General features: G+C 59.9%; 110 protein-coding genes, 4 tRNA genes and 1 pseudogene (1 of these 115 cut by a window edge). 44 read left to right on the forward strand and 71 right to left on the reverse strand.

Annotated elements, in window-relative coordinates; genetic code table 11:
• Positions 1 to 63: 63 nt before the first annotated feature.
• The gene (locus ACP15U_RS11475) at positions 64 to 996 is read left to right on the forward strand and encodes an IS5 family transposase (RefSeq protein WP_425043710.1); all 933 of its coding nucleotides are present in this window, start codon (positions 64 to 66) and stop codon (positions 994 to 996) included.
• A 956-nt stretch (positions 997 to 1,952) separates the two neighbouring features.
• Here ACP15U_RS11475 and ACP15U_RS11480 read toward each other — a convergent pair.
• Positions 1,953 to 2,027: transfer RNA gene (locus tag ACP15U_RS11480), tRNA-Asn, on the reverse strand.
• A 160-nt stretch (positions 2,028 to 2,187) separates the two neighbouring features.
• Complete coding sequence (locus ACP15U_RS11485) at positions 2,188 to 3,108, reverse strand: MBL fold metallo-hydrolase (protein ID WP_425045285.1); 921 nt, start codon at positions 3,106 to 3,108, stop codon at positions 2,188 to 2,190.
• A 40-nt stretch (positions 3,109 to 3,148) separates the two neighbouring features.
• Between ACP15U_RS11485 and ACP15U_RS11490 the strand changes: the two genes are divergently transcribed.
• Positions 3,149 to 4,468: an ATP-binding protein gene (locus ACP15U_RS11490; protein WP_425045286.1), complete on the forward strand. Its 1,320-nt coding sequence runs from the start codon at positions 3,149 to 3,151 to the stop codon at positions 4,466 to 4,468.
• 65 nt (positions 4,469 to 4,533) lie between these two features.
• Here the strand turns inward: ACP15U_RS11490 and ACP15U_RS11495 are convergent.
• A tRNA-Ile gene (locus tag ACP15U_RS11495) sits at positions 4,534 to 4,609 on the reverse strand.
• A gap of 117 nt (positions 4,610 to 4,726) precedes the next feature.
• Between ACP15U_RS11495 and purM the strand changes: the two genes are divergently transcribed.
• The 3 genes from purM (at position 4,727) to rnd (ending at position 7,701) form a co-directional block, all read left to right on the forward strand.
• Positions 4,727 to 5,785 carry a phosphoribosylformylglycinamidine cyclo-ligase gene (purM, locus tag ACP15U_RS11500; protein WP_425045287.1) on the forward strand — a complete coding sequence of 353 codons (1,059 nt, stop codon included), beginning with the start codon at positions 4,727 to 4,729 and terminating at the stop codon, positions 5,783 to 5,785.
• The gene (gene purN / locus ACP15U_RS11505; protein ID WP_425045288.1) at positions 5,782 to 6,381 is read left to right on the forward strand and encodes a phosphoribosylglycinamide formyltransferase; all 600 of its coding nucleotides are present in this window, start codon (positions 5,782 to 5,784) and stop codon (positions 6,379 to 6,381) included. Before purM ends, purN begins: the two co-directional genes overlap by 4 nt.
• A gap of 150 nt (positions 6,382 to 6,531) precedes the next feature.
• Positions 6,532 to 7,701 (forward strand): ribonuclease D, encoded by a 1,170-nt coding sequence (rnd, locus tag ACP15U_RS11510; protein ID WP_425045289.1) that lies wholly within the window; start codon positions 6,532 to 6,534, stop codon positions 7,699 to 7,701.
• Between the two features lie 88 nt (positions 7,702 to 7,789).
• Here the strand turns inward: rnd and ACP15U_RS11515 are convergent, their stop codons facing one another.
• Entirely contained in the window at positions 7,790 to 8,308 is a 519-nt protein-coding gene (locus ACP15U_RS11515; protein ID WP_425045290.1) for a hypothetical protein, read from the reverse strand.
• A 148-nt stretch (positions 8,309 to 8,456) separates the two neighbouring features.
• On the opposite strand from ACP15U_RS11515, the gene ACP15U_RS11520 reads away from it, so the two are divergent.
• Complete coding sequence (locus tag ACP15U_RS11520) at positions 8,457 to 8,867, forward strand: SufE family protein (protein ID WP_425045291.1); 411 nt, start codon at positions 8,457 to 8,459, stop codon at positions 8,865 to 8,867.
• A 67-nt stretch (positions 8,868 to 8,934) separates the two neighbouring features.
• On the opposite strand, the gene ACP15U_RS11525 is transcribed toward ACP15U_RS11520, so the two are convergent.
• From ACP15U_RS11525 to ACP15U_RS11535, 3 genes are all read right to left on the reverse strand, one after another.
• Positions 8,935 to 9,585: a DUF1638 domain-containing protein gene (locus ACP15U_RS11525; RefSeq protein WP_425045292.1), complete on the reverse strand. Its 651-nt coding sequence runs from the start codon at positions 9,583 to 9,585 to the stop codon at positions 8,935 to 8,937.
• Positions 9,582 to 10,274 carry a class I SAM-dependent methyltransferase gene (locus ACP15U_RS11530; RefSeq protein WP_425045293.1) on the reverse strand — a complete coding sequence of 231 codons (693 nt, stop codon included), beginning with the start codon at positions 10,272 to 10,274 and terminating at the stop codon, positions 9,582 to 9,584. The genes ACP15U_RS11525 and ACP15U_RS11530 overlap by 4 nt, the downstream gene beginning before the upstream one ends.
• A gap of 82 nt (positions 10,275 to 10,356) precedes the next feature.
• On the reverse strand, positions 10,357 to 11,055 hold the full coding sequence (locus tag ACP15U_RS11535) for a corrinoid protein (RefSeq protein ID WP_425045294.1): 699 nt from the start codon (positions 11,053 to 11,055) through the stop codon (positions 10,357 to 10,359).
• A 212-nt stretch (positions 11,056 to 11,267) separates the two neighbouring features.
• On the opposite strand from ACP15U_RS11535, the gene ACP15U_RS11540 reads away from it, so the two are divergent.
• Together ACP15U_RS11540 and ACP15U_RS11545 are read left to right on the forward strand one after the other, a co-directional pair.
• The gene (locus ACP15U_RS11540; RefSeq protein ID WP_425045295.1) at positions 11,268 to 12,347 is read left to right on the forward strand and encodes a PA0069 family radical SAM protein; all 1,080 of its coding nucleotides are present in this window, start codon (positions 11,268 to 11,270) and stop codon (positions 12,345 to 12,347) included.
• A gap of 38 nt (positions 12,348 to 12,385) precedes the next feature.
• Positions 12,386 to 12,979, forward strand: a complete 594-nt coding sequence (locus ACP15U_RS11545) for an SAM-dependent methyltransferase (RefSeq protein ID WP_425045296.1) — start codon at positions 12,386 to 12,388, stop codon at positions 12,977 to 12,979.
• 89 nt (positions 12,980 to 13,068) lie between these two features.
• On the opposite strand, the gene gltA is transcribed toward ACP15U_RS11545, so the two are convergent.
• Together gltA and gltX are read right to left on the reverse strand one after the other, a co-directional pair.
• Positions 13,069 to 14,364: a citrate synthase gene (gltA, locus tag ACP15U_RS11550; protein WP_425045297.1), complete on the reverse strand. Its 1,296-nt coding sequence runs from the start codon at positions 14,362 to 14,364 to the stop codon at positions 13,069 to 13,071.
• Between the two features lie 145 nt (positions 14,365 to 14,509).
• Positions 14,510 to 15,910 (reverse strand): glutamate--tRNA ligase, encoded by a 1,401-nt coding sequence (gene gltX, locus ACP15U_RS11555; RefSeq protein WP_425045298.1) that lies wholly within the window; start codon positions 15,908 to 15,910, stop codon positions 14,510 to 14,512.
• Between the two features lie 60 nt (positions 15,911 to 15,970).
• On the opposite strand from gltX, the gene ACP15U_RS11560 reads away from it, so the two are divergent.
• On the forward strand, positions 15,971 to 18,031 hold the full coding sequence (locus ACP15U_RS11560; RefSeq protein WP_425045299.1) for a ComEC/Rec2 family competence protein: 2,061 nt from the start codon (positions 15,971 to 15,973) through the stop codon (positions 18,029 to 18,031).
• A 253-nt stretch (positions 18,032 to 18,284) separates the two neighbouring features.
• Here ACP15U_RS11560 and lexA read toward each other — a convergent pair whose 3' ends face one another.
• The 6 genes from lexA to ACP15U_RS11590 all read right to left on the reverse strand — a co-directional run bounded on the left by lexA (position 18,285) and on the right by ACP15U_RS11590 (position 23,225).
• The gene (gene lexA, locus ACP15U_RS11565) at positions 18,285 to 18,980 is read right to left on the reverse strand and encodes a transcriptional repressor LexA (RefSeq protein WP_425045300.1); all 696 of its coding nucleotides are present in this window, start codon (positions 18,978 to 18,980) and stop codon (positions 18,285 to 18,287) included.
• A gap of 182 nt (positions 18,981 to 19,162) precedes the next feature.
• Entirely contained in the window at positions 19,163 to 20,341 is a 1,179-nt protein-coding gene (gene glp / locus ACP15U_RS11570) for a gephyrin-like molybdotransferase Glp (RefSeq protein WP_425045301.1), read from the reverse strand.
• On the reverse strand, positions 20,338 to 20,808 hold the full coding sequence (moaC, locus tag ACP15U_RS11575; RefSeq protein ID WP_425045302.1) for a cyclic pyranopterin monophosphate synthase MoaC: 471 nt from the start codon (positions 20,806 to 20,808) through the stop codon (positions 20,338 to 20,340). Before moaC ends, glp begins: the two co-directional genes overlap by 4 nt.
• A 10-nt stretch (positions 20,809 to 20,818) precedes the next feature.
• Positions 20,819 to 21,631 carry an indole-3-glycerol phosphate synthase TrpC gene (gene trpC / locus ACP15U_RS11580; protein WP_425045303.1) on the reverse strand — a complete coding sequence of 271 codons (813 nt, stop codon included), beginning with the start codon at positions 21,629 to 21,631 and terminating at the stop codon, positions 20,819 to 20,821.
• Positions 21,628 to 22,647: an anthranilate phosphoribosyltransferase gene (gene trpD / locus ACP15U_RS11585; RefSeq protein ID WP_425045304.1), complete on the reverse strand. Its 1,020-nt coding sequence runs from the start codon at positions 22,645 to 22,647 to the stop codon at positions 21,628 to 21,630. Before trpD ends, trpC begins: the two co-directional genes overlap by 4 nt.
• Positions 22,644 to 23,225, reverse strand: coding sequence for an anthranilate synthase component II (locus ACP15U_RS11590; RefSeq protein ID WP_425045548.1), 582 nt, complete (start codon positions 23,223 to 23,225; stop codon positions 22,644 to 22,646). Before ACP15U_RS11590 ends, trpD begins: the two co-directional genes overlap by 4 nt.
• A gap of 267 nt (positions 23,226 to 23,492) precedes the next feature.
• On the opposite strand from ACP15U_RS11590, the gene ACP15U_RS11595 reads away from it, so the two are divergent.
• Both ACP15U_RS11595 and ACP15U_RS11600 read left to right on the forward strand, forming a co-directional pair.
• Positions 23,493 to 24,992 carry a divergent polysaccharide deacetylase family protein gene (locus tag ACP15U_RS11595; protein WP_425045305.1) on the forward strand — a complete coding sequence of 500 codons (1,500 nt, stop codon included), beginning with the start codon at positions 23,493 to 23,495 and terminating at the stop codon, positions 24,990 to 24,992.
• Positions 24,993 to 25,128: 136 nt separating this feature from the next.
• Complete coding sequence (locus ACP15U_RS11600) at positions 25,129 to 25,701, forward strand: dihydrofolate reductase family protein (RefSeq protein ID WP_425045306.1); 573 nt, start codon at positions 25,129 to 25,131, stop codon at positions 25,699 to 25,701.
• Positions 25,702 to 25,812: 111 nt separating this feature from the next.
• On the opposite strand, the gene trpE is transcribed toward ACP15U_RS11600, so the two are convergent.
• The 6 genes from trpE to fabI all read right to left on the reverse strand — a co-directional run bounded on the left by trpE (position 25,813) and on the right by fabI (position 32,687).
• A complete protein-coding gene (gene trpE / locus ACP15U_RS11605; protein WP_425045307.1) occupies positions 25,813 to 27,324 on the reverse strand; it encodes an anthranilate synthase component I in 1,512 nt (503 codons plus the stop codon).
• Between the two features lie 12 nt (positions 27,325 to 27,336).
• Positions 27,337 to 29,181: a peptidyl-prolyl cis-trans isomerase gene (locus tag ACP15U_RS11610; protein ID WP_425045308.1), complete on the reverse strand. Its 1,845-nt coding sequence runs from the start codon at positions 29,179 to 29,181 to the stop codon at positions 27,337 to 27,339.
• 94 nt (positions 29,182 to 29,275) lie between these two features.
• Positions 29,276 to 30,454: an aminotransferase gene (locus ACP15U_RS11615; RefSeq protein ID WP_425045309.1), complete on the reverse strand. Its 1,179-nt coding sequence runs from the start codon at positions 30,452 to 30,454 to the stop codon at positions 29,276 to 29,278.
• A 70-nt stretch (positions 30,455 to 30,524) separates the two neighbouring features.
• Positions 30,525 to 31,310 (reverse strand): 2-dehydro-3-deoxygalactonokinase, encoded by a 786-nt coding sequence (locus tag ACP15U_RS11620; protein ID WP_425045310.1) that lies wholly within the window; start codon positions 31,308 to 31,310, stop codon positions 30,525 to 30,527.
• Positions 31,311 to 31,319: 9 nt separating this feature from the next.
• Positions 31,320 to 31,829, reverse strand: a complete 510-nt coding sequence (gpt, locus tag ACP15U_RS11625; RefSeq protein ID WP_425045311.1) for a xanthine phosphoribosyltransferase — start codon at positions 31,827 to 31,829, stop codon at positions 31,320 to 31,322.
• A gap of 51 nt (positions 31,830 to 31,880) precedes the next feature.
• On the reverse strand, positions 31,881 to 32,687 hold the full coding sequence (gene fabI, locus ACP15U_RS11630; protein ID WP_425045312.1) for an enoyl-ACP reductase FabI: 807 nt from the start codon (positions 32,685 to 32,687) through the stop codon (positions 31,881 to 31,883).
• A gap of 167 nt (positions 32,688 to 32,854) precedes the next feature.
• Between fabI and pdxH the strand changes: the two genes are divergently transcribed.
• From pdxH to ACP15U_RS11690, 12 genes are all read left to right on the forward strand, one after another.
• Positions 32,855 to 33,460 (forward strand): pyridoxamine 5'-phosphate oxidase, encoded by a 606-nt coding sequence (pdxH, locus tag ACP15U_RS11635; RefSeq protein WP_425045313.1) that lies wholly within the window; start codon positions 32,855 to 32,857, stop codon positions 33,458 to 33,460.
• 118 nt (positions 33,461 to 33,578) lie between these two features.
• Complete coding sequence (locus ACP15U_RS11640) at positions 33,579 to 34,115, forward strand: cold-shock protein (RefSeq protein ID WP_425045314.1); 537 nt, start codon at positions 33,579 to 33,581, stop codon at positions 34,113 to 34,115.
• A 10-nt stretch (positions 34,116 to 34,125) separates the two neighbouring features.
• Positions 34,126 to 34,599: a DUF192 domain-containing protein gene (locus ACP15U_RS11645; protein WP_425045549.1), complete on the forward strand. Its 474-nt coding sequence runs from the start codon at positions 34,126 to 34,128 to the stop codon at positions 34,597 to 34,599.
• A 50-nt stretch (positions 34,600 to 34,649) separates the two neighbouring features.
• Positions 34,650 to 34,726 (forward strand) — tRNA-Pro (locus tag ACP15U_RS11650).
• Between the two features lie 254 nt (positions 34,727 to 34,980).
• Positions 34,981 to 35,601 (forward strand): hypothetical protein, encoded by a 621-nt coding sequence (locus tag ACP15U_RS11655; protein WP_425045315.1) that lies wholly within the window; start codon positions 34,981 to 34,983, stop codon positions 35,599 to 35,601.
• A 50-nt stretch (positions 35,602 to 35,651) separates the two neighbouring features.
• The gene (locus ACP15U_RS11660) at positions 35,652 to 35,825 is read left to right on the forward strand and encodes a hypothetical protein (RefSeq protein WP_425045316.1); all 174 of its coding nucleotides are present in this window, start codon (positions 35,652 to 35,654) and stop codon (positions 35,823 to 35,825) included.
• 111 nt (positions 35,826 to 35,936) lie between these two features.
• Positions 35,937 to 36,224: a hypothetical protein gene (locus ACP15U_RS11665; protein WP_425045317.1), complete on the forward strand. Its 288-nt coding sequence runs from the start codon at positions 35,937 to 35,939 to the stop codon at positions 36,222 to 36,224.
• A gap of 30 nt (positions 36,225 to 36,254) precedes the next feature.
• Complete coding sequence (locus ACP15U_RS11670; RefSeq protein ID WP_425045318.1) at positions 36,255 to 36,512, forward strand: hypothetical protein; 258 nt, start codon at positions 36,255 to 36,257, stop codon at positions 36,510 to 36,512.
• 74 nt (positions 36,513 to 36,586) lie between these two features.
• Positions 36,587 to 36,889 (forward strand): hypothetical protein, encoded by a 303-nt coding sequence (locus tag ACP15U_RS11675; RefSeq protein WP_425045319.1) that lies wholly within the window; start codon positions 36,587 to 36,589, stop codon positions 36,887 to 36,889.
• Positions 36,890 to 36,988: 99 nt separating this feature from the next.
• Complete coding sequence (locus tag ACP15U_RS11680) at positions 36,989 to 37,633, forward strand: hypothetical protein (RefSeq protein ID WP_425045320.1); 645 nt, start codon at positions 36,989 to 36,991, stop codon at positions 37,631 to 37,633.
• An 11-nt stretch (positions 37,634 to 37,644) separates the two neighbouring features.
• Positions 37,645 to 39,075 (forward strand): hypothetical protein, encoded by a 1,431-nt coding sequence (locus ACP15U_RS11685; RefSeq protein WP_425045321.1) that lies wholly within the window; start codon positions 37,645 to 37,647, stop codon positions 39,073 to 39,075.
• The gene (locus ACP15U_RS11690) at positions 39,065 to 40,018 is read left to right on the forward strand and encodes a metallophosphoesterase family protein (RefSeq protein WP_425045322.1); all 954 of its coding nucleotides are present in this window, start codon (positions 39,065 to 39,067) and stop codon (positions 40,016 to 40,018) included. Before ACP15U_RS11685 ends, ACP15U_RS11690 begins: the two co-directional genes overlap by 11 nt.
• Here ACP15U_RS11690 and ACP15U_RS11695 read toward each other — a convergent pair whose 3' ends face one another.
• Complete coding sequence (locus ACP15U_RS11695) at positions 40,019 to 40,777, reverse strand: hypothetical protein (protein WP_425045323.1); 759 nt, start codon at positions 40,775 to 40,777, stop codon at positions 40,019 to 40,021. It lies immediately after the preceding gene.
• On the reverse strand, positions 40,774 to 41,691 hold the full coding sequence (locus ACP15U_RS11700) for an SH3 domain-containing protein (RefSeq protein WP_425045324.1): 918 nt from the start codon (positions 41,689 to 41,691) through the stop codon (positions 40,774 to 40,776). The genes ACP15U_RS11695 and ACP15U_RS11700 overlap by 4 nt, the downstream gene beginning before the upstream one ends.
• A 173-nt stretch (positions 41,692 to 41,864) precedes the next feature.
• Between ACP15U_RS11700 and ACP15U_RS11705 the strand changes: the two genes are divergently transcribed.
• A complete protein-coding gene (locus ACP15U_RS11705) occupies positions 41,865 to 42,692 on the forward strand; it encodes an SdiA-regulated domain-containing protein (protein WP_425045325.1) in 828 nt (275 codons plus the stop codon).
• An 11-nt stretch (positions 42,693 to 42,703) separates the two neighbouring features.
• Here ACP15U_RS11705 and ACP15U_RS11710 read toward each other — a convergent pair whose 3' ends face one another.
• Positions 42,704 to 43,153, reverse strand: coding sequence for a hypothetical protein (locus tag ACP15U_RS11710; protein ID WP_425045326.1), 450 nt, complete (start codon positions 43,151 to 43,153; stop codon positions 42,704 to 42,706).
• A 542-nt stretch (positions 43,154 to 43,695) separates the two neighbouring features.
• On the opposite strand from ACP15U_RS11710, the gene ACP15U_RS11715 reads away from it, so the two are divergent.
• The 3 genes from ACP15U_RS11715 (at position 43,696) to ACP15U_RS11725 (ending at position 49,326) form a co-directional block, all read left to right on the forward strand.
• Positions 43,696 to 47,367, forward strand: a complete 3,672-nt coding sequence (locus ACP15U_RS11715; protein WP_425045327.1) for a vitamin B12-dependent ribonucleotide reductase — start codon at positions 43,696 to 43,698, stop codon at positions 47,365 to 47,367.
• Between the two features lie 403 nt (positions 47,368 to 47,770).
• Complete coding sequence (locus ACP15U_RS11720) at positions 47,771 to 48,517, forward strand: glycosyltransferase family 2 protein (protein ID WP_425045328.1); 747 nt, start codon at positions 47,771 to 47,773, stop codon at positions 48,515 to 48,517.
• Between the two features lie 38 nt (positions 48,518 to 48,555).
• Positions 48,556 to 49,326: a TylF/MycF/NovP-related O-methyltransferase gene (locus ACP15U_RS11725; RefSeq protein WP_425045329.1), complete on the forward strand. Its 771-nt coding sequence runs from the start codon at positions 48,556 to 48,558 to the stop codon at positions 49,324 to 49,326.
• A 44-nt stretch (positions 49,327 to 49,370) separates the two neighbouring features.
• Here the strand turns inward: ACP15U_RS11725 and ACP15U_RS11730 are convergent, their stop codons facing one another.
• Complete coding sequence (locus ACP15U_RS11730) at positions 49,371 to 50,927, reverse strand: trimethylamine methyltransferase family protein (RefSeq protein ID WP_425045330.1); 1,557 nt, start codon at positions 50,925 to 50,927, stop codon at positions 49,371 to 49,373.
• Between the two features lie 388 nt (positions 50,928 to 51,315).
• Here ACP15U_RS11730 and ACP15U_RS11735 point away from each other — a divergent pair, with 388 nt between their 5' ends.
• On the forward strand, positions 51,316 to 51,828 hold the full coding sequence (locus tag ACP15U_RS11735) for an outer membrane protein (protein ID WP_425045331.1): 513 nt from the start codon (positions 51,316 to 51,318) through the stop codon (positions 51,826 to 51,828).
• 52 nt (positions 51,829 to 51,880) lie between these two features.
• Here the strand turns inward: ACP15U_RS11735 and ACP15U_RS11740 are convergent, their stop codons facing one another.
• Complete coding sequence (locus ACP15U_RS11740; RefSeq protein ID WP_425045332.1) at positions 51,881 to 53,068, reverse strand: pyridoxal phosphate-dependent aminotransferase; 1,188 nt, start codon at positions 53,066 to 53,068, stop codon at positions 51,881 to 51,883.
• 63 nt (positions 53,069 to 53,131) lie between these two features.
• The gene (locus tag ACP15U_RS11745; protein WP_425045333.1) at positions 53,132 to 53,482 is read right to left on the reverse strand and encodes an MmcQ/YjbR family DNA-binding protein; all 351 of its coding nucleotides are present in this window, start codon (positions 53,480 to 53,482) and stop codon (positions 53,132 to 53,134) included.
• 216 nt (positions 53,483 to 53,698) lie between these two features.
• Here ACP15U_RS11745 and cysS point away from each other — a divergent pair, with 216 nt between their 5' ends.
• The 4 genes from cysS to ACP15U_RS11765 are packed head-to-tail and all read left to right on the forward strand — an operon-like array spanning position 53,699 to position 58,183.
• The gene (gene cysS / locus ACP15U_RS11750; protein ID WP_425045334.1) at positions 53,699 to 55,075 is read left to right on the forward strand and encodes a cysteine--tRNA ligase; all 1,377 of its coding nucleotides are present in this window, start codon (positions 53,699 to 53,701) and stop codon (positions 55,073 to 55,075) included.
• Complete coding sequence (gene cimA / locus ACP15U_RS11755) at positions 55,072 to 56,691, forward strand: citramalate synthase (protein WP_425045335.1); 1,620 nt, start codon at positions 55,072 to 55,074, stop codon at positions 56,689 to 56,691. The genes cysS and cimA overlap by 4 nt, the downstream gene beginning before the upstream one ends.
• Entirely contained in the window at positions 56,691 to 57,410 is a 720-nt protein-coding gene (locus tag ACP15U_RS11760) for a class I SAM-dependent methyltransferase (RefSeq protein WP_425045336.1), read from the forward strand. Before cimA ends, ACP15U_RS11760 begins: the two co-directional genes overlap by 1 nt.
• The gene (locus ACP15U_RS11765) at positions 57,407 to 58,183 is read left to right on the forward strand and encodes a squalene/phytoene synthase family protein (RefSeq protein WP_425045337.1); all 777 of its coding nucleotides are present in this window, start codon (positions 57,407 to 57,409) and stop codon (positions 58,181 to 58,183) included. The genes ACP15U_RS11760 and ACP15U_RS11765 overlap by 4 nt, the downstream gene beginning before the upstream one ends.
• A 61-nt stretch (positions 58,184 to 58,244) precedes the next feature.
• Here ACP15U_RS11765 and ACP15U_RS11770 read toward each other — a convergent pair whose 3' ends face one another.
• Positions 58,245 to 59,480 (reverse strand): MFS transporter, encoded by a 1,236-nt coding sequence (locus ACP15U_RS11770; RefSeq protein WP_425045338.1) that lies wholly within the window; start codon positions 59,478 to 59,480, stop codon positions 58,245 to 58,247.
• Positions 59,481 to 59,604: 124 nt separating this feature from the next.
• Between ACP15U_RS11770 and ACP15U_RS11775 the strand changes: the two genes are divergently transcribed.
• The gene (locus ACP15U_RS11775) at positions 59,605 to 60,237 is read left to right on the forward strand and encodes a DNA-3-methyladenine glycosylase family protein (RefSeq protein WP_425045339.1); all 633 of its coding nucleotides are present in this window, start codon (positions 59,605 to 59,607) and stop codon (positions 60,235 to 60,237) included.
• A complete protein-coding gene (locus ACP15U_RS11780) occupies positions 60,234 to 60,899 on the forward strand; it encodes an alpha/beta hydrolase (RefSeq protein ID WP_425045340.1) in 666 nt (221 codons plus the stop codon). Before ACP15U_RS11775 ends, ACP15U_RS11780 begins: the two co-directional genes overlap by 4 nt.
• A gap of 51 nt (positions 60,900 to 60,950) precedes the next feature.
• Here ACP15U_RS11780 and ACP15U_RS11785 read toward each other — a convergent pair whose 3' ends face one another.
• Positions 60,951 to 61,367, reverse strand: coding sequence for a VOC family protein (locus tag ACP15U_RS11785; RefSeq protein ID WP_425045341.1), 417 nt, complete (start codon positions 61,365 to 61,367; stop codon positions 60,951 to 60,953).
• Positions 61,368 to 61,379: 12 nt separating this feature from the next.
• A complete protein-coding gene (locus ACP15U_RS11790; RefSeq protein WP_425045342.1) occupies positions 61,380 to 61,955 on the reverse strand; it encodes a pseudouridine synthase in 576 nt (191 codons plus the stop codon).
• A gap of 240 nt (positions 61,956 to 62,195) precedes the next feature.
• Between ACP15U_RS11790 and ACP15U_RS11795 the strand changes: the two genes are divergently transcribed.
• On the forward strand, positions 62,196 to 62,780 hold the full coding sequence (locus ACP15U_RS11795; protein ID WP_425045343.1) for an HNH endonuclease: 585 nt from the start codon (positions 62,196 to 62,198) through the stop codon (positions 62,778 to 62,780).
• A 67-nt stretch (positions 62,781 to 62,847) separates the two neighbouring features.
• Here ACP15U_RS11795 and ACP15U_RS11800 read toward each other — a convergent pair whose 3' ends face one another.
• Both ACP15U_RS11800 and rocF read right to left on the reverse strand, forming a co-directional pair.
• Entirely contained in the window at positions 62,848 to 63,936 is a 1,089-nt protein-coding gene (locus tag ACP15U_RS11800; RefSeq protein WP_425045344.1) for an ornithine cyclodeaminase, read from the reverse strand.
• A gap of 9 nt (positions 63,937 to 63,945) precedes the next feature.
• On the reverse strand, positions 63,946 to 64,872 hold the full coding sequence (gene rocF, locus ACP15U_RS11805; protein WP_425045345.1) for an arginase: 927 nt from the start codon (positions 64,870 to 64,872) through the stop codon (positions 63,946 to 63,948).
• A 109-nt stretch (positions 64,873 to 64,981) separates the two neighbouring features.
• Here rocF and ACP15U_RS11810 point away from each other — a divergent pair, with 109 nt between their 5' ends.
• Positions 64,982 to 65,407 carry an Lrp/AsnC family transcriptional regulator gene (locus ACP15U_RS11810; RefSeq protein ID WP_425045346.1) on the forward strand — a complete coding sequence of 142 codons (426 nt, stop codon included), beginning with the start codon at positions 64,982 to 64,984 and terminating at the stop codon, positions 65,405 to 65,407.
• Positions 65,408 to 65,697: 290 nt separating this feature from the next.
• Positions 65,698 to 67,287 carry a fasciclin domain-containing protein gene (locus tag ACP15U_RS11815; protein ID WP_425045347.1) on the forward strand — a complete coding sequence of 530 codons (1,590 nt, stop codon included), beginning with the start codon at positions 65,698 to 65,700 and terminating at the stop codon, positions 67,285 to 67,287.
• Between the two features lie 47 nt (positions 67,288 to 67,334).
• Here ACP15U_RS11815 and ACP15U_RS11820 read toward each other — a convergent pair whose 3' ends face one another.
• Both ACP15U_RS11820 and ACP15U_RS11825 read right to left on the reverse strand, forming a co-directional pair.
• A complete protein-coding gene (locus ACP15U_RS11820; protein WP_425045348.1) occupies positions 67,335 to 67,802 on the reverse strand; it encodes a disulfide bond formation protein B in 468 nt (155 codons plus the stop codon).
• Between the two features lie 27 nt (positions 67,803 to 67,829).
• Positions 67,830 to 68,408, reverse strand: a complete 579-nt coding sequence (locus ACP15U_RS11825) for a YqaA family protein (protein ID WP_425045349.1) — start codon at positions 68,406 to 68,408, stop codon at positions 67,830 to 67,832.
• 148 nt (positions 68,409 to 68,556) lie between these two features.
• Between ACP15U_RS11825 and ACP15U_RS11830 the strand changes: the two genes are divergently transcribed.
• Positions 68,557 to 68,642 (forward strand) — tRNA-Leu (locus ACP15U_RS11830).
• Between the two features lie 251 nt (positions 68,643 to 68,893).
• Here the strand turns inward: ACP15U_RS11830 and ACP15U_RS11835 are convergent.
• The 24 genes from ACP15U_RS11835 to ACP15U_RS11950 all read right to left on the reverse strand — a co-directional run bounded on the left by ACP15U_RS11835 (position 68,894) and on the right by ACP15U_RS11950 (position 90,670).
• Positions 68,894 to 69,838: a hypothetical protein gene (locus tag ACP15U_RS11835; protein ID WP_425045350.1), complete on the reverse strand. Its 945-nt coding sequence runs from the start codon at positions 69,836 to 69,838 to the stop codon at positions 68,894 to 68,896.
• Positions 69,839 to 69,893: 55 nt separating this feature from the next.
• Entirely contained in the window at positions 69,894 to 70,964 is a 1,071-nt protein-coding gene (locus ACP15U_RS11840; protein ID WP_425045351.1) for a hypothetical protein, read from the reverse strand.
• Between the two features lie 60 nt (positions 70,965 to 71,024).
• A complete protein-coding gene (locus ACP15U_RS11845) occupies positions 71,025 to 71,303 on the reverse strand; it encodes a hypothetical protein (protein ID WP_425045352.1) in 279 nt (92 codons plus the stop codon).
• A 266-nt stretch (positions 71,304 to 71,569) separates the two neighbouring features.
• On the reverse strand, positions 71,570 to 71,800 hold the full coding sequence (locus ACP15U_RS11850; RefSeq protein ID WP_425045353.1) for a hypothetical protein: 231 nt from the start codon (positions 71,798 to 71,800) through the stop codon (positions 71,570 to 71,572).
• A gap of 67 nt (positions 71,801 to 71,867) precedes the next feature.
• The gene (locus ACP15U_RS11855; protein ID WP_425045354.1) at positions 71,868 to 72,326 is read right to left on the reverse strand and encodes a hypothetical protein; all 459 of its coding nucleotides are present in this window, start codon (positions 72,324 to 72,326) and stop codon (positions 71,868 to 71,870) included.
• A 13-nt stretch (positions 72,327 to 72,339) separates the two neighbouring features.
• Positions 72,340 to 72,567, reverse strand: coding sequence for a hypothetical protein (locus ACP15U_RS11860; protein WP_425045355.1), 228 nt, complete (start codon positions 72,565 to 72,567; stop codon positions 72,340 to 72,342).
• A complete protein-coding gene (locus tag ACP15U_RS11865; RefSeq protein WP_425045356.1) occupies positions 72,564 to 72,746 on the reverse strand; it encodes a hypothetical protein in 183 nt (60 codons plus the stop codon). The genes ACP15U_RS11860 and ACP15U_RS11865 overlap by 4 nt, the downstream gene beginning before the upstream one ends.
• Positions 72,743 to 72,898, reverse strand: a complete 156-nt coding sequence (locus tag ACP15U_RS11870; RefSeq protein ID WP_425045357.1) for a hypothetical protein — start codon at positions 72,896 to 72,898, stop codon at positions 72,743 to 72,745. The genes ACP15U_RS11865 and ACP15U_RS11870 overlap by 4 nt, the downstream gene beginning before the upstream one ends.
• Positions 72,898 to 74,286 (reverse strand): phage major capsid protein, encoded by a 1,389-nt coding sequence (locus ACP15U_RS11875; protein ID WP_425045358.1) that lies wholly within the window; start codon positions 74,284 to 74,286, stop codon positions 72,898 to 72,900. The genes ACP15U_RS11870 and ACP15U_RS11875 overlap by 1 nt, the downstream gene beginning before the upstream one ends.
• Positions 74,283 to 74,633 carry a hypothetical protein gene (locus tag ACP15U_RS11880; protein WP_425045359.1) on the reverse strand — a complete coding sequence of 117 codons (351 nt, stop codon included), beginning with the start codon at positions 74,631 to 74,633 and terminating at the stop codon, positions 74,283 to 74,285. The genes ACP15U_RS11875 and ACP15U_RS11880 overlap by 4 nt, the downstream gene beginning before the upstream one ends.
• The gene (locus ACP15U_RS11885; protein WP_425045360.1) at positions 74,630 to 75,307 is read right to left on the reverse strand and encodes a hypothetical protein; all 678 of its coding nucleotides are present in this window, start codon (positions 75,305 to 75,307) and stop codon (positions 74,630 to 74,632) included. The genes ACP15U_RS11880 and ACP15U_RS11885 overlap by 4 nt, the downstream gene beginning before the upstream one ends.
• A 160-nt stretch (positions 75,308 to 75,467) precedes the next feature.
• Positions 75,468 to 75,731, reverse strand: a complete 264-nt coding sequence (locus ACP15U_RS11890; protein ID WP_425045361.1) for a hypothetical protein — start codon at positions 75,729 to 75,731, stop codon at positions 75,468 to 75,470.
• Positions 75,732 to 75,781: 50 nt separating this feature from the next.
• Positions 75,782 to 76,252, reverse strand: a complete 471-nt coding sequence (locus ACP15U_RS11895; RefSeq protein WP_425045362.1) for a hypothetical protein — start codon at positions 76,250 to 76,252, stop codon at positions 75,782 to 75,784.
• Between the two features lie 320 nt (positions 76,253 to 76,572).
• Positions 76,573 to 76,872: an HNH endonuclease gene (locus tag ACP15U_RS11900; RefSeq protein WP_425045363.1), complete on the reverse strand. Its 300-nt coding sequence runs from the start codon at positions 76,870 to 76,872 to the stop codon at positions 76,573 to 76,575.
• A 49-nt stretch (positions 76,873 to 76,921) separates the two neighbouring features.
• Positions 76,922 to 80,923 (reverse strand): hypothetical protein, encoded by a 4,002-nt coding sequence (locus ACP15U_RS11905; protein ID WP_425045364.1) that lies wholly within the window; start codon positions 80,921 to 80,923, stop codon positions 76,922 to 76,924.
• Between the two features lie 164 nt (positions 80,924 to 81,087).
• Positions 81,088 to 81,300: a hypothetical protein gene (locus tag ACP15U_RS11910; RefSeq protein ID WP_425045365.1), complete on the reverse strand. Its 213-nt coding sequence runs from the start codon at positions 81,298 to 81,300 to the stop codon at positions 81,088 to 81,090.
• Positions 81,300 to 82,556: a hypothetical protein gene (locus tag ACP15U_RS11915; RefSeq protein WP_425045366.1), complete on the reverse strand. Its 1,257-nt coding sequence runs from the start codon at positions 82,554 to 82,556 to the stop codon at positions 81,300 to 81,302. Before ACP15U_RS11915 ends, ACP15U_RS11910 begins: the two co-directional genes overlap by 1 nt.
• Positions 82,556 to 82,780: a helix-turn-helix transcriptional regulator gene (locus ACP15U_RS11920; protein WP_425045367.1), complete on the reverse strand. Its 225-nt coding sequence runs from the start codon at positions 82,778 to 82,780 to the stop codon at positions 82,556 to 82,558. The genes ACP15U_RS11915 and ACP15U_RS11920 overlap by 1 nt, the downstream gene beginning before the upstream one ends.
• 190 nt (positions 82,781 to 82,970) lie before the next feature.
• Positions 82,971 to 84,194 carry an integrase arm-type DNA-binding domain-containing protein gene (locus ACP15U_RS11925; RefSeq protein WP_425045368.1) on the reverse strand — a complete coding sequence of 408 codons (1,224 nt, stop codon included), beginning with the start codon at positions 84,192 to 84,194 and terminating at the stop codon, positions 82,971 to 82,973.
• A gap of 521 nt (positions 84,195 to 84,715) precedes the next feature.
• Positions 84,716 to 86,215, reverse strand: a complete 1,500-nt coding sequence (locus tag ACP15U_RS11930; RefSeq protein WP_425045369.1) for an AMP-binding protein — start codon at positions 86,213 to 86,215, stop codon at positions 84,716 to 84,718.
• Entirely contained in the window at positions 86,212 to 87,615 is a 1,404-nt protein-coding gene (gene sauS / locus ACP15U_RS11935) for an acylating sulfoacetaldehyde dehydrogenase (protein WP_425045370.1), read from the reverse strand. Before sauS ends, ACP15U_RS11930 begins: the two co-directional genes overlap by 4 nt.
• A gap of 63 nt (positions 87,616 to 87,678) precedes the next feature.
• The gene (locus ACP15U_RS11940) at positions 87,679 to 88,641 is read right to left on the reverse strand and encodes a Bug family tripartite tricarboxylate transporter substrate binding protein (protein ID WP_425045371.1); all 963 of its coding nucleotides are present in this window, start codon (positions 88,639 to 88,641) and stop codon (positions 87,679 to 87,681) included.
• 50 nt (positions 88,642 to 88,691) lie between these two features.
• A complete protein-coding gene (locus tag ACP15U_RS11945) occupies positions 88,692 to 89,162 on the reverse strand; it encodes a tripartite tricarboxylate transporter TctB family protein (protein ID WP_425045372.1) in 471 nt (156 codons plus the stop codon).
• Positions 89,159 to 90,670, reverse strand: a complete 1,512-nt coding sequence (locus ACP15U_RS11950) for a tripartite tricarboxylate transporter permease (RefSeq protein WP_425045373.1) — start codon at positions 90,668 to 90,670, stop codon at positions 89,159 to 89,161. Before ACP15U_RS11950 ends, ACP15U_RS11945 begins: the two co-directional genes overlap by 4 nt.
• Before the next feature lie 98 nt (positions 90,671 to 90,768).
• On the opposite strand from ACP15U_RS11950, the gene ACP15U_RS11955 reads away from it, so the two are divergent.
• Positions 90,769 to 91,806: a LacI family DNA-binding transcriptional regulator gene (locus ACP15U_RS11955; protein WP_425045374.1), complete on the forward strand. Its 1,038-nt coding sequence runs from the start codon at positions 90,769 to 90,771 to the stop codon at positions 91,804 to 91,806.
• 32 nt (positions 91,807 to 91,838) lie between these two features.
• On the opposite strand, the gene ACP15U_RS11960 is transcribed toward ACP15U_RS11955, so the two are convergent.
• From ACP15U_RS11960 to ACP15U_RS12005, 10 genes are all read right to left on the reverse strand, one after another.
• Complete coding sequence (locus tag ACP15U_RS11960) at positions 91,839 to 92,492, reverse strand: TetR/AcrR family transcriptional regulator (protein ID WP_425045375.1); 654 nt, start codon at positions 92,490 to 92,492, stop codon at positions 91,839 to 91,841.
• A 17-nt stretch (positions 92,493 to 92,509) separates the two neighbouring features.
• A complete protein-coding gene (locus tag ACP15U_RS11965; RefSeq protein WP_425045376.1) occupies positions 92,510 to 94,249 on the reverse strand; it encodes an aldehyde dehydrogenase family protein in 1,740 nt (579 codons plus the stop codon).
• A gap of 1 nt (position 94,250) precedes the next feature.
• Positions 94,251 to 95,879, reverse strand: a complete 1,629-nt coding sequence (locus ACP15U_RS11970) for a long-chain-fatty-acid--CoA ligase (RefSeq protein ID WP_425045377.1) — start codon at positions 95,877 to 95,879, stop codon at positions 94,251 to 94,253.
• A gap of 26 nt (positions 95,880 to 95,905) precedes the next feature.
• Complete coding sequence (locus ACP15U_RS11975; RefSeq protein ID WP_425045378.1) at positions 95,906 to 97,525, reverse strand: GMC family oxidoreductase; 1,620 nt, start codon at positions 97,523 to 97,525, stop codon at positions 95,906 to 95,908.
• A gap of 655 nt (positions 97,526 to 98,180) precedes the next feature.
• Positions 98,181 to 99,185 carry an ABC transporter ATP-binding protein gene (locus ACP15U_RS11980; RefSeq protein WP_425045379.1) on the reverse strand — a complete coding sequence of 335 codons (1,005 nt, stop codon included), beginning with the start codon at positions 99,183 to 99,185 and terminating at the stop codon, positions 98,181 to 98,183.
• Positions 99,185 to 100,174: an ABC transporter ATP-binding protein gene (locus tag ACP15U_RS11985; protein WP_425045380.1), complete on the reverse strand. Its 990-nt coding sequence runs from the start codon at positions 100,172 to 100,174 to the stop codon at positions 99,185 to 99,187. Before ACP15U_RS11985 ends, ACP15U_RS11980 begins: the two co-directional genes overlap by 1 nt.
• The gene (locus tag ACP15U_RS11990) at positions 100,174 to 101,058 is read right to left on the reverse strand and encodes an ABC transporter permease (RefSeq protein WP_425045381.1); all 885 of its coding nucleotides are present in this window, start codon (positions 101,056 to 101,058) and stop codon (positions 100,174 to 100,176) included. The genes ACP15U_RS11985 and ACP15U_RS11990 overlap by 1 nt, the downstream gene beginning before the upstream one ends.
• Positions 101,055 to 102,032: an ABC transporter permease gene (locus tag ACP15U_RS11995; RefSeq protein WP_425045382.1), complete on the reverse strand. Its 978-nt coding sequence runs from the start codon at positions 102,030 to 102,032 to the stop codon at positions 101,055 to 101,057. Before ACP15U_RS11995 ends, ACP15U_RS11990 begins: the two co-directional genes overlap by 4 nt.
• Positions 102,033 to 102,104: 72 nt before the next feature.
• A complete protein-coding gene (locus ACP15U_RS12000) occupies positions 102,105 to 103,676 on the reverse strand; it encodes an ABC transporter substrate-binding protein (RefSeq protein WP_425045383.1) in 1,572 nt (523 codons plus the stop codon).
• Between the two features lie 136 nt (positions 103,677 to 103,812).
• Complete coding sequence (locus ACP15U_RS12005; RefSeq protein WP_425045384.1) at positions 103,813 to 104,733, reverse strand: LysR family transcriptional regulator; 921 nt, start codon at positions 104,731 to 104,733, stop codon at positions 103,813 to 103,815.
• Positions 104,734 to 104,839: 106 nt separating this feature from the next.
• On the opposite strand from ACP15U_RS12005, the gene ACP15U_RS12010 reads away from it, so the two are divergent.
• From ACP15U_RS12010 to ACP15U_RS12030, 5 genes and pseudogenes are all read left to right on the forward strand, one after another.
• Positions 104,840 to 106,486: an amidohydrolase gene (locus ACP15U_RS12010; RefSeq protein ID WP_425045385.1), complete on the forward strand. Its 1,647-nt coding sequence runs from the start codon at positions 104,840 to 104,842 to the stop codon at positions 106,484 to 106,486.
• Positions 106,483 to 107,385, forward strand: a complete 903-nt coding sequence (locus ACP15U_RS12015; protein WP_425045386.1) for a CobW family GTP-binding protein — start codon at positions 106,483 to 106,485, stop codon at positions 107,383 to 107,385. Before ACP15U_RS12010 ends, ACP15U_RS12015 begins: the two co-directional genes overlap by 4 nt.
• A gap of 315 nt (positions 107,386 to 107,700) precedes the next feature.
• Positions 107,701 to 107,805: pseudogene (locus ACP15U_RS12020) on the forward strand (nuclear transport factor 2 family protein); the annotation flags it as partial.
• 173 nt (positions 107,806 to 107,978) lie between these two features.
• Positions 107,979 to 108,413 carry an adenylate/guanylate cyclase domain-containing protein gene (locus ACP15U_RS12025; protein WP_425045387.1) on the forward strand — a complete coding sequence of 145 codons (435 nt, stop codon included), beginning with the start codon at positions 107,979 to 107,981 and terminating at the stop codon, positions 108,411 to 108,413.
• 598 nt (positions 108,414 to 109,011) lie between these two features.
• Entirely contained in the window at positions 109,012 to 109,674 is a 663-nt protein-coding gene (locus ACP15U_RS12030) for a DUF3299 domain-containing protein (RefSeq protein ID WP_425045388.1), read from the forward strand.
• Between the two features lie 15 nt (positions 109,675 to 109,689).
• Here ACP15U_RS12030 and ACP15U_RS12035 read toward each other — a convergent pair whose 3' ends face one another.
• The 3 genes in view from ACP15U_RS12035 to ACP15U_RS12045 are tightly spaced (at most 48 nt apart) and all read right to left on the reverse strand, a layout consistent with a single transcriptional unit that may run on beyond the window.
• A complete protein-coding gene (locus tag ACP15U_RS12035; RefSeq protein WP_425045389.1) occupies positions 109,690 to 110,184 on the reverse strand; it encodes a DUF3299 domain-containing protein in 495 nt (164 codons plus the stop codon).
• Between the two features lie 48 nt (positions 110,185 to 110,232).
• A complete protein-coding gene (locus tag ACP15U_RS12040) occupies positions 110,233 to 111,279 on the reverse strand; it encodes a hypothetical protein (RefSeq protein WP_425045390.1) in 1,047 nt (348 codons plus the stop codon).
• A gap of 36 nt (positions 111,280 to 111,315) precedes the next feature.
• Positions 111,316 to 111,880 carry the 3' portion of an ABC transporter permease gene (locus tag ACP15U_RS12045; RefSeq protein ID WP_425045391.1) on the reverse strand. Its footprint extends 686 nt past the window's final position, so 565 of the gene's 1,251 nt are visible here — the last part of the coding sequence; its start codon lies beyond the right edge, outside the window; its stop codon occupies positions 111,316 to 111,318.

The following is a 111,880-nucleotide window of genomic DNA, read 5'->3' on the forward strand; positions in this document are numbered from 1 at the left end:
GGCTTTGTTGCACAAATCGGTTGAGGGATTCACTGTGTGAATCCAGCGTGATAGCTGTGCGTCATGAGCAGTTGGGCCCCCACGAAATACAAGACCAGGAATTGGTCATCTTACAATGAGGCGTTGAGACGGCGCGGGTCGCTGTCGATTTGGTTTGACCCTGATATGGTCTGGGTTCCGCCACCGAGCGGCAAGCGCGGTCGGCGACACAGCTTTAGTGATGCTGCGATCCAAACCTGCCTGACGATCAAGGTGCTGTTTGGCCTTCCGCTCCGACAGACGACAGGCTTTGTGGAAAGCTTGTTGCAGTTGGTCGGGCTGGACTGGGCAGTTCCCGATTTCAGCACGCTGTGCCGCCGCCAGAGGACGCTGAACGTGGACCTGTCGTATCGTGGCAGTACCGGCCCGCTGAACCTTCTGGTTGATAGCACAGGCATCAAAGCTGAAGGTGAAGGCGAATGGAACGCACGCAAGCATGGCGGTCCCAAACGACGCATTTGGCGCAAGATACACATAGGGATCGACGAGGAAACGTTGGAGGTTCGAGCGGTCGAGGTTACCAGCAGCAACATCGGTGACGCGCCCATGTTGCCTGAGTTGCTGAACCAGATCCCCAACGACCAGGACATCGGATCAGTAACCGGCGACGGGGCCTATGATACGCGCAAATGCCATGACGCGATTGCCGCCCGGAATGCCCACGCTGTCATTCCGCCGCGTAAGAACGCCAAGCCGTGGAAACCCAGCAGCGCCGGAGCCATCGCCCGGAACGAAGCGGTTAACGCCTCACGATACTTGGGCCGCGCCATTTGGCGACAATGGAGCGGATACCACCGAAGAAGCCGTGTCGAGACCAAGATGCACTGTGTGAAGCTGATGGGGCAAAGTCTCATGGCGAGAGACTTTGATCGGCAGGTCGCAGAGATCCAAATCCGTGTCGCAGTCCTCAACCGCTATACCGCTCTTGGCATTCCCGTCACAGAAGCCGTAGGCTAAATCCGTCCGGGGAAAGGGGAAGTCCCATCCTCACAGGATTTGTGCAACAAAGCCCCGCTCATGTAACTTCCAGCCGTCGGAAATGCAGCGTAATGTACGAATGTCCGGTCTGGTAAAGCTGCGCCGCGGCGAAAGAAAGCTCGGCCAAGGTCAACTTTGAGCCGACCTTTCGAGGGCCAATGTCAGCAATGCGCGGTCGACAACCGTTGATGCAAAGCGCAGCACTCGTCAGAATGGGCTCGGAGCAGCCGTCCGCTGCGGAGGCCATTAATGTCTGCTCTGAGGGATAGCAGACGTTTGCAGAATAGGCGTCTCGCTTTGCCTATTTGATAATCAATCAATTGTCAGCAGGGGCATAGCTCGTTGATTTTATTGAGTTTAGATGTTTCCGCGGGCTTCTCAACAACAGTTTCTACAACATTCCGCAACAAACTCAGGTCCTGCATGTCCAAATTTCTCTTCCGAAGTCGAGCAGCTAGTATCCGATGACACAAAGAGAAAATGGCATGTTGATCCGCGAATGTCCGTACAACGCTTCGGCGACTGAAATTGTGTTCTCATAGTCGCGGCTCACCGCATTCCTACCTCCAGTTTTGTACTTATAGCTGAGCGGAACGGCTAGTAAGAGATGCTCCATGTCCACCATGACTAGCGCTTGTATAAGGTCGCGATAAACTGCGTTTCCCATCCACGCTCGACCTGCTTCCACTTCTAGTCCCGTGCGCCACTCAGCGTGCCACGCGTCCACTTCATATTGAAGATCGACGACATTTAGGACTAGGCTCTGTGGCTCGGCTCTTCGATTGTGCATCGCATGGCGCGGGCAGCTACTTCCGTGACCGCCCATTTCCGCTGAAGAGGCTCGAATGTTGCAGAGTTGTTGTAGAGGCACTGCAAAACTACCAAAGCCGCCCTCAAAGGCGGCTTGTTAGTCTCTTGTTTTCTATGAGAGATTTTGGCTCCGGCGGTAGGGATCGAACCTACGACCAATTGATTAACAGTCAACTGCTCTACCGCTGAGCTACGCCGGAACGGTTCGTGCCCTATAGCAATCCCGAATCCTGGCGTCCAGTGGCGAAATTCGTGTCGGGTCAAAAAAGGCGGGTGGCGTGCTGTCCCGGTCTTTCGCGTCCTGACCCGATGCAAGGCCACGCTGCCGTCTTTGGGCGCAAATGATCGCCTTGCCGCTCCCTAATCCGCAAGCCGGACAAACCGGGCTGTTGCCGACAAGTCGGATTCTGGGCCGGCCCGGTGGCGGCCTGTCAGGTCCACCAGATGAGCAAAGACATTGCGTTCGGCGGCTGGCAGGAGGGCAGGGGGTGTTTCGGTATAGATGCGCTCTGCGAGTTGGCGGGCCGTGGCGGGACCATCGGACAGCTGGTCGAGAATTGCGGCTTCGCGGGCGAGGCGATGCTCGATAAGCCAGTCGAGCCGTCCGCCCGGGTCCGTGATCGGGGCGCCATGGCCCGGGTGGAACACGTCCCAATTCCGCGATCGCAGGGTCCTGCACGAGGCCATGAAATCGGTCAGATCGCCATCCGGGGGCGAAACCAGAGAACTGGCCCAGCCCATTACGTGATCAGCCGTAAAGCAGCTTGCGTCACAGGCAAGCGCAATGTGATTCCCGAGATGGCCCGGCGTGTGAATGACCTCGAGCGACCAGCTGTCGCCGTCGACGATGTCACCATCGCCAAGAGTGATGTCAGGAACGAATGCGGTGTCGATCCCTTCGCCGCCGCCAGCCAGCCCCTGTGCGGCCAGATCCCGCATGACTGCGCTCCGACCCGCTTGTGCATCGCCATAGGCCAGAACCGGGGCCTCGGTGCGTGCGGCCAGTGCACGGGCCAGTGGCGAGTGATCGAGATGCGTGTGCGTGACAAGGATGTGGCTGATGCTCTGCCCGGGTTCAAGCGCGGCAAGGATCGCCTCGAGATGGGCCGCGTTGTCCGGTCCCGGGTCGATGACCGCCAGTTCCCGATCCCCAAGCAGATAGGTGTTGGTGCCGCGATATGTCATCGGCGACGGATTCGGCGCAAGAACCCGGCGCACATTGTCCGAAAGCCGGATCGCCTCGCCCACGGGCGGGTTGAAATCGTCGGGGGGCTGGGTCATGTCTCTTTCTCACCTCTGTCCTGCCCGCTAGGCTTAGCCCATGACCTTTCGCTGGCTCAAACATTATATGCCCCGCAGCCTTTATGCCCGTGCTGCGCTGATCCTGGTTCTGCCGGTGGTAGCCTTGCAGCTTGTCGTATCGGTTGCCTTTATCCGCAGCAGCCTTGAGGACGTCACCAAGCAGATGACGCTGACCGTGGTTCGCGAACTGGACATGATCGCGAACCAGACGGCCTCGGCCGCCGATCAGCAAAGCATGCTGGCCCAGATGCGTCCATTTCTGGCTGACTTGCAGATGCAGGTTCGGTTCGTCAACAGCGGTGAAGTTCCGGCGACGGATCAGCTGCGCTGGATCGACTACACGGGCCGGATAATTCGCCAGACCCTGCGCAACCAGATCGAAGACACGATGGCGGTGGAACTGCCGGACAACCTCGTGGCGCGGCTGTATCTCGACACGGATCTTGGCCCGGTCGAAGTGGTTTTCGACCGCCGCCGCCTGTCTCCGGCAGCCCCGCATCAGCTGATCGTGACGATGGCATTCTTTGGCCTGCTGATGACGCTGATCTCGTTTCTCTACATGCGCAACCAGCTTCGGCCGATCAAGCGTCTCGCCGATGCTGCGCAGGCTTTTGGGCGGGGGCGGACGGTTCCATACACCCCGTCCGGGGCAACCGAGGTTCGCGCGGCCGGCAGCGCCTTTCTCGACATGCGGGCGCGGATCGAACGTCATATCGAACAGCGCACCATGATGTTGTCTGGGGTCAGCCATGATCTTCGCACACCGCTCACGCGGCTGCGGCTGGGGCTGGCCATGCTGGACGAGCAGGATTCCGAGCCGTTGTTGCAGGATGTGGACGACATGCAGGGCCTGCTGGATGCGTTTCTGGAGTTCACCCGCGGTGTCAGCGAAAGCCCTCCGGAACCCGTTGATCCGATTGCTCTGGTCACACGGATAGCAACGGATGCACAGCGCGAGGGCAAGTCGGTGGAGTTGGTTTCCGCCAGCGGAGAAGGTGAGATGCCGCTGCGAAAGGTGGCGCTCCGGCGCGCGGTGGAAAACCTTGTCGGTAATGCCGTTCGCTATGGCAACAAGGCTGAGATTTCGGTCACGCTGACCGACAAGTCGCTTCGAATCCGGGTCGAGGATGATGGTCCGGGAATACCACCGGATCGGCGCGCCGAAGCGATGAAACCCTTTGCCAGACTGGATCCGTCCCGCAACCAGAACAAGGGAAGCGGTGTCGGTCTTGGTCTTGCGATCGCTTCCGACGCGGCCCGGGCGCATGGCGGTGTTCTGCGGTTGGGAGAAAGCGAAAATCTGGGCGGATTGCGCGCCGATATCGTGATCGGTCGGTAGGGGCGCGGATTGGCCGCAGCGCTAAATCTGGGTGTGCGAACGACACGTCCGGAGGTGTGGCGCGGTGGTAGGCCCGGAGGGATTCGAACCCCCAACCAAAGCGTTATGAGCGCTCTGCTCTAACCGTTGAGCTACAGGCCCGCCTGAGGGCATGGGTATCACGATGATGCCCGGCGTCAAGCCTGACCGTGCCCCGGCATGTTGCAAGTGACTGCGCAATGGACTAACCCGCGCGCAAGCGATCGAGAGGATGGGCCGATGACCAAGGGCGACGCAGCGGGCAAGGGCGGTTTGACCTATGCCGAAGCGGGTGTGGATATCGACGCGGGCAATGCGCTCGTTGACCGGATTAAACCCGCGGCGAAGCGGACGAACCGTTCCGGAGTGATGAGCGGGCTGGGCGGATTTGGCGCTCTTTTCGATCTGAAGGATGCGGGCTACTCAGATCCGATCCTCGTCGGGGCGACCGACGGTGTCGGCACCAAGCTGCGTATCGCCATCGACACAGGGCATGTCGACGGCGTCGGCATCGATCTTGTAGCGATGTGCGTCAACGATCTGGTCTGCCAGGGGGCGGAACCGCTTTTTTTCCTCGACTATTTCGCCACCGGCAAGCTGGAAACCGAAACCGCCGCCCGGATCATCGAGGGTATCGCCGAGGGCTGCGTTCGCTCGGGCTGTGCCCTGATCGGTGGCGAGACTGCGGAAATGCCGGGCATGTATCCCGAGGGCGATTTTGATCTTGCCGGCTTCGCCGTGGGCGCCATGGAGCGGGGCACGGCCCTGCCGGCCGGCGTGCAGGAGGGCGACGTGCTTCTGGGGCTGGCCTCGGACGGGGTTCACTCCAACGGTTTTTCGCTGGTGCGCAAGTTGGTTGAGGTTTCGGGGCTGGGCTGGGAGGCGGATTGCCCGTGGGGTGACGGATCTCTGGGTGCCGCATTGCTCACACCGACCCGGCTCTATGTGCGGCAGGTGCTGGCCGCGATCCGCTCCGGAGGGGTGCACGCGCTGGCGCACATTACCGGCGGCGGGCTTACCGAAAACCTGCCGCGTGTCCTGCCAGACGGGTTGGGCGCAGACGTCGACCTGAGCGCATGGGATCTGCCTCCGGTGTTTGAATGGATGGCCGCGACCGGAAGCATCGCTGAAAGCGAAATGCTCAAGACGTTCAACTGCGGTGTCGGCATGGTTGTGATCTGCGCGGCAGATCAGGCCGCGTCGCTTGAGGCGCAGCTTGTCGCCGAAGGCGAGGCTGTCTGCCGGTTGGGCCGCGTGACCGTCGGTGAGGGCATCCGATACGAAGGCCGTTTGCTGTGAGCCACAAACGCGTTGCCATCCTGATTTCGGGCGGCGGCTCGAACATGGTCAAGCTGCTCGAGAGCATGACCGGCGATCACCCGGCGCGGCCCTGCCTAGTGCTGTCGAACGATCCGAATGCTGGCGGCTTGAAGAAAGCAGCCGAACGCGGCGTTCCGGCAAAGGCCGTCGATCACCGGCCTTTTGGCAGTGACCGTGCTGGTTTCGAGGCGCTTCTTTCGAAACCGCTGGAAGAAGCCCGGCCGGATATCATCTGCCTTGCCGGTTTCATGCGGGTTCTGACCGAGGATTTCGTTTCGCGCTGGCAGGGGCGGATGTTGAACATTCATCCCTCGCTGCTGCCCAAGTATAAGGGGCTCAACACCCATGCCCGGGCAATCGAGGCGGGCGACTCTGCGCATGGCTGCTCGGTCCACGAAGTGACGGCGGCGCTGGATGGCGGCCCGCTGCTTGGGCAGGCGCGGGTGCCTGTACTGGATGGCGATACGCCGGAAAAACTGGCCGCCAGAGTGCTGGAGCAGGAGCATCGGCTCTACCCGGCGGTTCTCCGCCGTTTTGCCGACGGGGACCGTACGCCGCTCTTGCTGGAAGGCTAAACCCCGTTTGCGGGTCTTGGCATCCGGCCGGGCTTCGGGTTACGGTCCTCTGACCGTGGGGGGTGGCCTGCGCCTTTGCCGCATGTGCGGTATGTCGGGGCAGGAAAGCGGGCTGTATTTGAAGAAGAACAAGAAAAGACAAAGTATTCGATGAAAACCATCACCACCACGCAGGAGCTCGCCGAGTTCTGCGCCGCTGCCAGCAACAAGCCCTATGTCACCGTCGATACGGAATTCCTGCGCGAACGCACGTATTACTCCAAGCTGTGCCTCGTGCAGGTGGCCTATCCGGCGGACGGCGGGCAGGACGACCCGGACAGCGCCGTTCTGGTCGATCCGCTGGCCAAGGGAATATCGCTTGAGCCGCTTCTGGACCTTTTCCGGAATGAAGATGTGGTCAAGGTCTTTCACGCCGCACGTCAGGATCTGGAAATCTTCTGGATCGAGTCCGGCGTCTTTCCCAAACCGCTGTTCGACACTCAGGTCGCCGCCATGGTGTGTGGTTTCGGAGATCAGGTCGGCTATGAAACTCTGGTCAAGAAAATTTGCAAGCAGCCGCTCGACAAGACTTCACGGTTTACGGATTGGTCGCGACGCCCCCTCAGCGAAGCGCAGAAAACATATGCTCTGGCCGATGTCACTCATCTGCGTGAGATCTACGAATATCTTGCTGCTGATCTGAAAAAGACCGGTCGGGCCCACTGGGTTGGCGAAGAACTGGGCATTCTGACCGACCCCGCAACTTATAATATTCGTCCCGAAGACGCCTGGCGTCGGGTCAAGACACGAACCAACTCGGGCAAGTTTCTGGCCATCGTTCGGGAGCTCGCGGCGTTTCGCGAGGAATATGCCCAAACCAACAACGTACCGCGAAATCGGGTGTTCAAGGATGATGCCCTGATCGAATTGGCTTCGACCAAGCCCCGCACACAATCCGATCTGGGGGGATCCCGGCTGTTGCTGCGCGAGGCGCGCAAGGGCGCGATCGCCGAGGGCATTCTGGAGGCAATCGCGCGCGGGGTCGAGTGTCCGGCAGACAAGCAGCCGAAACCTGACCGGTCCCGGGACAAGCTTCAGGTCAACCCGGCACTGGCTGATCTTTTGCGGGTGCTCCTGAAAGCCAAGACCGAAAGCGCGGGCGTGGCTGCCAAGCTTATTGCCCCTAGCGCGGATCTGGATGCAATCGCCGCCGGCCTGCGGGATGTGCCGGCCTTGTCCGGCTGGCGCTACGAGGTCTTTGGCGAGGATGCACTTCGGCTGTGCCGGGGCGAGATAGGGCTTGCGGCCAAAGGTCAGAACGTCAAGGTCGTATCGCTCTGACACCCGCGCAGCGCCGTGTTATATTACGCCTTTTCAGTAAGTTGAGTCGCGATCTTGATGTCGCCCTCAACCAGGTGAAGCTATGTATTCACCGGCGACGGGCCTCGCGGGCATTATCCTGACCAATGACACGTACCGTGCGTACAGAGGCAAGCTCCTGCCGGGACAGGGTCACAGCAGCGGTGATGGTGCGGGTGTTCTCGGCGCCCTGGTTGGTTGCTTCTTCAGGGTAAAGCACCCGGAAACTGTAAACCACCAGCCCGCTGGGATCGCCCTCGGCTGGCGGTTCCAATCGTAGTCGCGCACCGAAAGCGCCTTGGCGGCTGGCCACGCCGGTGGCCCGGACGATCGCTCCGGTTGAGGTCGGGTCGACCTGCAACTCGGTAATGGAGGCAATCGGCACACTCGAATCCAAAGCTTCTGCACGGGCAAAGATCGACTTGCGCTCTTCTGGCAGCAGCGCATTGCTATGGCTGGCCAGCGTATCCGGTGCAACGGTTGTGCTGGATCCGAACCAGTTCCGCGGATTGGCTCGCGAAGTACCCCAGTCGCTGCATCCTGCCAGAACGATAGTGGCCGTCAGTAGAAGTGTCAGGGTGGTGCGCATGTGCTCAGCCGCTCTCAATCATTTGTCGGTTAACGGATTAGCCTATCCCTGAGCGGTTGAAAAGCCGCAAGCCGGTGGCATGGGCAGGGCTGGACAGCAGCGGTCGGGCGGCATAGGTCAGGCACAGACCGCACACAGGAGTTCCCCGATGGCTGCTGCCGCCTTTGAAGAAATTGTCGAGGATTTCGAGTTCCTTGAGGATTGGGAGGATCGATACCGCCATGTGATCGATCAGGGCAAGGCGATGGAACCTCTAGACGAAGCGCTGAAGGTGGATGCAACCCGGGTACACGGCTGCGCCAGTCAGGTCTGGCTGCATCCGGTGATCGAGGGCGGACAGTTCCGTTTCGACGGCGACAGCGACGCGATGATCGTGCGCGGCCTGATTGCCGTTTTGCGCGCCCTATACAACGGATTGCCGGTTGCCGAGGTGCCAAAAGTGGATGCCCGGGCGGAGCTTGAACGGCTCCAGCTGAACGATCATCTCTCTGCACAGCGCTCCAACGGGTTGCGGTCAATGATCGCGCGGATCCGCGAAGTGGCGGCAGAGAACGCTTGAACAGAGCAATGCGCCCACCGCGCCACACGTGCAGTCTGATGCAATTCACAAGCGCCTGTGGGCAGGATCAGGACCTTTCGGCAGCCCATTTGCCGAGGGTCGTTTCCAAATCTCCATAGCCGGTGTGGCGATGTTCAAAGGCCAGCCCCATCCTGTCGGCGATGGCGCGGGCGCGCTCAACCAGGTCTGGGTCTTCGCGCTGAGATTGATAGACCAGTTTCGTGTAATGCCCGAAATACATCTCGCGCAGTTCCGGGTGCCGGTCGAGCCCTAACGGCTTCCAGATGAAGGCGTCGAACTGCCGGGCAAGAAAATCGGTCAGGTAGAACGCGGTAAATTCCTCGCCGCTCAGCTCTTCAAAAGCGGCGTTGCCCTCGAAGAAGGAATAGCAATGCGGGCCTTCGACCATGTCGACACCCAGCGCGTCGCAGGCCTTTTTGAGAAGTCCTCCGGTGCCGCAATCCGCGTAGACCACGAACACCCGGTCATAGGCATCACGGTGTCGGGCAACGGCCTCGGATACGGCGCCAGTGATCTTTTCGGGCGCGTTGTGCAGGATGGCCGGCAGACAGGTCAGGTCCATATGCGCCCATCCGTGCCGTTCTTTCAGGGCCAGAATCTCGCGTGCCAATGCGCCACAGGCGATCAGCAGAATCCGTCCCGTGCCCGTGGGGGCAAGGCCGGTTTCTGTCAAATCGCTGTCAGTTGTCTGGGTCATGGTCGCGTCAGGACTATAGCAAATCGTCCCTGCAACAGGGGGCAGGGTCCGTAACCCGTAGCAAGATCGCAAATCCAGCCCATGTCGCGCAGCATGTCGGCTGTTGGCTCTGGCGCGCGGCGGGTCTGATGGTGAGTGACCACTTCGAAGTTGCCGTGATACTCGGTTTCCATGCGGCGGGTGAGCCGGGTGGCGGTGATGGTCACCTCGCTGCGGATGCTCCAGTCAGGCCCTTTGCGCTGACCGGAAAAAGGCACGACTCCGGTTCCGATCATATCGGCAAACAAGCGGCCACCGGACGGCAGGTGATCCAGGGCCGCCCGCGCGACCGGTTCAAGACTGTCCTGTCCGCTTGCTGTATCGACATAGCTCAGAACTTCACCAAGCGCAGTGATTGCGCTGGTACCAGCGGGGATCTGCGCCTCCGCGGCGCGTCCGGTCGCGACTTCGAGCCCACGCCCTCTGGCCAATTCCACGAATGCCGCAGACAGATCGATTCCCGATCCGGGAATTCCCCGATCGGCAGCAGCGGCCAGCCATGCGCCGTCCCCGCAGCCCAGATCAAACAGCCGTGCCTGGGCAGGGGCATCCTTGATTTCCCGGGACAGCCAGTCGAAGGCCGTCGCAAAGGTATCGGCGTAGCTCTCGGTGTGAATTCTGGCCAGATCCGGTGGATATTGTCCCGACATTGCACCTCTCTGAATAGCCTGGCCCGAAACGGCAACAGCCCCGCCCGAAGAGGCGGGGCCCACCAAACGTTTTATGGCGAAGTCAGCCCGCCATGCGGTTGTGCTTGCGCGACACGAACTCCTTGGCGGTTTCAACTGCAACGGCCGCATCGCGGCAATAGGCGTCGGCGCCGATGGCCTTGCCGAATTCCTCGTTGAGCGGCGCGCCACCGACAAGCACGATATAGTCGTCGCGCTTGCCCTGTTCGACCAGCGTGTCGATTACCACCTTCATGTAGGGCATGGTCGTGGTCAGTAGTGCCGACATGCCAAGGATGTCAGCGTCTTCGCGTTCCAGAGCCTCAAGATAGTTTTCGACGGGATTGTTGATGCCCAGATCGACAATCTCGAACCCGGCGCCTTCCATCATCATTCCGACAAGGTTCTTGCCGATGTCGTGAATGTCGCCCTTGACGGTTCCGATCACCATCTTGCCCACGCGTGGGGCACCGGTTTCGGCCAGCAGCGGCTTGAGGATGGCCATGCCACCTTTCATCGCGTTGGCGGCCAGAAGCACTTCGGGAACGAACAGGATGCCGTCACGGAAATCCGCCCCAACGATCGTCATCCCGCCGACCAGTGCCTTGGTCAGGATGTCGTAGGGTTGCCATTCACGTTCGAGCAGTATGTTGACCCCTTCTTCGATCTCTTCCTTGAGACCGTCATAGAGGTCGTCGAACATCTGTTGGACAAGTTCCTCGTCGTCGAGTTCCGAGAGGATGATGTCTTCTTCTTCCGACATTTGCGCCTATCCTTCAGCTGACGGGGAGGAGTTCCCCTGGGTGGCTTTTAGTCCTTTTGCGCCATTTGCAGCAAAACCGACTGTGTCGATTGCGACATAGGTGCATCTGCAACCGACCTATAAGCGTGAATTTACCGGAGTAATAATGAGAAATTCGCAGGAAGATCATGGGGTCGATTGCAAATGTTCGCTTTATGTTCTAGTTTTGCATCATGCATCACTCAAACTTCGTCGAGCGGGAACGCCGTAAGGCGCGCGGGGCCGTTTCCAATGAAACGGGGCGGTTCGATCTGGTGCGGCAGGACGAAGATGACGGCTGGGATCTGCCGGAGGACAGGGGCGCATTTCAAACCGAAGTCCGGGAGGAACGCGCCCGCAGCCTGATCACATGGAACCGGTCTCCGGATCTGCCCTTTGACCGTTCGATCAACCCGTATCGTGGATGCGAACACGGCTGCATCTACTGTTTCGCCCGCCCGACGCATGCCTATCTTGGCCTGTCGCCCGGTCTCGACTTTGAGACAAGACTGGTGGCACGGCCAAATGCAGCGGCGGTTTTGCGAAAGGAGTTGAGTGCGCGGCGATACAAGGTGGCCCCGGTCGCCATCGGCACCAACACCGACCCCTACCAGCCTGCAGAGAAAGATCGTGGCATCATGCGCGACTGCCTGCAGGTTCTGGCCGAGTTCAACCACCCGGTCGCGATCGTCACCAAGGGTGCTCTGATCGAACGGGACATCGATATTCTGGCGCCGATGGCCGAATTGGGGCTGGCGCGGGTCGGAATTTCGGTCACCACACTGGACGCGGGATTGGCGCGACGGATGGAACCTCGCGCCCCATCCCCGGCGCGGCGCCTGAAGGTGATCCGTCGGCTGACAGGTGCCGGAATCCCAGTGCGGGCGATGGTTTCACCCGTCGTTCCGGCACTGACCGACCATGAGCTTGAGGCGATTTTGCAGGCCTGTAGTGATGCCGGCGCAGACGCCGCCAGCTGGATCATGTTGCGTCTGCCACGCGAGGTGTCCAGGCTTTGGCAGGACTGGCTGGCCGAACACGCACCCGACCGAGCCGACCGGGTGATGGCCAGATTGCGCGAGATGCATGGCGGGCGTGACTATGATCCGCGCTGGGGGCACAGAATGCGCGGCGAAGGGCATTATGCCGAAATTGTTGCCCAGCGGTTCCGCGCGGCAGCACGGCGGCTGGGGCTGGATCGCAATGTGGCGCAACTGCGCTGCGATCTCTTCGCGGTGCCTCCCAAGGCAGGTGACCAGCTCTCGCTCCTTTGAAACCTGTTGGCTAAGGTGCTCAGGAGAGGAGATCTGTCATGTGGGATGAACGCTACACCAAGCCCGGATACTTGTTCGGAACCGAACCGGCTGACTACCTGAAACGGGAAGCGGTGAGATTGGAGCCGGGATCCCGCGTGCTCTGCGTGGCAGATGGCGAAGGACGGAATTCGGTTCATCTGGCGTTGCTCGGCCACGAGGTCACAGCGTTCGACGCGTCAGGTGTAGGGTTGGAAAAGGCCCGAAAGCTGGCTGCAACAGCCGGAGCAAAAGTAGATTTTCATCAAGCCGGGATCGAAGATTGGGACTGGTCGCAGCAATATGATGCGGTGATCGGGATCTTCATTCAGTTCGCTCCCCCCGATCTGCGGGCGAAGTTCTTTCGGTGGATGGCACAAGCGGTGCGGCCCGGCGGGTTGCTCCTGCTGCACGGCTACGCGCCACGGCAGGTGGAAAACGGAACCGGGGGGCCGCCGGATTCGGCCAACATGTATACGATGGATATGCTGCGCGATGCCTTTGCCGGTTGGGACATCCTGCACATCGACGACTATGACGCCGAGATCGACGAAGGGCCCGGGCATTCCGGTATGTCCGCCTTGGTGGACTTAGTAGCGCGCAAGCCCGGCTGAGGATCGGGCAGCAGGCGAGGCAGCTTGCCTGAAACGCAAAACGCCCCGCACGATCAGGCAGGGCGTCTTGTCTGGATATTTTGGAACGATCAGCGGTTTTCGATATCGACGTAGTCGCGCTGGGATTCGCCCAGATAGAGCTGCCGCGGACGGCCAATCTTGTGCGCCGGATCGGACAGTTGTTCCTTCCACTGCGAGATCCACCCAACGGTCCGCGACAGGGCAAAGATCGGAGTGAACATCGAGGTCGGGAAGCCCATCGCCTCAAGGATGATCCCCGAGTAGAAATCGACGTTCGGGAACAGCTTCTTTTCCTTGAAGTAAGGATCGTTGAGCGCGATGTGCTCAAGTTCCTTGGCGACTTGCAGAAGCGGATTGTCCTCGACGCCGAGCAATTCAAGCACTTCGTCGGCAGACTGCTTCATGACCGTCGCGCGCGGGTCCATGTTCTTGTAGACGCGGTGACCAAAGCCCATCAGGCGGAACGGATCGTCCTTGTCCTTGGCGCGCGCGATGTATTCGGGGATGCGATCGACGCTGCCGATTTCCTTGAGCATCTCCAGGCAGGCCTGGTTTGCGCCGCCATGAGCCGGGCCCCAAAGGCAGGCGATACCGGCCGCAATACAGGCAAACGGGTTGGCGCCGGACGAGGATGCCAGACGAACCGTCGAGGTCGAAGCGTTCTGTTCGTGATCGGCATGAAGGGTAAAGATCCGGTCCATTGCGCGGGCGAGGATCGGGTTTACCTCATAGTTTTCTGCCGGAACCGAGAAACACATGTGCAGGAAGCTCGACGCATAGTCGAGGTCGTTGCGCGGATACACAAAGGGCTGGCCGATCGAGTATTTGTATGCCATGGCCGCGATGGTCGGCATCTTGGCGATCAGACGATGCGACGCGATCTCGCGCTGGTGCGGATCCGAGATATCGGTGGAGTCGTGATAGAAGGCGGACATGGCGCCAACGACGCCGACCATGGTTGCCATCGGATGCGCGTCGCGGCGGAAGCCGCGGAAGAAGTTGTGCATCTGCTCATGGATCATGGTGTGGCGGGTAATCGAGGTTTCGAACTTCTCCAGCTCGGACGCGCTCGGCAGATAGCCGTAGAGCAGCAGGAAACACACTTCGAGATAGTGAGATTTCCCGGCCAGCTGGTCGATCGGATAGCCGCGATGCAAAAGAACTCCGGCTTCGCCGTCGATATAGGTGATGGTGCTTTCGCAGCTCGCGGTCGAGGTAAAGCCCGGGTCGTAAGTGAACACGCCTGCCTGACCATAAAGCTTGCGGATATCCACGACATCCGGCCCCTCGGTCGGGGAGTATACGGGCAGCTCGTAGTTTTTGCCCTTCAGGCTGAGTGTGGCTGTTTGCATCGGTTCAGTCATAGATGTCCCTTCCTCTTGCTGGCACGGGGCGCCTTGTTATTGTGCCCGCCGTTCTGGCGGTGGACCCGTGCTGGGCAGCGCCTGCGCGCAGACGCGCAGAACAGGTTATTACCGCATGGCGTTACCCGATTGTTACTGGCTGGGTTTAAGTCGCCACGTCTTGGAGCCGGGCCAGGGTCTCTTCGCGCCCCAGAACCAGCATCATGTCAAACACCGAAGGCGTTACCGCCCGGCCTGCAAGCGCAGCGCGCATGGGGCCGGCTAGCTTTCCGAACTTGGTGCCCTTGTCCTCGGCAAAGGCGTTCAGACACTCTTCGAGGTCATTCCGCGTCCAGCTAACATTTTGCAGATGCGGCGTCAATTCTGACAGTATACCATTGGATACAGAAGCAAGGGCCTTAGCCGCCTTAGCATCCGGTTCGATCGGGCGAGATGCAAGCACAAATTCTGCCTTTTCAATGAGTTCCGGGAATGTGCGCGCGCGCTCCTTGAGGCAATACATCGCACGCTGGATACCGGCAGCCTGTTCAGGGTTCAGCGGTGTCTCGCCGGCAGCCTCGAGATAGGCTTCGAGTTCCTGCCGCAGCGCAGCGTCGTCGCTCACGGCAATGTGCTGACCGCAAAGGTTTTCGAGCTTTTTCAGGTCGAACCGGGCCGGGCTCTTGCCAATGCCGTCGAAATCAAACCACGCGCGGGCCTGCTCATCGGTGAAGAATTCGTCATCGCCGTGGCTCCAGCCCAGCCGTGCAAGGTAGTTGCGCATACCGGCGGCCGGAAATCCCATCGCCTGATATTCCTGTGCGCCAAGTGCACCGTGGCGCTTCGACAATTTCTTGCCGTCGGGTCCGTGGATCAGCGGAATATGGGCCCAGACCGGCACATCCCAGCCCATCGCCTCATAGATCATCATCTGGCGGGCCGCATTGTTGAGGTGGTCATCGCCGCGGATCACATGGGTCACGCCCATGTCGTGATCATCCACGACGACCGCCAGCATATAGACAGGGGTGCCATCCGAGCGCAGCAGGATCATGTCGTCCAGTTGATCGTTGCCAATGCTCACGTCGCCCTGCACCTGATCGCGGATCACGGTCGTGCCCTCTTGCGGGGCCTTGATGCGGATGGCGTAGGGCGCGTCGGGATGGGTAGAGGAATCGGCATCCCGCCAAGGCGAGCGATAGAGGGTGGACCTGCCTTCGGCCCGGGCCTGCTCGCGATAGGCGGCGATTTCATCCTGCGTGGCGAAACACTTGTAGGCCTTACCCTCGGCCAGAAGCTGTTGCGCGACTTCGGCGTGACGGTCGGCGCCTTCGAACTGGCTGATTACGTCGCCATCATGGTCAAGGCCCAGCCAGTCCATGCCTTTGAGAATCGCTTCGGTCGCCTCCGGGGTCGATCGTTCCCGGTCCGTGTCTTCGATGCGCAGCAGGAATTTACCGCCGCGACCGCGCGCATACAGCCAGTTGAAGAGCGCGGTCCGGGCACCGCCAATGTGCAGAAACCCGGTTGGTGAGGGAGCGAAACGGGTGACGACCTGATCGGACATGAGGGCGTTTTACCTTCTGGTAACCATGGGGGGAATACGTTTGCGCCTGTCTAACGGGCCATGCGGCAGTGGGCAAGTATGAGGGCAGGCAAGAGACTTCTGGAAAGGCTTGACGTGGCGTTGTCGGCGCAACGGGGATACCTCTTTCCCTGGGCACCGGTATGTCTGGGCATTGGAATCGGAGTGTATTTCTATCTGCCCGGTGAGCCCTCGGTGGTCAGTCTCGGGGTCGTCGCGTTGGTAGCGGTTGTAGCTGCCATGGCTGCCTTGCGCTGGCCGGGCGGGCCGGCTCCGCTGATCTGGGCGCTGTCGTTGGCGGCGGCAGGGGTCTGCCTTGCCTCGGCCCGGGCGCACCATGTGGCCGCTCCGGTTCTGGACTGGCGCTATTATGGTCCGGTCGAGGGACGGGTGGTGGCGCTCGACCGGTCGGCATCGGATGCGCTTCGGGTGACGCTGGACAGGGTGCGCTTGCGGGATGTCGGCCCTCATAGTCTGCCTGATCGGGTCAGGATTTCGCTGCATGGCGGCGGCGCGGCGCCCGAACCGGGCGCGCGGGTGATGACCACCGCGCATCTGTCGCCACCGCAAGGACCTGTCGAGCCCGGAGGCTTTGATTTCCGCCGCCATGCGTGGTTTCGGCAGTTGGGTGCCGTCGGATATACGCGGGTTCCGCTTCTGATCGCTGAACGCCCGGGAAACAGCTTTGCCGGGCTACGGGTGTTCTCGCTGAGAATGGAGATTTCATCCCGCATTCGTTCCGTTCTTCCCGGAGATGTGGGCGGGTTTGCCGCTGCCGTCACCACCGGTGACCGGAGTGGGGTTAGCAAAGCGGCATTGGAAGCGCTGCGGAGTTCGAACCTTGCCCATCTGCTTGCCATATCCGGCCTGCACATGGGGTTGCTCGTTGGTTTCGTCTTTGCCGGACTGCGATTGGTCTTCGCAAGCATTCCCTTCGTCGCGCTGCGCTGGCCCATACGCAAGATTGCCGCCGTTGGGGCCTTGGTGGTGGCGGCATGCTATCTGGCGATGTCGGGTGGCAATGTGGCGACCGAGCGGGCCTTTGTCATGGTTGCCGTTGCCTTGGGGGCATTGCTGGTCGATCGCCGGGCACTGTCGCTACGGGCGGTGGCCGTGGCTGCATTGATCGTTCTGACTTTGCGACCCGAGGCCCTCTTGAGCCCGGGATTCCAGATGTCCTTTGCCGCCACAACTGCGCTTGTCGCAGTATTCGGCTGGATCCGGGATGCGCGTTTGCCGCGCGCGCCGCGCTGGCTGACCCCCGTTCTGGGAGTGGTGATTTCCTCTGCTGTGGCAGGGGCGGCCACCGGGCCGGTCGGGGCAGCACATTTTAACACGATGTCTCATTACGGGCTTCCCGCGAACCTGCTGTCGGTTCCGATGATGGGGATTCTGGTTGTGCCTTCTGCGGTGCTTGCGGCGTGCCTGACACCGTTGGGTCTCGAGGGCGTGGGCCTAGGGCTGATGGGGTGGGGGCTTCGCTGGATACTCGCCGTCGCCGAGTGGTTCTCGGGCTTGCCCGGCGCGCAGGGGCAGGTGGTGTCACCGGGCGCCTCGGTGCTGCCCATGATGGCACTAGGCGCGCTCTGGCTCATCCTCTGGCGGGGTTGGTGGCGCTGGTTTGGCCTTGCCCCGGTCTGCATTGCCCTTGCCCTGTGGTCGCAGGCCGAACGACCGGCTGTGCTGGTTGCCGATACCGGTGGATTGGTTGGAGTTATGACCAAGGACGGAAGGGCGTTGTCCAAGCCCAAGGGGGCCGGGTTTATCGCGACGGTCTGGTTGGAAAATGATGGCGATGCGGCAGATCAGGCACGGGCGGCCGACCGGTGGCCAGGTGAGGCCGGCAAATTGCGGCGCATTCAGCTGGGTGGTCTGGAACTGGATCACGTAATTGGCAAGCGCGCTTTGCAATCCTACGATGGCTGCCGGGCTGGCCGAATTGTGGTCGTTTCGGTTCCCGCGCCCGATCTTGGCCCCTGCACCCTGTTTGACGTGACCCGTTTGAGGGAAACGGGCAGTCTTGCGATCTCGGCAAAGGGAAAAGTTACGCCGACGCTGGATGAGAGCGGCCGCCGACTGTGGTCCGGAGAAAAACAGCGATAATTTCTCGCAGGTGCCGTTTTCCGCAACCAGTGCCAATCGCCAAGGTGCGTTAAGAACCCCGATCGAGCGTTCTTCGACCGCCGCATGGCTGCTTGCAGCCGACAGCTTTTCGCAACGCCATTGCGTTTTTCTGACAGGACCGCATTGAAGTCGTGCGCTGCGCACCCTCGGAAAGCCCCAAAACAAAAAAGGCCGCGCCCGGCCGGGCACGGCACGTCTTGATGCAAGGGCAGAACCCCGGATTGATCGACGCTCAGTAGGTGCGGATCAGGCCAACCAGCCGGCCTTGAACCTTGACCTTGTCTTCGGGGAAAACGCGGGTCTCATAGGCAGGGTTGGCCGCTTCCAGAGCGATGGCGTTTCCTTTGCGGTGAAAGCGCTTCAACGTTGCCTCGTGACCTTCGACAAGCGCGACGACGATATCGCCATTGTCAGCGACCGAGCTTTCCCGGATCACGACAACATCACCGTCGTTGATACCTGCCTCGATCATCGAGTCACCCTTGACCTCAAGCGCGTAATGCTCACCGCTGCCGGAAACCATGCCGCCAGGTACCGCAACCTGGTGGGAAACCTGGCTGATCGCCTCAATCGGCACACCCGCGGCGATCCGGCCCATTACAGGAAGCTCCACGGCGTGCACCACGACCGGTTCAAAGTTGGCTGGTCGCGGACCTTCCGGACGGTCGCCTTCGATCACGCGGGGTTGAAACCCGGAAGGATCGCCGCCGAGGCTTTCAGGCAGCTTGACGATTTCGATTGCCCGCGCCCGATGGGCTAGGCGGCGGATAAAACCACGCTCTTCCAATGCGGTGATTAGTCGATGGATGCCCGACTTGGAGCGCAAATCCAGCGCCTCTTTCATCTCGTCGAAACTGGGGGGGACGCCGTCGCGCTGAACCCGTTTGTGGATGAATTCCAATAGATCAAGTTGCTTTCTGGTCAGCATTGCTCACACCTCGCCGTGTTTGTTGCCGTTTTGTTGCCAAGTCGTTCGTTTTTCCATGTTCTACGCATGTTCTCGTTTTGTGTCAACACGTTCCGGTGGAATCCGGCCCTTGGACCGGCAACCGGGTTGCGCGATTTAACTTGGTAATCAAATCGTTAACGAGTTTTTAGGTTGGAAAGGCTTTAGTCGGGCAAAGCAATGTAGCGAACGGTCTCGCCGGCCATGCGGGCCGGATCGCCGGGCTGGCGGATCAAAAGCGCATTGGCCCGTGCCAGAACGCTTAAAAGAGAGCTGTCCTGATCCGACAGGGCGCAAATTTCGCCATCCCGAAAGATCGCGCGCATATAGTGCTCTCTTGGCCCGTTTTCTGTCAGATCCTTGCCAAGCCGGGCTGTCTGTGGCGCGGGGCTTGTCTTGGGCAGGCCCAGCATGGCCCGGACCATTGGAAGCACGAAGATATAACCGCAAACCATTGCAGATACAGGATTGCCCGGCAATCCGACCATTGCAGCATTACCCATGCGGCCCGCCATCAGAGGTTTGCCGGGCCGCATGCGAACCTTGTAGAAAGACCGCTCCATTCCAAGCTCGGCTGAAACCGAAGCGACAAGGTCATGATCGCCGACCGAGGCCCCACCGATCGTAATCACCAGGTCGGCGCCTCCGGCCAATTCAAAGGCGGTTTTCAGGGAAGCAACGGTATCCCGGGCAATCGGCAGCATCCGCACATGGGCGCCCGCCCGTTCAAGCAGCGCCTTGAGGCCAAAAGTATTGGACGCAATGATCTGGTCGGGGCCGGGTGTTTCACCGGGCATGACCAATTCGTCTCCGGTAGAGATCAGGGCCACGATCGGTTTGCGGGTCACCGGAACGTCGGCAATGTTCATCGCGGCCAGCAAAGCCACGTCTTCCGGACTCAGAAGGCGGGGGGCGGCAACCGTGTCGCCGCTGCGAAAATCGACCCCGGCCGGACGGATATTCGATCGTCCTCCCGGATCTGCCGAGATAGTGATGAGATCTTCGCGGCGGTCGATATCCTCTTGAATAACAACAAAATCAGCGCCGCTCGGCACCGGAGCACCGGTGAAAATTCGCACGGCCTGACCGGCACCGACCTTGCCCTCAAAGCCACGGCCAGCAGCGGCTTCGCCGATCACCTTGAACATGGCATGAAGCTCGACTTCGGCGGCCTTGACCGCGTATCCATCCATCGCCGATGCCGCAAAGGGGGGTTGGTCCCGTCCGGCGGTCACGTCCTGTGCAAGAACCCGGCCTGCGGCCTCGGACAAAGGCACCGTTTCCGGCGGGATGGCAGACACCAAGGAAAAAAGATGGGCGCGGGCTTCCTCGACCGAAATCATGCCTCGTAGCGCCCTGATTTGCCGCCGTCCTTGAGCATCACCCGGATGCCGCCGATTTCCATCGCCTTGTCCACCGCCTTGGCCATGTCATAGACGGTCAGCGCGGCCGTGGATACAGCGGTCAGCGCTTCCATTTCAACACCGGTCTGGCCGGTGGTTTTGACCGTGCCTTCGATCCTGACACCGGGGAGGTCTGGGTCCAGCGTCAATTCGACGGCAACTTTGGTAACCGGCAGCGGGTGGCAGAGCGGGATCAGGTCGGGCGTCTTCTTGGCGCCCATGATGCCGGCAAGCCGGGCAACCGCCAGAACGTCGCCTTTTTTAGCGCGACCTTCTGCAATGATATCATATGTTTCCCGCGCCATCTTTACGTGACCCTCGGCCACGGCGATGCGGTTGGTCACGTCCTTGTCCGAGACGTCGACCATGTGGGCGTCGCCCTTGGTGTCGAAATGAGTCAGCGGCATGTCGGCCTCCTTACATCGCGCCCGGCACCAGTGGGTTGGCCAGTAGCGATTTCGTCGCCTCCGCTACGTCGTCCTGACGCATTAGGCTTTCGCCAATCAGGAAACACCGCGCCCCATAGCGGGCAATGTCTGCCAGATCCTCGGGCGTGTTCAATCCGCTTTCCGATACCAGAATCCGCTCGGCCGAGGCGTGCTTGGCCAGCGTTCTGGTGGTGTCCAGACTGGTCTCAAAGGTCTTGAGGTTGCGGTTGTTGATCCCCAGAAGAGGGCTTTTCAGGCCGTTTGCGCGTTCAAGTTCTTCGAGGTCATGCACCTCAATCAGCACATCCATGCCCCAGTCAAAGGCCGTCTGCTCAAGCTCGGCGGCCTGGGTGTCGGAAACCGATGCCATGATGATCAGAATGCAATCTGCGCCGAGGGCGCGCGCCTCGACAACCTGATAGGGATCATACATGAAATCCTTGCGCAGAGCGGGCAGATCGCAGGCACTGCGGGCGGCGGACAGGTATTCCTTGGCGCCCTGAAAGCTGGGTGTGTCCGTCAGCACCGAAAGACATGTGGCCCCGCCTTCGGCATAGGCTTGCGCCAGCTCTGGCGGGTCAAATTCGGGCCGGATGAGCCCTTTGGACGGGCTGGCCTTCTTGATCTCGGCGATCAACCCATAGCCGCCCCGCGCAGCCTCTTGCAAAGCCTTGGCAAAGGGACGGACAGCGCCCGCCTCGCGTGCTTCGGTTTCCAAAGCCTCCAATGGCTTGGCGGCCTTGTCGGCGGCAACCTCTTCCAGCTTGTAGGCCTTGATCTTGTCGAGAATGGTTCCGGTCATGAATTGTCCTGCGTGATGCGCGCCAGCGCGCTGATTTTCTCGCGGGCCTTGCCGCTGTCGATGCTTTCTGCGGCCATTGCCACACCTTCGCGCAGGTCCGCCGCCGCGTCCGCCACAACCAGCGCAGCAGCGGCGTTCAGCAGAACTGCATCACGATAGGCCGAGGCGGCGCCGTCCAGCAATGCCCCGAAAGCCACGGCGTTTTCAGCAGGCGTGCCACCAAGGATGTCTTCGAAAGGGTGAACCGGCAGGCCGGCGTCCTCGGGATGCAGCTCAACTTCTTTGACTGTGCCGTCCTCGAGCGCCGCTACCCAGCTGACGCCGGTGATCGTCAGTTCGTCCGTTCCGTCCGAACCGTGCACCAGCCACGCCCGGTCCGAGCCAAGCTGGCCAAGGGTTTCCGCCATCGGACGGATCAAGTCACGCGAGAAAGCGCCGGTCAGCTGGCGTTTTGCACCGGCCGGATTTGTCAGCGGTCCGAGAATATTGAAGATCGTACGCGTGCCAAGCTCCTGACGAGTTGGCATCACATGGGCAATCGCCGGGTGATGCATGGGTGCCATCATAAAGCCGATACCGACTTCTTTCAGAGCCTTTTCAACAACCTGCGGTCCGACCATCACGTTAATGCCCATCTCCCCCAACGCATCAGCAGCGCCGGATTTCGAGCTCAGGTTCCGATTGCCATGCTTGGCTACGACGACACCGGCTCCGGCCACGACAAAGGCGGTTGCGGTCGAGATATTCAGTGTCCCCTTGCCGTCACCGCCCGTGCCAACGATGTCGATTGCGCCGTCGGGCGCGTGCACCGCATTGCACTTGGCGCGCATAACGGCGGCAGCTGCGGCATACTCGTCCACTGTCTCGCCACGGGTCCGCAGCGCCATCAACAGGCCGCCGATCTGGCTGGGTGTCGCTTCGCCGTCAAACAGGATGGCAAAGGCATCCTCGGCTTCATCGCGTGTCAGGGGACGGTCGGCTGCCGCGCCGATCAAGGGTTTCAGCCGCTCGCTCATGCGGTCACCTTCATGTCTTTCAGAAAATTCTCAAGCAGCGCATGGCCATGTTCCGATGCAATGGACTCAGGGTGGAACTGTACACCATGCATGGGCAGCTCCTTGTGCTGGAGGCCCATGATCGTTCCATCCTCGAGCCATGCCGTGATCTCGAGGCAGTCGGGCAGGGTTTCGCGCTCTACGATCAGCGAGTGGTAGCGGGTGGCTTCAAAAGGCGATGGCAGGCCGGCAAAGAGACCGGTTCCGGTGTGATGCATCGTTCCCATCTTGCCATGAACGATCTCGTGGCACCGTGTCACCTTGCCGCCAAAGGCCTGACCGATGGTCTGATGGCCAAGGCACACACCCATCAAGGGGGTGCGGGTTTCGGCAGCCGCTTGCGTCAGGGCAAGGCAGATCCCGGCTTGATCCGGGTCGCAGGGGCCGGGGCTCAGCAGGATCCCGGCGGGCTTCATGGCCATTGCTTCCTGCACGTCGATGGCGTCGTTGCGACGGACGACCATCTCGGTTCCCAGCTCCCCGAGGTAATGCACCAAGTTGTAGGTAAAGGAATCGTAGTTATCGATCAGCAGCAACATCGGGTTTTTCGCATAAGTTGGGGCTGGTGGCGGAAGGTCCAGCCGCTCTATAGTGTCGGCACATACATGTTCAGGGTTGCGCGGCAGCGTCAAGAGCCGCTTGATGCGCGTGTGCCCGATCGTGGCATGAAGGTTGGCGACCGCTCCTGACAGAGGGCGGAGCCGGGTCGATTGGCCGGGGACGGGCGCAGAAGCTGCAACGGCTCTGACGCAGGGACCGGCCGGGAGACTGGCAGAGAGACAGGCAAGTAAGAGGGCACGAACACAATGCGTGGGTTTGTCGGAGGAATGATTGTCGGAACGGCCATCGTGGCGGTGGTCGGGGCAGGGATGTCCTTGATGTCGCCTCTGCCGCAGCGACCGATCGTAAACGGGGATGGCCCACAAACGGGAACGGAAACCGAGGCACCCACCGATAGTGGTCCGGTTGCCAATCTCGGAACCGATGGCGACCTTGTCGAATTGGCCCCTGTCGGCCCCGGTGCACAAGACAGCGAGCACGAAACGCTGACGGCGTTGGATGATGCCGACACCCAACCGGGAGACAAACCAAGTGTCGGCCCGGCCACTGGCGCGCTGGACGGTCCCGGAGATCAACCGCAGAGCGGATCGGTTTCTGTCGGCGCAGATACACCGGTCTCTGCCAGAGACCAAGCAGGACTGCCGCAATCTCCGCAGGAAGAACAGACACCGACGGCGGCCACCGATACACCGGCGCAACCTGCGCTGCCTGATCTGGGTGACAGCGATACTGGCTTTGGGTCGCAAACTTCGGATACCGAAACCGCACCTTCGGTGAGGGAAACCGATGATCCGGCCCCCGATACAACGGAACCTACAGCCGTGGCTGAAGAAACGGCACCCGAGGCTGCACCGCAACCATCGACTGAATCCTCGGTCACTGCCGGAAACGAAGCGCCGGTGGTGACGCCGGACTCGGAAGGCGCAGATGCACCGAAATTGGCGGCGTTGCCGCAGGCCGGCTCCGGAGCGGATAGCTCGACATCGCCGACAGTGGGCAACAGGGTTGTGCCGCTGACCGAACGCAACAAGCCCGAGGCAGAACCCGAGACAGCCGAAGTTGTTGTCTCCGGCGACGCCACGCCTTTGGAGACCTACGCTGCGAGTTTTGAAAATACCGAGGACAAGCCGTTGATGGCGATTGTTCTCATCGATGACGATATGGCGCTTGGGGGCGAGGCACTCAGGGATTTCCCATATCCGCTCAGCTTCGCGGTTGATCCCGCTGCCCCGGATGCAGCCGAAAAAATGGCGCGCTACCGCGCCGCAGGGCAAGAGGTGGTGGCTATGCTGAACATGCCGGGCGCCTCCACCGCGCAGGATGCCGAAGTTTCACTTTCGGTCTGGCTGGACGTGATGCCCGAAACTGTCGCCCTGCTGGAGGGCACCGGAAGTGGAATTCAGGGCAACCGTGAAATGGCAGAGCAGGTCTCGGCCATTGCCGGGTCTACCGGCCGGGGCCTGATCACGCAGGATAACGGTCTGAATACGGTGCAGAAACTGGCAGCCCGGAATGGTGTTCCCTCGGCCGTGGTGTTCCGCGATTTTGACGGCGCGGGGCAAACCCCGACCGTAATGCGCCGTTTTCTTGATCAGGCTGCATTCCGGGCACGTCAGGAAGGCGCCGTGGTTATGCTGGGCCGGGTGCGCCCCGACACGATCTCGGCGCTGTTGCTCTGGGGTTTGCAAGACCGGGCCAACCGTGTGACGCTGGCGCCCGTGTCGGCGGTGCTGACGCAGCAGTAATTGGGGCATCACGCCCGCATATTGTACAATACCGCTGTGCAGGGGAGCGGTCGCTCGGACTTGCAGGGTTAGGGTTCTCATTGGAGTTGCATCGCAACCACAAACACGAGCCCCATGAACACGCTCGGAGATGGGTATGAAATGCTCGGCATATATCGCGGCAAGTGCTGATGGCTTTATTGCCCGGGCCGATGGCGGCATTGACTGGCTGGAAGCCGCGGGCAAACCCGAGGCTGGTATGGGCGAGGGCTATGTCGACTTTGAGACCTATCTGGGGACGGTCGACTGCATGATCATGGGTCGCAGAACCATGGAGAAGATCAGCAGTTTCGATCTGCCGCCGGAAGCTTGGCCTTATGGACACATTAAGATCGTCGTTCTCAGTAACACGGTTGCAACGCCACCGGACAACTTGATGAACAAGGTCGAGATGTATTCGGGCGATCTGCATGCGCTGCTGGGCAAGCTGGAGGCCGAAGGCCATCAGAGCGCATATGTCGATGGCGGTTCCACCATACAGGCCTTCATCACGGCTGGGCTGCTGGATGAGATTGTGATCACCCAAATGCCGGTTCTGATTGGTGAAGGTAAGCCTCTGTTCGGAAAGACGCTTCGAGATGTGAAGCTAACTGACTCGCGCGCGGTGGTTTGTCCGAGCGACTACATCCAGATCCGGTATCGGATCGAGAATAATACTTCGAGCAGCTAACTTCAGACCAACATGAAGCGCTCGGATTGTCTTGGGCGCTACCCGGACCAGTTGCCGAATCACGGCCCATCGAGCAGCCGAACACGCCCATTGGACACGGTCGTGGACTGTTCAGGTGTTGCCGTCCCCGGTAAACCGGGCCGCATCGGCCGCGGCGCGACGGATGGCGTTTGATTTGTGCACCGTTTCCATGAATTCAGCCTCGGGGTCGCTGTCGTAGACCACACCACCACCGGCTTGAATGTACAGTTTGCGGTCTTTTACGATCGCGGTGCGCAGGGCGATACACATATCCATGTCGCCTCCGGCACTGAAATAGCCTACGCCACCGCCATAAATGCCGCGCTTTTCCGGTTCCAGCTCGTCGATGATCTCCATCGCCCGCACTTTGGGGGCGCCCGAGACAGTGCCTGCCGGCATGCCTGCAAAGAACGCATCCAGTGCGTCCTTGTCATCGGCCAGTTCGCCGACCACGTTCGACACAATGTGCATCACATGGGAATACCGTTCGATGATGAACTTTTCGGTCGGGCGCACGGTGCCGATCTTGGCAACACGTCCGGTGTCGTTGCGGCCCAGATCCAGCAGCATCAGGTGCTCGGCCAGTTCTTTCTTGTCGGCCAGCAGGTCCGCTTCGAGGGCGCGGTCTTCCTCGGGGGTGGCGCCGCGGGGGCGGGTGCCGGCGATCGGGCGGATTGTGACTTCGTCGCCGAAAACCCGAACAAGGATCTCGGGCGATGCGCCGACCACCTGAAACCCGCCGAAATTGAAGTAGAACATGAACGGCGACGGGTTGGTACGCCGCAACGAGCGATAAAGCGAAAACGGCGGAAGGGGGAAATCCTGTGTCCAGCGCTGTGCCGGAACCACTTGGAAGATGTCGCCGGCCCGGATGTATTCCTTGGCCTTTTCCACGGCCTCCATATAGCCAGACTTGGAGAAATTCGAGACGGGTGGCTCGACCTCTCCTTCGTCTCCGAGATCCCGGCTCTCACCGGGCATGGCCCGTTCCAGGTCTCGCACGGCGTCCATGACCCGCTCGGCTGCCTGCGCGTAAGCCGCCTTGGCGGATTGGCCGTCGCTGACCCATGCCGGAGAAACGACGGTGACCTCCCCCTTGACCCCATCGAGCACGGCAACGACCGAAGGACGCATCATCACAGCGTCCGGCAGGTCGAGCGGGTCAGGGTTCACGTCCGGCAGATGCTCGACCAGCCGAACCATGTCATATCCCAGATAGCCGAACAGGCCGGCAGCAGCCTGAGGCAGGTCGTCGGGCAAGTTGATGCGGCTCTCGGCCAGCAACGACCGCAAGTTGTCCATCGGGTTGCCGCTCTGGGCTTCGAACGCCTGATCGTCGAAGCGGGCGGTCCTGTTCAGCTCGGATTGCGTTCCCCGGCAGCGCCAAACGAGATCCGGTTTCATTCCGATGATCGAGTAACGCCCGCGCACCTCTCCCCCGGTGACCGACTCCAGCATAAAGGCGTCCTTGCGGGCACCTGTCAGCTTTAGCATCAGCGATACCGGGGTATCGAGATCCGCGGCCAGCCGGGTATAGACGATCTGGTTCTCGCCCGCTTCGTGGATCCGGGCAAAGCTCTCGAAATCAGGGGTCAGGGCCATGAAATGCTCTCGTTACTGGAAGCTCGACTGAACCGCGTTCAGTGCGCGCTGATCCACGGTAGGGCGGGCACGGGTCTGGGCGTCGCGCACAAAGGCGTCAAACAGGTTCTGCGCCAGCGCCTGATTCATCTGCTCGCCAAATGCGGTTTGCATTGCGGCCAGTTCTTCGTTTTCGACAGGCGGCAGGGTCTCGTCAAGACGCACGATCAGCACCACGCCGGGTCCGGATGTCACGCGTAGTTCGCCCTGTTCCATCTCAAAGATCTGGTTCATGAAATCCGCCGGTGTGCCTTCGAGATAGGCAGTTCGGGTTAGGCCATTCTCTACGCGGAAGGGCAGGCCGGTTTCCGTGAAATCACCCGAAACCGCGAGATCGGTCAGGATGGTCTCGGCCTGCGCCCGCAGGGCTTTGTCGGTTTCCGCCAGGGTCCAGGACGACACAACCCGGTCACGGGCCTGTTCAAGCGGTTCCGGGCGTTCCGGCAGAACCTCTTCGAGTCGTATTGCAAAGATCGAGCCGTCTTCGAGGAAATCGACTTCGGGGAAGTCATCGGCAGTAACCGAAGCGGCCCGGTTGCGGAAGGCATCATAGGCGGCAATCCCGTCAAACGCCTCTTCGGACCAGTCGATCTGGCCGATCTCCATTTCGACCTCGTCGGCCAATTCCTCCAGCGTCGCCCCGCCTGCCAGCAGGTCGTTCACATCTTCGGCTTGCGCCTCGATCAGGCGGCGGGCGCGCTCGGCAGCCAGTTCGTCGCGCAGCTCGTCGGCAACATCTTCAAATGCGGTGACGCGCGCCTCGAGCGTTCCGTTCACCCGAAACAGTGCCGGACCGAGCGATGACGGCAGCGGGCCGACCACATCGCCGATCTCGGCCGCGAACACGGCTTCGGCTGCCTCGCCAAGATCCGAAGCCGGGACATCGCCCAGATCCACGTCAACAAGCGACAATCTGCGGTCGCTGACCAATTGTTCAAACGTGGTGCCGCCGACCTCAAGCTGGGCTTTGGCCGAGTTTGCGGCATCCTCGTCGGCAAAGGGGAGGCGTTCGATCAGACGGCGTTCGGGTTGATTGTATTGCGACTCGCGCTCGTCATAGAGGCGGCGCACGGCTTCTGCGTCCAGTTCCACCTGATCCAGCAGCATTTCCGGTGACAGCAGGGCATAAGTCAGACGTTTGGTTTCCGGCAGCACAAAGCCGTCCGGGTTTTCATCGTAAAAGGCTTGCACCTCGGTATCGGTGGGGGCAGCGACCGGAGCTTCGAGGGCCGAGGAATCAAGCGTCGCGACGGTGAAACTGCGGCGCGACAGAAGATACTCGATCAACGTGTCGGACAGCGTATCGGGCATTTCGACACCAGCGAACACCGCGCCCTGCACCAGCGTGCGCGCAGATTCGCGGCGCAGGTCAGCTTCGAACTCCGCCTCGTTCAGCCCCACCTGTTCGAGCTGGAAGTCATAGGCCTCGCGGTCGAACTGGCCGTCGGGGCCCTGAAACGCGGGGATCTCGACGATCTCTTGCTGGAGGTTCTCGTCACCGATGGAGATGCCAAGATCCTGGACCTCGCTGTCGATCGAAGCCAGGGCGACAAGGCGGGCAAGGACGATCTGGTCCAGACCCATTTCCCGCGCCTGAACCATCGTGACGGGCTGACCGGCCTGCGCCTCGATAGCGCGCAGCTCTCGCTGCATTTCGCGGGCATAGGAATCTACGCTTACGGTCTGGTTTCCGACCTGTGCAACGGTGCGCACCGTGCCGCTCATATTGACTGCGCCAAAGCCGGCTAGGCCGACAATCAGCAGACCCATCAGGATCCAGACAAAGGTTCTTGAAAACGTTTTGACGCCTGCGGCCATGATGCCCCCTCAGTTCGGCAGGTGAGTGCCGGTATTCCCTGTTGCGGCCCTGTCTACGCTGCGGCGCAGGGGGGGGCAAGATCAGAAGGGACCTTCAGGAAAAAGGCAGGTTGGCAAGCCGACCAAACAGCAGTTCGATCCCGGCGCGGTCGAGATTGGCAAAGGCAACCCGCACTTGCCGTTTGCCGGCTGCATCGCCTTCGGGCATGAACATCGTTCCGGGCAGCAGCAGGACACCCGCCTCGGGCACCAGCCGCCGGGCCAATTCGTCCGATGGCATGTCGAAAGGGTGCGCGAGATAGGCGAAATAGGCACCCAATCCGAGCAATTCCCAACCCTGCGCACGCAGTGCGGGCATCGCATCAGAGATCGCCGCACGCCGATCAAGGATCTCGGCCCGTTCGCCGGCAAGCCAGCCCTGAAGATGGCGCATGCCCCACAGGGCGGCATGTTGCCCGATCTGGTTGGGGCAAATCGCGACTGTATCAAGGAACTTTTCGACCTCGGCCAGCAACGCGGGATCGGTGGCCAAGGCTCCGACACGGTGTCCGGTCAGACGGTAGGCCTTGGAAAAGGAATAGAGATGAACCAGCACCCTGTCCCAGTCGGGCAGCGAAAAGAGTGGGTGCGGTGCACCTTCGCGGCTGTCGAAATCGCGATAGGTTTCGTCAAGCAGCAAACGCAGCCCGTGCTGCGCCGCAAGGTCGTGGAAATCGCGAACCAGATCGGCAGGGTATTCCACGCCGCCGGGATTGTTCGGCGTGACCAGCGCAATGGCCCGTGTGCGCGGGGTGATTAGGGCTTCGGCCCGGGCCGGATCCGGGAGCAACCCGGCGTCGGTGGGTAAGGCAACGGACTGAACACCCGCCATGTCGAGCCACATTTTGTGGTTGAAATACCAAGGAGTTGGGAGGATGACCTCATCTCCTTGTGTGGTTAGGGCAGAAATCGCAGCGGCAAAGGCCTGATTGCATCCTGACGTTATGGCGACCTGTTCGGCCGTCACATGACCGTGGTAATGCCGCGAGATCTGTCCGGCCAGTTCCGCCCGCAGATCCGGCAAACCCAGAACCGGGCCGTAGAGATGCGCCGCATCGTTTTCCAATGCGGCGCCGGCCATGGCGCGGCGCAGGTCGGGATGCGGCGGGTCCACCGGAGCAGCCTGACTGACATTGATGAGCGGCCGGTCGTCCGGAAAGCTGACGCCTTCAAGCCAGCGCCGGGCTTCCATCACCGGAGGGGCAAAGGTGGATCTTGTGCGGGTTTGGGTCATGGAATGTCGTCCGGTCCTGCCATTGCGATCCTTCTGCCTTGGTCTTGTCTGACAGAGCAGCGACTTCGGCTCAAGTGTCCTGCAGTTTGCGCCATGCTTCCGCCAGCCCGGCAAGAGTCATCCGGTCGGAATCGGCCTCGGCGACAGGCGCACCCTGCGCCCTCAAAGCAGAAACATAGGCCCCGGACAGTGGCGGTATACCGATCACGGCAATCTGTTGCCCAAGCCAGAAAGGCCGTGCGGCGGCCAGTTCGGCGCCGATCAGCGCGCCCTGTGCCACCGATCGAGCCGATTCCTCCGCGACCAGATCCAGTCCAGCCAGTTGCTGCGCCAGCCGCTCAGGTCGAGACAAGGTTTCCGCTACGGCTTCAAGAAATTCGATCTCGTTCAGGGGTTCGTCAAACCGGTCTGCGTTTGCACCATGCCGAATCAGCAGATCCAAAATCTCTCCGGTCGCAAAGGTCTGGAAGCTCACGATCTCATCGGCACTGACATGGGCCCAGACCGTGCGATGGCCGGGCAGGCAGACGACACCATCCCAGTTCGCGTTCATCGACAGGAAACCGGCAATTGCGGTCTCGGCACCAAAGCAGCGGACAGGGGGTGTGTCCTGATGGAGCCCGGAAATCCGGCGCTCTGATCCTTCTCCCGACAGCGCATTGTCGAGCGGCTTGACCGGGACAGGGCGGGTCGGCGGGGCGTCGCCATCGTCGCCGCAAATGAGACGCGGCAGCCCGGCCCAGTCCGGTGGAAGCGGATCGCCGGGCGGCAGTTCCGCAACTGGATCGCTGCCGGACATGCGCCAGGAGCGGCTGCCTGCGGGAGTGGCGAGCACGCCGATCCACTGATCGGTCATGACAATGCCTCAGTCGGTTCCGCGATAGGGCTCGACATACTGCAAGGCCATGTCCCACGGAAAAAAGATCCAGGTGTCCTGGCTCACTTCGGTAATGAAAGTGTCGACAACCGGTCGCCCCTTGGGCTTGGCGTAAACCGTTGCAAAATGGGCTTTGGGATAACGCTCGCGCACCAGTTCCAGCGTTTTGCCGCTGTCGACCAGATCGTCGATGATCAGAATCCCTTCGCCATCCTGCATTAGCTCAGCATCCGGCGATTTCAGCACTTCGGCCTCGCCCTGCGCCTGATGGTGGTAGGATTTCACACTGATCGTATCGACGGTTCGAATGTCCAGTTCTCGACTGACGATCATTGCTGGCGCCATGCCGCCACGGGTGATCGCAACCACCGCCCTCCAGGCTCCGCTGTCCGGGCCTTGGCCATCCAGACGCCAGGCCAGCGCGCGGCTGTCGCGGTGGATCTGGTCCCAGCTGATGTGAAAGCCCTTTTCGTGGGGGAGGCGGTCCTTGCCGGTCATCAAAGTCGTCCTTTTCTGTGCTTTCGCTTCGGGTTCCGAGGTGGAATGTTCTCAGCCCTTCTCGATATCCGGGGCATCCACCGCCTTCATGCCAACGATGTGATAACCAGCGTCGACATGCAGGTTTTCCCCGGTCACGCCGCTGCCCAGATCGCTGAGCAGATACAGGGCCGAGTTGCCCACGTCGCCGGTGGTCACGTTTCGACGCAGGGGCGAGTTGTATTCGTTCCACTTCATGATGTAGCGAAAATCGCCGATGCCCGAAGCAGCGAGCGTCTTGATCGGACCGGCCGAGATCGCATTCACGCGGATACCGTCCTTGCCGAGATCCTCGGCCAGATACTTGACCGACGCTTCCAGCGCGGCCTTGGCAACCCCCATCACGTTGTAGTGTGGCATGACCTGCTCGGCGCCGTAATAGGTGAGCGTTACTGCGCTGCCACCTTCGGACATCATTTTCTCGGCCCGCTGCATGACCGCAGTGAAGGAATAGACCGAAATGTCCATGGTCAGTTTGAAGTTGTCACGGCTTGTGTCGACATAGCGGCCGCGCAGTTCGTTCTTATCGGAAAAGCCGATGGCGTGAACGACAAAGTCCAGCTTGTCCCATTTCTGCGACAGACCGTCAAAAAGCGCGTCAATCGAGGCTTCGTCACCGACGTCGCAGGGCAGGACAATGTCACTGCCCAGTTGCTCGGCCAGCGGATCCACACGCTTTTTCAGGGCTTCACCCTGATAGGAGAAGGCGAGCTCTGCGCCTGCGTCTGCAAGCGCCTTGGCGATGCCCCACGCGATGGACTTGTCGTTGGCCAGACCCATGATCAGGCCACGTTTTCCGGCCATCAACTGATTAGACATGCGTTCACTCCGCCTGTTTCCGAGTTTTTGGTGGTTTAGGGCATTGAATTGGACGCATCAAGTGCGCGTGATCTTGTCGGTCGGAGGCGGCTGGCCTAGTTTCGCGCCAAAGACCGGTTTTCCGACCGGAGCAATACTCATGACATGGAATATCCGGGGAAGTACCGATGACAGACAGAACAGGAATTTTTGCCGGTGACAATCCATTCGAAATCGCGCGGTCCTGGCTGGCTGAGGCCGAAACTGAAGAGCCGAACGATCCCAACGCCATCGCGTTGTCGACCGTAGACGCGAACGGGCTTCCCAATGCGCGCATGGTTCTATTGAAAGAGATCGAGGATGGCGCCTTTGTCTTCTACACCAACTACGAAAGCGCCAAGGCTGGTGAGATTGACCAGGCTGGCAAGGCCGCATTCGTGATGCATTGGAAGTCGCTGCGTCGACAAATCCGTGTTCGCGGAGTGGTGTCCCGCGAAGAGGGGCCGCAGGCCGATGAGTATTATGCCTCCCGGTCGCTCAAGAGCCGGCTCGGAGCCTGGGCGTCGAAGCAATCCCGCCCGCTGTCGAGCCGGACGACCCTGATGGCAGAGGTGGCAAAGGTCACAGCGCAGCACGGTCCCAACCCGTCCCGTCCGCCGTTTTGGGGTGGCTACAGGATCACTCCGGTCGAGATCGAGTTCTGGGCAGACGGCGCGTTTCGGTTGCACGACAGGTTCAAGTGGCACCGCAAAAAGCCGGATGAGGAATGGCAAATCGACCGCCTCAACCCATGAACTTCACGTTACGTGAAATGCAATCGACTGATTTGAAGGCTCTTTTTTCGCTTGAATTCGGGGTCTGAAATCGCGCACACCAAAGGGTAAGGAAAACACAAACCTCAACGGACAGGCCGTGGCAGACGATCTCAACAGCATGTATCACATTCGCGGCCAGGTGAAGTGGTTCGATCCGAATAAGGGATACGGCTTTGTCGTCGCTGACGAAGGCGGCCCCGATATTCTTCTGCATGTGAACGTTTTGCGGAATTTCGGTCAGAGTTCGGTCGCCGATGGCGCCCGGATCGAGATCGTCACCCACCGTACCGATCGCGGGGTGCAGGCCGTTGAGGTGGTCAGTATCGAGCCGCCCGAGCGCGATGATACCCCGGTTCTTACGGATTTTGCCGAAATCGATCCCGACAGCATCCGCGACGAACCGCTGCAGCCGGCGCGTGTAAAGTGGTTCGACAAAGGCAAGGGGTTTGGCTTTGCCAATATCTTCGGGCGGTCCGAAGACGTGTTTCTGCATATCGAAGTGCTGCGCCAGTCCGGTCTGGCGGATCTTCAACCCGGAGAAGCGCTGGCGATGCGGGTAATCGACGGCAAGCGCGGCCGCATGGCGGCCGAGGTCGCGGCATGGGAAGCCGCGATGCAAGCCGAACAGGGCTGATCCGGTGCGGATCTTTGCCGCTGCTCTGGCCTTTGCCTTTTCAATTTTTCTCTCATTTTCGGCGACCGCAGACACCTGCGATCCTGCCGTGGTGCAGGTGCGCAGCGGAGGAACCGAACTGCGGTTCTCGGTCGAATTGGCTGAAACACAGGAAAGCCGTGCGCAGGGTCTGATGTTCCGCGAAAGCATGCCGCGCTCATCCGGTATGCTGTTCGTGTTCGAAAAGCCCGGTCGGGTCGCGTTCTGGATGAAGAACACGCTTATCTCACTCGATATGATTTTTGTCGATCGAACCGGTCGGGTGATCCGCGTTCATCACGAGGCGGTTCCCGGCGATCTGACCCCGATCGACGGAGGCAGGAACGTGTTCGCCGTGCTCGAGATCAACGGGGGACTGGCGCAACGCTACGGAATTTCCGAAGGGGCCGAGCTGCGGCACCCGGCATTTTCGGACGGTCCGGCGGTTTGGTCCTGCAAAGAGTGATCTTTGGGCTTTTCAAATCAGTTCGCGCCCGATATGGAGGCGCCACGGTCCGGGGCGTGGCGCAGTCTGGTAGCGCACCTGTTTTGGGTACAGGGGGTCGTGAGTTCGAATCTCGCCGCCCCGACCACTTTCCTAAACTGCCAAATCGATCAGCGTGAAAACGCGCAAGCGGCGTCATTCTGGTTTGGGACGGTGCTTACTCGGTGCCAGCGCCTCAGTTCGAGACCCGGGAAAACTCCTGCGGAAATCCGATTTGCGCCAGCGGTGCTATACCGTCCGGGCATTCTGGATGCGCTTTTCTCAGCCTTCCCCTGCGGAAGATATTGATTCCAGTGGGCTCAGGATTACCGTGTATCGAAGGCAATCGGAGGAAGCGAAATCATGTCTGCAATAACCAAAGCCGGTGGGGTTGCTGTTTTTGTGTTCGCACTGGGCGCAAACGCCGCAATTGCGTCCGACACCACATATGTCGATCCGTGCATCGATGCGGTCATCGAAGCGAACGGGCCGGATGTGGCGCCGGGTGGTGGTGTCATCAGCCAAAGCTACTCTGAGGCGGGAACGCTGGTGATGCTTGAAGATTCCACCGGGGCGGTCTGGCGGTGCATTTCCTACAAGGACGGCAGTGTCGGAGAACTGACCAAGGTGGAAGATGGCGGAGCGGGATCGGCCAGCAGTTCTGAACCTTCGACCGATACGGAAACCGTCAAGTTCAAGTCAGGGGAAACCGGGGCGGAACTGACCGGATCGCTCACACCCGGAAGCTCACATCGCTATGAGCTGGGCGCAAAGGATGGCCAGTTTCTCTATGTCCGTGTGGCGCCCAACGACGCAACGATCGACTACCAGATTTTCAACCCGGACGGATCCGCTCTTTTGGACATGACCCCGACCGACAGAGAATATCGTGGGCAGCTGTTTCAGAATGGCACCCATGTCGTCGAGGTGATCAATCGCAGCAGTCAATCTGTGTCGTTCAACGTCATTTTCGGCATCGAGTGAACCGGGCCCGGAAACCGGGACAAGATCTGGTCTGAAAAGGAGGCTTCGCCATGCATTTCGATCTGGCACATGCCGCTGTCATTGTTGTTGCATTGGTCCTGACAAATCTGGCGCTGAACGCGAGCGGTATAGTTAGCAAAGAAGAGGGCAACACCTGGAGCTGGAAGAGATTTCTTGCCTACTTTGTGGTGGTTGCGGCCATTAACTTGATTTGGCCGATGTGATCCCACAGGATCGAGGAATGTTGCAGTTCGGTATTTCAGATTGACCGGATGAAAACGGAAGAAACATCGAAATTGGCCGGCTAACCCGGAAAAAACCTGATAGGAGGGACCATGAAAAACAACTTAAGCGCATTGCCGCTTCTGGTAGCGGGGGCCGCCATTCTGGCCGCATGTGATGACAGTTCCAGCACGGCCTCGGCGCCTTCGGCCGCCGAAAGCAACTGCCTTGCCGCCGTTGCCAACCAAACCGGTGTGGGTGAGGTGTCCACGATCAGCGTGTCACCGTCCGAGGCCGGCACCAGTGTCATGGTTCAGGTCGCCGGTGCTCAGGCGCCATGGGCCTGCGTGGCAACAAACGAGGGCGCCGTTCAGGAAGTCTATTACACCGCCGAAGGCTAACTGGAATTCACCGGGCAGGACCACTGCATCATGTGCCGTGTTGTGATCACCATCTTTTCCGGAATCTACCTGCTGGCATTGCTGTTGTTTCTGGTCGGCACATTCGGCTGGTTCGGTCAGGAGCAGGACCCGCTGTCTGGCTTGTTCCTGCTGCCTTTGGGCCTTCCGTGGAATCTGTTGCTCGACGGGGCGCCAGATGCGGCCAAACCCGTTCTGGCCGCGCTTTCACCGCTGCTCAACCTGATCTTGATGACAGTGATTTGCCGCCGACTGCGTAAGCGGCGTTGATCCGGGGCCGGGTGCTGCCGGTTCTGGTTTTGGGTTTCCCGGGGCCCGTTCAAATGCACAAATGGGAGAAGACTATGGGAAAATTGATTATTGGTATCCTTGTCGGCGTCATCCTTGGGTTTTTCGGAAGCTCGATGATGCTGGGAAGCGCCGCCGGTCTGGGGGCCGCGGCCGGGCTTAGCGCAGGGATCTGTTCAACCGTGAAAGCTGCGCAGGAAGAAGGGCTTCTGGATGCCGCTCAGGTTGATCAGGTGCTGAACCGTGCGGCCAGCGACATGGCAGCGATGTCCGGCAAGGCCTATGAGGGCGAAGTGGTCAACAGCGCGGCAGAGTGCGACGCAGCCCTTGAGAAAATGCGCCAAGCAAACAGCCAGTAAAGACCGTGACACCGCGTGTTTTGCGGTGTTTTCTGGTGCTGGGGCGATCCTGATCCAATTCCGGTTGGGCGCCTCAACTATAGATAGAAGGAATTTGTTATGCGTTTGCTCCTGATTTGCCTGATCGCAACTTGCTTCGGTCTGGCCGCCAATGCGGATGTCACCGCACGAAGCGGTGGCCCCGGCGAGAAAGAAATGATCTCCCGTGGCGGCAGCGGCGGCGTGGACGGGGTCTCATTCTTTCGCCCGGTCCTGAGCGGTGTTCTCTACCGGTCCGGCTTCAAGGGCGGCGACAAGGGACGCACCGGGTTGAGCCAGAACCAGCGCAAGGCGTTTTGTGACCAAGGGTTCTCGGCCGGGTTCTACGCCGATTTCGGCAAGAATACCGACTATGGGCAGACCAGCTGTGGTGCGGGTGGTTTCGATTATGAAGCTGCGCGCTCGTCGCGGCCTGCCAATGTTATGAAGGCCATCCACAACGTGATCGAGAATCCCGGCAAAGGCCCGGTTCTGGTGCACTGCATGTGGGGGGTGCATTCTTCGGGTGCGCTGTCGGCGATGGCCTTGGTGCAATTCTGCGGGTGGTCGGAGGACCGTGCAAAATCCTACTGGAACAAGGCCCGCAACAATGCGCCTTGCTCAGGCGGGTGCGACAAGTGGATCGACGCCAAATTCTCCAACTTCAAGGTTGATCCGGCGCTGAATATATCGGATGCCCAAAAGGCAGCGATCTGCCCCAAGTGAGAGGTTCAGAAATGGCGCGTAAATGGCTCGCTCTGTTCTGTTTTTTACCATCGACGCTCTGGGCCGGCGATGCTGTAACCGGCAGGGAGGTCACCTTTCAAAGCCCCAACGCGGTCACCGAACGCTGCATCCGGATCTCTGATATCCCCGGTGGATCCTATTCCGATCACGACCGGGAACAAGAAGCCGGTTACTGCGGTATTGATTTCTACGCGGCCAGCATTGCCTTGTGTCCAAAGACGTGGAGCACCAGTCCGGGGACGGCCATCTATGATATTTCCGAAGGCCCATATGCCGGTGACCGCTCCGGGTTTGAACGGAACGCCTGCAAGGAAGGCAAATCGGCGGGCAATCTGGCCAAGGACAGAATTGCCAAGTTCAAGTCGACGATGAACCAGAAAGGGACCAGCGGAACCTTTTCGGCCGCGCCGCTGCTATACTATCATTTTTCACGCTATCTCGACACGACCGTAAAGGTTCCGGTGGCGGTGTGGCGCAGCATGGACGCGGCGGCGCATCTTTCCGAAGTTGCCGAGGCCGGACTGTCGATCTCGGGCGGGTCCCATGGCGGGCGCATGAACCACGAAGGCTGGCGCGCTTTCGTCGCGGCTGACCGAAATCCCGACAGCTACAAGCCGACAGACGACCTGTTTACAAAGGATCGCAGGCAGATTTACGGCACGATTCTGGACAGCCCGGGCCACCGATACGGATCGGAAATCAACGGCACCCGAAAATCGGGTTGGGGCAAGGGCCAGAACCGGGATTTTCAGGAAACGCCCGCCTTTCTGGCCTTGCGCTCCGCCTCCGGACTGACTGATGCGATCACGGAGGGTCTGAAACAAGGCCGCAAAGACCGTCAGATCAACAAGGATCTCGGGCCGGATGTGAGCGAGCGCCAGATGGTGTTCTGGATGCAGGAACTGACTGAAATCGTTTTACTCGATTTCATTTTCAGCCAGCAGGATAGGGTGGGGAATATCGACTTCACCCCCTATTGGTACTGGAGCGAGAGCGGCAAGCTGCATCACAAAAAGGCGAAACACCACGAACCTGACGACGGAGAGGTGCCTGAAAATGCAATCCTGATCCGCCGCACCAACCTGAACGACAATGACGCCGGCGGGCGGGTCGAATATGCCAATTTTGCCAAGTCGACCCAGATGCTGGAGAAGATCCGGCATTTCAATTCCGATACCTATCGCAAGCTGGTCATGCTGGATGCGGATCTTCAGGCGCAGGGGCCGGTGTATCAATGGCTGACCAGCAGCCTTGGTCTGACTGGTAGGCAGGTTCAGCAGGTGGTCAAGAACACCAACCTTGCGACAAACATCCTTAGGACGTCATGCCTTGCCGGTGAACTCGCCTTCGATCTTGATGCCAGGGCCTTCTTTGCAACTGGCGCCACAGACTTGGTTCAGTTGGATTGCAATGCCCCGTAGGTTCGGCAGAAACCGCCTGCAGGTGGCGGCGGCGCTGCTGGTTCTGCTTCTGCCTGCCCGGATGGTCGCGGCGCTTGATGTCATTGTCATCTCGGATCTCAACGGCAGTTACGGGTCAGTGCGGTATGACGCGCGGGTCAGCAATGCCGTCGCGCGTATCATCGAGATGAAACCGGATCTGGTCATCTCGACCGGAGACATGGTGGCGGGCCAGCGCAAGCCACACCTTTCGGAATCAGAGGTCCGCGCCATGTGGCGGGCGTTTCACAAGGCGGTCAGCGATCCGCTGGAAAGGGCCGGGATTCCGTTTGCCGTCACACCCGGCAATCACGACGCCTCGGCCTATGGCGGGTTCGAGCGGGAACGACAGATTTTCGCGCAAGAATGGGGTGCCCGAAAGCCCGGTTTGAACTTAGTCAATGGCGACGGCTATCCGTTTTTCTATACCTTTGAAATGGAAGGCATCACGTTTGTGTCTCTGGATGCAACTACGCTTGGGCCATTAACGGGGTCACAAATGCGGGAGCTTTCCGCCCTGTCGGACACAGGCAATCCTGTGGTGACCTTCAGCCATCTCCCGCTCTGGCCCTTTGCGCAACAGCGAGAACGCGAGATCATCGGGGATCCCGGTCTCGAAGATCTGTATCACCGGAACGGGGTTGTCCTGCATCTGTCAGGGCATCACCACGCTTATTTCCCGGGTTGGAAGGACGGGGTTGCCTATGTATCGCAGGCTTGCCTGGGGGGCGGTTCCCGTCGATTGATCGGCGAAACGGATAGATCTGCGCATAGTTTCACGCATATCGACATTGACGCCAGCGGCCACTTTGACGTCGAGGCCTATAAGGCACCTGATTTCAGAACCCGAGTTGATCCGCGATCTCTGCCAGCTGAGGTCAGAACACCCAAGGCTGTGCTGAAACGTCTTGATCTGTTCCGCTGATTACAACGTCATCTTGAGGTCGACATGTTCCGGAACGGACTCCGATATCATCGACTCGATCCGGGCATCGCTTAGCCCGCCCGACGTAACATAAAGCAGCGCCACGCGGGATTTTCCCGGCACATGGTGTTTGCGGATAAGCTTCCATCCGGCACTAGATGCCATCTGTTCGACCTGGTTCGCGGCTTCGAGTGAATGTGCTTCGTCAGCAGCTTTCAGTGATATCTCGACGCCGGCATTCCTGCCGCCCAGCCAGATGAAGCACCAGCTTACCACCGCCACAAGAAATGCCATGACCGGCAGCCCAAGGCCAACGGCAAGACCTAGCACTGTCACAACGATCATCTCGACCGTGTCGACCGGGTCATCCAGATTCGAACGGAATCTCAGCAGGGCACCGATCCCGAAGATCACAAAGCCGATGATCGACCCGTGCTGAACCACGAGAAAACCTGCGGCCATTCCAATCAGCGAATACAGAAAGAAGAGCCGCGGCATCACCAGATCCGCAACCGTTCTGCGGGATTTTCGCCTGACCGGATGATAGACGATCAATCCTGTCAGGGCGACCGTGGTTACGACGGCAAACACGAATTTCACCAGTTCCTGCGGGCCGCGAAACTGTATCCAGCCCTGTCCAATGTCGATCTCTCCGTCGGTCGACCCCGCCAGCAGGGTTGCCGGGTCCACCTGCGCCGTGGCGGCGACCGGCAATGCCAGAATCGCCAACAAGGCCATCAGGGCTTGGTTCTGTTTCAACCTGTTTCCTCTGTCTTGCAGTTCAGCTCGGAATGGTTCGGGCGTGAAAACAGCGCGTCTTCGCCCTTCATCCAGAACACAAACTCTCCGGCTGCATCCTCGAACCGGCTGCCCGAAGCAGCGGGAACCTGTGTCAGCGAAACTTCGTTTTCGCGCCATCTAACTGCGATCGCCGCGGGATCGGCAGCGATGCTGGTTACAGACAACAGCGCGTCGAATCCGGGGCAGGCATAGGCAAAGGGCCCGGCAGAGAGACCATTGGCGTCTTGCGACCGGGCGTCAGCATATCCGGTTCTGAGCTCAGCAATCCGTTGCACGTAGGAGGCGCTGATACATCCGGGGATATCGCCGGCCTTCCAGCAGTCGTTGCGACCTTTGATCCATCCGCGCTGATACGCCTTGAGTTCCGCGCGCCGATCCTCCGAAACACTGCCTCCGGCCAGAGCCAGACCATAAAGGCGCGACAGCTCGCGATCCAGCCGACCCAGCCAAGGATCAGCGCAGATCCGGGTTTCCACCTCGCCTGACGCCTTGGAACAGTCAAAGGCCGGGTCCGAGTGTGCGACCTCGGAACCCTCCGTCAGAAACCATCCTGCCACCCAGCCGGTGGCACCTTTGTACTCTACCTGACACCAGCGCTTCTTGGCGGCTGCTTCGCGTTCGGATTCGGTCGCCTTTTCCCATTCGGCATAGCTCAATCCGCCTGTACAGCCGAGATTTCGAATACCATTTCCATCGGGTGGAATCTGGCCGGTTTTTTGTGACGACGCCGAAGGTTCCGAGCGGATGTTCAGAACGTCGTTCGCGGCGACGCCGGTCACCGAAAAGAAGTCCGGCCCATCGGCGTCCGCTGATGCCGGCCCGTATAAGCCGAATGTCAGACAGCCGCATAGAATAATCAGTCGATTGAGCATTGCCGTAGCCTCCCACTGTTGTCAGGCTAGTGAAAGAATGGCGCGGGTCAAACACTTAGGAGGATATTTGCCATGAACAGTGCGAATGGAATGAGCACCCGGCACCTCATTCCGGATTGTCCCGCGTGATCTCGAGGAACCGCTCAGCCATTTGCGGTGCGGGGGTAGGGGTCTTGGCCCTGTGGGTCAACGGTGCCTTGGCAGCTGACCTTTTAATGATCGACAGGTTCAAGATCCGCGACGAAGCGGCAGGCTATTCGGAGCCGTCCGGGTTGTCGATGTCGTCCATCAACGGGCATCTGTGGTCCGTGAGCGATGCCGAGGCAAAACTCCATCTCATGACGGTCGGGGGCGATCTGGTGAATGCGTTTCGTCTGCCCGAGGGAACTGGAACCGACCTCGAGGGCGTCACCGCCCGGCCCGACGGGGCGGTTTTGATGCTCATGGAGCAGGATTGGTCGGTGAGCGTCCTTTACCCCGAAGATCCGCCCCGGATCGAAAGGCTTCCCCTGTCTGCCATGCGCGGCTTCGCAGAGATTTCTCCACTACTCGAGGGAAACCCCGATAACAAAGGCCCCGAGGGAATCGCGACGGATCCGGAAACAGGCGCCGTCTATGTGTCGATCGAAGGGCAACCCCGGTTGCTGCTGACACTATCTCCGGGACTGGATGAAATCCTTGATGCGCTGGAACTGAAATCGGATCTCGGGTTTGTTTCCCCCCATGCCAATGACGAGGAACTCGATGTCAGTGGCCTTGCATGGTCGGCGTCATCGGGGCTGTTGTGGATGCTGAGCGACACGGGCCGCCGGATATTTGTCTTCGATCCCCGGGAAAACACCGTGGCGACGATTGAGCTCGAGTACGAGAAAGACGGCAAAACCAAATCGATCCGCAATGCGGAGGGGATTGCGCTCGACGAAGAGGCAGGGCGCCTTTTTGTCCTGACCGATGATGGCAAGAAATCGCGCCTGTTCGTGTTCGAGATGCCAGCGCTTTAGGCGTGGTCGGTTTATCCCGGCACGCCACCGGCGCGACGATACAGATCCGACAGCATCCGCATCAGGCGGTCATCCCGTTGCCGAACCTTCAGATCGGGGCCGGTTTTCTGAGGTACGTTAAGATACATGTCGTTGACCACCACATAGCCGGGCTGATCGGTATCAGTCCGTTCTTCGGTGGTCTGAAACCGAATAACCAGCTGCGGCAACTTTTCGGGCGTGCCATCATATCCAAGGATAATGGCGGCGGTCGGTTCCGGCGGCAGGTATTCCCGGCACTCGATCAGTCCGCGCTCGAGACGGGAGAAACTCTGAGCCGGGCCGGAGCAGGCGGTTTCAAACGCTGCAAACAAGCCTTCAGGGTATTCGGTGAATCGTGCCCTGTTGCTGACGGTCCCTACATCTTGTGGCGCACACGCTGCGAGCGCCGCCATGATGAGAAACATTAAAGAGACGCGCATCAGGTAGATCCTTGTCCGTTAAGCAACAGGTTGTTCCACTTTTGCGCGGCTATGCCGGGCCGTGCGGTCTGGGGCTTCCTGTATGCATGCTCTGCCGCAAAAAGTTAACGCCCTGTGCAAAAGATTGATCCGGCGCGTTGCATTTCAACCGTTTTTCAAAGCTCTGTGCGATGTTGTTAAGTTTCCGCGGATCCGAGTGCGTTGTGGATGAATCACGCGAGGCTTGCCCCCCATATGAGGTCAACCAAAAAGAATCTGTTTTTTGGGTAAAAATACCGTTGACCAGATATGGTGTGATACGCCAAATTGTGTGAACCAACTCCGCAGCCACAAAATATGGTGTAGTCAGCCAAGGGCGGCGGATGGCAGGGACAGAAGGGCACCACTTGTAATTCATCGGTGGAACAAACGGCGCGGCCAGGAGCGAGGGGCTGCGACGCATGGCTTCTGTCTCGAATCCAGGCAGGGTCGATTGGGCCTGTTCTGGGGCTTTTTGAGGGCCGCCACGGCCAAGGGATAGAACTGAAAAGCGAGACGGCAGGATGAAAATCGAAAGAAAATTCACGAAGGCAGGGCAGGACGCATATGCGGAGCTGGATTTTGTCGAGGCGACCTCGGAAATCCGCAATCCAGATGGCACCATTGTCTTTCGTCTCGACGGCATTGAGATCCCCGCAAGCTGGAGCCAGGTCGCCAGCGACGTGATCGCCCAGAAATACTTCCGCAAGGCCGGCGTGCCGGCACGCCTCAAGAAAGTGCGCGAAAAGGATGTCCCGGAATTTCTGTGGCGGTCGGTTCCTGCCGACGACGATGTGGAGTTTGCCGGTGAAACGTCTTCCAAGCAGGTGTTTGACCGCCTCGCCGGGGCGTGGGCCTATTGGGGTTGGAAGGGCGGCTATTTCTCCACCGAAGAGGACGCGCGCGCCTATTACGACGAAATGCGTTTTATGCTGGCTACCCAGCGGGCCGCCCCGAACAGCCCTCAGTGGTTCAACACTGGTCTGCACTGGGCCTATGGCATCGACGGACCGGCGCAGGGTCACCACTATGTTGACTACAAAACCGGCAAGCTGACCAAGTCGAAATCCTCTTACGAGCACCCGCAGCCGCATGCCTGCTTCATCCAGGGTGTGCAGGACGATCTGGTCAACGAAGGCGGCATCATGGATCTCTGGGTGCGTGAGGCCCGCCTGTTCAAGTACGGGTCGGGAACCGGCACCAATTTCAGCCACTTGCGCGGCGAAGGCGAAGCGCTGTCGGGCGGTGGCAAGTCCTCGGGTTTGATGGGCTTTCTGAAAATCGGGGATCGCGCCGCCGGTGCGATCAAATCAGGCGGGACAACCCGTCGGGCAGCGAAGATGGTGATCGTGGACGCCGATCACCCAGATATCGAGGACTTCATCCAGTGGAAGGTTCTCGAAGAGCAGAAAGTCGCGTCCATCGTGGCTGGCTCGAAGATGCACGAAAAGATGCTGAACGGCATCTTTGCAGCCATCCGCAACTGGGACGGCGCCGAGGAGGACGCCTATGATCTTTCCAAGAACGGTGGTCTGAAGCAGGCCGTCCGTGAGGCCAAGAAAGTCGCCATCCCTGAAACCTATGTCAAACGCGTGCTGGATTATGCCCGTCAGGGTCACACCAGCATCGAATTCCCGACCTATGATACCGACTGGGACAGCGAAGCATACAGCTCGGTCTCGGGACAGAACTCGAACAACTCGATCCGTGTGACCAACACCTTCCTCAAGGCGGTCGAGAAAGACGCGGACTGGGAGCTGATAAACCGGGTCGACGGCAAGGTGTCGAAAACAGTCAAGGCGCGCGATCTGTGGGAGAAGGTTGGCCATGCCGCATGGGCCTGTGCCGATCCGGGCATCCAGTACCACGACACCGTCAACGAATGGCACACCTGCCCGGAAGACGGCGAGATCCGCGGCTCCAACCCGTGCTCGGAATACATGTTCCTTGATGACACGGCGTGCAACCTCGCCTCTATGAACCTGCTGACTTTCCTCAAGGGCGATCAGTTCCAGGCTGAGGATTACATGCATGCGACGCGGCTCTGGACCCTGACGCTCGAGATCAGCGTGACTATGGCGCAGTTCCCGTCGAAGGAAATCGCGCAGCTGTCCTATGATTTCCGCACGCTGGGGCTTGGTTATGCCAATATCGGCGGCCTGCTGATGAACATGGGTTACGGCTACGACTCGGCCGAGGGCAGGGCGCTTTGCGGCGCATTGACCGCAATCATGACCGGTGTGGCCTATGCAACTTCGGCCGAAGTGGCTGGCGAGCTTGGCACCTTTGACGGCTATGCCCGCAACGCCGATCACATGCTGCGGGTCATGCGTAACCATCGCAATGCCGCTTATGGCGCAACGGACGGCTACGAAAAGCTGAGCGTCAAGCCGGTGCCGCTGGACCACGCCAATTGCCCCGATGCCCGTCTGATTGATCTGGCCATGTCGGCCTGGGACGAAGCATTGAGCCTCGGCGAAAAGAACGGTTACCGTAACGCGCAAGCCACGGTGATCGCGCCGACCGGCACCATCGGGCTGGTGATGGACTGCGACACAACCGGGATCGAGCCGGACTTTGCCCTTGTGAAGTTCAAGAAGCTGGCTGGTGGCGGCTATTTCAAGATCATCAACCGCTCGGTGCCGTCGGCGCTTGAAGGTCTGGGTTATTCGTCTTCCCAGATCGAAGAAATCGTCTCTTATGCAGTCGGACACGGAACCATCGGTAACGCGCCGGGGATCAACCACACATCCCTGACCGGTCACGGGTTTGGCCCCAACGAATTGGCCAAAGTCGATGCCGCACTGGAATCGGCTTTTGATATCCGCTTTGTCTTCAACCAGTGGACGCTGGGCGAGGAGTTCTGCACCGGTGTGCTGGGCATCCCGGCAGAAAAGCTGAACGACCCGACCTTTGACCTGTTGCGTCACCTCGGATTTACCCGCGCCGACATTGACGCCGCCAATGACCACGTCTGCGGAACGATGACGCTGGAGGGTGCGCCGCACCTGAACGAGGAGCACTACTCCATCTTCGATTGCGCCAATCCCTGCGGCAAGAAGGGCAAGCGGTTCCTCAGCGTGGACAGCCATATCACCATGATGGCCGCAGCGCAGTCGTTCATCTCGGGCGCGATCTCCAAAACGATCAACATGCCCAATGACGCGACCATCGAGGATTGCCAGAAAGCCTACGAACTGAGCTGGAGCCTCGGCATCAAGGCCAATGCCCTCTACCGCGACGGCTCCAAGCTGAGCCAGCCGCTGGCAGCGGCACTGGTCGAGGATGACGACGAGGCGGCCGAAACCCTCGAAACCGGAACCCCGGCCGAAAAGGCGACCGTTCTGGCCGAGAAGATCATCGAAAAGGTAGTGGTCAAAGAGGTCGTCAAGTCGCATCGCGAGAAGATGCCGGAGCGCCGCAAGGGCTATACTCAAAAGGCGATTGTCGGTGGTCACAAGGTGTACCTGCGCACCGGTGAATACGGCGACGGAAGCCTGGGCGAAATCTTTATCGACATGCACAAGGAAGGCGCTGGCTTCCGGGCGATGATGAACAACTTCGCCATCGCAGTGTCGGTTGGTCTGCAGTATGGCGTGCCGCTGGAGGAGTTCGTTGACGCCTTCACGTTCACCAAGTTCGAACCGGCCGGGATGGTGCAGGGCAACGACTCGATCAAGAACGCAACATCGATCCTCGATTACATCTTCCGCGAGCTGGCAGTGTCCTATCTCGACCGCACCGATCTGGCGCATGTAAAGCCCGAAGGCGCGACCTTTGACGATATCGGCCGCGGTGAAGAGGAAGGCGTGTCAAACGTCAGCGAGATCAGTGAAACTGCGGCGTCCAAGTCCTTGGAGGTTCTGAAACAAATCAGTTCGACCGGGTATCTTCGCAAGCGTCTTCCGCAAGATCTCGTGGTTCTGAATGGCGGCCAGTCGCTGGGTGGAACGGCGCTCAGCGGGGCGGCTGATCCGGTCACGGCACTGCAGACGCTGGTGCCGGAAACCGGCTCGGCAGCGGCGGTGGAGTCCACCGCATTGTCCACCGGAACAGTCAGCATGGACGCCCGCACCAAAGCCAAGATGCAGGGCTATGAGGGCGACCCCTGCGGCGAATGCGGCAACTATACGCTGGTGCGCAACGGCACCTGCATGAAATGCAACACCTGCGGCGCAACGAGCGGGTGTAGCTGATGCCGGCCCCATCTCAGAATTTCGAACCGGATTTCGATGCGAGATGAGGGGCACTGACAAAGGATCGCGCCCGAGGGCGTGTAGGGACTGGCCAACCTTGGGGAAGGCTGGTCCCGACGAAACAGAAGGACTCGGGATCGTGCGTGTAAGCGCCTCTGATCAAGGGTCCGCTCGGCAGGCGGGGGACGGCTGCCGGGTCACAGGGTGGGACGGAAAGACCTAGTCCTTCCCACTCTCCCAAGGGGCGGGTGCGCTCGCCCCAGACGACGTCCAGGCCGCAGGCAAAAAAACACCGGGCGGTAAACTAGATGAGCTTGGATGGCGAAACTGGGGGGCTTGTGCCCCCCATTTTTTCGTCCGATAACCGAACCGGTTCAATCGGATGACAGCAGGAGGGTGCAGCTTGCCAGACCTCAGCATTTGCATTCCTGCGTATGACATGGGAGGCGACGGCGCGCGCTTCCTCAGGGAATCTCTCGATGTCCTGAAAAAGCAGACCTTTCGGAGTTTCGAAGTGATCGTTTCGGATCAATCCGACGAGAGCGCCGTGCAAGAGGTCTGTGACGCAGCGGGCGCTGGCATGGCGGTTCGGCACCTGTGGTTCCGTGAAGGCAAGCGGCAGGCATCGGCCAATTGCAACAACGCAATCCGCCATGCCCGGGGTGATATCGTCAAAGTGCTGTTTCAGGATGATCTGCTGAGCGGGGACGATGCGCTGGAAAAGATCGCAGCGGGCTTTGCCGATCCTCACGTGTCGTGGGCCTTGTGTGGTTCGGGCGTAACCCGCGATGGCACCACGGTCGAGCGGCCGATGATCCCCCGGATGCATCCGCAGATCCATTTCGGCAAGAATACGGTGTCCAGCCCGTCGGTTCTGGCCGCTCGCCGTGACAAGGTTCTGGAGTTCGACGAAGACTTGATCTGGCTGATGGATGTGGAAATTTACCGCCGCTACGAATTGCAGTATGGCCCGCCGGCAATCCTGCCCGATACGCTGATCCTGAACCGGTTGCATGCCGGGCAGGTCAGCGCCGGCGTGACACCCGACCTGCGGCGGCGCGAACTGGCATATGTGCGTCAGAAGTTCAGCGGCTCCGAGGCTTTCCGCGACCGCCTGGCCTATTTGAAACAGGTTCTCAAGGCGCGCTAAAACAAGCGTGCAGCGTATTACATTCAGGAGGGCCGAAAGTGGACCCGATTACATCATCAATCCGCTATCTGCGCCGAGCGCTGACCCGCGCGCCATACAAGTATGATTATTTCGGTGATCATCTTGCGGTGCGCAAGAAGTATATACCCTTTCTGCATGATGACGCGTTTCAGCAGAGTTGGGAGCAGGTCTGCAAGGAAAGTGAACCGCATTGGATCGGCGGAACGCCCGACATCCGCTGGCGGGTTCATGTCTGCCTCTGGGCGGCCGAGTGCTGCTTGCGGATTGACGGGGATTTTGCCGAGTTCGGAGTCAATACCGGGCTTCTGTCGACGATGATCGTGCGAAACACCAAGTTCGATGAAAGCGGCAAGAAGTTCTTTCTGTTCGACACCTACGAGGGCATCCCGGTTGACATGGCCAGCGAAAACGAAATGGCCGGTGTCCACAAGATGAACAAGAACATGTATGCTGGAAACCCGGCCAACACCAACATCATCGAATTTGCCCGCAAACAGTTCGCGCCGCATCCCAATGTGGAGCTGGTGCAGGGATTGCTGCCGGGTTCGATTGACGAAGTTTCGTTCGATAGCCTCAGCTACATCTCGATCGATCTCAATATCACGTCGGCCGAGATTGGTGTGATCGAGGCGATCTGGGATCGGATCACGCCGGGCGGGATCATCGTTCTGGATGATTACGGCCTGTCCGGCCACGAAGAGCAGAACGCCGCGTGGAACGCGTTTGCCGCCAAGGCAGACAGGATGATCATGTCGCTGCCGACCGGGCAGGGGATCCTGATGCGCTAGCAGGAAACGCGAACAAGAACCCCGTGCCCGGTCGGCCGACCGCCTCAGAGTGGCAGATGGATCCTGAAGGTCTCGCGGATTGCCATGTCGAGCGCCGGGTCGAACTGCGCCGGCGATGGCTCGGACAGGATCTGTTCCTTTCGGGCGATCGCCTTTTCGATCAGGTCCGGTTTACCCAGTTCTGCCCATTCCTTGGGTGAGCTGCGATCTCCGAGCGCGGGATAGACGTGATCGGATTGCATCCGGCCAAGCGTCTGTTCCGTGCCGAGGTAATGCCCGCTGCCCCCGAGGCAGACTTCGGCGATCTGGTCGAGCGCCAACGTCTCGTCGGTGACTTCGATGCCACGCACACAGCGCATGGCCTGTCCGATCAGGTCATCGCCGAGGATCAGGGACTCGTGGCAGAACCCCAGCAGAGATGCATGCATTCCGGCGGCCTCATAAACCATGTTGAGCCCAGAGAGCCCGACCATAACGTTTGAACACATCTGTTCCCACCCCGCCTGCATGTCAGGCAGCTTGGCATCCGACGCACCGGCAGCAGCCCCGCCCGGCAGGTCATAGAACCGGTGCATTTGCGCGCATCCAGCGCTCAACAGGGCCTGTTCCCCCGATCCGACGGTCATTGCCCCGCTGCGCAGATCAAGCCCGAATGGCCATGTGCCAAAGATCGCTGGCGCACCCGGCTTCACCGCGTTCACATAGACCAATCCGGCAAGGCATTCGGCCACGGCCTGTACGATGGCCCCGGCGATGGTCGAAGGCGCGGTTGCCCCGGCCATACCTGCTGACAGCAGCAGCACCGGCATACCGGCCTTGATGCAGGCCTCCATCACTTCGCAGCTTTCGGTGGCGAATTTCATCGGGGGCACAACAAAGCAGTTGGAGTTCGACACAAATGGTCGTTCGAGCCACTTGTCCTCGCCACCAGCGATCATGTGCAGCATCTCGGTGGCCGGCGCGACGTAAGATGGGTCGGTAAAGGAGGTGCCGATATGTTTGAACGTGCCTGAGCAACAGGCATAGATCGTATTCAGATCCATCTCGCGATTATCGGGGATATCCCGGCAGACCATTGGGCGCTGCACAAAATGGATGTTGTCGAGCTGCTGGCAGATCCGAGAGGCATCGTGCAGATCCTGCACGGTGGAATCGCGGTATTCCCGACCATGCACGTCGACCATGTGAACGGCCGCACCGGCTGTGCCGTAGTGGACGCGTGAGCCTGACAGGTCGAGATCGGTTTTACCATCGCGACTGCACAGCATAACCGAGCGGTTGGCGCGGGCCAAAGTGTCCTCGACCAGCGCCCGGGGAAACCGGATGCGGCCGTCTTCTCCCAGTACGCATCCCGCCGCGATCAGATAGGCGACCCCGCTCTCTGGCGCGTCGGCAAGACCGATCCGTTCCAGTGCATCGAGGGCGGTATTGTGTATGCGCTCCATGTCTGCCTGCGACAGCGGATTGTATTGCCCGCCTTCAAGGCCGGGGCGAATGGGGCGCAGATGATCGGGCAAGGCCGTGGCACGGGCTGCACGGCGGGCGGCGCGGCCACCGCTGCGGGAGGCCGATGGCGAAGAAGAGCGGGAGATTTCGTTCATGTAGAGAGTCCGGTATCGGGAGGTTTCTGATCAGAGTCCAAAAAAGGAGATTTCAGATCAGGCCCGGACGGCCGCGCGCCGCGCGTCCGCGATTTGCCCCGATGGTGCGACAGACAAGAGCAACTTTGCTGAATGCGCCTTGCACGGTTTATCCTCGGATGTCCCGGTTTTTAAGGGATTTTGACAAGCCCCCTGCGTCAATCTGTTCTGTTTGCGACCCGGTTTCCTGAAAGCGAACGCTAATTTCTGCCGATTTGGGGCGAGTATCGGCAGGTTCCGGCGGAAGTGCACATCCGTGATTTGAACGTGAACACCACAATTCCCACGTTTTTGTTGTGGCGAGGGACGATTGCGCCCCTCGCCACTCAAGGAAACAGGAGATACTGAAATGAAACTCTTGACCCCTGCGCTTGTGGCCTCGGCTCTGTTGACCACACCCGCGATTGCAGGCGACTGGACCGGTGCCTATGGCGGTATCGGGATCGGGCAGACCGATGCAGACGGCCCCGGTGCTCTGGATGGTGACAACACCTCGTATGGTGTTCATCTCGGCTATGACTACGATTTCGGAGACATCGTTCTGGGTGGCGAGTTCGAATATGACCGCACCAACATATCGCTTGGAAACGGAGCTGCGCAGCTGGACAACGTGGCCCGCCTGAAACTCAAGGCTGGGTATGATTTCGGCGCGGTTCTCGGTTATGCGGTTCTGGGCGGCGCAAATGCCGATTTCTCGACGGGCAACGAAAGCGGGTATCTCTACGGGCTTGGCCTTGGGGTTCCAGTGACCGATCAGTGGTCGTTCAGCGGCGAAATTCTGCGCCATGATTTTAGCAATGTGAACGGTGCCGGCGACGCAAAGGCCGATACGCTCAACCTGCGTGCATCGTTCCGGTTCTGACCAAACCCACTCACGGTGGAACCAGAGAGGCCGGGGAAACCCGGCCTCTTTTTCATGCCGTCCTGCGCATGGCCGCGCATTGCGCGGCAAAGTCGCATAGTTTTTCCATCGCGGCGGCGAATTTCGTGTCGTCCACGGTCAATGCCACGCGGATATGCCCTGTTGCGGCCTGTCCAAAGCTTTCACCGGGCATGACCGCAATCCGGTGGGCGTCGAGCAGAGCGTTGGCGAACTCTTCGCCGGTCATCCCGGTCGCCCTGACATCCAGCATCAGATACATCGCGCCCTGCGCTGGCACGAGGCCCAGCAGATTTTGACGGGCAAGGATCTGTTGGGCAACGGCGCGGCGGGTCCTGAACGGGGCTGCGATCTCCTGTTCGAGATCACATCCCTGTTTCAGTGCATATTCTGCAGCATCTTGAATGTATCCGGGTACGCCGTAGGTCGTATGGGTCGACAGATTGATCAGGTGCTCTACCGCCTCCTGCGGGCCTACGATCCAACCGCAGCGTGACCCGGTCATGGCGTGGGATTTCGACATTGAGCCCACCACCAAAGTGCGGTCTGCCATGGCGGGCAACGCCCGAGGTGAGATGTGTTCGCCTTCCCAGACCTGCGTGTCATAAACCTCATCGGAGATCAGCCAGAGATCTCTTCGGCGGCAAACCTCCGCAATCTCCTTAAGGGTATCTTGGGAGTATACGACCCCGGTAGGGTTGTTGGGCGTGTTGATGAGCAGTGACACGGCATCTTCTGCGGCAGCATCGACATCTGCGGCTTTGGGTTGGAACGCGTTCTCGGCCCGGGCCTGCACGGCGCGGGCCGTTGCGCCAACGCCACGGATGGTGCCGGGATACGTGGCATAGTAGGGATCGAAATAGAGCGCCGTATCGCCCGCATCGCAGACCGCTGCGTGGGCCGCAAAGAGCGCGGCTTGTCCACCCGGCGTGATCACCACATTGTCGCGTGTGGTCAACACGCCGGTCCGCTCCTGAACCCGGGCGGCGACCTGGTCGCGCAGCGAAGGAATGCCGGGAACCGAGGCATAGCCGGTATGGCCGCCGCGCGCCGCGGCGTCCATCGTCGCGAGGATCGACGGGGCCGTACGGATGTCATGCTCACCAATGGTCAGCTCTGTGACGTCGATACCGTCCGAGATCATCTGACGGGACCGGTAGAAGACGTCCCATCCGTCCGATCCTCCGCCGGTCAGGTGCGTGATGCGATGCGAGAGTTTCATTATCCTGTTACCCGAGTTTCCCCGACCTGCATTTTTGGAGAGGCGCAGAGCCGATTGCCTTTGTCAATCGCGTTTGCGCTCGGGCAATGTCGCTTGCAGTTTTTTCGTCAATGCGCCGCGCACGATGTCGTATGAGCTGTGCAGGCGATGGCGCAATTCGTCCGTTTCGGTCTCCATCGGCAACCGGATCCAGCTGCGGTGGAAGTAGGGGGCCTTTTCGCCGATACCGGCCTCGATCAGCATCTGTGCAGTCTCGACATCGGGCGTCTTGACGGAAACGCCGTCTGCCATGGATCCGATGCAGGCGAACATCTTGCCGCAAACTTTCCATGCATCATGGCCTCCGCCCCAAGGGTCGGAAACTTCGGCGCCGGGCAGGGCGCGGCAGATGTCATTGATACGATCGCGGCTCATGCCGGCCAGCTTGCCGCAGAGCGGTGTGTCACTCAAGTCTTGGCGAAAACCGGGCGGCGTGATAGGTGTCGGGCCATGAACCGGATCATTCGCCTCATTACCTGCTGCATTACCTGCTGAAATTATCGCGGGCCGGTTTCTTTCGTTTTCATCGCCGAGACAAGTTGCTAAGCCCGCGCCAACGCGCAAGCCGCTGCTGTTCAAGGAAACGACCCGATGACGACAATCAAGCTGCATAACACCCGGACCAGGACGAAAGAGGATTTCGTTCCGATCGATGACGCGAATGTCCGGATGTATGTCTGTGGCCCGACGGTTTATGATCGGGCGCATCTGGGCAATGCGCGGCCCGTTGTCGTGTTTGATGTTCTCTATCGCCTATTGCGCGAGGTCTATGGGTCCGATCACGTCACATATGTGCGCAATTTCACCGATGTGGATGACAAGATCAACGCGCGTGCGGCCGAGAGCGGACGGCCGATTGGCGAGATCACCGCCGAAACAACCCAGTGGTTTTTGGATGACATGGGGGCGCTCGGCGCGCTCGAGCCCGACCACATGCCCCGGGCAACCCAGTATATCGGCCAGATGATCGCGATGATCGAAACCCTGATCGAAAAGGGTCATGCCTATGCCGCCGAGGGCCATGTTCTGTTCGCCGTGGACAGCTGGAAAGAGAAATATGGCAAGCTGTCGGGCCGGTCGGTTGACGACATGATCGCCGGCGCCCGTGTTGAGGTGGCTCCCTACAAGAGGAACCCGATGGATTTCGTGCTGTGGAAACCCTCATCCGAGGACCTGCCGGGCTGGGAAAGCCCGTGGGGCCGGGGTCGGCCGGGCTGGCATATCGAGTGCTCGGCCATGGCCCATGAACTTCTGGGCGAGAGCTTTGACATCCATGGCGGTGGCAACGACCTGATGTTCCCGCACCATGAAAACGAGATCGCTCAAAGCTGCTGCGCGCATCCGACCGGCGATTTCGCGCGTTTCTGGCTGCATAACGAGATGCTGCAGGTCGAGGGCAAGAAGATGTCCAAGTCGTTGGGCAATTTCTTCACTGTGCATGACTTGCTGGACCAGGGCGTTCCGGGCGAGGTGATCAGGTTCGTGTTCCTGTCGACCCACTATCGCAAGCCGATGGACTGGACCGAGAAGAAGGCGCGGGAGGCGGAAACGACCCTGCGCAAGTGGCGGGCGCTGACAGCGGGCATCGAGCCCGCTGCCCGCGCGGCCCCCTCTGTCATCGCGGCGCTGGCCGATGACCTCAATACGGCGGGCGCCATTGCCGAATTGCACCGGTTTGCTGCAGAAGGGGATGCCGCAGGGCTGTTGACCTCCGCGCAGATGCTGGGGCTGTTGACCGAAGAGATGGGTGCATGGGTATCCGATCAAGGGGATGTAGACCTGTCGGAGCACGAGACGCGCTTGTTCGAAGCGCGTAAGACGGCCATGGAAACCAAGGACTTCTCGGAAGTGGATCGATTGAAGGCAGGTTATGTCGCAGCGGGATTGGAAGTGCGGATGAGCAAGGCAGGTGTGGAACTCGTGCCGGGAGCGGGCTTTGATGCTGCCAAGCTGGAGGCGGTCGAATGACCAAGGAACGCCTCTTTATCTATGACACCACGCTGCGGGACGGGCAGCAGACCCACGGCGTTCAGTTTTCGACCGCGGAAAAGGTTCAGATCGCCGAGGCGCTCGATGCGTTGGGCGTCGATTATATCGAGGGCGGCTGGCCCGGCGCCAACCCGACCGACAGCGCTTTCTTCGATGCCGCCCCGAAAACAACGGCGCGGCTGACCGCCTTTGGCATGACCAAACGGTCGGGCCGGTCGGCCGAGAATGATGATGTCTTGGCGGCCGTTATGAACGCCGGCACCGGCACCGTCTGTCTTGTCGGCAAGTCACATGACTATCATGTGACCGATGCGCTGGGCATTCCGCTTGAGGAAAACGTTGAAAATGTTGCCGCCTCGATGGCGCATATCGTTGCGCAAGGCCGCGAGGCTCTGTTTGACGCCGAGCATTTCTTTGACGGCTACAAGGACAATCCCGACTATGCCCTGCAGGTCTGCAAGGCGGCGCTTGATGCCGGAGCGCGGTGGGTGGTGCTCTGCGATACCAACGGCGGCGCTCTGCCTGCCGAAGTCGGGCGGATCGTTTCCGAGGTGATCGCCGCAGGGATCCCCGGAGATCGTCTGGGAATTCACACCCATAACGACACCGAAAATGCAGTGGCCTGTTCATTGGCTGCCGTGGATGCGGGAGCCCGGCAGGTTCAAGGCACCCTCAACGGGCTCGGTGAACGGTGCGGAAATGCAAACCTGACCTCGCTGATCCCGACACTCCTGCTGAAAGAGCCTTATGCCAGCCGCCTTGAGACGGGGATCACACCGGAGGCGCTCGCCGGGCTGCGCCAGATCTCGCGGATGCTGGACGACATACTGAACCGGGTACCTATGAAACAGGCGCCCTATGTGGGGGCGTCCGCGTTTGCGCATAAGGCGGGTCTGCATGCCAGCGCCATCCTCAAGGACCCTTCGACCTACGAACATGTGGCGCCCGAAGCGATTGGCAACACCCGCGTCATCCCAATGTCGAACCAAGCCGGACAGTCGAACCTGCGCAAGCGACTTTCCGACGCGGGGATCGAGGTGGCAAAGGGAGATCCCGCCCTTGGCCGCATCCTCGACCGGATCAAGTCGCGCGAGGGCGAGGGTTATTCCTACGACACGGCTCAGGCCAGCTTCGAGTTGCTTGCCCGCGAGGAGCTGGGCCAGATGCCCGAATTCTTTGAGGTCAAGCGATACAAGGTGACGGTTGAGCGCCGCAAGAACAAGTACAACAAAATGGTCAGCCTGTCAGAGGCGGTCGTGGTCGCCAAGGTCGACGGCGAAAAACGCCTTTCGGTCAGCGAATCTCTCGACGAGACCGGCAGCGATCGCGGCCCGGTCAACGCATTGGCCAAGGCACTGGTCAAGGATCTGGGGCGCTATTCTGCGATCCTCGGTGACATGCGCCTTGTGGATTTCAAGGTCCGCATTACGCAGGGTGGAACCGAAGCGGTTACCCGCGTCATCATCGACAGCGAAGACGGGCAGGGGCGCAGCTGGTCCACCGTCGGGGTCAGCGCCAACATCGTCGATGCGTCATTCGAGGCGCTGCTGGCGGCGATCCAATGGAAACTGCTGCGCGACGGAGCAACGGTGTGATGGACTGGGACAATTTCTTTTTGGTGCACAAGGGGTTGGAACGGGAAGGACCGGGGTCGCCCGATGATGTGATCTGGACGCTCGAGCAGACCGGATTGCGGGGCGAGCTGTCGGTGTTTGACGGCGGATGCGGCCCGGGCGCGGACCTCGAGACACTGGCCGAGGCGTTGCCCGAGGCCCGGATAACCGGCGTGGACGCGCAGCCGCAATTCATCGAAGAGGCACAGGCCCGATGCGCCCGGTTCGGGGACCGCGTGCTGGCCCGGGTCGGCGACATGGCGGATCCGGGCGGACCGCACGATCTGATCTGGTCTGCCGGGGCGCTCTATTTTCTGGGCATCACCGAGGGCCTGAACCTGTGGCGCAAGGCGTTGAAACCGGGCGGTTGGGTGGCCTTTTCCGAACCCGTCATGTTGCCGGGAGAACGGACCGAGCCTGAGCTGGCATTTTGGGAAGAGTATCCGGCGATCACTGGTCTCGACGGGATCCGGGCGCGGGTCGAGGCCGCAGGTTTTTCGGTTGCCGATCACAGGCTGATCATCGGCGAGCCCTGGGCGGCATATTATGGGCCGATGCGTGAGCGCATCGCAGAGTTGCGCGCCGACAATCCCGGGACTGATCTGGCAGCGATGCTGGATCTCAACGAGCGAGAGGCGGACCTCTGGCAAGCCGCGTCTGACCGGATCGCCTATGCACTGCTGCTGGTACGGCCCGCGTGACATTCGACGCGGACCTGACCGCCTGCGCGGCCTTGGTGGAAAAGGCTGATCCTGATCGGTTTTCCGCCACGATGGCCGCGCCGGTTGCAGCCCGGCGGGTTCTGTTTCCGATCTATGCGATGAATGTTGAGGTTTCCCGGGCTCCGTGGGTGACGCAAGAGGCGATGATCGCCGAGATGCGCCTGCAGTGGTGGCGCGATGCGCTGGCCGAAATCGCCGCCGCCGGTCCGGTTCGGCGGCACGAGGTGGTAACCCCGCTGGCCCGGGCTCTGACACCGGCTCTGGCGGCCCAGCTCGATGCCTATGTGGCCGTGCGCCGTTGGGATATCTATCGCGATCCGTTCGAAGATGCCGCTCATCTCGACAGCTACATCGATCAGAGCGCTGCGACCCTGATGTGGGTGAGCACCCAGGCTTTGGGGCAGGCAGACGAGGCAACCGTGCGCAACCTCGGATATGCCGCTGGTGTTGCTGGGTTCCTGCGGGCGGTTCCTGAACTAGAGATGCGGGGCCGGGTGCCATTGTTCGACGGAACGCCCGAGGGCGTCCGAGCGCTGGCCACTTCGGCAATGGACAAGCTGAAAACTGCGCGAGCCAATAGACGTCTCATCTCAGCCCAGGCCCGGCCCGCGTTGCTCACGGCTTGGCAGGCCAGTTCGGTCCTCAGGCAGGTCATCGACGATCCGCGTCGAGTGGCTGATGGGCGGTTGGGGCAGAGCCGGTTCCACACGCACGCGGGTTTGGTCTGGCAGTCGCTCACCGGACGCTGGTGAGGCCGGTTCGGGCCGGTTTTACGCAAACCCGGCATGCCGGCACAACGCGAACGGATCAGCGTCAGGCGCGTGTTTCAGTTGGCCTCAGTGTCAGCCAGATCAGTGCACCTCCAGCCAGAACAAGGAACGGTGCCATGGCGAGGTTTACCGAGGTCCAGCCTTCGACGGGCGTGCCACCGGAACAGTTCATTAGCCCCCCGCTGGCCAGAGAGGCAAAGGTGACGCCACCAAATACCAGAAGATCGTTCAGGCCCTGCATCCGGCCGCGTTCCTCGGGGCTGTGCGCGCTTGCCAGCATTGTGGTTGCGCCGATAAAGCCGAAATTCCACCCCACGCCCAGCAGGATCAGAGCAATAAAGAAATTGTTCAGATCGACGCCCTGCAGGGCAACCGCGCCGGCGGCGGCGAGAATGACAAGACCTAAAGCTACGATCTTTTCGACCCCGAACCGGGCGATCAAGTGTCCGGTAAAAAAGGACGGGGCGAACATGGCAAGCACGTGGCCGGTAACCACATCTGCGGCATTGCCTTCGGTGAAACCGCAACCCACCACCGCCAGAGGGGTCGATGTCATCACCAGGTTCATCAACGCGTAGGACACCATGGCGCAAATCACCGCCACGGCGATCCGGGGCGTCGTGATCAGCTCCCAACGGGTGCGACCACGCGGGGCGTTCTCTGCCGGAGGAGTGGGGCGGGGAATGTCGATGAGAAAAAACAACAAGGCCCCAATCACGTTGATCGCGATCACGGCCAGATAAGTTCCCATGAACGGAACCACAAAGGCCTGGCTGGTCGCCTTGACCAATTGCGGGCCCAGCACGGCCGAAACCAGTCCGCCCGCCATCACGTACGAGATCGCCTTGGGCCGGAACGCATCGGATGCGGTATCGGCTGCAGCAAAGCGATAGAAGCCCTGCGCGCTCATATAGAACCCGGTAAAAAAGCTCCCAAGCAGGAACAGGGAGAACGAGCCGTAGTAGAGGCCGTAGGCTCCGATCAGACCGCCGAGCGCACCGCCCAGCGTGCCAATAAAGAACCCGGTTCGACGCCCCCAGCGCTGCATGATTGCCGAGATAGGTGTCGCTGCCATCATCGAGCCGAGAACGATCAGCGAGATCGGCAGCGTTGCGAGGCAGGCATTTGCCGCCAGCGATTGCCCGGCCAGTCCGCCGATGGTGAAGATCATCGGCATCTGGGCGCCAAGGAATGCCTGAGCGGCCACCAGAACGGCCACGTTCCGTTTGGCTTTGCTGTCGCTCTGCGCGGGCGAAGGCATGGGACTCGAGAGGGTCATGGCCGCATCCGTATCGGTGAATCCGGTCACTCACAAGCCGGTTGCGTGTGGGTGAGAGAGGCTTAAACTCCGATCGGATTGAGTTTCCAGAATGTGACGTTGCGTCAAAGTACGGAGAGTTGCGATGCCCGTGGGCCGCATCATCGAAACACCCGCCTGCGTGGCTGAAGGGGCGGAATGGCTGGCCGGTAGCGACCCCAGAATGGCGGCTGCGTTAGAACAGACCGGGCCGTTGCCGTTGCGGCGCAAGCCCGACGGTTTCGACCAGTTGCTCAGCGCCATCGTCAGTCAGCAGGTCAGTGTTGCCTCGGCCAACGCGATCTGGGGCCGGATGCGGGCGGCCCGTCTGACAGGTCCGCGCAAGATCCGTTGGGCCAGCGACGATGATCTGCGGGCCGTTGGGCTCAGCCGCCAGAAAATCCGCTATGCTCGGGCGCTCGCAGAGGCCGGGATCGATTACAAGTCGCTGCGGGATGCTCCGACCGAAGACGTGATCGCCACGCTTGTTGAGGTGCCCGGCATCGGAATTTGGACCGCCGAGATCTACGCGATGTTCAGCCTCGGCCGCGCGGATGTCTTTGCGCCCGGCGATCTGGCCCTGCAGGAAGCGGCGCGGATCCTGTTTGATCTGCCTGATCGGCCCAAAGAGCGTGAACTGCGCGAGATGGCCGCGGCATGGTCGCCGTGGCGGTCGGTTGCGGCCCGTTTGCTCTGGGCCTATTACCGGGTGGCAAAGGAACGGGAAGGGATCCGATGACACGAGTATTGAACGCCGGCCGGAAAGAGCCGCTTTCCGGGCAAACCCGCTCGGTCGTAGTCTTTGTGCACGGGTATGGGGCCAACGGCGCCGACCTGCTTGGGCTGGCGGACCCCTTGGGTGAGCATTTGCCCGACACTCTGTTTGTTGCCCCGGATGCGCCCGAAAGCATTCCGGGCATGCCTTTCGGCTATCAATGGTTTCCAATTCCGTGGATCGACGGCTCCTCGGAAGAGGAAGCGCGGCGCGGCATGGAAATGGCTGTCGACGATTTCAACGCCTTTCTTGATGCATTGATAGTGGATGAGGACGTGCTGCCTGAGCAGGTGGTGCTGTTCGGATTCTCGCAAGGCACGATGATGAGCCTGCACGTCGCCCCCCGCCGCGAGGATCCGGTTTCCGGGATCGTCGCGTTCTCGGGCCGTCTGCTGGAGCCTGATCTTCTGGTGGATGAGGTTGTCAGCAAGATGCCGATTTTGTTGGTTCACGGCGACGTTGACGATGTGGTGCCGCCGCAATCCTTGCCCGAAGCCGCTGACGCGCTTCAGAAGGCGGGATTCGAGGATATCTATGCGCATGTGATGAAAGGCACCGGCCACGGTATCGCGCCGGATGGGCTCAGCGTGGCGCTGGCCTTCATGCGAGACAAACTCAGCCTGTAAAATCGAAACAGGGTCAGATGATTGCGCGGCCCTTTGTTGTCGCCCTGTCGGCTATTGCCACAGCCGGCTTTCGGCGAATTCCAGCGAGTTTCCCGCCGGGTCTCGTACATAAAGAGACCGGGCGCCGTTCGGCCAGTCGAACTCGGCGTCTATCGTGACGCCCGCCTGCTCGAGCCGGGCGCGCATCGCCGTGATACCCTCGCGGTCAAGCGTGAGACAGGCATGCCCCGGCCCATGCCCGCCATGAGGCGGGACTGGCAGGCGCGGATTGGACGGTGGATTGATGGTCAGTTCAGGGTTGAAGATCAGCAGGACCGAGGCACCGGCACGAAAGAACACGCGACGGTTTGCGACCCGCTGAATTTTCTCGAGCCCGAGCAACTGCTCATAAAAGTCTTCCGCCGCATCGAGATCGCCAGCATAAAGGGCGGCTTCCAGAATGCCGGTTATCTGAGCGGTTTCGACCATACCGATACCCTATCAGCGGCGGCGTGACCTGTCAGGAGGTTGCACTTCGTCCCATGCGCCTGTGGCCAGACCGTCCAGTGTCCAGTTGCCGATCCGCCAGCGGATCAGGCGAAGAGTGGGGTGGCCGACGGCGGCCGTCATCCGCCGCACCTGTCGGTTGCGGCCTTCGCGAATAACCAGTTCGATCCAGCAATCCGGAACGGATTTCCGCACCCGGATCGGGGGCGTTCGCGGCCAGAGAACGGGCGGTTCCGATATCCGTCGAACCTTGGCCGGGCGAGTCTTGCCGTCTTTCAGGGGCACGCCGCTGCGCAGCACTTCCAACGCAGACTCTTCCGGGATGCCGTCGATCTGCACCCAATAGCTCTTGTCCATCTTGTGCTTTGGGTCGGTAATCCGGGCCTGCAGCCGACCATCATCGGTCAGCAGCATCAGCCCCTCGCTGTCCCGATCGAGGCGTCCGGCCGGGTAAACGCCGGGCAGGTCGATATAGTCAGACAGGGTAGATCTTGGAGATCCGGCGCTGCCGCGGTCAGTGAACTGGGGCAGCACGTCAAACGGCTTGTTGAAACGGATGAGCCTTGTCATGCCCCGCCATAGCCTTAGATGCTGCAATGCGCAATCAGCGGCAGCCTGTGGATTTACACACATCGTTGCACGGAAGGGGCATCAACAAATCCGCGAGATCTAGTGGAAATTGAAGGCTTGTCAGAGTTCAACCACGATATATAGTTGATTGTAAGGCTGGGGCGGGGCTCCCGTCCCGGTGTCGACAACCCTGGCAGGTTCGGGGGGCAGAGGCAGGCAGGGCACGAAGGGGAATCTGCAATGGACGGCGATTTCAGAAGCGATTTCGTAAGAGAGCCGGGGGCTCTCAAACACCATCCGGCGCTGGTGCTGAATGCGGATTACAGACCCTTGTCCTATTACCCCCTATCCCTTTGGCCATGGCAGGAGGCGATCAAAGCGGCATGGCTCGAGAGGGTGGACATCGTCGCCGAATATGACGAGGTGGTTCGCAGCCCGAGCACCGTGATACGAATACCTTCGGTTGTTGTTCTCAAAGACTATGTAAAACCTCGAAAGCGCGTGGCCTTCACGCGCTTTAATTTATTTCTGCGGGATGAATTCCATTGCCAGTATTGCGGCGGCAAGGGCGATCTGACCTTTGATCACGTGGTGCCGCGTGCCGCTGGCGGTGTGACGAGTTGGGAAAACGTCGTTGCAGCCTGTTCACCTTGCAACCTGCGCAAAGGGTCCAAGTCGCTGCGCCGTGCGGGGATGAGCCTTCGCAAACCGCCACGCCGCCCGCAAGCGGAGGAACTGCGCAATATCGGCCGCAAGTTTCCACCCAACCACCTGCACGAAAGCTGGATGGACTTCCTTTACTGGGACGCCGAACTCGACGCCTAAGCAGATCGCACGGGGTCGACCACAATCAAGCTGTTCAGTGTTTTGCCCGACGCCGGTTCCGGGCCCGTCACGCAGCTGAAGGGGCCGCCGCAGGAGCGGCTCTTTGCAGCATGCCGAAGAGATCTCTGGGGTTGTCCGGGTCGGCCAGCAGGTCAAGGGCGTGATAGAGTCCGGTTTTTTCCAGCTGATCGCGAACATAGCGCAGGGCTGAAAAATCCTCGATTGCAAACCCGACACTGTCGAAGAGCGTGATCTGCTGTTGGGATGTGCGACCGGGAACCGCGCCGGTGATCACCTGCCACAGTTCTGTTACCGGATGATCTGCATCCAGTTGCTGAATCTCGCCTTCGATCCGCGTCTGCGGTGGGTATTCGACGAAGATATCCGACCTTTGCAGGATTCCGGTCGCCAGTTCGGTCTTGCCCGGACAGTCACCGCCAATCGCGTTGATGTGGACGCCGCTGCCAACCATATTGTCGCTCAGGATGGTGGCGTTTTGCTTGTCGGCGGTGCAGGTGGTCAGGATCTGGGCCCCCTCGATGGCTTCTTCGGGGCTGGCGCAGGTGACAACGTCGATGTCCTGAGATTTCAGGTTGCGGGCGCATTTGATTGTCGCGGCCGGATCGGAATCAAAGAGCCGCACCGATTTCAGTCCGCAGATCGCCTTCATCGCAAGGGTCTGGAACTCGGACTGAGCCCCGTTTCCGATCATTGCCATCGTGTCCGCGCCTTTCGGAGCAAGATGCTTGGCGACCATCGCAGAGGTTGCGGCCGTGCGCAGAGCGGTGAGCAGGGTCATCTCGCTTAGAAGCACCGGGTAGCCGGTATCCACATCTGCCAGCAGACCAAAGGCAGTCACTGTCTGCAGGCCCTCGCTGGTATTCTTGGGGTGGCCGTTGACGTATTTGAACCCATACATTTCGCCATCCGAAGTCGGCATGAGTTCAATGACGCCGACCTCGGAGTGCGATGCGACGCGCGGGGTCTTGTCGAACAATTCCCAGCGGGCAAAGTCGTGCTCGATGTACTCTGCCAGTCCCCGCAACATGGTTTCGATGCCGATCCGGTGGATTAGCTGCATCATGTGGTCGACGGACACGAACGGGACAAGGGCCTTGTCCGATGGGGTCAGGTCATTGGGTTTGAAAGTGCTCATCGGAATACCTCAGGAATAAGCGCTGGTGGGACGGTCAAACACGCGGCGACCAAGGGCCGAGGCCGCAAGATCGACCATCATCTGCGCGGTGCGTCCGCGTTCGTCGAGAAACGGGTTGAGTTCGACCAGATCAAGCGAAGTCATCAGCCCACTGTCCGAAATCATTTCCATCACGAGATGTCCTTCGCGGATGGTAGCACCGCCGGGAACCGTGGTGCCGACCGCTGGGGCGATCATCGGATCGAGAAAATCCACATCGAGCGAAACATGAAGCATACCGTTTGCTGCAGCCACCCCGGCAAGGAAGTCCTCGAGCGGTTTGGCGATTCCTGTCTCGTCGATCTTGCGCATGTCGTGAAAGTCGATCTGCGTGCGTTGCAGCGCTTCGCGTTCGGCGGGGTCAACCGATCGCAGCCCGAGGATGCAGATGTTTTCCTGCGGCACGGGATTGGTAATCGGGGGAAAGCCGGCAAACCCCGGGCGGCCGGTTACGTAGCCCAGTGGTGTACCGTGCAGGTTTCCCGACGCGGTGGTGTCGGGCGTGTGAAAATCACTGTGCGCATCTAACCAGAGTACGAAAAGCGGGCGCCCGGCCTGTGCGGCATGGTTGGCGGCGCCGGCGACACTGCCCAGCGACAGGGCATGGTCGCCACCAAGAAAGATGGGAATCCCTCGGGGCAGGGCCTCTTCGGCGGTGCGGATCAACCGGTTGGTCCACCCAATCGTGCGGCTGGGCTGATAGAGATGACCATCATCGGGCTCGGGCCCATGGGCTGCAGGTGTCAGGTTGCCAAGATCCTCGACTTTGTGGCCAAGCCCGGACAGGGCCTCGGCCAAGCCGGCGGTTCGAAAGGAGTCTGGCCCCATGAGACAGCCTTGGCGACGTTTGCCGCTGTCTACAGGCGCACCAATCAGAATGCAGTTTTGAGTCGACATCGAAAATCCGCCTTTTTGTTGCTTCTTTTCAGGATCTGGACAAATTGCGTTGAAGAGAAGGGTCGTTTTTGGCCATAATGATCGGTGAATATTCATTACGGAGGGAGAAATGGACAAAACGGATGAGCGGTTAATCGCGGCGTTGCGCCACAATGCACGTGCGTCACTGTCTGATCTCGCTCTGCAACTGAACCTGTCGCGCACCACGGTACGAGCCCGGATAGAGCGCCTCTTGCAGCGCGGAGACATCCTCGGATTTACCATAGTTTTGAAAGAGGACGTTCTTCAGGATCCGGTGCGCGGCCTGATGATGATCGGCATCGAAGGGCGCGGTGCTGGGCGTATCACGCGTCAGCTACAGGGGCTCAAGGAGGTTCGGGCGATCCACTCGACCAACGGGAGGTGGGATCTGATCGTGGAGCTGGGAACGGAAACACTGGAGGATCTGGACACGGCACTGGCTAAGATCCGCACCTATGACGGTGTGCAGATCAGTGAAACCAGCCTGCTTCTATCGACCAAGAAATCGACCTGAGAGGATGAACAGCGGCCTCATTTTGCATGGTCACAAAAGAGTGAACCGGATTATCTGAACTGCTTTGAAATTCTTCCCGTGCCGAATTGTGACGGCAATAAGGCATTGAAATACTTCATTTTTGAGAGAGATGAGGTTTCGAAGCCCTGCGCCAAAACCAGCGCATCCAACCAAAGCGGTCGGCAGGCAGGTGACAAAAATAGTGATCTGTTCCTCAAAGCTCCTCCGTAACAGCGGCATTCACATTGCGCCGGGCAGACACAGTCGCGGCCATCAGAGGAGGAAAGTGAATGCCTGGAACACAGACCATCAAAGAACTCGCTGCCGGCAATCCGGATTTTTCAATTCTCGTTTCGGCCCTGAGCTATCTCGACACTCAATTAAACGCCGGACTGCTTGATCTGCTTGATGCTGACTCGACCGACGCCACGGTCTTCGCTCCGACCAACGCAGCTTTTGGAAAACTCGCTCAGGATCTCGGGTTTGCAGGTGACGCGGGCAACACCAGCGACGTAACCGCATTTCTCGTTGCCAATGTTCCTGCAGAGCTACTTCTTCAAGTCGTCCAGTATCACGTTTCGCCAGGAACACAGCTGGCTGCAGACGTTGCCGCTGCGACCGAGTTGGCGACGCTGAACCCGTCAATGGCCACTATCGGGGTCGATCTGCCGACGCTGGTGGACAACGAACCCGACCTCCTTGATCCGACCCTCGTAAGCACGGACAACATGGCCAGCAACGGTGTTGTTCACGCGATTGACCGCGTATTGCTGCCGGTCGACCTGCCGGGGAACGATGCGCCCACAATCACGGGCATTCTCAACGCCAGCGGGTCGGGCTTTGATCAGAACGCTGCCGATTTTGATATCCTGCGCACGGCTGTTGAGACTGCGAAACTCGACGGGCTTCTGGATGACAGTTCGATCGACGTTACCGCGTTTGCACCGACTGACGGGGCTTTTGTGAACCTTGCGCAGGCTCTTGGTTACGGCCAGTCGGACGAAGAAGGAGCTTGGGGATACCTTGTCGAAGCTCTGACTCTTCTCGGGGGCGGAGACCCGATCCCGCTGCTGACTCAGGTGCTGCAGTATCACGTGGCCGGCGAAAGCCTGCAGGCCAGCCAGGTGCTGTCTTCGATGACCATTCCGACCCTTCAGGGCGGGTCTTTGGGTGTGAACGGTACCCAGCTTCAGGACGCGGATCCGGACATTGCCGACCCGAATATCATCGTGACCGATATCCAGGCTGCGAACGGGATCGTGCATGGTATTGACGGAGTTCTGCTCCCGGCTGATCTGCTGCAATCCAACGGTAGCAACGATGTCGATTTCATCATCGGTGGAAACGGTGGAGAAAAGTTCATCACCGGACGGGATCACGATTTGATCGATGGCAACGGTGGCGACGACCTCATTTTTGCCGGCAATGGCAAAGACGTGGCTTTCGGCGGAACCGGTGACGACCTCCTGCATGGTGGCAGAGGCATGGACCAGCTCTCGGGGAATGAAGGGAACGATGTATTGATCGGTGCCCGGGGTTCGGATGTGCTGAATGGCGGGGCAGGTAACGATGACCTGCTGGGCGGCCGTGGCAATGACATCCTGAACGGCGGCAAAGGCAATGACATCCTGTTCGGCAATGGTGGAGCCGATACCTTTGTGATCGAGAAAAACAGCGGGTTCGACACGATCGTCGACTTCGGGGTTGGCAAGGACAAGATCGACCTTCGGGACTTCGCGATTGAGGGCGGTTTCCACGCCATCGAAGAGGACATCAACGAAGGCCTTCTCGGAACATCGGTCGAACTCGGAGACGGGTCCGCGCTTTATGTTGTGGGGCTGGGTGGCGTTCACCTCGGCGCGGACGACTTCATCTTCTGAAGCCACTGAATTTTGATCTTCAGGCGCCCCGTTCTCGGGGCGTCTGTTTATTTTTCTGGTAGGCGCGCAACCATTAGCCAGATGCCGGCAAGAGCAAGCGAGATGATCCCGTTCCACGTCGCCATCGACAGGCCAATGAATTCCCACGGGATGTCATCGCAGCGGACAAGCGGGGCGGACATGATCTGCTCCATAAGCTGCTCAGGGGTCAGCCCACCGATCGGTCCCGAGGTGCATGTGCTCGGACCTTCCCACCAGCCCTGTTCCACACCGCTGTGATAAAAGCCGATGGCCGATGTCGTAAGCGCAGCAACCGCACCCAGCAGGGGCAGGACCCGTCCGGGCAGCAGCAGGGCCAGAATTCCGATCAGGACGGCCACCCCATGCGGGTATCGCTGCCAGATGCACATTTTGCAGGGCGCAAGACCACCGATATGCTGAAAGCCCCACGCCCCCAGCAACATTGCGGCGGATCCGCCGGCCGCCAAGAGGACAAGCAGTTTGCGGTTGGTCATGTAAACCTATCTCCCTGCAGGGCTCCGTCAGAAGTAGCGAACCGCCGCGAAGCCACCGATCAGCAGCACGATGAACAATGTGAACAGGAGGCCAAGCCGCTTTTCAATGAATTCGCGGATTGGGTCGCCGAACCCCCAGAGCAATCCGGCAACGACGAAGAACCGCAATGCCCGGGCCAGAATCGAAGTGGCGATGAACGTGCCCAATGGCATGCCGGTCCAGCCTGACATGATCGTAATCACCTTGTAGGGGAAGGGCGTGACGCCGGCGGTCAGGACCGCCCAGAACCCGAAATCGTTGAAGCGGGTGTTAAAGGCTTCCATGGCCTCTCCCTTGCCCATTGCCTCAAGGATCGGCGCGCCGATGCTGTCGTAGAAGAAGGCGCCGATGGCATAGCCCAGCATGCCGCCAAGAACCGAGGCCACCAGCGCCACCGAGGCAATCAACCAGGCCCGAGATGGCCGGGCCAGAATCATCGGGATCATCAGGACATCCGGCGGAATTGGGAAAAACGAACTTTCCACAAAGGCCACGAGCGCCAACACCCAGAGTGCATTGGGGTGATCGGCCATGCTGATGGTACGGTCGTATAGCGATCTGAGCATCTGCGGTGAAATTCCTGACCGGTCCTGCCTGTTGCGGAAGGGGTAACCATGTGTCCGGGCCCGGGTCAACCGTCCTTGGCAAAATCAACAAACTCCGCGCGTTTTACCTCTGGACCTGCGCCGCGCGGGGCGGTAGGTCAGGGGACGTGCCCAAGTGGCGGAATGGTAGACGCAGGGGATTCAAAATCCCCCGCCTTCACGGGCGTGAGAGTTCGAGTCTCTCCTTGGGCACCAATGACTTAGCCGATTTTGGCGAGTCACCGCAAAATCTCTGTGATGTCATTGTGATGCAAGTTAAGGTGAACCTGTAGCGCGGCCTAGTAACCGATGCTCGGCGTGACGCGCGCTGATCTGGCCTCGACGAACAGCGGCGCTGCAACAGTTCTCCCCGGCGTTTGTCCAGTTCGCCGGATACGTCACCAGATCAGCGCATGCTCGAAGACGGTGACGAAAAGGCCCCGCTCAACGGCGGGGCCTTTTTCGTTTCACTTCAGCCGGTCGGGTATCTTCGGGAACCGCGACAAGGCGGTCGGGTTAACTCGCTCGACGGGTCGCGAACGCTTTCCGACGACCTCTTCGTCAACTCGCCTGACATCGTCGGTGACGTTCCCCTTCTCGATGTGAGCCTCGAGCACGTAGAGCAGCACGGCGTCGATGTTCCCTTCGGGGCTGCTGTCGATCCGGTCATAAAGAACCTTGTGATCATGCCACTTCACGAACGGGCCTCGCTCGCGCCAATACGTGAAGGCCGCCCCCCATGTGTTGAACCGCCAGCCGAACAGGATCGCCGGGGGGCGCTCGATCTTTCGCCGGGTTTTGCCTGCCTTCTGACGCAGTTCCCGAATGTGCTGCTCGATAGGAACATCAGGGCGGGTTTTCAGACGTTGATATAATGCGGCATAACCGACTTCGAAGCGGTTCGCGACATGGGTTAGGTTGATGAACGGTCTGCCGTTCACGTAAACGAGATTTTTCACCTGCCGTTTGATCGCCTCTTCGCATGCCTGCTCCCAAGTGTAGTTGACGGATCGCATCAAAAGGCGGACGGGTTCGCTAGAAATACCGAATTTGGTGTAGACCTCCGTCTTTGAGTCGTAATGCTCGCCGCGAAACGACACAGGGGGCCTAGTGGATTTGATCGCGGCTTCGACAGCATCTTCAAATGAGAGACCTCGGCGTTCGTGTCCATTGACGGTAGACCGATGAATACCGAACTTTGAAAAAACATGCGCCTTCTGAGCGTAGTTTTCCCCTCGAAACGTCACGGGGGCAGTCGTCCCCTTGTTTGGCGTCGTCAAAGCCCGTTCCAGCGTCCAACCCCCACGAAGTCTAGCCTGCGCTGTGTCGAGCGGCAGGCCCCACGCCTCGGCCCGTGCCTTCTGACTTGGGTATTCGGTGCCTAGATGGTCCTTGCATGGAATACTTGGCATAACATTTCCTCCTAGTCTTGAGGGCTGCCCGGCTCTGGGCAGCCCTGAAGCCTCGTCACTGCTTGCGACGTTTGGCGTAGGGGTTGAAGTCGAGAACGGCCTGCATGTGCGCCTTGCGCCCGTGAGGGTAGCCGTCGAGCGAGTCGAGGTCATTCCGCCATGCCTCGTAACAGTTGATGTAAACCTGCCAGTCAGCGCGCCGCAGCATGTCAGCGTTGACATCGGCCCGGTTCCGGTAGGCCAGCCGCTGCCCCGACTTTTCCCACGAATACCAGCCGTAGACAGGGTCGAACTCTTCACCTGCGACGGTGCCGTGTCGCCCGCGCACGGCCTCGAGGAACGGCAACGCCTCGACCCCGTCCCTGATCAGGATGAACAGCATGACGGTCGCGGCAACGGCGGTCGGCTTCGGTGTTTTCTTCGTCGCCAGTTTCCCGGTCGAGTCTTCGATCTCCACCTTGTCGCCGAACATCAGGCTATCAAGCATCCCGATCTCTTCTCGGGCCTCGTCGAGGGCTGCTTTCAGGTTGAAGTCTGCCCGCTTGATGACGCCGAACTCGCCGTGCGCGAGGTTGCGGATCATACGCAGGCCACCCTCGAGCCAACCCGCGCCCATAATCAGGGCACTCGACGGCATCATCTGCAACTCGCGCATGGTGCCGAACACCTCGTCGCCCAAGTTCTTCACGGCCTCGCTCGCGTCGAACATCTCGTAGAGGGCGACGACATCGTCGAGCGTTTCGGCTTCCCATTCCGTGATGTTCACGAACTCGGGCTTCTGGGCCGGGTCATCTTGCAAATCGTCGTTCCAGACCTGACGGCGCGTGTGCCCGTTCAGCAGGTAGTCTTTGCCGTCTGCGATACAGTGCACGACATCGAACTCGAGATGCGGGGGCTGCAGAATGGCAAGGTGCGCCGCAGATGCGTGCCCTGCGCGCCCGTCTGTGTTCCGCTGATGCGGGTTGTTCAGGTAGACATCGAGGTCTGACCGGGCGCAGCCGTCACGGGTGCGGATTTTGCGGGCCTGCACAGGCCCCGGCAGGGTTTTCAGAACACTGGCCTCGCCGTCATCAGGCAAGCCGGTATTGATCGCGTCAGGCGACGCGCTACTCAAAAGAGCATTCATTTCATTCTCCAATGCGAATGCGGGTTTCGGTCTACTGGACCTCGTCAGTGCCCCGTCGTGTCAGGGGCAGACCCGCAGGGCGGGGCAGCGGGCCAGCTTCGCGGCGCTGCGACGCTTGTTCGCCAGCTTCACGCGACGCCGCCATTCGGGTTGCGTTTCAGCTTCGATGACGCGCGTCATCAGGAACATGCGAACGGGTCTGCCGCCTGCGTAGTGGTTTTTCATGATGCCGTCAGGTTCGCCTAGAAAGTCGCGGATCATGGACTCTGTCCAAGAGCGTTTCTTCAGGTCGCCACTGTGGGCGTAGTCACGCCTGCGGTGCGTGTTGATAAAGTTCATTGCCTCGGTCCTTTCGCGGTGTGAGGGCGTTTTGATGAACCGAACGTGGGTCGAGCGAGCGAGATGCGCAAGAGAAAAATCGTATTAAATCAGTGTGTTACGAAACTTGTCCTGAACTGAGGGCGATCAAAACGTCACGCTCGATGCAATGTTTTCAACGCCTTTGTCGGCAAGCCCGTTTCCGGCCTGTGACGAAATGGGGTCGAACTTTCTGCATCGAGGGTTCGGCGTTTCGTAACGAACCGTGACGCTTCGGTCTGCCTCAGTTAGGGGCGTGATTCCCGTATCGCGACCTGCTGCTCGAACCACTTCGTCACGGCAGGCGGTGCGCCCCGGTCGCGGCAATAGGCGGCCATGACCTCGACATCGAGCATGCCGGCGTTCGGGTCGTCGTCGATGCTGCTCATGAACCAGTCGTGAAAGCTGCGCCGGGGCCGGTAATCATCGAGCCTGATCACGTTGTCAGGCGTGGGCGGGTCATGTATCAATTCGGTCATCAGCAACTTCCTTCACCGTGTTTGCTGTTTTCGCGCCGCTCAGGGGTCGAGACCTGAGCGGCGCTTTTCATTTTTTCTTCGAGGCAGCGGTGATCAGCGCAGCCTGTTTTTTCCAGTATTTCGTGATCTCTTCGTGGCCTTTATCGACCATCTTCTGAGCGGCCTCGGGGCCATGTTGACGGCGGGCTTTCTCGAGGAACGGGCGCGACATCGACGGCGACCCGGCGACAGGGAATCCCCGGCGCATGTGCGGCTTTCGGCCTTCGCGGCTTTCGATCATGCCCGTCAGGTTGCCGCTCGTGACATAGCTAGGCCAGCCGCCTTCTTTAGTGATCTTCTTTGCCCGCTTGGCGCGGATTCGTTTCATGATGCTGTATTTGTTGCCGCGCACATCGAGGTTGTTCATCGTGACCGCCTTGCGAGTCTTGTCGCGCAGGTATCCGGCCCCCTTGAACGACGAGGCGAGGCCGATGCGCTTCAGTTCCTTCGGGTCTGCGATTTCTTTCAAAGCCTCTTCGAGTTCCAAGGCCCCCTTGATCTCAAACTTCGCCATGCGTGGCCCCCATGTTTGCCGTCAGCGTCGCCCGCAGAATGATCATCTCGTCGCGACGACGCTCGAGCAGTTCAGCCTTCGCGGCCTCGATCTGCGTGTCGGTCGGTTCGTCGTTGCCAATCATCGCCCGCACGTCGGCCTCTGCGGTCTTCGCTGCATCGTCTGCGAACTCGCGCAGGGCGGCGTTGATTTCGTCGGCCTGTGCTTCGGTCATTGCATAAATCCCTGTTCGCGCAGCGCCGCGATCTGCGTGTGCACATGAGCGAGAACCGCGTCCTGCACCTCTTCGCGGCTGGGCGGTCGATGCAGTTCGAAGGTCAGGCGTAGCCAGATTCGCGCGAGGTCGCGGTCGTCATCATCGCAGGGGCAGTCGGATTCGAAGAACTCGATCACGGGTGCAGTTCCTTCAGTTTGGCGGCGATGCTGTCCATGAACTGTTGATAGTCGGCATCGGTCGGCGGTCGCCCCAGTATCTGCCAGAGCAGCATGAAAAACGGATCGTCGGGGCGATCCTCGCGGTCGTCTTTTGGGGCGTCGAACGGCATTACGGCGTGAACCCCTCTACATAGGCGACGTGGCCGGGGTGAACCTGTTGCCAGCCCGCAGGCATGATCGCGCGCAGGGCGAGCGACGCATGCTGCGTCATCGACTTGACCTTCGCCGACCCGTCGAGTGCGTCGCCGACCTCGATGCTGCCGTCGTTGTCAACGCCGGGCACCTGATCGGGCGTCGCCGGTTCGCCGGGCTTGCTATGGCTCATGAACGGCGGGGTCGTGTCGGCGTCGTTCGCCATGACAAGCGTCGCCTGATCGCTCAGGCGGAACTGCGGGTCATCGAAGGCGAAGCCTAGGCTGCTCGGATCGACGGCGATCAGTTGATCGTCGGGCACGGTCGTCGCATGCAGCACGCGCATGCCTGCGATCTCGCCGTTCATCAGGTCGTCTTTCCAGACGAAGTCGCCGTTGCTGTTCGATTGCAACATCAGGGCGCTGCGTGTCGTGGTGGACATGATGATCGCAATGCTCGTCGCCCGTGCGCCGATCAGGGCCGCAGCGAGCGCCTGCAGGGCCGCTGCAGTGTCTTCGACCTTCGTGCCCCCCGTGGCGGGCGTCAGGGGCGTCAGGCCGTGCAGCAGGCCGCGAGGCTGCAGGGCGGGCACCGCGTCGTCGCTAGACAGCAGAACGGCGTCTAGGGCGATTGCGGTGTCCTGCGTGATACTGCGGCTCAGGACGGCGCGCATCGGTTCGATTGCGCTGCGTGCCAGTTCTTCAGAGAAGACGCTGATCACGGCCATTTTGTGCGCGCGCAGGGCCACGTCCGAAAACTGCCCGTCCCGAATCGGAATCGAACTCATTTCCGAGACGAAACTGCCGGGCAATGTTCCTTCCTGCCGGAACGGAAAGACGATCTCGTCGCCGACCTGCGCGCCGTCGAAGCTGAGATCGGTCGCGGCTGCCAGTTGCCCGAAGATGCTCGTGTCGGTCAGGTTGCGAAAGATGTTCGCCTTCACCGGGGCGACAAGAGCTGCGCCGCCGTCAGGGGCGCTCGTCGTGTGCCCGCTCGAGTGACTTTTCAACAGGTGCCCGAGTTGCGTGCGAAAGGCGACCTCGTCGCTGCGCGGGTATAGGTCCGACAGCACGGCATCGAGGTTCCGGCGCTGAACTTGGCTCAGGAACACGGCCTGCGCCGCACGCCCGAACAGGTCGTCGCCGTGAAACTTCTGTTTCGTCTTGGCGGCGGTCTTCTTGTCGGCCTGAACCTGCAGCCGGGCATTCTTGGCCTCGAGGGCCTTGATCCGGCGTGTAGCGGCCTTCAGGGCGTCTGTAGAGCGGTTTTCGACCTCGACTACCTGCGGGGCCTGTTTCCGGCGCTGTAGCGGCGCTGTGCGCTCTGCAAGGGCGGTCAGGCGCTCGAGCGGGCTGTTGTCGGTCATTGTGTTGATCCTTCGATTGCGGCGGTCAGGTCATCAAGGGCCGCATCGAACGACTGATGCGACAAGGCGCGGTTCGCCGTCATCCGTTCCTCGAGGTCGTCGATGCGGGCGTTCAGGCGCTCAATCGCGCCGAAGGCCGCCTGATGGTTTCGGGTGCGAGCGATGTGCGCATCGCGGGCGAGCGCGACGAGCCATTTTGCGAGGCCGCCATAGGTCACGCCTCGCTTCTCGTTGCCCTCGAAGGCGGCGTTCAGGTCGGTCTCGAGGTCGCCTGCGACCGACGTGATCAGGCGTTGATCGTCGGCGGGCAGGTCTTTGAACAGGTCTCGGGAAAATTCGGTGATCATGCGATTGTGGCCTTTCTGCGGAGTGCGATTGCGTCCCGGTAGGCGGCCTTTGCCGCGAGAACCGCTTCGTCGTTGTCTAAATCGGCGTCGGGGGATTGCTCGGCACACTCGGACACGGCGCGTTGTAGCGTCACGAAGCGATCAGCCTCGGCCATGCGGGCGGCGGCGCGGGCGATGTCGGTGTGACAGGCCTTCAGCGCCGTCAAGTGAGCCTGTGAGGCGTTGTCGAGGGCATCGGCTGCCCGTTGCAGCTTCTGCCGGTCCAGCGCGTCTGCGGCGCTTCCTAGGCGGTCGTGCTCCTGCTGCAGGGCGATCACCTTATCGACGAGGTCGTCAGAGTAGCCTTCGGGGGTCTCGTCGTCACGCAGGCAGCGGGCGAGATAGCGCAGCATGTCGGCCCGGCCTTCGTCGAGCACGTTCGCGAGTGTCGTGTTCAGCGTGTGAATCTCGCGGGCGATGTCAACGCGGGCACGGCGAACTTCATTCGCCTTCGTGGTCGCGCCTTTCCGGCGATGGTCTGTCTCTTGAAGTAGAAGTTTCGTGGCCCTCTGACGCGCAGAGGCGAGATCGTTTTCGAAGGTCTGAATTGCGCGTCGGATGTTGGTCACAGTGGGCCTCTTGATGTTGGTTCGAACAGTGTCGAGCGTGACGGAATGGTGCCTGTCAGTTAGCATCGAGTCAATCGAAATTCATGAGTCGTTTCAGGCACTTATGGGAGTGTGATACATGGGAGTGATAGGAAACACCGCGACGCCAGAGCAGCGAATGTGGCTCGCACATCTCGGGCTTTGTCTGGGCTTGGCAGTGACTGGGCGAGCCGTTGACGGGCCTGTCTCAGAGTTCGAACTGAAAAGGGTGCGCAGGTATCTGACGAATGGCGAGGCCGCTGAAGTCGCTTGGCAGATCGGGTTCGACGGCGAGCAATTTCAGAGGTCGGTCGATCAGCTTGCCGCGCAGGGGTGGCCCGCCGACAACTTCGTCGCAGCGCGCCGGATGTTCTCGAAGCGGGGTCGCCAGAAAGGTAGCGGGCCGCGTCACGCTTTGACCTGTGCCAACTGCGGCGCGAGTTTCGTCGCAGGCAGCCCGGCTGCGCGGCATTGCTCGGCCTCGTGTCGAAACAAGGTTGCCAATTTGAAGCGACGGGCGGGCTAGTCGCCGCCTGCGAGCAGGGCTGCATCGTCGGCGTCTTCGCTCGTGTAGCTGTCGATTGCTTGCGCTGAACGGAACGCTCGACCGCGTGAGTGCAAAGTTTCCAGATTTGCAGGGTTCGTCAGCTTCAAGGCCCGGCGTAGAACCATTCGCTGCCCGAAATTCTGGTGAAACATCTGCGCCTCTGGGCTGGGGCCGCCCTTGCGCGTGGCAGTTCCGGCATCGACCCAGCCCAAAAGATCGGCAGCCTGACGCAATTGCTCGCCCAGCGTCTCGAGTTTGGCCAATTCGGCGACCTGCACGAGGTCATATGAGGACCAGTCTTCGGGCGATCTGTGTGTGACCACGGCTCGAAACCACACCTCTTCTTCTTCGGTCAGGGGAATATGGGCGGGCGGATCGAGCCTGATCCTCGTCAGGGCGATCAATTCGCCCTTCCTGTCGGCGGCGCTCGCGCGTTTTCGTGCCATTTTGCACACTCCAAGGTCAGAATCGGTGCTTTTTCGCACTATAGCGCAGAACTGGACCTATTCGAGGGCGTTTCGTGAGTCCAGCGAATCACCGAAAATTTGGACTCAAAGGTAGGGGCGGGATTACTAGAAGTAGCCTGACCTTAGACCCTCCCCCAACCCTTGATGTTTGTTCAGATATTATCGTTTAATATCAGGGAGATAAGGGGTAGGGGGTGGCAGGGGTAGGCCCGGCTCGTGTGCGCTCGTGTCCAGCCGACGAGGCGAGGGTCTAGGTCTAGGGGTGCGCGGGGCTGCTCGATCAACATCTCGTCGAGGGGCTAGACCCAGTCGTCAGGTAGCCCGTCGTTGTTCACCGGCCTGCGCCTGTCCGGTCGGTGTGTGCGTTCGGTATGGCAGCCGATATGAAGCAAACGCACGTTGCTCGGGTCGAGTCTGCGCGCCCAGTTCTCTTTCAGCGGTTGAATGTGATCGAGTTGCAGGTGCCTCTCGCCCGGTTCGAAGGGGCGGCGGCAGTATGCGCATCCATGCGGGCGCAGGCGGGGCAGCATCCGTGCCCTGAACGCTCGCCACTCTCGCGACTGATAGAACTTCTGTGTGTGATCGCCTCGATACTTCATCTGATCGTTCCTTCGTTGTTGTTGGGAGTGTGATGATTAGCCAGCCCAGCTATTCAAACTCGAGCCGATGCAGCGGCATGCTGATCTTGATCTTCAAGCGTTTGAGTGCGGCTGCCTGCTGTTTCTCGAGATCGCCGTCTTTCGGGTCGAGCCTGAGCCAAAATCTGATGGGTCTCGATTTAGCCGTGACCTGCAAAACGGCTGCTCGGGCGGGTCTCAGATCAAGGAATCCGACTTCTGCTACAGAAGGTAGCCAAGAATCGGCTCTAAGGGCCGATTCCCCTATTATAATAGAGTAATTATAAGGGAATCGGCCCTTAGAGATTTCGCCGTTTTTGCGGATTCCATACATCCCAGCACCTAAATACCCCTCTGGGGCGCTACTGTTTGTAGCTTCACGCTTTCTTTGCCGATTGTCCTTCATCTGTTTCCGCGCCCGCTTGACTGCCAGTTCGCGGGCCTGCTCGTCGGCGATCCTTTTCTTACCCTCGAGCAGTTCCTGATAGATCGCCCCGACCCGGCCTGACACGAGACCCGCGAGCGTCACCGCGCCCCGTGTCCCTCGCACCTCGACCCCGGCGGCAGCGGTCCTGAAGTCATCGTCATCGGCCTCGCCCTTCAAGCTGTTCAGGGTCCATAGGTCATCGACAGGCAGATCACGCGACGGGTGCGAGGTGATGATGTCCAACAACAACGGCGAACTGCCAGTTCGGCGATGAACGCGGAACCTGCCTAAACCCTGATCGAAGCTGCCGTCAGTAACCGCGCGCCGGATCATTTCGGCGTTCGGGTCGGGGTGCCGCATCATCGACAAGGCGCTCGCTTCGCCGCCGCGATACATGCGAACCGCGCCCTCGCTTGTCCTGATCATCCGGTCGATCCTGACCTGCAGATAATCGCCGTCGTCTGCAGGCAGTCCGAACACGATCTCTGAGATGAACTTCGCAGCGAAACTGCTGATCAGCTTCCTGCTGATGACGATTCCCCGCGCGACGCCCTGCGCGACATTGACGCCCGCTTCTTTGCCCCACGTCACCACGACCACGTTCGGCGGCAGAGGTGCCAGCGCAGCCGCGAGCGCCTTCGGCATGATGACCCCGACATCGAACTCGCCGACGCCCTGACCGTCGTGCTGTATCGCGCACGCCTCGATATAGGCCCGCATCCTGCGAACCCAGCGGTCGAACTTCGGGCCTTTCTTGCTGACCTGCCCATAGCCGACCTGCGAGTCCACGATCTGCCTGATGCGCACGGCGTCGGGCACGCGATAGACGCCCTCGTCTTTCGTGACCGTCAGATCGGGCAACCACTGTTCGACGATGTCGGGTTCGGCGACGGCATCGAGAACCACGACGGGCACATCGGTGATCGTCTTGCGGGTCAGCGGCACACGCCGCGCGGGCTTGTAACCGACGACCGTCATGTCGCCGATCTCTTTCGTCTTCGCCCGCACGCCCAGCAGTTCGCCGGTATTGCGACCCGTCTTGTCGATGTCGCCCCACGACTGGGCGAGCGCCTCGAGCAGTTCCGCGACCCGCAGCAGCCGGGCGTTGTGCCGGATGATCTTCACCAGTTCGTCGGGCTTCAGGTCGGGCGGCGCATCTTTCGCGCCCCCGAAGGCGGCAGCCCTGCTGACGTGCCACATCTCTTCAGTGATCTGCGCCCCGTGCCGCCGGGAAATATCTCGAGGTCGCACAACCATCTTGCGCACGGCATCGAGCGCCTGCGCGACAGCGCCTCTGCCGTCTGTCAGCAACGAGAAGTCGATCTCGCCCTTGCCCTTCACATTGATGACCCGCGCAGGCCCTCTGAGCGCCGTCAGCAGCGTCTCTGCGTCTACGGGTTCCCATTCCCCCAGACCATCCCGAACCCGCGCCAGAGCGCCGCCCACGGCGGCGACAGCGGCCATGTCACGATCACTGATCGGATCGTCGCCGATTGCGCGCCGGTAGGTTTCGATTGCGCTGACATCGACGGCGGCCTGCCAGCCCTCTGCAGCCGGTGCGGTGTCGCTGATCACGATCCGCAGGTCATCGACCGCGCAGAACAGTTCGGCGTCGTTCGTGATCTGGGCTTCGGCAGGTCGCCATTCATCGAGAACGACGAGTGACGCTTCGGGCAGGTGAACTCGCAGCCCCGTTCCGTCACTCGTCGTGAAGACCTCGCCCTCTGTCGAGATCGCGGCCCTGATCTCTGACGGCGGGCTGTTCGAGGTGAAGAACGCCCCCGCCAAGATGACGACGAGGGGCATGTGCTGCTTGCCAGTTGCTGCCAGCTTCTGCCCGTGTGCGCCGCACATCGGGCCTTTTCGGTTCGGGTTGTTCCGATGGTATGGGCAAAGCCCCGTTTCCGCGACGCCGCAAACGTCCTGAACGCTACCCCCCGACCGCAGTGCGGCCTCGACATCGTGAATCCGTCTGCACATCGGGAACATTGGCGACTTCGGGTCGGGCTGTTCCATGCCCCGCCACAAAAAGACCCGCGCCGTTCCGATCTGGGCGCGGGCACGCTCTTCGAGTTCTGTTGCTAGGTCCATCGACTGCACGATGAAGTAGACCCGCTCGCCGATGCGTCTGCGTTGCGAACCCGGCGACAGCAGGTCAATCCCGCTTGCCCTCGGGGCGACCGTGTCAATCTGCTCGATCAGGGCGAGCGCCGTTGCGATCATCTCTTCGGTCTTACCTGCGCCGACGCCGCGCATGTCGAGGTGCCGGTCGGGGGTCCAGTCCGCGTCAACCCAGCCCTCTCGGGCGTGCCTGCGGGGCGTCAGGGGCCAGTTCAGGGCAGGCGGGGGCGCAGGGTCGTCTATGACCTTCAAGGCGTCTCCTACGCGCCCTGCGCGGCTCTGACGCTCGAACTCGCTGATCGTTTCCGCGATCTGAGGGTAGTCGATCTCGCGAGCGTGCTGCGCGTAGGCCTCGCCCCTGACCTCTGCCGCGAGTTTCAGAACGGGTTCGAGTTCCGCCCAGAACGGCGACAGGTCGGCGTCGGGGCCATGCCGCCAGAAGAACGACGCGAGCGCCTTCATCACATACGGCCTGAAGTGCCCTGCAGCTTCGTTGTCGCTGCCCGCGATGTCGAGGTAGCCCCGCCAACCCTTGCGCACCTCTTCGACGTTGTAGCCCGTCTCTGCGGCTTTCCCGGTCGGGTGTCGCGCCCCGCCCATGCCAAGCCGTGCCGTCTGCGCCTTCCATATCGGATCGCTGTCAGGCGGCAACGTGGCGAAGGGTTCGCCCTCGAGGATGAACAGGCGGTCGTGCCCGACCGGATCAGGGGCGACGCCGCTGCTGTCTTCGAACTGCGGGTTCGCGACGTAGACGTGCTGCACGGTGCGCATCGGGGCCGGGTCGCAGCCTATGTTGATCGCAATCGCATTGCCCTGATCCTTGTCGAAGTGCCGGTCAGTCAGGCAGAACAGGTGCAGCTTCGGCTTCGGGTCGCTCCATACCGGATCACCGCCTTTCGTTGCATCCCAGAACCCCAGACCGTGCGAACTCGATAGCTGCACGACCATCTTCGTTTTCCTGATCCATTCCGGCAGCGTTGCCCGATACCGGCGGGCGATCTTCTGGGCGTCTTTGGCAGGATCGAGGCCGCGCCAGATCGCCGGGTCGATGTGATCGGCGTCGATGATGATCCACCGGCGCGGGGCGTCTTTGTAGGTCGCGGGTTCTGTGACATGCCCCCCGTCGCCGTCTGCAATCAGGTTGCCCATCTTGTCGCGGGCTGGGCGCTCGTGCAGGCGCTTCTGGCGGGCGATGTCTGTGTTTTGCAGGTCGAACAGGGGTTCGCCCCTGATGACAGCGAGGCGGTCGTTCTGGGCGACGGTCTTCAGGATGTCGAACAGGCCCTCGATCTTCGTGAACGACGCCTGCGTCGTCTTGTAGAGGCGACTGTTCGAAAACGTGCCTGTCAGCGTGATCTTGTCGCCGTCGATAAAGAACGACTTGCCCTGCGTCTCGCCCGGCCTGACCTCGAGGATCGTGATCTTGTCTTCGAGCGGGTCGGGGGCGTTTTCAACGAGTTTCAGGTGTGGTGTGGTTTTCTGCATCTCTACCGCATTCTGTGTTGCGGGCAGGCACCTGCAGCTATACCTTGTGGATCAGCGACGATCTTGGATAGCTGCAGCGCAAGCCGCAAATGTTCCAAACAGGGCCTCGAGGAAACTCGAGGCCTTTGGCCGTTCATGGGTTCGTTGCTGTTAGTCCGATCAGATTAGCTGTCATGGGGATTGCGGTCGAGCCTTTCATAATGCCGGATCGACTCCGACTTAATCGACACATGGGCGAGACCCAGTTCGGTCGCGATCTGCTTCGCCTCGTTGAAATACTGATCTTCGATCACAATGCCGACGCCCAGCATGTCAGCGCACCTCAACTGGTTTCGGATTTCGAGGCGCTTGCGCATGGTCGCGAGTATGTGAGGCATCAGTCTGCCCCTTCGTGTGCGTCAATGAACTCGTAGGCAATGTTGCGCTCGACGCCTTCGACCCCGCCGGTGTTCAAAGCCGCGATGATCGCGGCTTTGTTCTTAGACAACCACGAGCGAAGGTCTTCGAGGCTCACGGTCGAGGTCTTGCCCGCAGCACCTGATGCGAGTTCGGCGAGGATGTCATCGGCGAAGATGTCGAGGGTGATCCGCAAGTCGGGCTTGCGCTTCGGTTCAGGTGCCGGTTCAGGCTCGGGTGCCGGGTCAGGCGTCGGTTCAGGCTCGGGCGCTGGGTCAGCCTTGGGGCCTTTCGATGAGTTAGCACCATTGGTGCTAATTCCCTCGACGTCAGGCTCGGGCGTCGGGTGGTCCGTTTCGGCGGTTCCGCCAATTCGGACCACTGTGCTTTTCGACACGCCTGTCAGTTCTGACACACGCCGCTGCGACAGGCCGTATCCAAGCAGTCGCCGCACTTCGCTGTCACGCTGCTCGATCTGCTGCCGCTTGGCCTCTGCCGTCAGTTCGCGGATTCTGCGCGGCGACAGGTCCAGCGTCTCGCCGATCACGTCTGCCGACAGACCGCACTTGCGCAGGTGCTCTGCGATCCGTTTCCGCTGACTGGGCGTCAGGTCTTTGCCCCGGTCGGTGTTGCTGCGTATCCAATGGCGGAACCGATCAGCGTCGGCATCGTCGCCTTCACCTAGATCGAGTTCGACGACCTGCGGCACGATCTCGATGCCTTCCTGCGCCAACTTCTGCACGGCAGCGAGGCGGCGATTGCCAGACAGAACTGCGCCGGTTTCCTTGTCCTTCAGAACGGTGCTGTCAGGCCGCCAACCATCGACGCGCATGCTTTCGACCAGATCATCGACGTTGCTTTCACGCGCTTCCTGTATTCTCGAATAGGCGTTCGGGCTGAACATGCGGTGCCCGCCCTCGAGGCCAATGTTGAACGGGAAGTCGATCTGCTTTCCGCGATACTTCAGGTCGGCGACTTTCTTGCCGGGCTGCAGCGTGACGCTGTCGCCGTCGATGTCGATGCCGGTCATCTCCGACAGCGTGTCTTGCACGATCCAGAGGGTCGCATCCTCGGCGGTCTCGAAGCCGAACCGAGTTTTCACGCGCTCGAGGTCGGATCGCAGTTGATAGTCGTAGGTCTGCGCAATGCGCACGGCAGATACGGGCGAGCCTGCCGCCTCTGCGATGCACTCGGCGACGTGCCCAGCCGCAAGCGGGGCATACTGAGGTTTGGACATCAGGCCCGTTCCTGACCCGTGGTCTCGAAGACGGGCAGGGCGGCGACGAAGGCGCGCAGGTCGCTCTTGCGATACAGGGGGCGGGTTCCGACCCGTGTGAACTTCGGCCCGCCGCCGTTCCGGCGCTTGCGCTGCAGGGCGGGCTTCGAGGTCGGGTAGCCCAACTCGTCACACATGAACTCGACCGTCTCGTCGAGGGTCAGCAACTTGTCGTTGTCGGTCATCATCTTTCCTTTCGGTGGTCAAAACTACACTCAGGCCTAGGGCGGCTTAGGTGATGCCGTCAAGTGACTGTTTTTCAACGGTTATCACACTCCCATACGCAAAACGCCCGCATCATATTGAGCGGGCGCGATAAAAAGCGAAGAGTGTGATACAACTATTTGTTCATGAACGAAAATCGCTTCTGAACTGTCATGCTCGAAACGTCACGGGAATCACGGGCGAATCTTCCCCGACGATTCGGGCGAGTTCGGCCCCCCAGAGGGTCGCGACGTGGCGCATCGCGGTCTTGCGCTGCGAGCGGTTGTAGATGCCCGCGACGCCCTTGCGCTTGTGCATCATCCACTGCTCGGCAGCATCGACATCGAGGTCATCGACTGCGTCGGCGAGCAGGGTCGAGTAGGTGCGCCGCAGATCGTGCAGAACCCAGCCCGTGACGCCGCTCAGTTCGTCGAGGCGATCCTTCGCTGTCGAGGTCACGGCGACCGGCCCCCCGTTCCGGCCCCTGAACACGAGATCGTCGTCGCCGATCTGGGCGAGGGCGAGATCGTTCAGCGGCAGTTCCCAGCGTGTCGCGGCCTTGTTGCCCTCGACCGCGTCAGCGACGATCAGCGTCGCCCCGTCGATCTGATCGGCGGTCAGCATGCGGGCGACCGTGGCCCTGACCGGCATCGCGACGAGGAACCGAACGAGGCGACCATAGGCCCCCATCTGCCCGGCAGCTTTCCAGACCTTCGCCAGTTCGTCGGGCGTCAGGTAACGCTCGCGCGATTCCGACCCGATCGGGGTCTCGACGGCGAGGGCGATGTTCATGTCGAGCAGGCCTGTCGTGACGCCGTGCCCGAGAACCCGCTGCACGACGCCGAACGTCTTTTTGCGAACCGATGCGGCGTAGGGCGACATGTCGTCGATCAGGCGGTTCAGGCGACGGGCGTCGATGTCGGCGGCGATGGTCTCGCGGCCCAGCAGATCGAGGGCACGGTTCGCGTCTTTCTTCTCGCTCTTGATCGAGGTCGGGCGCGGTGCCCGCTTCTGCCGCCGCAGGCCGCCGGTCTCGAACTTTGCGAGGTAGCGGTCGGTCAGGTCGCCGAACGTCACCTGCGCGGCTCTGGCAGCCTCTGCAGCGGCGACAGGGTCTTCGCCTAGGGCGAACTGCACGCGCAGCCGTTCCGCCTCTGTGCGGGCCTGTGAGGCGGTCAGGGCGACAGCGTCGCCGATGGTGATCGTGCGCCGGGTGTCGGTGCCCTTGATTCGACCCGTGAAGGAATACTTGCCGCCGCTCTTGAAGACCCGAAGCTGAAAGCCCTTCAGGATCGTGTCGCGAAAGATCAGGTGATGGACGCCCTCGGGCACCTTCGCCCGGCGTGCCGTGTCTGCCTTGATTTGCGTCGTCTTCGAGATCGTCTTCTGCGCCATGTCGTGATGCCTCTGTGATGTCACTGTGATGCCAAGAACGCCCCCTAGGGGCGTATAGGCTCTGAGCACCTCTGATCTGTGATGTCAGAAGATTCGTCAATAAAATAAGTAGGAGTGTGATGAGAATCGCCAAAAAATCCCCTGCTTTCAAAGGGGGGTCGAGGGATTCAAAATCCCCCGCCTTCACGGGCGTGAGAGTTCGAGTCTCTCCTTGGGCACCACCTTAATTTGAAAACCAACCGCCGAACAATTCGGAGCCAACACCACCAGCGCTCAGCACTCCAGTACGCTGGTTACTGTTGTTTCGGTGCCACCTGCTACGCCCCCCCACACTACCACTCCTCAACCGTGTTTCGTCACAAACTCGTCGCTTGCGAGCTGGCGTGCCAGTGCATGTTTTTCAAAGGCGCCCGGTGGCGCGGAAACGTCGGCCGGGCCGGTGACTGCGTTTCTTGTACAAGCCGCAGTATGGAGTATTCATCGCCTTCCATTTTCAAGGACTGTCTTGGTAATGGCGGATCTTAGCTTGTTATTTCTGGCAACTTGATCCGCTGTATTTTTCCGGAAGGACCTTTGGGCAGATCATCAAGTAAAAAAACCGTATCGGGAGATTTGAATGCACCGACTTTGGCGACGCATATCCGGATAAGCTGCTCCGGGGTCACACTGGACCCATCCCGCAACCGGACGGCGGCTTCCACTCGTTCACCGTAGGTTTGACAAGGGCGCGCAAAGGCAGCTGCTTCAACGACGTCCGGGTGCGAATACAGGGCCTCGTCTATTTCTCGCGGGGCGATGTTCTCGCCGCCCTTGATGATCAGTTCTTTCAATCGCCCGGTCACAAAGAAGTAGCCGTCATTGTCGATATGGCCGAGATCACCGGTGCGCAACCACCGGTCAGGGGTGAACGTTTCGCGGGTGGCATTCGGGTTTTTCAGATATTCCCGCATCACATTGGGACCACGCACAGCGATTTCGCCTTGGGTGTTGGGTGGCAAAGCTATCAATTCGGGCGACAGGATGCAGGCTTCGTTGCCATAGGCCTTGCCGGGCGATCCGATCTTGCGCACTCCCGGTGGCAGTGGGTTCGACAGGATTTGTGCCGCGGTTTCGGTGAGCCCCATTGTCTCGACGATGGGCACGTCAAACCGGTTTTCAAAGGCGGTCTGGACTTCGGGTGCCAATGGCGAGGAGGCAGATCGGCCGAACCTAATTCGCGCCCGCGTTGCGGCGGTCGGTGCCGCATCGGAATGCAGCAGATGTGAAATGATCGTGGGCACCACCGAAAACCACGTCGCCTCCGCCTCTTCACATTGGTCCCAGAAACGGCCGACCGAGAATTTCCGGGCGACGGCAAGCGTGCCCCCGGTAATCAGCGTGCTCATCACCGACACACATAATGCGTTGATGTGGTAGATCGGCAGAACGCAGAGCCCGCAATCCTGTTCGGTCAGTGCGTGGGCGAGGGCAGGGGTCCAGCCGCCGGCCAGCAGGCTGGCGTGACTGTGCACGACCCCTTTGGGCCGTCCGGTCGTACCTGACGTATACATAAGCAATGCATCGTCATCCGGTGACAATGGATGCAGATCTGCAGCGGCCGTTTCGCAGAACAGAGAAAATCGGGTCAGCCTGTCGTGGCGCACCCGGTCAAAGAGCTCATCCTGTTCCGGCCCGACCAGAGCTATTCGCGCTTCGCAGTGTTTCAGGGCATAGGTAATGGCATCGTCACCGGCGACAAGATTGACCACCGTCGCGCGAAAGCCGCCATAGAGCGTTCCGAACAGGCATTCGATCACGTCGCGCCCGTTGGGCAGCAGAATCGCGACGCTTTCGCCTTTCTTTACCCCATGTGCTGTCAGGTTCTGCGCCCATTTCCGGGCGCTGTCGCGCAGCTGTGACCAGCTCAGCGGTTCGTCTCCATCGAAGAACCTGTAAGCTATGCGGTTGCCGGTCTGTTCGGCTCGTCGGTCGACCCAGTCGCGCAAGGTGCCCTGAGGCGGCGTATGCGGGTCGACCGTCATTTGCCTGCTTCTGCCCAGTAGTCGGCGAAAACATCCTCGACAGCCGGTTCGTTCGGAGCGATTTCACGGATGACCTTGGTGGTCTGGATGAAATGTTTCCAGTGCAGATTTTCGTCGATCGCATTGCCGCCCCAGCTGCCACACCCCATCGACAGCGAAAACGGCATGCCGTTGGTGAAGGCACCTCCAGTGGCAAAAGTATGGGCCTGGTTCACGATGACCCGGCAAGACGGCATCGTCTCTCCCAGGGCGACCGCTCGCGCATCTTTGGCGGTGTGAATGCCAATCGAGTGACCGGCCCCTTGATAGGTCAGGATGCGCTCGGCGATGGCCCGGGCATCGTCATAATCCCTGGCGCGATAGAGAGCCGCCACGCGGCTGAGCTTTTCACCAGACAACGGATATTCGGGGCCGATGCCTTTGGTTTCGACCAGAAGAAACTTGGTGTTATCCGGAACGCGCCCGGCCAAGCCCAGCGCTTCGATCATCTTGTCGGCATCCTGCGCGATGACCGAGCGATTCAGATGGCCGTCGGGCCAAAGCCTGGCAACGATCCCGGCCTCGTTGTCGACCAGTGCACCGCCCTCTGCGGCGAGCGCTGCAATGAACTCGTCAAAGACGGCCTCCACCACGATGATCGAATTCTCAGAAGAACATGAGGTTGCGTTGTCGAATGTCTTGGAGGCAGTGATCTTCTGAGCCGCCGCTTTCAGATCAGCGCTTTCGTCCACGATCACGGTTACATTGCCCGCGCCAACGGCCACGGCCGGGGTGCCGCAGGTTTGTGCACGCTGGACGTTGTTCTGGCTGCCGGTGCAGATCACCCTGTCGGACAGTTCCATCATTGCCTGTGTCTTGGCCTTGGATCCGGGCGCCGGGATCATCTGAACCAGATCATGGTCCAGCCCGATCTTGTCGAATTCGGTGTGAATGAATGTGATCAGCAATTCGCAACTGGCAACTCCCTTGGGTGACGGCGCGATCACGACCGAGTTCCCGCATTTCAGAGCATTAATGATGTTGTTGGCCGGAGTTGCCGCAGGGTTGGTTGACGGAACGACGGCGCCGACAACACCCACCGGTCGGGCAATTTCGGTAATCCCCATGGCCGGATCGTCGCTGAGAACTCCTTGGGTCCGAACCCCCTTAATGTCACGCATCAGGCCCAGCGTTTTGCGATGGTTCTTGGTGATCTTGTCCGGCACATTACCAAGCCCGGTTGTCTTTACCGCCAGTTCGGCCAGGGCCCGGTTGCGCGATGGTTCCATGATGGCCCACGCCGCCGCCTGGGCCGCGCGGTCATAACGCTCTTGCGTGGCGCCGCTTTCATAGGCCTTCTGTGCAATCCGAGAGCGGGCCATGATTGCTTCGACGTGAGCCAATTCATCATGTTTATTCATCACGAAACGTCCTTTGAGAATGGTTGAGGCGCACGCCGCCTCAACCAATTGCTTTGAGAGGGCTCAGAGACCAGCCAGCAGTTCCTTGAGAGTTTCCTCTCGTGCGGCCCACATTGCCTTGACTTCGTCTCGGGTCATGATGTGCATCGGGGAGCCCCCCGCCTTCATCTTCTTGCCAACGCGGCCGTTCTTGAACATCTCGGGCACCGTAGCTGCAAGCTTGTCTATCACCTCCTGCGGCGTCCCTTTCGGCACCATGATTCCGCGGAAGTTCACGCTGGCATTGTCGACGTCATAACCCTGTTCCTTGAGGGTTGGCACGTCGGGCAGGAACTCGTTGCGTTCCAGATCGAACACGCCGAGGATCTTGACGGTTCCGGCTTCCTGGGCACGGAAGGCGTCGCTGAGGTTGTTGACGCCGCCCATGACTTCACCGGCGATAACGGCTTTCATGGCCGCTGCTCCGCCACCCTTGGTCGGGATATACGCCATCTTCACGCCCGCTGCCTTTTCCAGCTGCAACGCGGCGATGTGATGCCCAACGAACAGGCCTGCTCCGGAGAAAGTCAGTTTGCCGGGATTCTCTTTGGCAAAGTTGACGACGTCCTCCATCGAGTTCATCTCGCTGTCCTTGGCGACGACGAACACCGCCGGATCAGCACCCCAGTTGGCAATTGGCTCAAAGCTGTCAGCGGAATACTCGACGCCACCCTTGATTGACTGGGCAATGAAATGCGGAATGTTGTAGGCGCCCAACGTATAGCCATCGGCTTCGGCCTGCGTGGCGAACCAGTTCCAGCCGACACGCCCGCCTGCACCCGGTTTATTGATGATAGCGATGGGCATGCCGAGCGCATCTTCGTTGCCAGCGGTCATGGTCACGATCCGGGCCTGGAAGTCGGTCGCACCCCCGGCGCCATAGCTGACCATCATCATGATCGGCCGCTCGGGATATTCCTCGGCCATGGCCGCGCTACCGGCCAGGGTCATCAGCGCCGCGGCGGCGCCTGCGATCAGTTTCTTCATTTCGGTTCCTCCGTTGGATTGAGTTGCGCCGCAGTTGGTTTGCGGTCGGTTCAGAAGAAGATCTCTCTCGGGGTGTAGACCTTCAGAAGTTGGGCAAAGAGGCCGTACATCACCGCCAGAAAGCCGGCAGTGATGGCCAACCGCTTCAGCCAGGTTTTGAGTTCAAAATGCGAAGCCGAGTCGTAAAAGCTCAGCAATATGAAAAAGGTGATGGTTCCGGCGGTGTAGAACCCCAATGTCTTGGCGGCCCAGAAGATATAGATCAGCGCGATGATCAGACCGGGCGCCAGCCAGACCATTTCCCGGCGGGTCAGACCGTTCCCGACTTTGGTCCAGCCTAGCAGCGCCTTTGCAAAGGTCCAGATCGCCAGAACCACGAACACCGTTGAAATCAGGCGTGGAAACAGAAAAGCCTCGGAAGGTTGCTGGGTATAGCTGATCCAGGTGACCCAAACGCCAATGGCGGCAATGACACCCGATGCAACGATGTGCTGAAGACGAGGAAGGCTCGACACGCTCATTGCAAGATCTCCTCTTTTGAAATGTAGCGGCGGCTGCGCAGTTCCATCCAGATCGAATAGGCGATCGATGACACCACCAGAGCGATCAGCACGATGTTCAGTAATCCGCCCAGGAAATAGGCGGCCATGCCGTCAGTTGCCCCGGCGATCATGCTGCCTTGAATGAAGTTGGCCTCGGCAATCGGGCCCAGGATCAGGCCAAGTACCAGCGGGGCGGCGGTAAATCCGAACCGTTCCAGGAAATACATGCTCACGCCCAGGGCTGCCATCACATAGACATCTCCCATGCTGGACTGAACCGAGTAGCTTCCGAACACTGCGAGCCCCAGAACGACAGCGGCCATCACGCTTTGCGGCACCTGTGCAACCCGCGCCGCAAGCCCGGCGACGTAAAGGCCGAAGATGCACATCAAAATCTGTCCGATCAGCATTGAATTGATGAAGGTCCAGGCAACATCAGGGTGGTTGTCGAACAAATCCGAGCCGGGAAAGATGCCGTGAATAAGCAGTCCGCCCAGCAGAACTGCGGCGGTGGGTGATCCGGGGATCGACAGGGTCAGAAGCGGCACAAGGCTCGGCCCGACCATCGCGTTGTTGGCACTTTCCGCTGCGATCACGCCTTCGCTGTGGCCTTTGCCGAACTTCTCGCGTTCTGGGCTGAACTTCTTTGTTTGATCATAGGCTACCAGCCCAGCGATCTGCCCCCCAACGCCCGGGATCAATCCGATGATCGAACCGGTCAGTGTTCCAATGGTCAAAGCTCTTGGTTGACGTGCAACTTCGCGAGCCGCGTCCTTGACCGAGTGGCTTTCGACTTTGAGAACCTCGGCGTCGGCCTTCTGCCGTCCCTTGGCAAACATCGTCAGAACCTGCGGGATAGCGAACAGCCCGATCAGAGCAGCGATAATGTTGATCCCACCACCAAGCGCCGGGTGAAAGATGAACCTCTGCGCTCCCATGATGTCGTCAAAGCCAATAGTCGCTAGCCAGAGGCCGATGCACCCCGACAAGAGGCCTTTGACCACCGAAGCGCTGTCCAGCGAACCGATTACCGTGACCCCGAGAATGGCCAGCCAGAACAAATGGCTTGGCCCAAAGGCCAGTGCCCATTTCGCCAGAAGGGGAGTGAGAAAGATCAGCAGCAGAACCCCAAAAACGCCACCCACAGCTGACGAAAGGAAGCTGAGTTGTAACGCCCGGGCACCTTTGCCCTGTTCGGCCATGGTGTGGCCATCCAGCGTTGTGGCAATATTGGCCGGGGCTCCGGGGATTTTTAGCAGGATCGCACTTACCGCACCGCCTGCCACTGTCGATGTATAAGCCGCGCCCAACAGGATCAGCCCCTGAACCGGCTGTAGGTGGAAAGTAAACGGGATCAGCAACGCGACGGCCATAGTCGGTGACAGGCCCGGCGTCGCTCCAAGGATCAGTCCGCCAATCGTGCCCAGAAGCAACAGGCCGAAAGACACCGGGGTAAACACATCTCCAAAGTAGTAAATGAACTCCACGTTTTGTTCCTGTCCACGGTTTCGCGTTGACACGTCAGGTTAAGAAATGAAAATAGTTTTGCAAACGTTTTCATTACTGCCGGTAAGAAGAGCGATACTTGGTTAAGAAACAGAAGGATAAGCCGGATATCGTCGCCGTCGCGAAGGCCGCGGGCGTGTCGATTTCAACCGTGTCGCGCAGCTTCAATCACCCGGAATTGCTCAAGGCGACGACTCGCAAGAAGATCGACCGGGCGGTGCAGGAGCTCGGCTATATTCGCAACCGCGCGGCCCAGGTCATGCATGGCAAGCGCAGCGGTACCATCGGGCTCGTCGTTCCCACAATCGACAACGCGATATTCGCCGAACTGATCCAGTCTTTCTCCGATACTCTGGACCAGCGAGGCTTCACCATGCTCATTGCGTCCCATGGCTTCGATCTGGAACGGGAATATCTGATGCTGCGCAAGTTCCTGGAACATCGGGTTGACGGGCTTGCTGTGATCGGACTCGAGCATTCAGAGGCCGCGTATCAGTTGTTTGAACAGCAAGGCATTCCGGTGGTCGCAATTTGGAACTACAGCCACCGCGCTCGCCTGCCTTGTGTCGGGGTTGAAAACGCCGAGGCGGGGCGTCTTGCCGCGCGACACATACTGGATCTGGGGCATCGCGATATCGGGTTGATATTCCCGGATCCTACCGGAAACGACAGGGCACATGACCGGTTGAACGGTGCCCTTTGGGAGTTTGCCAAAGAGAACATCGAGATCCCCCAAGACTGGCGACTGGAAGCGCCCTACAGCATCGCCGAGGCCAAGCGCGCCTGCCTGTCGTTGCTGGAGAAACCCGCTACGCCATCGGCCATCTTGTGCGGCAATGACATTATTGCGCAGGGGGTTCTTTATGCGGCAAAGCAATTTGGCGCCCGCATTCCGGAAGATCTGTCCATCATGGGCATCGGCGATTTCAAAGGTTCGGGCGAGATCGAGCCGTCACTGTCCACCATTCGCATTCCGGCAAAACGCATTGGTATGCTGGCTGCGGAAAATATTGCCGATCGCGTGGCGGGAACGTCCACAAGTCACTCGGCCACGAAATGTGATGTGCGTTTGTTGGCTAGGAACTCGACAACTGTTCCTAAACGAGAGCGCACCTAGATCAACGAAATCGGCGGCAATTCTTGTCGATTTCACAGAAACTGGCGCAGCAAACCTTGGAACGTCTCGAAGAGCTGGCGGCGGGAGCGCTCCGCTCCTTCAATTTGCGTTTGCAATACGTATCTGAATGCCCCGTCAAGAAGCGCATAACTGATTTCAATCTGCTGTGGTTCGCCGTGACCGGCCTTTTCGAATGCCGAACGCACGATGCCAATAAGCAGGGCTTCGATTTCCGCGACGATTGGACGGAATGTTTCGTCAAACACGGCTTGAGTTCGGATGTCATACCACATCCTATGCGCCATGTCGTCGTCTACAATTGAGGAAACCAGCGCTTCGGCGAACGCGTCGATAACCTGTTCCCGTCCGGAAGCCATCTCCAGAGCTTCGACGAATTTCCGTACGAACTCCTGTTTGTAGATTTCGACGCAGAAGATGATCAGTTCGGCACGGTCTTCAAAGTAATAATGCAGCATTCCCAGCGACAGGTCGCTATGTGCTGCGATGTCACGTAAACTGGTGTTTGCGTATCCCAACTCCTTTAGCGCCGAGATTGCACTTTCCGCTATTTGGCGTTTCTTAGCATCGCGTTTTGCAGACTTTCTGTCTGCACGGGCTTTGAGTTTGGGGAGCATCTCGTTCATGGTAACTTTGTCGCCGACCAGTAGGCCGGATGCAATATGCATCCAGCGTGCACCCGGTCTTAACCAAGCAGTGCGTTTAGGAAGATGCGAGGCAGTTTGAACCAGCTGGGTTTGTACTGAAAGCGGGTCAGAAGTTCTCCGATCTTGTGCTGCTTCTTGTTTGTGATGAAGAACGGCGGGCGCGGCAGAAGTGTGAATTGGCCTGATAGAATTCCACGCGGAAATGGTCGCCAAGGGGCCTGAACCACGACCTTCTCGGTGTTCTCAAGCATGAAAGAATTGTGCACGGTTCCGATGCCGGAGCCGATATCTTCCAAGGTGTGACCCGGATAGGCACCCCAAGGGCACGCGGTGATCAGGAAACCCAAGCCGCACCAGCCGTTTACGCCAATCGTTCCGTATCGAAAGTCGGAGAGGATCTCATCTAACCGTTTCTTGCCGATCTTGCGGATGGTACTGGGGTGGATCAGGATGTTTGCGCCCAGAGTTCCCCAAAGTTCGGTGTTGGCATAATCAATGGCTGCGACCAAATAGGTTTCGGCATCCGAACCTTCCAATTCCTTGATGCCAAGGGCAGGGCCAAATACTTCGCAGTTGCGATTGTAGCTGTCTTCGGAAATCTCGCCGATCACCACAGGTGGTGAATTCTTCCCGCGTTCAATTTTTTCGATATTGCCGCCATGCTCGGCATAGCTGTTCAGACGCCCTTCGGCGCCTGGATACCACGTTGGACGGGTTGAGGTGCTGATCACTTTTTTCAGCTGGTTTAGGAGTTCCGGCCCCTTGGCCCAGCCCTTCGGCATCACCAAAGCCTGGGTTGCGATGCAGTTATGTCCGGCATTGTGCATCTTCATTGTTGCAATGTTCTCCGCCTGAAAGCGGATATCGGCTGCGGTCCACGGACCCGGCACGACGATGGTGGGGCTTACAGACCCCAACTCAGACGTAAAGCGTTTGGTGTTCTTTGGTGCGCCGGCCTTTTTGTTGGTTTCCGCTTCTTCGCCGACGCCCCAGACAATGGCGTCATGGGTGGCGTCTGAGCCGGTGATGTGCAGCTCTTCCACGATCGGATGTTCGCAAAGATAGGCGCCACCTTTGGCGTCGCCTTTGACGATCCGGAGATACCCACCATCAATGAACGGTTTCATCGCGATCTTGTAGAAATCAGTCAGATAATCATTGATCGGGTTCATTTTCAGGATCACAACCTGATCTTCGAGGATCAGTTTTTGCAGTACATCCAACGGTGTGATGGCGGCCACGTTACCCGCACCAAGGACAAGAGCAACTTTTCCAACGCGATCCTCAACCGGAACATCATAGGCAGTCGCGGCATGCTTTTTGAGGTTGGCCAAATTGACGCTCTTCTGCATCCACACTTCCGCGTTGACACCCGACAAAAGCAGACGATCCCAGATCGAGTGTGGCAGAACCTTGATACCCAGCTGGCCCGTTGTCAGTTCCCGCTTAGGCAGATGATCGAGGAAGGCCTTTCCTTCCATTTCACTCAGAGTTGCGACCAACGTATTGACACCGGCCATTGTGGCATAGGGCCCGGCAATCCATTCTTCACCTGAGACGGCGGTTCCGGGAACCAGTCCTTTTTTGCGCGCTGAAATCTCTGCCCACCCTTCGGCCACTTTCATGATGCCGTCTTTCATGCCCGCAAGCAGAGTGATCCGGTCCGCAGGGGATAACTTTACCCAAGCATCCTTGGCTGTGTTTAGGTCGGCAAGGGCAGCGTCGTATTCTTCAAAAAGAGCGTCTTGGCTTTCGAAGTTCAATTGTGCGCCATCCATTTCATGCGCCCCTTTCGATCAATGTGTTGCCAAACTGTTCGCGCAACTTGTTCTTGAGCATCTTTCCAGTCCCGTTCAACGGAATGGCATCGGTGAAAACCACTGCATCCGGGATCTGCCATTTGGCGACCTTGTCCGCAAACAGTGCGATGATCTCTTCCTCGGTCGGATCGGCCCCATCTGCCTTGACCGCAACGATCATCGGACGTTCATCCCATTTCGGGTGTCTGGCACCGATTGCAGCGGCCATTGCGATGCCGGGATGGGCCACTGCTATCCCTTCCAGATCGACGGACGAGATCCATTCGCCTCCGGATTTGATGATGTCTTTGGTGCGATCCCGGATCACCATGTAACCATCGGCATCAATTGTGGAGACATCGCCGGTATCGAACCAGCCATCCTCTGTCGTTGCGGCTTCGTCCTTGCCGAAATAGGTGTCAACAACCCAGTGACCGCGCACCTGAAGCGCCCCTTCGGCAATTCCGTCATGTGGTAGCTCGGCGCCGTGTTCGTCGACAATCCGCAGATCTATCCCAAAGGGTGGGCGACCCTGACCCAGGCGCAAGGCCGCCTTTGCATCGGGTTCCAGATCCGCATGCTTGCCCTTGGGCATGTTGGCAGTGCCCAGAGGGCTGGTTTCGGTCATGCCCCAAGCGTGGATGGTGTCGCAGTTGTACTGTTCGCGGAACGTAGCGATCATGGGCGGTGCTGCGGCGGACCCGCCGATGACGTTGCGGCGTAGCGTTTCCATTTTGGAGCCGGATTTCTCTGCCGCGTCCAACAGCATCATCCAGATTGTCGGCACGCCAAGGGCCAATGTGACCTTCTGCGAGTCAATGAGGTCCAGCAAACTGTCACCGTCCAAGCCGGGACCAGGCATCACCAGTTTCGCTCCGGTCATGGCCGCGCAATAGGGAATGCCCCACGCGTTGGCATGGAACATCGGAACCACAGGCAGGATGATTTCGCTGGAGGACAAGGACATCGCATCCGGCATGGAAATGGCAAATGTGTGCAACATCGTCGAGCGGTTGGAATAGAGCACCCCTTTGGGGTTTCCGGTTGTACCTGACGTGTAGCAGAGCGAGCACGGCGCATCTTCGGACAGCTCTGGCCATTGATAACCTTCGTCGCCGCCCAAGATGAGATCATCAAAGAAGACGGCGCCAGGCACGGCCGCCGCGACTTCCTCATCATGGGGTCCCATGTAAATGAAATGTTCTACGGTTTTCAAATGCTCTCGCGTTCCAACGATCAGCGGCATGAATGTCTTGTCAAAGAAGATCGCCTTGTTGCCCGCATCATTGATGATGAAGATAAGCTGTTCGGGGAACAGCCGCGGGTTCAAGGTGTGGCAAACAAGCCCGCTGCCGGACAAGGCAAACCAGGTTTTCAGGTGCCGATGGTTGTTCCAGGCAATTGTGGCAACACGGTCGCCTTGATCCAGGCCCAACTTGCCAAGGGCAGACGCCAGGCTTCGCGAAACCGAGGCGGTCTCGCCCCAGTTGGTCACATGCAATTCGCCGGTTGTTTCTCTGGAAACAATTTCGGTGTCGGCGTGGTACTTTCCGGCGTGTTCAATCAACGAGCTGATCAACAGCTCTTGTTTCATCATCGATCCCAGCATTGGGGTTCTTCCTGTTCCTTAACGGCCTATGCAGCGTATTCAGCCTTGATCATGTCGGCGCATTTTTCGCCGATCATGATGGTTGGTGCGTTTGTATTGCCGGAAACCAGCAATGGCATGATCGACGCATCAGCGACGCGCAGCCCCTCCAGCCCGTGCACCTTCAATTCAGGACTGACGACGGCCATGTCGTCAGTGCCCATCTTGCAGGTGCCCACGGGATGGTAAACGGTGTCAGATCGGTTGCGAATGACCTCTTCCCATTCAACATCGGTCATGTTGTCATGCACGCCGAACAGTTCCTTATGCTTGTATTTTTCCAAGGCCGGCGCTTCGAGCGTCTCGCGCGTAAGCTTGGCCCCTTTGATCATGATGTCCAAATCGCGGTCATCTGAAAGGAACTTGGGATCAATGCCCGGCGGCGCCATCGGATCTGCGCTTTGCAAGAAGACCTCGCCACGCGAATAGGGGCGGAGGTTGCAAACGTGACAGGAGTATCCGTGACCCATGTGCAACTTTCGGGCGTGGTCATCCACAATGGAAATCACGAAATGAGTTTGCAGGTCAGGGCGCTCAATCGCAGGGTCGCTTTTGAAGAAGCTGCCGCATTCCGTGATGGTCGAAGCCACCATCGAGTTGCCGTGTTTGCGCCATTTGAAAATTTCGCCGATCAGTTTGAATGTGGCCCTTACTCCGATCCCAAGGTTGTCCCTATCCTTGGTCTTGTATCCCATCACGAAATCAAGGTGATCCTGAAGGTTTTTCCCAACTCCCGGCAGTTCGTGGACCATTTCGATACCGTGTTGCGTGATTTCCTGCGGGCGGCCCACGCCAGACAGCATCAAAATCTGGGGTGACTGGAACGCGCCGCCACAAAGAACGACCTCCTTAGAGGCACGCACTTCCTTGTCCTGTTTGTCCTGCCGATAAGCCACACCCACGGCGCGCTTGCCTTCGAATTTGACCTTGGTTGCATGGGCCTTGGTTATAACCGTCAGATTTTTTCGTGCGTGCATCACCGGATGCAGATAGGCCGCTGCCGCCGAGCAACGCTCACCGTTCTTTTCCGGCGAATGGAACACGGTAGTTTGCCAAAATCCCGCCCCCTCGTTGTCACCATCGTTGAAGTCGGCTTTCGAACGCACCTGCATCTGATTGCTGGCATCAATGAAGGCTTGCGAAATCGGGCGTGGCGCCTTTTGATCGGACACATGCAACGGGCCGCTGTCGCCGTGAGTTTCGTCAGGCCCGCGTACGTTGTTCTCGGCTTTACGGAAATAGGGCAAGACGTCATCCCAACCCCAGCCCTGGTTCCCCAATTCCGCCCAGCTGTCGTAGTCATCCCTTTGACCGCGAACATACAGCATCGCATTGATCGCGCTGGACCCACCCAAGGCCTTGCCGCGCGGCTGATAGCCTTTACGCCCGTTCAGGCCGGGTTGGGGTACCGTGTGAAATGCCCAGTTATTGATCTTTGGCCGCCCCGGTAGCATCGCCACGACAGCCATCGGCGTGCGGACAAATATATCCCTGCCACTTCCACCTGCCTCAAGCACGCAGACAGAAATGCTCGGATCTTCGGTCAACCGTGAAGCTATCGTTGCCCCGGCGGACCCGCCGCCAACAATAACAAAATCGAATTCCATGGAACCTCCCAGTCGCTATGGTCGCCTGCTACTTGAACACAAATACTGGACAAGTGTTCAGTTTTATTTGTGTAACGCTGCGTTCGTTTCTTGGGGAAGAGCCGCCGAGTGGTAGATTTTTCTGTTTTCACAACTGCTTAAGTGGATTTCAGGAACCTCGACGAATGCGCAGAACCTTGTAGATTTTGACCGGAATCAACGGGCAAGTTGGAACAGGGTGCATCTCTGAAATGAGAGAAGCGACCTTGCAGACCCACTCTTGCCCTTTGCTTTTTCAGAGTGTGTTTGGTGTTTCTAAATCGGGCCGCGTGCCAGTTGTTCGGGCGACCGCAATTGTAAAATGGCCAGAAAAGCGCCCAAGCCCCGCTTGCCGATCCGTCGGCGGCGCTCACATAATGCAGGCTCTACTCAGAAACGCTAACGATTGGTTTGGACGTGACCCAGTCAGACTAGGATTTTTTGTTGGTGTCCAAAGACCACTTGCCTGAATTTCCGCTGTGGGCATTCTACCCAAAATCTCGCGACGGCAGAGAGTGTCCGGTATCCGTTGTTTCTGATCGGTGCTGCGGAACCGGTTTCCTGTCCACGCCCCATAGCAGAAAGTTTGACCACGCGAGCCAGCGAATTGATCGACGCTACCGGCTTGCATGCGGGCTTAAATCGGGGCACGTCGGCTTTCGTCAACGAGGTGGCAGGCCACCCTATGTCCACCGCCACGGTCCACGAGTTCGGGTTCCTCCTCGCGGCATATGCCCGTTGCGACCGGGCAACGGTTGGCGAAACGGCACCCCTTGGGCAGGTTCAATGGATCCGGTGGATCGCCCGGGATCAGAATACGCTTGCCTGCGGCGTTCCGGGATTTTTCCACCGACGGCACCGCTGACAGCAGCGCCTTGGTATAGGGATGCAAGGGATTGTTGAACACGCTCAACCGGTCAGCGTGCTCCACGATTTTGCCCATGTACATGACCGCGATGGCGTCGCACATGTGCTGCACCACCCCCAGGTCATGGCTGATGAACAGATAGGTCAAACCGAACTCAGCCTGCAGGTCGCGAAGCAGGTTGAGGATCTGGGCCTGCACCGCAACGTCCAGCGCCGAGACGGGTTCGTCGCAGATTATAAGCTGAGGCTGGGTGGCAAGCGCGCGGGCAATACCGATACGCTGGCGCTGCCCACCCGAGAACTGGTGTGGGAACAGACGCTGCTGTTCAGGACGCAAGCCAACCTCGGAGAATAGCCGGTCTACGATTTGCTGCATTTCCTGACGAGGCTTGTCGGTCAGGCTTTCCAATGGTTCGCGCACGATGTCGCCTGCTCGTTGCCGCGGGTTCAGGCTGGAATAGGGATCCTGGAAAATGAACTGGACCTTGGTGCGCGCCCGGCGCAGTTCTTCGCCTTCCATTTCAAGAATGTCGTGCCCGTCCAGGTTGACATGGCCCGAATGCGCTTCGACAAGGCGTGCTACCGCCAGCGCTGTTGTGGTCTTGCCCGAACCGCTTTCGCCCACGATGGCCAGGGTTTCGCCTCGGTTCACCGAAAAGGAGACCTGATCGACGGCCTGCAAATAGTGGCGATCGCCAAACAAACCGCCCCGCTTGATGCCAAAGCGCACAACTAGATCCTCGACGGTCAGCAGGGGGGGGGGCGAATTGGCCATCAGATTTCCTCGGCGTGCCAGCAGGCCGCATGCTGGCCATGATCAAAGGTTTTCATTGGCGGGCGGGCAGCAAGGCATTCCTCTGTGCGATAAGGGCAGCGCGACGCAAACAGACAGCTGTCCTTGCCGAAATCCCTCAATGCAGGCACGATTCCGGGCACTTCGGTCAGGCGTTCGCGCGTGTCGGTCAGGTTGCTGACGATATGGGGTACGCAGGAAATCAACCCCTTGGTGTAAGGGTGGCGCGCGCGCGAAATGATCTGATCGACCGGCCCGATCTCGGCCCCGCGCCCGGCGTACATTACGATCATGCGTTCGGCCATTTCAGCGACCGCGCCCATGTCATGGGTGATCATGATGATCGAGGTGCCCATCTCCTTGCGCAAGTCGTTGAGCAAGTCGAAAATCTGCGCCTGCACGGTCACGTCTAACGCGGTCGTCGGCTCGTCCGCGATCAGGATTTTCGGCTGGCAGGCCAGCGCCATGGCGATCATCACCCGCTGGCGCTGCCCCCCGGACATCTGGAACGGATAGTCGCCGACCCGGCGGCGCGCATTCGGAATGCGCACCGCGTCCAACAGGTCGGCGGCTTTGTCCCAGGCGGCAGTCTTGCTCAGACCCTGGTGCGCCCGAATGACCTCGGCAATCTGTTCGCCGACCGTATAAACCGGGTTGAGCGAGGTCATCGGCTCCTGAAAGATCATCGAGATCTCGTTGCCCCGAATGTCGCGCAGCCGGGCGTCGTTGGCGGTGGTCAACTCTTCGCCGTCAAACTGGATCGACCCCGATGCGACACGCCCTATCTTGTCCGGCAAAAGCCCCATGATCGCCAGCGCTGTCATGGACTTGCCGCAACCGCTCTCGCCGACAAAGCTGATGCTTTCGTCATGCGCCAGCTCAAAAGACAAGTCGTCGATCACCGGCGCGATTCCGTCGCGGGTGCTGAGTTCGATCCTCAGATTTTCGACTTTGAGAAGCGGAGCGGTCATCAGCGCTGCCTCAGTTTGGGGTTGAGCGCATCATTCAGCCCGTCGCCGACAAGCGAGATACAAAGCACGGTTACGAAGATGGCCACGCCGGGGATGGTCACGGTGAAGCCGGCGTCAAGAATGTATTGGCGGTTCGAGCCAATGATCTGACCCCAGCTGACGATGTTGGGATCTGTCAGGCCCAGGAAGCTCAGGCCGGCCTCGAACAGAATGGCAGACCCCACCATCAGCGCGGACTGCACGATGATCGGGGGCAACGCATTGGGCAGGATGACGCGGAACATAAGCTTGGCATTGCTTACCCCGGACGCGCGGCTTGCCATGACGTACTCCAGCTCGCGGATGCGCAGGAATTCCGAACGTGTGATACGGGCGACGGCGGTCCAGCTGACGATGCCGATGGCCAGCGTGATCATCGGCAGGCTCGCACCGAACAGCGCCACGATCACCATCGAGAACAGCAGCGTCGGCAGCACCTGAAAGAACTCGGTGACCCGCATCAGGACTTCTTCGACGATGCCGCCAAAGAATCCGGCGAGGGCACCGATTGTGACGCCGATGAAGATCGACACAACCGCCGCGGCCAGACCGATGATCAGCGAAACCCGCGCGCCGTTGATGATCATCGCCAGCAGGTCGCGCCCGAGGTAATCGGTGCCAAGCAGGAAGCCTTCCTCGCCGGGTGGCGAGAACGGGGCCCAGACCATTTCAAACGGGTCGGTGGGATAGAGGAACGGGCCGATCACCGCGCCGATTACGATCAGCGCCAGCGCCAACAACGCCGCGACCGCCGCGTGATTGCGCCGGAACATGTCCCACGCCTCGAACAGGGGGGAACGGGCCTTTTCGACGCTCTGCTCGGGGATTTGCGGCGCCTCGGTCATTTGCGGCCCCCTACACGGGGATCGACAAGGCGCAGCGCCAAGTCGGTCAGCAGGTTGCCGACGATGACCACCAATGCCGAGAAAAACAGGATGCCCAGGATGGTGGGCGTGTCGCGGGCAATGATCGACTGGAAGGCCAGAGTGCCCAGCCCTGGCCAGCTAAAAACGGTCTCCACCAGCACCGCGCCCGAGATCACCGCCGAGAACTGCAGGCCTGCCAGCGTGATTACCGGCGAAAGTGAATTCTTCAAGGCGTGCTTGTAGACCACCTGCCGGTTGGTCAGCCCCTTGGCTTTGGCGGTGCGGATGTAGTCGGACCCCAGCGTCTCCATCATCGTGGCCCGCGACAGGCGCGAATAGAGTGCCAGAAAGATCGACGACAGGGTGATCATAGGCAGCACCAGATGCCGCGCCACGTCCCAAAAATGCGCCCAGAACCCACCGTCGACGGTTACGTCGCGCATGCCCGCCACCGGAAACAGCGGGATCTTCAGGGAAAACGCGATCAACAGCAGGATGCCGGTCCAGAATACCGGGGCGGAATAGCCAAACAGTGCGAGGAAGGTCACGAAATGGCTGACGATGCCGTTGGGCTTGCGTGCTGAGTAGACCCCGAGGATCACGCCGAGGACCAGCGCCAGAACCTGCGCCGTGATCACCAGCAACAGGGTCGCAGGCAGACGTTCGAGGATCAGCTTCGTCACCGGCTCGTTAAAGAAGTAGGACTGGCCAAGGTCGAAGTGCAGGACCCGTCCGATATACCGCCCCAGCTGCACGAAAAACGGCTGATCCAGACCATAGTCGCGGCGGATCTCGTCCAGCACCTCCTGGTCTGCCCCGCCCATGGATTGCGCAATCGTGTCGGCCACGTCGCCGGGCGCCAGGTGCATGAGGGTAAAGTTCAACACCAGCACCACCAAAAGCAGCACAACAGCATTGAACAGTCGGACCGATAGTGTGCCTAGGAACTGCACCGGCGTGTTATCCTTGTCTATTGCGGGGAGAGGGGCTGGCGGCAGGGGCCGCCGACCCGGGTTTCAGGTCGTTCAGTCCTTCAGCCAGACGCGATCCAGCGGCGAGGACCCGCCCCAGATACCCGTTGGTGCGTTCATCACCTTGTTCGAGAAGATGGTGTGATACGGCAGGGTGTTGGTGTAGTAGACCGGAACTTCCTCGTTCACGATCTTCTGGAACTCGGAGTAAAGCGCCTTTCGCTTTTCTGGATCGGGCTCCTTGCCGGCCATCTCCAGAATTTCGTCGACGCGGGTGTTGGAATAGCCTTGGGTGTTCGACCAAACACCTTTGGCGATGTTCGAGGTCAGATAGGTCCGGTGCACGCCGATCACGGGATCGCCCCAGTTGAACACCGTGTCCCAGCTCATTTCGAAGTCCATCGTACCCATGCGCTTGGCCCAGGTCGGGAAATCAGCGCTGGCACGAACTGTCACGTCGATACCCACCTTTTTCAGGGCCGCTCGGACATATTCGACCTGAGGTTTGACGTCGGGCCAGCCGAAATCGATGGTCAGTTCGAACCGCTTGTCGCCGTCCATTGGGTACCCGGCCTCGTCTAGCAGGGCGTTGGCCTTGTCCAGATCGAGTTCATAGTCGTTCACATCGCCTTCATAGAACGGGCTGTCAGGGTGGATGCCGGTCTTGGCATTGGCGGCCGTGCCCTGCATGATGGCCTTGTGGACGAAGTTCTTGTCCACGGCATAGGCAATGGCCTGACGCACGCGCTTGTCGGCCAGCGGGCCTTTGGTAGTGTTCAGCGCCAACCAGTCGATCGGACCGATCGCGCCGTACCCCTGCGGCGTGACCGTCAGGTGATCGACCTTCGCAAGACGGCCGTTGATCCGGGGCAGCTGCTCAAAGGAATAAAGCTGCAACTCACCGTTCTCCAGCGCGATTGCACGGGCCGACGGGTCAGGGATGATCCGATAGATCAGCCGGTCGAGATAGGGCCGCCCCTCGATGAAGAAATCGTCGTTGCGTTCCAGCACGACATGTTCGCCGTTCTTGAATTCAACCAGCTTGAACGGCCCCGATCCGACAACGTTTTCCAGGTTGCGCGGGTGTGTCTTGGGGTTTTCCCCGTCGCCGTAGATATGCTCGGGGATGATTGCCATCAGTTGGCTGGACATGGCCAGCATCAGGGCCGGGTGCGGCTGGCTGAGGTTCAGCACTGCGGTATGTTCGTCCGGCGTGTCGACCGACGTGACCGGCGCGAACATCGCCTTGAACGGGTGGTGTTCCTGGATCACCTTGACCGAGAAGGCCACGTCCGACGATGTGATCGGGTGCCCGTCGTGGAACCGGGCATCCTTGACGAGGTTCAGAGTAACCTTGAGCCCGTCGGCGCTGACCTCCCATGTCTCTGCCAGATATGGCTGCGGGGTCCAATCCTCGTCATAGCGCAGCGGTGCCGCAAAAAGCTGGGTGCCGGGCTGGCCGGTGGCAATGCCCGATTGCACCGCCGGGTTGAGGTTCCGCACGTTGGTTCCGAGCGCGGCCACCAGCGTGCCGCCCTGCTTGGGCTCGTCCGCCGAAACGGCGCCCGTCGTCACGATTGATGCCAACGCGGTCGCGGCGACCAATCCCTTCATCAAATGTTTCACGGTTCTTCTCCCTGGGTTCGATCATCATTTGTGTTCTGATTTGATCGCAGAGAAGCGTAGCGCAGGGCAGTTCCCGCAAAAAACAGAAACAATATCTGCTGTTCCCGCAAAAAATGGGGAATACTGGCTGTCACCCTCATACCGTGATGTGATCGAAGGCGTGCGTCCTGCTCAGTTGAAGGCAACTTTGCCTGAAGGCCCGCACCGTCTTGGGCTGGCGCACTCCGGCCATGGTGGCTATGCCAAATGTCGGTCCCGGGCCCGCGTCGCGAATGCGCAGGGCGCGATACGGCATCCGCTCCATAGGGTAGTCCGGGGGTAGAATGTTCAGGATGCAAAAGCCGTATCCACCGGCGACCAGCGTGCGGCAAATCTCGGCCGAGCGGCTGGTATGGGCGATCGAGCAGGACAAGCCGCGGCTTTCGAAGAGTTGGATGAACCGGTCTCGCGCCAGTGGCAGGTCCAGCATCACCATGGGCCGCTCTGCCAGTTCCGCAAGGCTCACGTCGCCTCGGGTGGCCAGTCGGTCCTGTGCAGCGACCAGCGCATAAAAAGGGGCTTCAAAAAGTGGCAGGAAATCGTGGCGGCTGTCGAGTGCCTCGGAATAGGTAAAAGCCAGGTCAGCTTCTCCGTTGTCCAGAAACTCCACCATGCGTTCCATATGGCCCTCGAGCAGCTTGATCGAGATGCCCGGGAATTCGAGCGACACCGCTTCTAGGATGGGCGGCAGAAAGGACGGCGCCGCCGTGGCATAGCACCCTATCCGCACCAACCCCTTGGCATCGCTTCCGACCGTTCGCACTTCGCTGTCGAAATGGCGCGACTGGTCGATCAGGTTGCGGATCAGCCGCAGCGCTTCTGCCCCCGAGGGCGTCGGTTGGATCCCCTTGGCCGGCGTCCGCACGAACAGGTCATAGTCGAGAGAATTCTCCAGTGAATCGATGGCGGCCGTGATCGAGGATTGCGAGATATTGAGCTCTTCGGCAGCCTTGGTGATCGACCCCAGTCGCCCCGCAGTTTCGACATATCTCAGTTGCTTGAGCGTGTAAGTGATCATCTGCTTCCACCAAAAATCCGAACTTAACCGCCACTTAAATCCATTTTTCCGGGAAAACAAAGCCCTCTACGGTCAGTCAAACCCCGCGATCAGACGAGAGCCCACCATGACCGACACCACGATCTATACAGCCCGTAAGATCATCACGATGAATCCCAACCAGCCGGAGGTGACACATGTGGCGGTGCGCGACGGTCGGATACTTGGGGCGGGGCCCTTGGAGAAGCTGGCACCTTGGGGGGAATACGTTCTGGACGACCGGTTTGCCGACAAGATACTGATGCCGGGGTTCGTCGAGGGCCACGCCCACACCATGGAGGGCACGCTCTGGCGCAACACCTACGTGGGATGGTTTGACCGCACGGACCCGGACGGCAGGGTCTGGTCGGGGCTGAAAACCGTAGATGCGGTGATCGAGAGGTTGAAAGAGGCCGAGGCAGAGATTGCGAACCCCGACGCGCCGCTCTCCGGCTGGTCGCTGGACCCGATCTACATGAACAACCAGCGGGTGACGCGCCATGACCTCGACCGGGTTACCACCACCCGCCCCATCGGCGTGCTGCACGCCTCAGGCCACATCATCAATGTCAACACTCGGGCGCTGGAACTGGCCGGGTTGATGCGGCCGGGGGTCAATCACGACGGTATCCCCCTCGGAGAGGACGGGTTTTCCACCGGCGAGATCTTTGGGATGGACGCGATGACCCCGATCGGGCCGCATGTTGGCTTTGACAGGGCGATGACCGATTGCGACGAACAGGGCCTGCGCGACTATGCCAAGCTCTGCGTTCGCACCGGAGTGACCACCTGCACCGACCTCGCGGCACGGTTGTCCGACGACAGCGTGGCGATGATGCTGCGGGTGACCGGCGAGGCCGACTTTCCCGCCTGCATCGTTCCCCTGCGGATCTTTTTCGGTATGAGCGCGGCCGAGATTGTTGCCTATGCGCAGGAACTGGCAAGGAAATCCACCGACCGCCTGCGGCTTGGCCGGATTAAGGCCGTGGCCGATGGCTCGATCCAGGGGTTTTCGGCGCGCATGCGTTGGCCGGGTTACCACAACGGCGCGCCGAACGGGTTGTGGTACACCGCGCCCGACCAGCTGTCCGACCTCTATCACCGGGCGTTGGCCGCCGGCGTTCAGGTCCACACCCACACAAACGGTGATCAGGCTACGCAAATGGCGCTCGACATGCTGGAGCCGGCGCTCAAGGCACATCCCAGCCCCGACCACCGCTACACGCTGCAGCATTGCCAGTTGGCCGATGCCGCGCAGTTCCGCAAGATCGCGGCATTGGACATGTGCGTGAACCTGTTTGCCAATCACCATTTCTATTGGGGCGACGAACATTACCGGCTGACCGTCGGGCCGGAACGGGCCGAGCGTATGAATGCCTGCCGCACAGCGCTCGAAACAGGTGTCCCGATGACGATACACTCCGATGCCCCGGTCACCCCGCTGGGGCCGCTCTTTACCGCGTGGTGCGCGGTCAACCGCATGACCGCTTCAGGCCGGGTGCAGGGTGAGGGCGAGAAGATCGGCGTTGCCGAAGCTTTGCGCGCTGTCACGCTGGGGGCGGCCTACACGCTGCACATGGATCACGAGGTTGGCAGCATCGAGGTGGGCAAAAAGGCCGATTTCGCGGTGCTCGAGGACGACCCCACCACCGTCGACCCATTGGCGCTGAAGGATGTTTCCGTCTGGGGCACGGTTCAGGGCGGGCGCATCTTTGCTGCCGAGAATTTGGCATGAGCGGCGATTCCGAGCTGCCGGTGATCACCATCGGCGGCTATTTGGGGTCGGGCAAAACCACGATGATCAACCACCTGCTACGCCACGCCAACGGGCGGAGGCTGGCCGTGCTGGTCAACGAGTTCGGAGAGTTGGCCATCGACGAGGATCTGATCGAAGCTGAGGATGATACCCTGATTTCTATCGCCGGAGGCTGTATCTGCTGTTCATTCGGAAATGATCTGATTGGTGTGCTGACTGAAATGCTCCGATTGGAACCGCGCCCAGACTACGTGGTGGTCGAAAGCTCGGGCGTGGCGATCCCCGGCGCAATCGTCAGCACGTTCTCGCTTGTCGAAGGCATCTGTCCGGACGGGATCGTTGTGGTGGTGGATGCCGAAACCATCATGGCCTCTGTTGAAGACGAGTACATCGGCGACACGATCCTGCGGCAGTTGACGGACGCAGAAATCGTGGTGGTCAACAAACTCGACCTGGTGGAGGAAGGGCGCTTGCCGGCTGTCAAAGACTGGCTGGCAGAGCTGGCACCGAGTGCCATACTGGTTCCGGCGCAGTTCGGTAAGGTTGCGCCTGAGGCCATCTTGGGTGTTGTGGCAGAACCTGGCCGCGGGCACCGGCTGTCGCATTCTGACGCATTATTCGAAAGCTCGGTGATGCATTCCGCCCGGCCTGTCGACGCTGAAGACCTCGCCCGAAGACTGGCGGACGGACATCTGGGAGTGATCCGATCAAAGGGACATGTTACCGGTGCCGACGGGCATAAGTGGTTGATCCAGACGGTCGGAAAACGTTGGCAAGCGATAAATAGCGGAAGCGACGCGGAATGCGGCGTTGTTTGCATTGGGTTGCGCGGTCACTTGCAAAGGGACGTCTTGGCGCAAGTCTTTGGCAACATATGAGCCACCGTCCTGCGGTGCCAGCATCGTTCGCCGGAGAGACATAACCAGTAGTGTCGCAGACTCAATCCCTGCACCGACGATTTCTGATAACGTTGCCTGAAAAGCTACGGCGCCTCTGAACACCAAGCACAATGCGCGTTCCCGGCAAATGATCTGTAGAGGCCCAAAGGACCGAGCGTCGAAAACCGGAAAGGCGCATTTTCCCGAAACTCATTAGGTTTCGCGACTTGAAAAGGCGGGCTGCTATTCTGATCAGGAGTTGGCTGAAGGGGCCATTCGACTTTGTCAGTTGATGCGCAAAAGTTGATGTTCAGGATGCCTAAAGTACAGTTTGAAAACGCTGAAAAACCACACGCCCTCCGTCAGACTATGGTCTTCCGGATGGAAGATGGCATCTGGAAGATTGTGCACGTCCACAACTCCGTCCCAGTCAAAAATGTCGAAGCCATTGGATATGCTCACAAAGCAGATGATGACTTTCTCGCGACGGCGGGTAAGGAAGATCTGATGCTTGAGGCGACTGGCAGCGCCACAGTGATGTTCACGGAAATTGTGGGCAGCTCGGCACTGGCGGAAGCGATCGGAGATACAAGATGGACACGAATAATTTCCGATCACCTCGATACGGTGAGGATTTGTTGGAACAGTTCGGCGGACGTCTCGTCAAAACGATGGGCGACGGAACGATGTCGGTATTCACGTCGGCAGGACGCGCACTAAAGGCAGCTTGCGAGCTGCAAAGAGCCGTCGATGCAATAGCGGGTGAACCCAGACTTACGCTGCGCATTGGTATGAACACAGGCGATATCATGGAAGCAGGTGACGATTTTCTTGGCACAGTGGTGAACAAGGCCGCTCGGATCGCATCTGTTGCCGATCCGGGTGAAATCTGCGTGTCCGATGCAACAAGGGCGATGGTGGGAACTGCAAGTGATTATGAGTTTGAATCACCGGCAACTGTTGGTTTGAAAGGTCTTGACGGCGAGCATGTCCTGCATCGCCTCAAGTGGCGCATGGAGGGCCGCTAGCCGATCCGGCGGGATCTTTGGCGGTTTGGTCCGATTTGACAGCGCCGGGAGGATGCGCAGCGGACGGCCGGTTTGTGAGTCAGTCCATTCGACGGCTTTGAAGGTCCGAATCCGGGAAATCGTTTTGCAGCTCCGCAACCAACTCAGCGACATGTTTGAGAAAATGAACTTGGGCCTTGTGACCTGCGCCACTAAGAGGGCCATTCGGACAGAAATCGTGACTTGGGCTGAATTTCGCAAACATTAGCAGTAGCTATCAGAGGCTTTTTGTCCCGCCGCCTTCGCAGGCGTTCCGGTTCGAGTCCGGCCTTGTGTGCCAACCGGACTCCCCCAATATGCTGGGGAAACTCCGGGTTAAGTTCCGCACAATCAAATGCTAAATCCCGAACCCGATTGGATACGGAAATGGACATGGATTGAAAGCGAGCAGCGCATTCCAGCTCACGTATAGGCCCTTTCCAAACCTTGGTCGTCTTTCACAAAGTGTCCGAATGTGCCTGATGCAAATTCGCTGGATTTGTTCCGGATCGTTCTATCCTATATTAGGTAAACAGATTGCCGATCTTTACCATGCAGGCCACTGGAGAAGTGATTTTTGATGTATAAGCATGTGCTTACGGTCGTTGTATCAATCGGTATTTTTGTTTCCCTGCCGGCATTGAGCCTGGCCATGCAAGAGATCGGTTGGCGGGATCTGACAATTCCGGTGGATCCGCAGGAAGATCCCTATTTCGCCGTTGAATTTCAGCAGCGCAAAGCATTGGAAGAACTGCTGTTTCTCGAAAGTTATCGCGAAGGTGGCGAGGAACTGCCTGAACAGGCCAGCCAGCGCCTGGCCGAATTGCATGAGGAACTGGCAGCAGCCGGTATGGACGCGCAAGCGCTGGTCGAGAAGGAAAAGGCGTTCAAAGCAAAGATCATCGCGCAACGGTCGAAAGTGCGAACGGAATGGGACGGCGCAGAGATCAAGATTCCCGGCTACATGCTGCCGCTCGAGTTCGACGGAAGCCAGATCACAGAATTCCTGCTTGTGCCCTATGTCGGAGCCTGCATCCACACGCCGCCGCCGCCCGCCAATCAGATCATTCACGTGCGGTCCAGAGTGAGCTTTGCGGCAAACGGCCTGTTCACGCCGGTCTGGGTCACGGGAAAACTGACGGTCGAAAAATCGCAGCAGAGCGTTGGACTGTCGGACGGCGTGTCAGGCTTCGAAGTTGGCTATGCGCTGCAGGCCACCGAAGTCATCGAATACAAGCAATAGGTTGCCCCGATTTAATCACCCGTAGGGTTCAATCAGGTCGGCGCTCAGGGCATAGCCGACTTCGGCAAGCTGGGTCGCGGTCGCGGCGGTTCCGAACACTCCGGTGATATACACTGGCTCAAACAGACCGCTGCTTTCATAGGGCTCACTGGTGGTGACATAAATCAACTGATTAGGTGGGGGCGGGGGCACGTGTACACAGGCCCCGACATACGGCACCAGCAGCGCTGCCGTCACTCCGGTCCCTTCATAGTCCAGCGGCACAAGATATCCGGGTATACGCACGAGTTTGCCGTTATACGCATTTGTAATCTGTCCGCCCGTTTCCTGATCGAACGGGGTGCTCATTTCGCCGTGCTGAATCACGCCGCGCGCGCGGAGTTTGTCGAGAGTTTCTCCGCCGGATTTCGGGACGAGGTCAGACCAGTCGATTTCGATTGGGCTGTCTTCGGCGCGAACTGGCGCACCGGCCGACAGAAAGACCCCGGCGGCACCCAGCGTCCGAAGCAAAAAAGAGCGTCTTGAGCACAACATGAGCTTACCTCTCTGGGGTCCGGATCAGTTCTGAACCGGCACCGTGTTTTCACGGGCCAGCGAGACATATTGGGTCAACAGAAGCATATCGATGGGTGATTTGACCGCTCCACTGCGCATCAGCGTAGAAATCGTTTCCTCTTGCGACCAGTCGTAGCGAGCACCGAAATGCCGGGCCACCATGGTTGCAAGTTCGGAGTCTTCGCTGACGGCCAGACCAACGGCAACCCGGATCGCGTCGCGCGTTTCCGCATCCCCTGCGCTGCTGTGGATGGCCAGCGCCTCGGTCAGCATTTCACGGCTGATTGCCGGCAGCGACCGGTTTTTCAGATGGCGGTCCACCAGGCGCTCTACCGCCTCGGGTCCGCCATGTTCGATCATTGCGGTCGCGTAGGCCCCCAAAAGCCCGCCAGAGCGATTGGCGTTTGCCTGAACACCGCTTTCGAAGAAGCCCTGCGCGACCGGTTCGTTGCTGAGGCCCAGCAGCAGCACCCGAATGGGTTTGAGGTCTTCCTCAAACCGCAGGTTAAGTCGCGACATTAGTCTTTGCGGGTGCACGTTCAGGTCCAGCGACCGCAGGATGTCGTAATCCGCAATGTCCAATTCCCGCAAGGCCAGCGCGTGAACCTCCCTGTTGGGGTGGTTCAGCAGAGTTGCGAAATAGGAAAACCTCTCAATTTCGTCACCCATTTCCCAGACAGGCAGGTTGTCCATGACCACATTTAGAACCTTACCCATATCAGCGTCGATATATGCCACGCGTTGCCATGGACCATATGCGCCATCGCGGGCAAACAGAACATGGTCCTCGGGGTTGGCGGCCAATCTGCGGCGCGTCACACTGTCGACGAGTTGGGCGATTTCAACAAACTCGGTGTCACCCTCGAGCACTTCTATTTCTGCGTAGCTGAATGGTTTCTGCTTGGTGGGACGGGCCAGCACGATGTGATCGCTGCCCAGCAATCGTTCAACGAATGTCGCTTGCGGGACGTATCCGTGAAACGAACATGGCAGAGCCGGGGTCGCAGACAAAATCGCGAGGACGGCAAGGGTCAAGGCGCTACGGATCATGGCGACAGAGTGCCAAACAATGCGGTGGGAATAAAATCACGTTTTCACCATCATGCCGTCGGCCAGCGACATGCGATAAGCGCGAATGGCAGGAAGCAGGCAAACCAATGCGGCCATAGCGACAATTGCAATCAGGGTCAGGATCTCCCGGGTTTTCAGTCCTTCGATGGGCACGAAAAGGCCAAATCTTGCATCCAGAATCGGCTGCAGCATGGCAAGGCCAAGATAGAGAAACACCACACCCAACACAGCACCGGCGGCGGCCATGAGCAGGGCCTCGACCAGCAACAGGCCAAGGATCGTCATCGGACCGGCCCCCATGGCCCTGAGGATGGCCATCTCGCGCCGACGCGCGTTCAGGCTCGACAACAGCATCGCGGCCATTCCCAGAAGCGCCGTGACCACGACCAAGGCCGAGACGCCAATCAGCGCGGTTTCCGCGATGCCGACGATCCCCCACAATTCCTGCAGGGCCACGCCCGGCAGAACTGCCAGCAGGGGTTCCTCGGGATATTCATTGATGGCGCGTTGCAGACCGAATATCTGAAGGCGCGACTCTGCCCCGAGCATCACCGCCGTCACCGCCTTGGGTGTCAGATCC

The sequence above is a fragment of the Primorskyibacter sp. S87 genome (genome assembly GCF_049801055.1).
Taxonomy (GTDB): Bacteria; Pseudomonadota; Alphaproteobacteria; order Rhodobacterales; family Rhodobacteraceae; genus JBNAGF01.

Excerpts from the sequence above, each read along its gene's own strand:
- ACP15U_RS11905 (WP_425045364.1), bottom strand. The coding sequence starts at position 80,923 with ATGCAGAAAACCACACCACACCTGAAACTCGTTGAAAACGCCCCCGAC.
- trpE (WP_425045307.1), bottom strand. The coding sequence starts at position 27,324 with ATGGCCCTGACCCCTGATTTCGAGAGCTTTGCCCGGATCCACGAAGCG.
- ACP15U_RS11490 (WP_425045286.1), top strand. The coding sequence starts at position 3,149 with ATGACCTTTCGCTGGCTCAAACATTATATGCCCCGCAGCCTTTATGCC.
- ACP15U_RS11680 (WP_425045320.1), top strand. The coding sequence starts at position 36,989 with ATGCGTTTGCTCCTGATTTGCCTGATCGCAACTTGCTTCGGTCTGGCC.
- ACP15U_RS11810 (WP_425045346.1), top strand. The coding sequence starts at position 64,982 with ATGGACAAAACGGATGAGCGGTTAATCGCGGCGTTGCGCCACAATGCA.
- purM (WP_425045287.1), top strand. The coding sequence starts at position 4,727 with ATGACCAAGGGCGACGCAGCGGGCAAGGGCGGTTTGACCTATGCCGAA.
- ACP15U_RS11770 (WP_425045338.1), bottom strand. The coding sequence starts at position 59,480 with ATGACCCTCTCGAGTCCCATGCCTTCGCCCGCGCAGAGCGACAGCAAA.
- ACP15U_RS11940 (WP_425045371.1), bottom strand. The coding sequence starts at position 88,641 with ATGAAGAAACTGATCGCAGGCGCCGCCGCGGCGCTGATGACCCTGGCC.
- ACP15U_RS11795 (WP_425045343.1), top strand. The coding sequence starts at position 62,196 with ATGGACGGCGATTTCAGAAGCGATTTCGTAAGAGAGCCGGGGGCTCTC.
- ACP15U_RS11785 (WP_425045341.1), bottom strand. The coding sequence starts at position 61,367 with ATGGTCGAAACCGCTCAGATAACCGGCATTCTGGAAGCCGCCCTTTAT.
- ACP15U_RS11485 (WP_425045285.1), bottom strand. The coding sequence starts at position 3,108 with ATGACCCAGCCCCCCGACGATTTCAACCCGCCCGTGGGCGAGGCGATC.
- ACP15U_RS11515 (WP_425045290.1), bottom strand. The coding sequence starts at position 8,308 with ATGCGCACCACCCTGACACTTCTACTGACGGCCACTATCGTTCTGGCA.
- ACP15U_RS11535 (WP_425045294.1), bottom strand. The coding sequence starts at position 11,055 with ATGTCGGAAGAAGAAGACATCATCCTCTCGGAACTCGACGACGAGGAA.
- cysS (WP_425045334.1), top strand. The coding sequence starts at position 53,699 with ATGACGACAATCAAGCTGCATAACACCCGGACCAGGACGAAAGAGGAT.
- ACP15U_RS11665 (WP_425045317.1), top strand. The coding sequence starts at position 35,937 with ATGAAAAACAACTTAAGCGCATTGCCGCTTCTGGTAGCGGGGGCCGCC.
- ACP15U_RS11690 (WP_425045322.1), top strand. The coding sequence starts at position 39,065 with ATGCCCCGTAGGTTCGGCAGAAACCGCCTGCAGGTGGCGGCGGCGCTG.
- ACP15U_RS11800 (WP_425045344.1), bottom strand. The coding sequence starts at position 63,936 with ATGAGCACTTTCAAACCCAATGACCTGACCCCATCGGACAAGGCCCTT.
- ACP15U_RS11920 (WP_425045367.1), bottom strand. The coding sequence starts at position 82,780 with ATGACCGACAACGACAAGTTGCTGACCCTCGACGAGACGGTCGAGTTC.
- ACP15U_RS12040 (WP_425045390.1), bottom strand. The coding sequence starts at position 111,279 with ATGATCCGTAGCGCCTTGACCCTTGCCGTCCTCGCGATTTTGTCTGCG.
- ACP15U_RS12015 (WP_425045386.1), top strand. The coding sequence starts at position 106,483 with ATGAGCGGCGATTCCGAGCTGCCGGTGATCACCATCGGCGGCTATTTG.
- ACP15U_RS11540 (WP_425045295.1), top strand. The coding sequence starts at position 11,268 with ATGCATCACTCAAACTTCGTCGAGCGGGAACGCCGTAAGGCGCGCGGG.
- ACP15U_RS11730 (WP_425045330.1), bottom strand. The coding sequence starts at position 50,927 with ATGAACGAAATCTCCCGCTCTTCTTCGCCATCGGCCTCCCGCAGCGGT.
- ACP15U_RS11835 (WP_425045350.1), bottom strand. The coding sequence starts at position 69,838 with ATGCCAAGTATTCCATGCAAGGACCATCTAGGCACCGAATACCCAAGT.
- ACP15U_RS12010 (WP_425045385.1), top strand. The coding sequence starts at position 104,840 with ATGACCGACACCACGATCTATACAGCCCGTAAGATCATCACGATGAAT.
- ACP15U_RS11760 (WP_425045336.1), top strand. The coding sequence starts at position 56,691 with ATGGACTGGGACAATTTCTTTTTGGTGCACAAGGGGTTGGAACGGGAA.
- ACP15U_RS11700 (WP_425045324.1), bottom strand. The coding sequence starts at position 41,691 with ATGCTCAATCGACTGATTATTCTATGCGGCTGTCTGACATTCGGCTTA.
- ACP15U_RS11915 (WP_425045366.1), bottom strand. The coding sequence starts at position 82,556 with ATGTCCAAACCTCAGTATGCCCCGCTTGCGGCTGGGCACGTCGCCGAG.
- gltA (WP_425045297.1), bottom strand. The coding sequence starts at position 14,364 with ATGACTGAACCGATGCAAACAGCCACACTCAGCCTGAAGGGCAAAAAC.
- ACP15U_RS11685 (WP_425045321.1), top strand. The coding sequence starts at position 37,645 with ATGGCGCGTAAATGGCTCGCTCTGTTCTGTTTTTTACCATCGACGCTC.
- trpC (WP_425045303.1), bottom strand. The coding sequence starts at position 21,631 with ATGACCGGAACCATTCTCGACAAGATCAAGGCCTACAAGCTGGAAGAG.
- ACP15U_RS11880 (WP_425045359.1), bottom strand. The coding sequence starts at position 74,633 with ATGATCACCGAATTTTCCCGAGACCTGTTCAAAGACCTGCCCGCCGAC.
- ACP15U_RS11825 (WP_425045349.1), bottom strand. The coding sequence starts at position 68,408 with ATGCTCAGATCGCTATACGACCGTACCATCAGCATGGCCGATCACCCC.
- ACP15U_RS11520 (WP_425045291.1), top strand. The coding sequence starts at position 8,457 with ATGGCTGCTGCCGCCTTTGAAGAAATTGTCGAGGATTTCGAGTTCCTT.
- ACP15U_RS11590 (WP_425045548.1), bottom strand. The coding sequence starts at position 23,225 with ATGTTGCTGCTGATCGATAACTACGATTCCTTTACCTACAACTTGGTG.
- ACP15U_RS11860 (WP_425045355.1), bottom strand. The coding sequence starts at position 72,567 with ATGACCGAAGCACAGGCCGACGAAATCAACGCCGCCCTGCGCGAGTTC.
- ACP15U_RS12025 (WP_425045387.1), top strand. The coding sequence starts at position 107,979 with ATGGACACGAATAATTTCCGATCACCTCGATACGGTGAGGATTTGTTG.
- ACP15U_RS11820 (WP_425045348.1), bottom strand. The coding sequence starts at position 67,802 with ATGACCAACCGCAAACTGCTTGTCCTCTTGGCGGCCGGCGGATCCGCC.
- pdxH (WP_425045313.1), top strand. The coding sequence starts at position 32,855 with ATGACAGACAGAACAGGAATTTTTGCCGGTGACAATCCATTCGAAATC.
- ACP15U_RS11945 (WP_425045372.1), bottom strand. The coding sequence starts at position 89,162 with ATGAGCGTGTCGAGCCTTCCTCGTCTTCAGCACATCGTTGCATCGGGT.
- ACP15U_RS11715 (WP_425045327.1), top strand. The coding sequence starts at position 43,696 with ATGAAAATCGAAAGAAAATTCACGAAGGCAGGGCAGGACGCATATGCG.
- ACP15U_RS11965 (WP_425045376.1), bottom strand. The coding sequence starts at position 94,249 with ATGGATGGCGCACAATTGAACTTCGAAAGCCAAGACGCTCTTTTTGAA.
- ACP15U_RS11660 (WP_425045316.1), top strand. The coding sequence starts at position 35,652 with ATGCATTTCGATCTGGCACATGCCGCTGTCATTGTTGTTGCATTGGTC.
- ACP15U_RS11670 (WP_425045318.1), top strand. The coding sequence starts at position 36,255 with ATGTGCCGTGTTGTGATCACCATCTTTTCCGGAATCTACCTGCTGGCA.
- rocF (WP_425045345.1), bottom strand. The coding sequence starts at position 64,872 with ATGTCGACTCAAAACTGCATTCTGATTGGTGCGCCTGTAGACAGCGGC.
- ACP15U_RS11610 (WP_425045308.1), bottom strand. The coding sequence starts at position 29,181 with ATGGCCGCAGGCGTCAAAACGTTTTCAAGAACCTTTGTCTGGATCCTG.
- ACP15U_RS11990 (WP_425045381.1), bottom strand. The coding sequence starts at position 101,058 with ATGACCGAGGCGCCGCAAATCCCCGAGCAGAGCGTCGAAAAGGCCCGT.
- ACP15U_RS12005 (WP_425045384.1), bottom strand. The coding sequence starts at position 104,733 with ATGATCACTTACACGCTCAAGCAACTGAGATATGTCGAAACTGCGGGG.
- ACP15U_RS11975 (WP_425045378.1), bottom strand. The coding sequence starts at position 97,525 with ATGGAATTCGATTTTGTTATTGTTGGCGGCGGGTCCGCCGGGGCAACG.
- ACP15U_RS11815 (WP_425045347.1), top strand. The coding sequence starts at position 65,698 with ATGCCTGGAACACAGACCATCAAAGAACTCGCTGCCGGCAATCCGGAT.
- ACP15U_RS11900 (WP_425045363.1), bottom strand. The coding sequence starts at position 76,872 with ATGAAGTATCGAGGCGATCACACACAGAAGTTCTATCAGTCGCGAGAG.
- ACP15U_RS11970 (WP_425045377.1), bottom strand. The coding sequence starts at position 95,879 with ATGCTGGGATCGATGATGAAACAAGAGCTGTTGATCAGCTCGTTGATT.
- ACP15U_RS11910 (WP_425045365.1), bottom strand. The coding sequence starts at position 81,300 with ATGCCTCACATACTCGCGACCATGCGCAAGCGCCTCGAAATCCGAAAC.
- ACP15U_RS11595 (WP_425045305.1), top strand. The coding sequence starts at position 23,493 with ATGCGTGGGTTTGTCGGAGGAATGATTGTCGGAACGGCCATCGTGGCG.
- ACP15U_RS11840 (WP_425045351.1), bottom strand. The coding sequence starts at position 70,964 with ATGAATGCTCTTTTGAGTAGCGCGTCGCCTGACGCGATCAATACCGGC.
- fabI (WP_425045312.1), bottom strand. The coding sequence starts at position 32,687 with ATGTCTAATCAGTTGATGGCCGGAAAACGTGGCCTGATCATGGGTCTG.
- moaC (WP_425045302.1), bottom strand. The coding sequence starts at position 20,808 with ATGCCGCTGACTCATTTCGACACCAAGGGCGACGCCCACATGGTCGAC.
- ACP15U_RS11735 (WP_425045331.1), top strand. The coding sequence starts at position 51,316 with ATGAAACTCTTGACCCCTGCGCTTGTGGCCTCGGCTCTGTTGACCACA.
- ACP15U_RS11740 (WP_425045332.1), bottom strand. The coding sequence starts at position 53,068 with ATGAAACTCTCGCATCGCATCACGCACCTGACCGGCGGAGGATCGGAC.
- ACP15U_RS11960 (WP_425045375.1), bottom strand. The coding sequence starts at position 92,492 with ATGCATATTGCATCCGGCCTACTGGTCGGCGACAAAGTTACCATGAAC.
- sauS (WP_425045370.1), bottom strand. The coding sequence starts at position 87,615 with ATGAATAAACATGATGAATTGGCTCACGTCGAAGCAATCATGGCCCGC.
- glp (WP_425045301.1), bottom strand. The coding sequence starts at position 20,341 with ATGATTTCGGTCGAGGAAGCCCGCGCCCATCTTTTTTCCTTGGTGTCT.
- ACP15U_RS11675 (WP_425045319.1), top strand. The coding sequence starts at position 36,587 with ATGGGAAAATTGATTATTGGTATCCTTGTCGGCGTCATCCTTGGGTTT.
- ACP15U_RS11530 (WP_425045293.1), bottom strand. The coding sequence starts at position 10,274 with ATGTCGGGACAATATCCACCGGATCTGGCCAGAATTCACACCGAGAGC.
- ACP15U_RS11845 (WP_425045352.1), bottom strand. The coding sequence starts at position 71,303 with ATGAACTTTATCAACACGCACCGCAGGCGTGACTACGCCCACAGTGGC.
- lexA (WP_425045300.1), bottom strand. The coding sequence starts at position 18,980 with ATGCTGACCAGAAAGCAACTTGATCTATTGGAATTCATCCACAAACGG.
- ACP15U_RS11525 (WP_425045292.1), bottom strand. The coding sequence starts at position 9,585 with ATGACCCAGACAACTGACAGCGATTTGACAGAAACCGGCCTTGCCCCC.
- ACP15U_RS11545 (WP_425045296.1), top strand. The coding sequence starts at position 12,386 with ATGTGGGATGAACGCTACACCAAGCCCGGATACTTGTTCGGAACCGAA.
- ACP15U_RS11775 (WP_425045339.1), top strand. The coding sequence starts at position 59,605 with ATGCCCGTGGGCCGCATCATCGAAACACCCGCCTGCGTGGCTGAAGGG.
- ACP15U_RS11615 (WP_425045309.1), bottom strand. The coding sequence starts at position 30,454 with ATGACCCAAACCCGCACAAGATCCACCTTTGCCCCTCCGGTGATGGAA.
- ACP15U_RS11655 (WP_425045315.1), top strand. The coding sequence starts at position 34,981 with ATGTCTGCAATAACCAAAGCCGGTGGGGTTGCTGTTTTTGTGTTCGCA.
- gpt (WP_425045311.1), bottom strand. The coding sequence starts at position 31,829 with ATGACCGGCAAGGACCGCCTCCCCCACGAAAAGGGCTTTCACATCAGC.
- gltX (WP_425045298.1), bottom strand. The coding sequence starts at position 15,910 with ATGTCCGATCAGGTCGTCACCCGTTTCGCTCCCTCACCAACCGGGTTT.
- ACP15U_RS11710 (WP_425045326.1), bottom strand. The coding sequence starts at position 43,153 with ATGCGCGTCTCTTTAATGTTTCTCATCATGGCGGCGCTCGCAGCGTGT.
- ACP15U_RS11885 (WP_425045360.1), bottom strand. The coding sequence starts at position 75,307 with ATGCTAACTGACAGGCACCATTCCGTCACGCTCGACACTGTTCGAACC.
- ACP15U_RS11925 (WP_425045368.1), bottom strand. The coding sequence starts at position 84,194 with ATGGCGCAGAAGACGATCTCGAAGACGACGCAAATCAAGGCAGACACG.
- ACP15U_RS11870 (WP_425045357.1), bottom strand. The coding sequence starts at position 72,898 with ATGCCGTTCGACGCCCCAAAAGACGACCGCGAGGATCGCCCCGACGAT.
- ACP15U_RS11890 (WP_425045361.1), bottom strand. The coding sequence starts at position 75,731 with ATGCCGCGCAGCCGGGCTGCCTGCGACGAAACTCGCGCCGCAGTTGGC.
- rnd (WP_425045289.1), top strand. The coding sequence starts at position 6,532 with ATGAAAACCATCACCACCACGCAGGAGCTCGCCGAGTTCTGCGCCGCT.
- cimA (WP_425045335.1), top strand. The coding sequence starts at position 55,072 with ATGACCAAGGAACGCCTCTTTATCTATGACACCACGCTGCGGGACGGG.
- ACP15U_RS11780 (WP_425045340.1), top strand. The coding sequence starts at position 60,234 with ATGACACGAGTATTGAACGCCGGCCGGAAAGAGCCGCTTTCCGGGCAA.
- ACP15U_RS11875 (WP_425045358.1), bottom strand. The coding sequence starts at position 74,286 with ATGACCGACAACAGCCCGCTCGAGCGCCTGACCGCCCTTGCAGAGCGC.
- trpD (WP_425045304.1), bottom strand. The coding sequence starts at position 22,647 with ATGAGCGAGCGGCTGAAACCCTTGATCGGCGCGGCAGCCGACCGTCCC.
- ACP15U_RS11475 (WP_425043710.1), top strand. The coding sequence starts at position 64 with ATGAGCAGTTGGGCCCCCACGAAATACAAGACCAGGAATTGGTCATCT.
- ACP15U_RS11790 (WP_425045342.1), bottom strand. The coding sequence starts at position 61,955 with ATGACAAGGCTCATCCGTTTCAACAAGCCGTTTGACGTGCTGCCCCAG.
- ACP15U_RS11620 (WP_425045310.1), bottom strand. The coding sequence starts at position 31,310 with ATGACCGATCAGTGGATCGGCGTGCTCGCCACTCCCGCAGGCAGCCGC.
- ACP15U_RS12030 (WP_425045388.1), top strand. The coding sequence starts at position 109,012 with ATGTATAAGCATGTGCTTACGGTCGTTGTATCAATCGGTATTTTTGTT.
- ACP15U_RS11930 (WP_425045369.1), bottom strand. The coding sequence starts at position 86,215 with ATGACGGTCGACCCGCATACGCCGCCTCAGGGCACCTTGCGCGACTGG.
- ACP15U_RS11745 (WP_425045333.1), bottom strand. The coding sequence starts at position 53,482 with ATGAGCCGCGATCGTATCAATGACATCTGCCGCGCCCTGCCCGGCGCC.
- ACP15U_RS11985 (WP_425045380.1), bottom strand. The coding sequence starts at position 100,174 with ATGACCGCTCCGCTTCTCAAAGTCGAAAATCTGAGGATCGAACTCAGC.
- ACP15U_RS11600 (WP_425045306.1), top strand. The coding sequence starts at position 25,129 with ATGAAATGCTCGGCATATATCGCGGCAAGTGCTGATGGCTTTATTGCC.
- ACP15U_RS11850 (WP_425045353.1), bottom strand. The coding sequence starts at position 71,800 with ATGACCGAATTGATACATGACCCGCCCACGCCTGACAACGTGATCAGG.
- ACP15U_RS11560 (WP_425045299.1), top strand. The coding sequence starts at position 15,971 with ATGCGGCAGTGGGCAAGTATGAGGGCAGGCAAGAGACTTCTGGAAAGG.
- ACP15U_RS11980 (WP_425045379.1), bottom strand. The coding sequence starts at position 99,185 with ATGGCCAATTCGCCCCCCCCCCTGCTGACCGTCGAGGATCTAGTTGTG.
- ACP15U_RS11895 (WP_425045362.1), bottom strand. The coding sequence starts at position 76,252 with ATGGCACGAAAACGCGCGAGCGCCGCCGACAGGAAGGGCGAATTGATC.